Origin of the sequence: Erythrobacter sp. SCSIO 43205 (genome assembly GCF_019904235.1) — a bacterium.
GTDB lineage: Bacteria > Pseudomonadota > Alphaproteobacteria > Sphingomonadales > Sphingomonadaceae > Erythrobacter.
Map to the genome: position 1 here is coordinate 2,686,364 of NZ_CP063202.1, position 115,343 is coordinate 2,801,706.

88 protein-coding genes and 1 pseudogene (2 of these 89 running past the window's edge) are annotated in these 115,343 nt (G+C 57.6%); 36 read left to right on the top strand and 53 right to left on the bottom strand.

What is annotated here, in order from left to right; all coding sequences use genetic code 11:
- Positions 1–1,601, top strand: the 3' portion of a protein-coding gene (locus tag INR77_RS12785; protein WP_223071413.1) for a TonB-dependent receptor. Its footprint begins 916 nt before the window's first position; 1,601 of the gene's 2,517 nt are visible here — the last part of the coding sequence; its start codon lies off the left edge, out of view; its stop codon occupies positions 1,599–1,601.
- Between the two features lie 173 nt (positions 1,602–1,774).
- Positions 1,775–3,373: an alkaline phosphatase gene (locus INR77_RS12790; protein ID WP_223071414.1), complete on the top strand. Its 1,599-nt coding sequence runs from the start codon at positions 1,775–1,777 to the stop codon at positions 3,371–3,373.
- 81 nt (positions 3,374–3,454) lie between these two features.
- Here the strand turns inward: INR77_RS12790 and INR77_RS12795 are convergent, their stop codons facing one another.
- Positions 3,455–6,745, bottom strand: coding sequence for a glycosyl hydrolase (locus INR77_RS12795; protein WP_223071415.1), 3,291 nt, complete (start codon positions 6,743–6,745; stop codon positions 3,455–3,457).
- 183 nt (positions 6,746–6,928) lie between these two features.
- Between INR77_RS12795 and INR77_RS12800 the strand changes: the two genes are divergently transcribed.
- The 4 genes from INR77_RS12800 (at position 6,929) to INR77_RS12815 (ending at position 9,431) form a co-directional block, all read left to right on the top strand.
- A complete protein-coding gene (locus tag INR77_RS12800; RefSeq protein WP_223071416.1) occupies positions 6,929–7,558 on the top strand; it encodes an isochorismatase family protein in 630 nt (209 codons plus the stop codon).
- A gap of 143 nt (positions 7,559–7,701) precedes the next feature.
- Positions 7,702–7,923, top strand: a complete 222-nt coding sequence (locus tag INR77_RS12805) for a hypothetical protein (protein ID WP_223071417.1) — start codon at positions 7,702–7,704, stop codon at positions 7,921–7,923.
- 257 nt (positions 7,924–8,180) lie between these two features.
- Positions 8,181–8,879: a response regulator transcription factor gene (locus tag INR77_RS12810; protein WP_223071418.1), complete on the top strand. Its 699-nt coding sequence runs from the start codon at positions 8,181–8,183 to the stop codon at positions 8,877–8,879.
- 27 nt (positions 8,880–8,906) lie between these two features.
- Entirely contained in the window at positions 8,907–9,431 is a 525-nt protein-coding gene (locus INR77_RS12815) for a hypothetical protein (RefSeq protein ID WP_223071419.1), read from the top strand.
- Positions 9,432–9,437: 6 nt separating this feature from the next.
- On the opposite strand, the gene INR77_RS12820 is transcribed toward INR77_RS12815, so the two are convergent.
- Both INR77_RS12820 and INR77_RS12825 read right to left on the bottom strand, forming a co-directional pair.
- Complete coding sequence (locus tag INR77_RS12820) at positions 9,438–11,624, bottom strand: CHASE2 domain-containing protein (protein ID WP_223071420.1); 2,187 nt, start codon at positions 11,622–11,624, stop codon at positions 9,438–9,440.
- Between the two features lie 12 nt (positions 11,625–11,636).
- A complete protein-coding gene (locus INR77_RS12825) occupies positions 11,637–12,992 on the bottom strand; it encodes a FecR domain-containing protein (RefSeq protein ID WP_223071421.1) in 1,356 nt (451 codons plus the stop codon).
- Positions 12,993–13,155: 163 nt separating this feature from the next.
- Here INR77_RS12825 and INR77_RS12830 point away from each other — a divergent pair, with 163 nt between their 5' ends.
- The 4 genes from INR77_RS12830 to INR77_RS12845 all read left to right on the top strand — a co-directional run bounded on the left by INR77_RS12830 (position 13,156) and on the right by INR77_RS12845 (position 16,775).
- Positions 13,156–13,572, top strand: coding sequence for a nuclear transport factor 2 family protein (locus INR77_RS12830; RefSeq protein WP_223071422.1), 417 nt, complete (start codon positions 13,156–13,158; stop codon positions 13,570–13,572).
- Between the two features lie 94 nt (positions 13,573–13,666).
- Entirely contained in the window at positions 13,667–14,833 is a 1,167-nt protein-coding gene (locus INR77_RS12835; RefSeq protein ID WP_255573780.1) for an acyl-CoA dehydrogenase family protein, read from the top strand.
- Positions 14,834–14,862: 29 nt separating this feature from the next.
- Entirely contained in the window at positions 14,863–15,666 is an 804-nt protein-coding gene (locus INR77_RS12840; RefSeq protein WP_255573781.1) for an SDR family oxidoreductase, read from the top strand.
- A 2-nt stretch (positions 15,667–15,668) separates the two neighbouring features.
- The gene (locus INR77_RS12845; RefSeq protein ID WP_223071425.1) at positions 15,669–16,775 is read left to right on the top strand and encodes a strictosidine synthase family protein; all 1,107 of its coding nucleotides are present in this window, start codon (positions 15,669–15,671) and stop codon (positions 16,773–16,775) included.
- Between the two features lie 52 nt (positions 16,776–16,827).
- On the opposite strand, the gene INR77_RS12850 is transcribed toward INR77_RS12845, so the two are convergent.
- The 8 genes from INR77_RS12850 to INR77_RS12885 all read right to left on the bottom strand — a co-directional run bounded on the left by INR77_RS12850 (position 16,828) and on the right by INR77_RS12885 (position 40,833).
- Positions 16,828–25,557: a hypothetical protein gene (locus INR77_RS12850; protein ID WP_223071426.1), complete on the bottom strand. Its 8,730-nt coding sequence runs from the start codon at positions 25,555–25,557 to the stop codon at positions 16,828–16,830.
- Positions 25,558–25,576: 19 nt separating this feature from the next.
- Positions 25,577–27,370, bottom strand: coding sequence for a ShlB/FhaC/HecB family hemolysin secretion/activation protein (locus tag INR77_RS12855; protein ID WP_223071427.1), 1,794 nt, complete (start codon positions 27,368–27,370; stop codon positions 25,577–25,579).
- Complete coding sequence (locus INR77_RS12860; RefSeq protein ID WP_223071428.1) at positions 27,370–30,501, bottom strand: CHAT domain-containing protein; 3,132 nt, start codon at positions 30,499–30,501, stop codon at positions 27,370–27,372. Before INR77_RS12860 ends, INR77_RS12855 begins: the two co-directional genes overlap by 1 nt.
- A gap of 364 nt (positions 30,502–30,865) precedes the next feature.
- A complete protein-coding gene (locus INR77_RS12865; RefSeq protein ID WP_223071429.1) occupies positions 30,866–32,449 on the bottom strand; it encodes a sodium/solute symporter in 1,584 nt (527 codons plus the stop codon).
- Between the two features lie 43 nt (positions 32,450–32,492).
- Positions 32,493–34,892: a glycoside hydrolase family 3 protein gene (locus tag INR77_RS12870; protein WP_255573782.1), complete on the bottom strand. Its 2,400-nt coding sequence runs from the start codon at positions 34,890–34,892 to the stop codon at positions 32,493–32,495.
- Between the two features lie 101 nt (positions 34,893–34,993).
- A complete protein-coding gene (locus INR77_RS12875) occupies positions 34,994–36,196 on the bottom strand; it encodes an MFS transporter (RefSeq protein WP_223071430.1) in 1,203 nt (400 codons plus the stop codon).
- The gene (locus tag INR77_RS12880) at positions 36,193–37,248 is read right to left on the bottom strand and encodes a LacI family DNA-binding transcriptional regulator (RefSeq protein WP_223071431.1); all 1,056 of its coding nucleotides are present in this window, start codon (positions 37,246–37,248) and stop codon (positions 36,193–36,195) included. The genes INR77_RS12875 and INR77_RS12880 overlap by 4 nt, the downstream gene beginning before the upstream one ends.
- 237 nt (positions 37,249–37,485) lie before the next feature.
- On the bottom strand, positions 37,486–40,833 hold the full coding sequence (locus INR77_RS12885; protein ID WP_223071432.1) for a TonB-dependent receptor: 3,348 nt from the start codon (positions 40,831–40,833) through the stop codon (positions 37,486–37,488).
- A gap of 192 nt (positions 40,834–41,025) precedes the next feature.
- On the opposite strand from INR77_RS12885, the gene INR77_RS12890 reads away from it, so the two are divergent.
- Complete coding sequence (locus INR77_RS12890) at positions 41,026–42,534, top strand: tryptophan halogenase family protein (RefSeq protein WP_223071433.1); 1,509 nt, start codon at positions 41,026–41,028, stop codon at positions 42,532–42,534.
- A gap of 148 nt (positions 42,535–42,682) precedes the next feature.
- Here INR77_RS12890 and INR77_RS12895 read toward each other — a convergent pair whose 3' ends face one another.
- Positions 42,683–45,445, bottom strand: coding sequence for a bifunctional aconitate hydratase 2/2-methylisocitrate dehydratase (locus INR77_RS12895; protein ID WP_223071434.1), 2,763 nt, complete (start codon positions 45,443–45,445; stop codon positions 42,683–42,685).
- Positions 45,446–45,880: 435 nt separating this feature from the next.
- On the opposite strand from INR77_RS12895, the gene INR77_RS12900 reads away from it, so the two are divergent.
- Both INR77_RS12900 and INR77_RS12905 read left to right on the top strand, forming a co-directional pair.
- Positions 45,881–47,080 carry a GGDEF domain-containing protein gene (locus INR77_RS12900; RefSeq protein ID WP_223071435.1) on the top strand — a complete coding sequence of 400 codons (1,200 nt, stop codon included), beginning with the start codon at positions 45,881–45,883 and terminating at the stop codon, positions 47,078–47,080.
- A gap of 182 nt (positions 47,081–47,262) precedes the next feature.
- The gene (locus tag INR77_RS12905) at positions 47,263–47,664 is read left to right on the top strand and encodes a hypothetical protein (protein ID WP_223071436.1); all 402 of its coding nucleotides are present in this window, start codon (positions 47,263–47,265) and stop codon (positions 47,662–47,664) included.
- 3 nt (positions 47,665–47,667) lie between these two features.
- On the opposite strand, the gene INR77_RS12910 is transcribed toward INR77_RS12905, so the two are convergent.
- The 4 genes from INR77_RS12910 to INR77_RS12925 all read right to left on the bottom strand — a co-directional run bounded on the left by INR77_RS12910 (position 47,668) and on the right by INR77_RS12925 (position 51,888).
- Positions 47,668–48,720, bottom strand: coding sequence for a PhoH family protein (locus INR77_RS12910; protein ID WP_223071437.1), 1,053 nt, complete (start codon positions 48,718–48,720; stop codon positions 47,668–47,670).
- Between the two features lie 125 nt (positions 48,721–48,845).
- Complete coding sequence (miaB, locus tag INR77_RS12915; RefSeq protein ID WP_223071438.1) at positions 48,846–50,168, bottom strand: tRNA (N6-isopentenyl adenosine(37)-C2)-methylthiotransferase MiaB; 1,323 nt, start codon at positions 50,166–50,168, stop codon at positions 48,846–48,848.
- Positions 50,169–50,279: 111 nt separating this feature from the next.
- Positions 50,280–51,332, bottom strand: coding sequence for a lipase family protein (locus INR77_RS12920; RefSeq protein ID WP_223071439.1), 1,053 nt, complete (start codon positions 51,330–51,332; stop codon positions 50,280–50,282).
- A gap of 94 nt (positions 51,333–51,426) precedes the next feature.
- Positions 51,427–51,888 carry a peptidylprolyl isomerase gene (locus tag INR77_RS12925; protein WP_223071440.1) on the bottom strand — a complete coding sequence of 154 codons (462 nt, stop codon included), beginning with the start codon at positions 51,886–51,888 and terminating at the stop codon, positions 51,427–51,429.
- A gap of 177 nt (positions 51,889–52,065) precedes the next feature.
- Between INR77_RS12925 and mgtE the strand changes: the two genes are divergently transcribed.
- Positions 52,066–53,514: a magnesium transporter gene (gene mgtE, locus INR77_RS12930; RefSeq protein WP_223071441.1), complete on the top strand. Its 1,449-nt coding sequence runs from the start codon at positions 52,066–52,068 to the stop codon at positions 53,512–53,514.
- 30 nt (positions 53,515–53,544) lie between these two features.
- Complete coding sequence (locus tag INR77_RS12935; protein WP_223071442.1) at positions 53,545–53,934, top strand: DUF1489 family protein; 390 nt, start codon at positions 53,545–53,547, stop codon at positions 53,932–53,934.
- A 23-nt stretch (positions 53,935–53,957) separates the two neighbouring features.
- Here INR77_RS12935 and INR77_RS12940 read toward each other — a convergent pair whose 3' ends face one another.
- From INR77_RS12940 to INR77_RS12970, 7 genes are all read right to left on the bottom strand, one after another.
- Positions 53,958–54,200 (bottom strand): Flp family type IVb pilin, encoded by a 243-nt coding sequence (locus INR77_RS12940; protein ID WP_223071443.1) that lies wholly within the window; start codon positions 54,198–54,200, stop codon positions 53,958–53,960.
- 98 nt (positions 54,201–54,298) lie between these two features.
- A complete protein-coding gene (locus tag INR77_RS12945; RefSeq protein ID WP_223071444.1) occupies positions 54,299–54,964 on the bottom strand; it encodes a cytochrome b/b6 domain-containing protein in 666 nt (221 codons plus the stop codon).
- Positions 54,965–54,987: 23 nt separating this feature from the next.
- Positions 54,988–55,479, bottom strand: a complete 492-nt coding sequence (locus INR77_RS12950; RefSeq protein ID WP_223071445.1) for a cytochrome c — start codon at positions 55,477–55,479, stop codon at positions 54,988–54,990.
- Between the two features lie 75 nt (positions 55,480–55,554).
- Positions 55,555–56,433: a DUF1295 domain-containing protein gene (locus INR77_RS12955; protein ID WP_223071446.1), complete on the bottom strand. Its 879-nt coding sequence runs from the start codon at positions 56,431–56,433 to the stop codon at positions 55,555–55,557.
- Between the two features lie 89 nt (positions 56,434–56,522).
- Positions 56,523–57,215, bottom strand: coding sequence for a DsbA family oxidoreductase (locus INR77_RS12960; protein ID WP_223071447.1), 693 nt, complete (start codon positions 57,213–57,215; stop codon positions 56,523–56,525).
- A complete protein-coding gene (nudC, locus tag INR77_RS12965; RefSeq protein ID WP_223071448.1) occupies positions 57,215–58,114 on the bottom strand; it encodes an NAD(+) diphosphatase in 900 nt (299 codons plus the stop codon). Before nudC ends, INR77_RS12960 begins: the two co-directional genes overlap by 1 nt.
- Entirely contained in the window at positions 58,114–59,436 is a 1,323-nt protein-coding gene (locus INR77_RS12970) for a serine hydrolase (RefSeq protein ID WP_255573783.1), read from the bottom strand. The genes nudC and INR77_RS12970 overlap by 1 nt, the downstream gene beginning before the upstream one ends.
- A 134-nt stretch (positions 59,437–59,570) precedes the next feature.
- On the opposite strand from INR77_RS12970, the gene INR77_RS12975 reads away from it, so the two are divergent.
- Positions 59,571–59,792 (top strand): hypothetical protein, encoded by a 222-nt coding sequence (locus tag INR77_RS12975; RefSeq protein WP_223071449.1) that lies wholly within the window; start codon positions 59,571–59,573, stop codon positions 59,790–59,792.
- A gap of 99 nt (positions 59,793–59,891) precedes the next feature.
- Here the strand turns inward: INR77_RS12975 and INR77_RS12980 are convergent, their stop codons facing one another.
- A complete protein-coding gene (locus INR77_RS12980; RefSeq protein WP_223071450.1) occupies positions 59,892–60,932 on the bottom strand; it encodes an A/G-specific adenine glycosylase in 1,041 nt (346 codons plus the stop codon).
- Positions 60,933–60,961: 29 nt separating this feature from the next.
- Between INR77_RS12980 and INR77_RS12985 the strand changes: the two genes are divergently transcribed.
- The 4 genes from INR77_RS12985 to INR77_RS13000 all read left to right on the top strand — a co-directional run bounded on the left by INR77_RS12985 (position 60,962) and on the right by INR77_RS13000 (position 66,632).
- Positions 60,962–61,519 (top strand): DUF721 domain-containing protein, encoded by a 558-nt coding sequence (locus tag INR77_RS12985; protein WP_223071451.1) that lies wholly within the window; start codon positions 60,962–60,964, stop codon positions 61,517–61,519.
- Positions 61,516–62,292: a thioredoxin domain-containing protein gene (locus INR77_RS12990; protein WP_223071452.1), complete on the top strand. Its 777-nt coding sequence runs from the start codon at positions 61,516–61,518 to the stop codon at positions 62,290–62,292. Before INR77_RS12985 ends, INR77_RS12990 begins: the two co-directional genes overlap by 4 nt.
- Positions 62,293–62,429: 137 nt before the next feature.
- The gene (locus INR77_RS12995) at positions 62,430–63,173 is read left to right on the top strand and encodes a thioredoxin domain-containing protein (RefSeq protein WP_223071453.1); all 744 of its coding nucleotides are present in this window, start codon (positions 62,430–62,432) and stop codon (positions 63,171–63,173) included.
- 21 nt (positions 63,174–63,194) lie between these two features.
- Positions 63,195–66,632: a chromosome segregation SMC family protein gene (locus INR77_RS13000; RefSeq protein ID WP_223071454.1), complete on the top strand. Its 3,438-nt coding sequence runs from the start codon at positions 63,195–63,197 to the stop codon at positions 66,630–66,632.
- 27 nt (positions 66,633–66,659) lie between these two features.
- Here INR77_RS13000 and INR77_RS13005 read toward each other — a convergent pair whose 3' ends face one another.
- From INR77_RS13005 to rpmF, 5 genes are all read right to left on the bottom strand, one after another.
- A complete protein-coding gene (locus INR77_RS13005; protein ID WP_223071455.1) occupies positions 66,660–67,106 on the bottom strand; it encodes a MerR family transcriptional regulator in 447 nt (148 codons plus the stop codon).
- 36 nt (positions 67,107–67,142) lie between these two features.
- On the bottom strand, positions 67,143–67,442 hold the full coding sequence (locus INR77_RS13010) for an integration host factor subunit alpha (RefSeq protein WP_223071456.1): 300 nt from the start codon (positions 67,440–67,442) through the stop codon (positions 67,143–67,145).
- A 125-nt stretch (positions 67,443–67,567) separates the two neighbouring features.
- Positions 67,568–68,545, bottom strand: coding sequence for a beta-ketoacyl-ACP synthase III (locus INR77_RS13015; RefSeq protein WP_223073566.1), 978 nt, complete (start codon positions 68,543–68,545; stop codon positions 67,568–67,570).
- Positions 68,546–68,609: 64 nt separating this feature from the next.
- The gene (gene plsX / locus INR77_RS13020) at positions 68,610–69,656 is read right to left on the bottom strand and encodes a phosphate acyltransferase PlsX (protein WP_223071457.1); all 1,047 of its coding nucleotides are present in this window, start codon (positions 69,654–69,656) and stop codon (positions 68,610–68,612) included.
- A 26-nt stretch (positions 69,657–69,682) separates the two neighbouring features.
- Positions 69,683–69,865 carry a 50S ribosomal protein L32 gene (rpmF, locus tag INR77_RS13025; RefSeq protein ID WP_223071458.1) on the bottom strand — a complete coding sequence of 61 codons (183 nt, stop codon included), beginning with the start codon at positions 69,863–69,865 and terminating at the stop codon, positions 69,683–69,685.
- A 293-nt stretch (positions 69,866–70,158) separates the two neighbouring features.
- On the opposite strand from rpmF, the gene INR77_RS13030 reads away from it, so the two are divergent.
- Entirely contained in the window at positions 70,159–70,554 is a 396-nt protein-coding gene (locus INR77_RS13030; protein WP_223071459.1) for an MAPEG family protein, read from the top strand.
- Between the two features lie 65 nt (positions 70,555–70,619).
- On the opposite strand, the gene INR77_RS13035 is transcribed toward INR77_RS13030, so the two are convergent.
- On the bottom strand, positions 70,620–71,288 hold the full coding sequence (locus INR77_RS13035; protein WP_305040807.1) for an MBL fold metallo-hydrolase: 669 nt from the start codon (positions 71,286–71,288) through the stop codon (positions 70,620–70,622).
- 102 nt (positions 71,289–71,390) lie between these two features.
- On the opposite strand from INR77_RS13035, the gene INR77_RS13040 reads away from it, so the two are divergent.
- Positions 71,391–72,674, top strand: coding sequence for an NADH:flavin oxidoreductase/NADH oxidase family protein (locus INR77_RS13040; protein ID WP_223071460.1), 1,284 nt, complete (start codon positions 71,391–71,393; stop codon positions 72,672–72,674).
- 81 nt (positions 72,675–72,755) lie between these two features.
- Here the strand turns inward: INR77_RS13040 and INR77_RS13045 are convergent, their stop codons facing one another.
- Together INR77_RS13045 and INR77_RS13050 are read right to left on the bottom strand one after the other, a co-directional pair.
- Entirely contained in the window at positions 72,756–73,169 is a 414-nt protein-coding gene (locus INR77_RS13045) for a hypothetical protein (protein WP_223071461.1), read from the bottom strand.
- Entirely contained in the window at positions 73,166–73,837 is a 672-nt protein-coding gene (locus INR77_RS13050; RefSeq protein WP_223071462.1) for a S24 family peptidase, read from the bottom strand. Before INR77_RS13050 ends, INR77_RS13045 begins: the two co-directional genes overlap by 4 nt.
- Before the next feature lie 114 nt (positions 73,838–73,951).
- Here INR77_RS13050 and INR77_RS13055 point away from each other — a divergent pair, with 114 nt between their 5' ends.
- Positions 73,952–74,830, top strand: a complete 879-nt coding sequence (locus INR77_RS13055) for an IS1595 family transposase (RefSeq protein WP_223070745.1) — start codon at positions 73,952–73,954, stop codon at positions 74,828–74,830.
- A gap of 89 nt (positions 74,831–74,919) precedes the next feature.
- Here the strand turns inward: INR77_RS13055 and INR77_RS13060 are convergent, their stop codons facing one another.
- Both INR77_RS13060 and INR77_RS13065 read right to left on the bottom strand, forming a co-directional pair.
- Positions 74,920–75,369, bottom strand: a complete 450-nt coding sequence (locus tag INR77_RS13060; protein ID WP_223070744.1) for a hypothetical protein — start codon at positions 75,367–75,369, stop codon at positions 74,920–74,922.
- A 46-nt stretch (positions 75,370–75,415) separates the two neighbouring features.
- Positions 75,416–75,739 carry a hypothetical protein gene (locus INR77_RS13065; protein ID WP_223070743.1) on the bottom strand — a complete coding sequence of 108 codons (324 nt, stop codon included), beginning with the start codon at positions 75,737–75,739 and terminating at the stop codon, positions 75,416–75,418.
- 188 nt (positions 75,740–75,927) lie between these two features.
- Between INR77_RS13065 and INR77_RS13070 the strand changes: the two genes are divergently transcribed.
- A complete protein-coding gene (locus INR77_RS13070; protein ID WP_223073618.1) occupies positions 75,928–76,197 on the top strand; it encodes a hypothetical protein in 270 nt (89 codons plus the stop codon).
- On the top strand, positions 76,187–76,663 hold the full coding sequence (locus INR77_RS13075) for a hypothetical protein (protein WP_255573786.1): 477 nt from the start codon (positions 76,187–76,189) through the stop codon (positions 76,661–76,663). The genes INR77_RS13070 and INR77_RS13075 overlap by 11 nt, the downstream gene beginning before the upstream one ends.
- A 115-nt stretch (positions 76,664–76,778) precedes the next feature.
- Here the strand turns inward: INR77_RS13075 and INR77_RS13080 are convergent, their stop codons facing one another.
- The 8 genes from INR77_RS13080 to INR77_RS13115 form a co-directional block, all read right to left on the bottom strand.
- Positions 76,779–78,155, bottom strand: a complete 1,377-nt coding sequence (locus tag INR77_RS13080; RefSeq protein ID WP_223071463.1) for an aldehyde dehydrogenase family protein — start codon at positions 78,153–78,155, stop codon at positions 76,779–76,781.
- A gap of 42 nt (positions 78,156–78,197) precedes the next feature.
- A complete protein-coding gene (locus INR77_RS13085) occupies positions 78,198–79,874 on the bottom strand; it encodes an acetolactate synthase large subunit (protein WP_223071464.1) in 1,677 nt (558 codons plus the stop codon).
- 221 nt (positions 79,875–80,095) lie between these two features.
- Positions 80,096–81,034 (bottom strand): D-2-hydroxyacid dehydrogenase, encoded by a 939-nt coding sequence (locus INR77_RS13090; protein WP_223071465.1) that lies wholly within the window; start codon positions 81,032–81,034, stop codon positions 80,096–80,098.
- Between the two features lie 118 nt (positions 81,035–81,152).
- Positions 81,153–82,604, bottom strand: a complete 1,452-nt coding sequence (gene cysS, locus INR77_RS13095; protein ID WP_223071466.1) for a cysteine--tRNA ligase — start codon at positions 82,602–82,604, stop codon at positions 81,153–81,155.
- Between the two features lie 108 nt (positions 82,605–82,712).
- Entirely contained in the window at positions 82,713–83,375 is a 663-nt protein-coding gene (locus INR77_RS13100) for a nitroreductase (protein WP_223071467.1), read from the bottom strand.
- A 152-nt stretch (positions 83,376–83,527) separates the two neighbouring features.
- Positions 83,528–85,366: a cobaltochelatase subunit CobT gene (gene cobT, locus INR77_RS13105; RefSeq protein WP_223071468.1), complete on the bottom strand. Its 1,839-nt coding sequence runs from the start codon at positions 85,364–85,366 to the stop codon at positions 83,528–83,530.
- Between the two features lie 64 nt (positions 85,367–85,430).
- Positions 85,431–86,084, bottom strand: coding sequence for a fructose-6-phosphate aldolase (gene fsa / locus INR77_RS13110; protein ID WP_223071469.1), 654 nt, complete (start codon positions 86,082–86,084; stop codon positions 85,431–85,433).
- A gap of 111 nt (positions 86,085–86,195) precedes the next feature.
- The gene (locus INR77_RS13115) at positions 86,196–86,891 is read right to left on the bottom strand and encodes a DUF4197 domain-containing protein (protein ID WP_223071470.1); all 696 of its coding nucleotides are present in this window, start codon (positions 86,889–86,891) and stop codon (positions 86,196–86,198) included.
- Positions 86,892–86,946: 55 nt separating this feature from the next.
- On the opposite strand from INR77_RS13115, the gene INR77_RS13120 reads away from it, so the two are divergent.
- Both INR77_RS13120 and INR77_RS13125 read left to right on the top strand, forming a co-directional pair.
- Entirely contained in the window at positions 86,947–89,115 is a 2,169-nt protein-coding gene (locus INR77_RS13120) for a primosomal protein N' (RefSeq protein WP_223071471.1), read from the top strand.
- 45 nt (positions 89,116–89,160) lie between these two features.
- Complete coding sequence (locus tag INR77_RS13125; RefSeq protein ID WP_223071472.1) at positions 89,161–90,729, top strand: cryptochrome/photolyase family protein; 1,569 nt, start codon at positions 89,161–89,163, stop codon at positions 90,727–90,729.
- Between the two features lie 8 nt (positions 90,730–90,737).
- On the opposite strand, the gene INR77_RS13130 is transcribed toward INR77_RS13125, so the two are convergent.
- Both INR77_RS13130 and INR77_RS13135 read right to left on the bottom strand, forming a co-directional pair.
- The gene (locus tag INR77_RS13130) at positions 90,738–91,916 is read right to left on the bottom strand and encodes a DUF3089 domain-containing protein (protein WP_223071473.1); all 1,179 of its coding nucleotides are present in this window, start codon (positions 91,914–91,916) and stop codon (positions 90,738–90,740) included.
- Positions 91,917–92,002: 86 nt separating this feature from the next.
- On the bottom strand, positions 92,003–92,383 hold the full coding sequence (locus INR77_RS13135) for a nuclear transport factor 2 family protein (RefSeq protein ID WP_223071474.1): 381 nt from the start codon (positions 92,381–92,383) through the stop codon (positions 92,003–92,005).
- A gap of 134 nt (positions 92,384–92,517) precedes the next feature.
- On the opposite strand from INR77_RS13135, the gene INR77_RS13140 reads away from it, so the two are divergent.
- The 6 genes from INR77_RS13140 to INR77_RS13165 all read left to right on the top strand — a co-directional run bounded on the left by INR77_RS13140 (position 92,518) and on the right by INR77_RS13165 (position 96,405).
- Positions 92,518–93,150, top strand: coding sequence for a glutathione S-transferase family protein (locus INR77_RS13140; RefSeq protein WP_223071475.1), 633 nt, complete (start codon positions 92,518–92,520; stop codon positions 93,148–93,150).
- A 100-nt stretch (positions 93,151–93,250) separates the two neighbouring features.
- Entirely contained in the window at positions 93,251–93,457 is a 207-nt protein-coding gene (locus INR77_RS13145; protein WP_223071476.1) for a dodecin, read from the top strand.
- Positions 93,458–93,544: 87 nt separating this feature from the next.
- The gene (locus INR77_RS13150; RefSeq protein WP_223071477.1) at positions 93,545–93,976 is read left to right on the top strand and encodes an OsmC family protein; all 432 of its coding nucleotides are present in this window, start codon (positions 93,545–93,547) and stop codon (positions 93,974–93,976) included.
- A 24-nt stretch (positions 93,977–94,000) separates the two neighbouring features.
- Positions 94,001–94,786 (top strand): SDR family NAD(P)-dependent oxidoreductase, encoded by a 786-nt coding sequence (locus INR77_RS13155; protein WP_223071478.1) that lies wholly within the window; start codon positions 94,001–94,003, stop codon positions 94,784–94,786.
- A gap of 265 nt (positions 94,787–95,051) precedes the next feature.
- Complete coding sequence (locus INR77_RS13160) at positions 95,052–96,014, top strand: glycosyltransferase family 2 protein (RefSeq protein WP_223071479.1); 963 nt, start codon at positions 95,052–95,054, stop codon at positions 96,012–96,014.
- A 1-nt stretch (position 96,015) separates the two neighbouring features.
- Entirely contained in the window at positions 96,016–96,405 is a 390-nt protein-coding gene (locus INR77_RS13165; RefSeq protein WP_223071480.1) for a GtrA family protein, read from the top strand.
- Here INR77_RS13165 and INR77_RS13170 read toward each other — a convergent pair.
- On the bottom strand, positions 96,389–97,531 hold the full coding sequence (locus tag INR77_RS13170; protein ID WP_223071481.1) for a glycosyltransferase: 1,143 nt from the start codon (positions 97,529–97,531) through the stop codon (positions 96,389–96,391). The genes INR77_RS13165 and INR77_RS13170 overlap by 17 nt on opposite strands.
- Positions 97,528–99,147: a hypothetical protein gene (locus INR77_RS13175; protein ID WP_223071482.1), complete on the bottom strand. Its 1,620-nt coding sequence runs from the start codon at positions 99,145–99,147 to the stop codon at positions 97,528–97,530. Before INR77_RS13175 ends, INR77_RS13170 begins: the two co-directional genes overlap by 4 nt.
- Before the next feature lie 54 nt (positions 99,148–99,201).
- On the opposite strand from INR77_RS13175, the gene INR77_RS13180 reads away from it, so the two are divergent.
- Entirely contained in the window at positions 99,202–100,521 is a 1,320-nt protein-coding gene (locus tag INR77_RS13180) for an oligosaccharide flippase family protein (protein WP_223071483.1), read from the top strand.
- On the opposite strand, the gene INR77_RS13185 is transcribed toward INR77_RS13180, so the two are convergent.
- Together INR77_RS13185 and INR77_RS13190 are read right to left on the bottom strand one after the other, a co-directional pair.
- Positions 100,487–101,356: an NTP transferase domain-containing protein gene (locus INR77_RS13185; RefSeq protein ID WP_223071484.1), complete on the bottom strand. Its 870-nt coding sequence runs from the start codon at positions 101,354–101,356 to the stop codon at positions 100,487–100,489. The two genes, INR77_RS13180 and INR77_RS13185, sit on opposite strands and share 35 nt — an antisense overlap.
- 198 nt (positions 101,357–101,554) lie before the next feature.
- Positions 101,555–102,964, bottom strand: coding sequence for a DcaP family trimeric outer membrane transporter (locus tag INR77_RS13190; protein WP_255573788.1), 1,410 nt, complete (start codon positions 102,962–102,964; stop codon positions 101,555–101,557).
- A 151-nt stretch (positions 102,965–103,115) separates the two neighbouring features.
- On the opposite strand from INR77_RS13190, the pseudogene acs reads away from it, so the two are divergent.
- Positions 103,116–105,046 (top strand): annotated as a pseudogene (gene acs, locus INR77_RS13195) (acetate--CoA ligase).
- Positions 105,047–105,069: 23 nt separating this feature from the next.
- A complete protein-coding gene (locus INR77_RS13200; RefSeq protein ID WP_223071485.1) occupies positions 105,070–105,702 on the top strand; it encodes a response regulator transcription factor in 633 nt (210 codons plus the stop codon).
- Between the two features lie 4 nt (positions 105,703–105,706).
- Here INR77_RS13200 and INR77_RS13205 read toward each other — a convergent pair whose 3' ends face one another.
- The 5 genes from INR77_RS13205 to INR77_RS13225 all read right to left on the bottom strand — a co-directional run.
- Positions 105,707–109,096, bottom strand: coding sequence for a PAS-domain containing protein (locus INR77_RS13205; protein ID WP_223071486.1), 3,390 nt, complete (start codon positions 109,094–109,096; stop codon positions 105,707–105,709).
- 157 nt (positions 109,097–109,253) lie between these two features.
- The gene (locus INR77_RS13210; protein WP_223071487.1) at positions 109,254–111,029 is read right to left on the bottom strand and encodes a sodium:solute symporter family protein; all 1,776 of its coding nucleotides are present in this window, start codon (positions 111,027–111,029) and stop codon (positions 109,254–109,256) included.
- A 13-nt stretch (positions 111,030–111,042) separates the two neighbouring features.
- On the bottom strand, positions 111,043–111,354 hold the full coding sequence (locus INR77_RS13215; RefSeq protein WP_223071488.1) for a DUF4212 domain-containing protein: 312 nt from the start codon (positions 111,352–111,354) through the stop codon (positions 111,043–111,045).
- 148 nt (positions 111,355–111,502) lie between these two features.
- Positions 111,503–112,756 (bottom strand): DUF3391 domain-containing protein, encoded by a 1,254-nt coding sequence (locus INR77_RS13220; protein ID WP_223071489.1) that lies wholly within the window; start codon positions 112,754–112,756, stop codon positions 111,503–111,505.
- A 129-nt stretch (positions 112,757–112,885) separates the two neighbouring features.
- Positions 112,886–115,343, bottom strand: partial view of a TonB-dependent receptor gene (locus INR77_RS13225; protein WP_255573789.1) — the end only. 2,618 nt of this gene lie beyond the right edge of the window; 2,458 of the gene's 5,076 nt are visible here — the last part of the coding sequence; its start codon lies off the right edge, out of view; it ends in the stop codon at positions 112,886–112,888.

Here is a 115,343-nt window from a genome sequence, read left to right on the forward strand (position 1 = left end):
AGATTGAGCATGATTTCGACAGTGTAACGCTCACCGCGTGGGCGCTTTATTCTGACGTTGACCAGCTTCTAACCGCCGACGGGACGAGCGCTGACTTTGCCCGCTTCATCGGTGCCGCTGACCCCGCCGCGCAAGGGGTTGTCGATAGCTGCTTTGCCACCACCGCGCAGCTGACCGGTTTCCCCGTTGCACAGCCCGGCTTTATCGGCGAAATTCCGGTGCCGTTTATCTTTGCGCCCGCCAATGGTTCGACCTTTGGCGCATACAGCCCCACCACATGTGACGGCACCCAGCTGCAAATCCGCAAGCAATCCGACATCAGCGCCGAGATCCGCCTTGCCTCCAATGATGGCGGTCCTTTGATCTGGCAATTGGGCGGCTACTTCCTCAACATCGACCGCGAAACCGGCGTTTCCATTGGCGGTGATACGGGCGCAGGCGTTTCCGAAACATTGTTCAACGCACCGGGAAGCTCCAACCCAACCAGCCTTCTTTTGAACGATGAATTCGACACATCTGTCTATGCCATCTTCGGTAATGCAGAATATGAGTTCGACACCGTAACGCTTGGCCTTGCGTTGCGCTATGACATTGAAGATCGCTCTTCCAATTCGCTCGTGCCTGCCGATGCACTTGACCCGTTCACAGGCGGCCCGATCAACCCCGGCCTTGCATTCGGCGCGTTCACGCCAGTTTCGGAAACCTTCAAGCAGCTGCAACCCAAAGTCAGCCTCAGCTGGCAGCCGTCACCAGATTTCAATCTCTACGCCAACTGGGGCATCGGGTTTAAGTCGGGCGGTTTCAACAACCAGGGGTCGGCTGCGATCATCGATGCAAACTTCGTTCAAGCGTTGGGCGCGGATGTGACGATCAACGATGTCTACGACAAGGAAGTGTCCTCTGCCTTTGAAGTGGGCTTGAAAGGCGAGATTGCGAACGGCGCGATCACGTTCGATCTTGCAGGATATTACACTGAAATCGACGATATGCAGTTCTTCGAGTTCTTCGTGGGCTCGTTTGGCTTGCTGCGCGTTGTCTCGAACATCGATGAGGTTGAGGTCTATGGCCTTGAGTTCAACACGGCGGCGGAAATCGTCGATGGTTGGAAGATTTTCGGCGCAATCAACATCACCGAAAGCGAAATCAAGGCCAACAGCTCGCGTCCATCGACGGTGGGGAACAAGTCGCCTTATACCGCCGACTATACGATCAACCTGGGCACCGAAATCGACACGCCTTTGAACGACAGCATGAACCTTATCATGCGCGCTGATTATCGTATCACCGGCCCGACGTGGTTCCACTCTTTCCAGGACCAGACTTCGCCGACGCTCTTCTCCGGCCTGCTGCCAATCTCGGCGCTCGCGCTTCCAGCGGAAGTGGGCAATGCCAATTACAGCGTGGCTGAGCGTGAAGCCTTTGGTGTCCTGAACCTGCGCGCAGGGATCGAAATGGGCCAGCTCACCGCGACCGTCTTTGCCGAGAACGCCCTTAACCGCGAATATCTCAACGAAGTTATCCCGGCGATTGAATTTGGCGGTTCCTTCATCTCTCCGGGCGCGCGGCGTCTGGTCGGGGTGGAAGTGGGATATCGTTTCTGATCCCCTTCCCACACAAGAGCGCTTCGAGCGTCGCTGAAAATGGGCAGGTCTTGGTCAACAAGGTCTGCCCTTTTCTTTTGTCTGGTGTAAAAGGCCCCGCAAGAGCGCAATCAAGCTGACACACTGACATCGCACAAAAGCGATCAGCTTAATCACTATGGAACCGACCACTGATGACAGACACCCGATCACGGCGCCTTGAACTGAGCCGTCGCTTTGCCCTTAAAACCTTTGGCGCATCGGCCATCACCGGACTTTCTTTGCTGGGCGCGAGCGGCGCGATTGCCTCGCCTGTGTTCCGGCAATATCCGTTTCAACTGGGCATCGCGTCCGGGGAGCCGGAGGCGGATGGCTTTGTGATCTGGACCCGCCTTGCCCCAGACCCGCTGGAGGCGGGCTATGGAATGTTGCCAGCCCCCGTCGAAGTGCGCTGGGAAGTGGCGAGCGATGAGCGGATGCAGAACAAGGTCGCCGAAGGCACAGCCATTGCACGGCCAGAAATTGGCCATGCAGTCCACGTTGAGGTCGCTGGGCTGGAGGCGAACCGTCCCTATTTCTACCGCTTTTATTCAGGGCGCGAGAGGAGCGGCATTGGCCGCGCAAAGACCACGCCAGCGCTGGGCCAACCGATTGATAAACTGCGCTTTGGCGTCGCGGGCTGCCAGAGTTACGAAGAAGGCTATTACACCGCGCACCGCTATCTCGCAGGCGAAGAGGCAGACTTCATCTTCTGCTATGGCGACTATATTTACGAATATCGCGGCGACCGAATTCGCGCGCAATGGAATGGCGACGTTTCTGAAAACGTGCGCACGCATATCGGTCAGGAAATCCACACGATCGAGGATTATCGCCGCCGTTATGCGCAGTACAAAATGGACCCCGACCTTCAGGCAGCACACGCTTCTGCCCCGTGGTTCGTCGTCTGGGACGACCATGAGATCGACAACAATTGGGTAAGCGATATCGATCAGGATGGCACCCCTGCGAGCATATTCGCCCTGCGCCAGCAGATGGCAATGCAGGCCTATTATGAACATATGCCGCTTCGCCCCTCCTCCATGCCGCTGGGCAACCGGATGCAGATTTACCGTCAACAACGCTTTGGCGACTTGCTTGACCTCAACCTTCTCGACACGCGCCAATATCGCAGCGATCAACCCTGCGATGACCGCTGGGCGCAATATTGCGACGGAGTGGATGATCGCAATGCGCAGGTGCTTGGCCGCGAGCAGGAGGACTGGCTGTTCGACAAGCTCAAGTCGTCAAAGGCGCAGTGGCAGGTCCTCGCACAACAGATCATGATGATGGACCTTGACCGCCGCATTGGCGAAGGTGAGGGCCGCAATCTGGATAGCTGGGGCGGCTATGAGACGCCGCGCGACCGTGTTCTGGCCAAGGTTCAAGACCTTGGCAAAGACAGCGTTATTGTGCTGACGGGGGATGAGCACCAGAATTACGCGGGCGAGCTTTACCTTGATGGGCAACGCCCCAGTCCAAAACCGATTGCAACCGAGTTTGTCTCAACCTCAATCACGTCAGGCGGAGACGGCGTGGACGTGCGTTCGGACACCGCTTTGATCCAGAAAGAAAACGAGTGCCTGAAATGGCACAATGCCCAACGCGGCTACGTCATGTGCGATGTGACGCACGAGCAATGGACGACCGAGTTCAAAACGATGGACTATGTCTCAAAGCGCGGCGGTGCGATCAAAACCCGCAAACGCATGGCCGTGGCAGCGGGTCAGCCGGGGTCATTGGCTGAGGCGTAAAGCTGACGCGCGCAGACTTCAAAAAAAGGGGCGGGCGAGGTCACCTCATCCGCCCCTTTTTTTCATACGCATAATCAGCACTTAGCCCGAATAGTTTGGAACCCCGCTGCCGGGGGTATAGGGCGCGCCCATCCCTGCCAGTTCATCTTCAAGCGCCTCAACCCGAAGCTCCACATCACGAAGCTGGCCAAGCACCTCCTCGAACTCACTCTTGGCGATTTCAAACGCGGTCTTGTCCGAACCTGTCACTGGCGACTGGTGGCTCCAGCCCCAACCCCGGATTTGCCCGATACGCTGGTTGATTGAGAACGGTGCCGGCTCATCGCGGCCAGAGACAGTCCGGTCGCCGAACAGCGCCATATCAGCGTTGTCGAGCAGGCTTTCGATCTGTTGAAGCGAACTGCGCTGTGCATCGTTTGGCTCGGGCAGAGCCTCCACGGCGACTTTCATCAAAGCAATGCGGTTACGCAGTTCACGTGAGGCCGCGCTTGCGCCGGAAACGGCTTTGGAAAGCTGCGCGGTCTCGTTCTGGAAAGCCAGAACAGCTGCGCGGTCGTCCGCCAGTTCAGGGCTATTGTCGAGCTCCTTGACGGTGAAGCTCTGCGGCGTTCCAAGTGGCGTCACCACCCCGTTCACGCGCTTGCCCATCTGGACGGTGTACTCGCCCGGAAGCACCAGCGGACCGCGCGGCGCGCCGCCGAAAATGCTCACTTCGGCAGGCGTCAAGCGCGCGGGGTCAGGCGCAGGATAGCGCAAATCCCATGCGACGCGATGCAGCCCCTTGGTGTGCGGGCCCGTCATGCGGCGCACGATGTTGCCCTCAGTATCCGTGATCGTGAAAACAATCGCAGGCGCATCCTCGCGGTCTTCTGCACGAAGCGCCTCCCACGATGGGTACGGCGTATCGCCGCCGGTCTTCTCAATCGCGCGCTCGGCTTTGCGACGGGCCTGCGCGCGTGTCTCAAGACCATCACGCAGCGTATAGGTGAAGACCGCGCCATAGGGGGGATTTTCCGCATACCAGAAGTTGTCGCCATTCGACGCCTGCGCGCCGCCATAGCCGCCCCAAAGGTCGCCTTCGATATACATCCATGGGTCACGCACTGGGAAGAGCGTCGCCTCGTTTGACGCGACTGCAGAGGCGCTTGTGCGAAGGGCCGAATAATCATCGAGGATATAAACGCCGCGCCCGAAGGTGCCGACGACAAGGTCGTTCTCGCGCCGCTGGATCTCAATATCGCGAACGTCGATCGTGGGGAAACCGGCCTTCAATTGCTGCCAGCTGCCCCCGCCGTTCTGCGTGTAGAACAGGCCGAACTCGGTGCCCACAAACAAAAGGTTGGGGTCAACATGATCCTCAGCAATGGTGTGGACCGAGCCTTTTGCGGGCAGGTTCCCCGCAATCGAAGTCCATGTCCTGCCCCGGTCGCTCGTGCGATAGACGTAAGGCTTATCATCGCCGCGTTTGTGGTTGTCGAATACGGCATAGGCGACACCCGCATCGTGCACGGAAGCAATGATGTCTTCGACCAGCGTCATATCCGGCACGCCGCGCACGCTCGTCAGCCTGCGCCAGTTTGCGCCATTATTCTCGGTGACAGAAATCACGCCGTCATCGGTGCCGACATAGATCAGGCCTTCAACCAGAGGGCTTTCCGACAAAGCAATTGCAGCGCCATAGATCGAGGTGGAATCGTTCTTTGCAATCGCATCGACGCTCCACACGCGGCCCATGACTTCGAGCGCGTTGCGGTCAATCTGCCGGGTCAGGTCGGGACTGATCTTCTCCCACGAATTGCCGCGATCGTTGGAGGCAAAGAGATACTCAGCCGCATAGTAAATCCGGTCGGGATTGTGCGGGCTGATCAAGAGCGGCGTGTTCCAGTTCCACTTGTAAGCGGGCTCGCCTGCTTCAGGTTGCGGGGTCAGGAACACCCGCTCCTGCGTGCGGCGGTCATAGCGCGCCAGGCCGCCATATTGGTACTGCGTATAGACGATATTGGGATCGCGCGGGTCGATTTGTGGCTTATAGCCGTCCCCGCCCAGCACGATGTGCCAATCGGAATTGGTGATGCCGTGGACTAGCGTGGTGCGCGAAGGACCGCACAGCGAGTTGTTGTCCTGCGTCCCCCCGCAAACATTGTAGAATGGCGAGGCATTGTCCGGCTGCACGCGGTAGAACTGCACAATCGGCAAGTTCTGGAAATGCCGCCATTTCTGACCACCGTCCCATGTCTCATAAACCCCGCCATCGCCGCCGATGATCATGTGAGAGGTGTTGCTATCATCAATCCACAGAGCGTGGTCATCAACGTGGCGCGTCGCATTGCTCATGTCCGAAAACGTCTTGCCGCCATCGGTTGAGCGCTTGGAGAATGTGTCGAGCGAATAAAGAACATCGGGGTTCTTCGGGTCGACCACGATCTCATTATAATATTGCGGGCTGGTGGTCATGTGGCTGGAACGCTTTTCCCAGCTTTGCCCGAAATCGGTCGAGCGATAGACACCCTTTTCATCGTCTTGTGCTTCGATGATGGCGTAGATCATGTCCGGCTCAGACGGCGCCATGGCAAGGCCGATGCGGCCCATGTCGTCCTTGCGCGGCAAGCCTGCAGAAACCTTGGTCCAGTTCTCGCCGCCATCACTCGTGCGGTGAATACCGGAGCCCGGACCGCCGTTGATAAGCACCCAGACATGGCGGCGGCGCTGATAGGAGCTTGCAGTGATAAGGTTGTAATTGTCCGGGTGGACAACAAATTCATTGATGCCGGTATGCTCGTCAATCTCAAGGATCAGCTCCCAGCTCGCCCCCCCATCAGTCGTCTTGTAAAGCCCGCGATCACCGCCCGCCGACCACAGCGGACCTTGGGCTGCGACCAGAACGTGGTTCGCATCCTCAGGATTGATCCAGATTTGCGAGATGTGGCCAGAATTTTTAAGGCCCATATTTGTCCACGACTTGCCGCCATCGGTGGATTTGTAAACGCCATCACCAAAGGCGACCGAGCGCTGCGCATTGTTTTCGCCGGTGCCGACCCAGATGGTGTTCTCATCAGACGGCGCGATTTCAACCACGCCGATGGAGTAGGATCCTTCGCGATCAAAAATCGGCGTCCATGTGGTGCCAGCATCCTTGGTCATCCAAAGCCCGCCGGATGCCGTTGCAACAAGATAGTGATGCGATCCACCTGAAAAGACGGCAAAATCCGAAATTCGCCCTGAAACATAGCCCGGCCCGATCAAGCGCAAAGGCAGCGAGGAAAGCGCGCTTTTCCCGTCATCTTGTGCCATCGCAGGGGCGCTCAGGCCTAAGCCCAGTACCAGTGCGACCAACGCGAAAAAGCGGGCGGTTGATTGGACGAAATTTCTCATGGCCTGAGCCTTTCCCCTGCTACGACTCTTCTCAGCTTCGGACCTTAGACAAGAAATGAAATTTCGCAACGCAGGGCAAATCGTGCGCGAGGATTTGGGATTCTATATGAGCCAGTCGCTTCGCGCTTGACCATGGCCCCGCGCTAGTTGAACGAGGAGCCGACCGATATAAGAGGCGCGCAAATGACAGATGGTTTGGATGAAAACTACGCGAAGGCCTATGGCGGGACGGCAGGTTTTGGAAAATCGCCAGCGCTGGTGATGATCGACTTTGTTCAAGGCTATTTCGATCAAGCGTGCGACCTGTACTCCGATGTCGATGACGCGCTCGCCTCCGCTTTGCGGGTGCGCGAGGCGGCCCACGCAGCGGGTATCCCGGTGATCCTCACCAATGTCGTCTATCACCCCAAGGCGATCGACGGCGGGCGCTTTTTCGAAAAAGCCACGCCTTTGCGCTATTTCCTTGAAGGCAACCCGATGGGCGCATGGCCTAAAGGGCTCACGCCAAGGCCTGACGAACTGGTCATTTCCAAACAATACCCCAGCGCCTTTTTCGGAACCTCGCTTGCATCAACGCTCACATCCTTGCGCGTTGACAATGTGATTCTAACCGGCCTCACCACCAGCGGATGCGTGCGCGCGTCTTGTGTTGACGCGATGAGCCATGGCTTCATCACCACCGTCGTGCGCGAGGCGTGCGGCGACAGGCACGATGGCCCGCACGAGGCGAACCTCTTTGATATGCAGGCGAAATACGCCGATGTCGTCTCCGAGGAAGCGATTATCGCGCACCTTAACACTCTGAAAACGTGAATCTTTGCCCCTTTGCCCATCATGCGTAAGGCGACTTGGGATGCAAAATTTGCAAGAGTTTACGTTCGTAAAGAGTAAAGCGCGTCTATAGGCTCACCCACGTTTTCGCGAAGAGAAGGGGGGCCGCGACAATGCCTAAAGGAATGGATGATAAAGCACCCGACCCCGGGATGCTCTGGCTGGCAATCGGGATTGGTGTCTTCTCGGTTCTCGCCTCCTTCATGCTGGCAATTTATTACGCGGGTTCAGAACAGGCCAGCGCGGCCCCTTTAACGGCTGATGCTTCGCCGGAGGTATCAGCACGAGCCTCCCCTTCTGCCGAGCCGATATTGCAAAGCGCGGCTGCTACAACCGACATTGAATAAGCGCGTTGGCGATGCCCTTCGGGTGCTATGCGATGAGGTACTGACCCACGTGCTTCGAGGCGGATTCCAATCACACCCCCCTGGGGTCCGCCTCACCTTTCTTGAGCTCCGGCACCGACCGGGGTTCGCAGCAAAATTTCATCCAGCGGTAAAAAGATGTAATATCTACCCTCACGTGGGGACCAATAGCTGGAATAATGACAAATCAAATGTAACAAGCATCGCGCGTTACAAATGCTTTTCAAGGAACGGACAGGATGCGGATTGCTCTTGCAGACGATGATCGCGACATTCGCGAACAAGTCTCGGCTATTGTAAGAAAAGCGGGCCATGTGGTCGATGATTTCACCAATGGCCTTGATGTGCAAAAAGCCCTGCAGCGCGACACATACGACGTGGTTCTGCTTGATTGGAATATGCCGGGTCGCACCGGGTTTCAAATTCTTGAATGGGCCGCTGATAATCTCGATAGCCCACCCCCGTTCATCCTCCTCACCAGCCGCCAGGACAAAAGCGATATTGTCAAAGGTCTGGAAGCAGGCGCGGTCGATTACATTGTCAAACCCGAAAGCGAAGAGGTGATCCGCGCCCGGATCGAGGCAGCCGCTCGGCGTACTTCAGTAAAGGAGACGCGCGGAGTGGTCCAATACGGTCCATTCGAAGTCAATCACGCCTCCCGCACTATCAGCCGCGATGGCGATGCGATTGCCTTGACGGCAAAGGAATATGACCTTGCGGTGCTGATGTTTGAAAACATCGATAAGCCATTGTCGCGCGGTTATCTGTTCAGCCGCGTATGGGGCGGCAATATCGACGTGGAAACCCGCACGATTGATATGCACGTCTCGCGTTTGCGTTCAAAACTCGGCCTCACCCCTGAATCGGGCCTTGTTATCCGCACCGTTTTTGGCTTTGGATACCGCATGGATCACTTTGAGGCCGATGCCTTGGCGTGAGGTTGAACGCATTGCGGGGGTTTGAAGATGGACGGTCTTGGAAGAGCAGGCTTTGTTAATGGGCTCACACTCGCCCTTGCCAGCGCTGGCCTTGGCGCTTGCGCTGTTTCAACGCCAGCTGCGATCACCGATTCGCAAAATGCGAGCGGCACCATAAACAATCTGCAATTTGTTGCTGAAGAGGGCGTCCAAAGCGGGCTAGGCAAGCAATTCAAAAGCGCACTTGCAAACGCATTGTCAGCACAAGGCGTCACACTTGGCGGCAATGCTGGCTATCTCGCTGACTTCACAGTGGCTGAGCGTCCTGCCGATCTTGCCTTGCAGGATGTAACCGGCGACGATGCAAATGCCAGCGCCCCCGCTTCAGATTTCAAGCCGCGCTTCTTCCACACGTGCAAAGCCCACAGAGTGAGCGCGAGCCTTGTAATCTATAACAAGCAAAGCGGCGCGCTTCATTCCAAGTCGGAAGGCGAATACATCGCCTGTCCCGGTGACACATCGCAGCTTGGCGTTCTGGCCAATCTGTTGGCGACGCGCGCGCTCCAGAATTGATCGCAACTACTGATACGGCAGGTGGATCACAAAGCGCGTGCCTTTCCCTTCCTCGCTTTCGACGCTGATCGTGCCACCGTGGCGATCAACCACCTGCTTTACATAAGCAAGCCCTAAGCCTGAACTGGGCCCCTTGCTGGTATCGCGCGCGCCAAATCGAGCAAACGGCGCTTGCTTGCGTTCTGGTGAAAGGCCCGGCCCGGTGTCAGCAACGCTGATTTCGAACGCTTCGCCATCACCCTCATCAAGCGTGATCAAAATCTGCCCGCCTTCAGGAGAGTATTTGACCGCATTGCTGATGAGATTGTCGAGCATCCGTGCAATCGCAAAGCCATCGACATAGGCAAACACGGGTTCCCCCGGCGGATCGAACAGAACCTTGACCGAATATTTTCGGGCAAGCGGATAGGCGCGGTCAGCGGCCTCTTGCACGATAGAGCCAAGCTCTGTTTCCTCGCGCTCCACCCCTTCGTTCGAAATGCGCGCGATCTGGACAAAGTCTTCCGTCAGCTTCAACGTGCGGCGCGATTGCTCGGTAATCCGGGCAAACCGCTCTTCAATCGACAACGCTTCGTCTGCCTGCCGTGCCAGGCTGATAATTGCCACCTGTGGCGAGCGCATATCGTGGCTCAGAAACTCCAACGTCTCGCGGCGCTGGCGCTCAGCTTTTTTGATCTCAGTCACTTCGCGCAAAGAAAGCACTTTGCTGCCGACATCTTCGTCCAGATGTGCCGATGCCATCCAGAAGCTGCGGCCATCGGCAAGGTTGAGCTCGTCGCGCTCTTTATCGAGGATGCCGTCAACTTGCGCAAACAGCTCATCAAGAGTGAAATTTTTCGATTTGGGAGCAGCGCCAAACAGGTTTTCGGCAGCGAAATTGCCCATCGTCACCCGGCCATCGCCATCGGTCACCAGCATCACATCAGGATCTGCGTCGATCACGTCCTGAATAAGCTTGAGATTGCTCGAAACGCCTTTGGTCAGCCGTTTAAGAAGCGCCACTTGCTGAGCCACGACATCGAAACCCTCGCCCGATTGCGTGCGGCCCGTGGGAAGCCTTGCAAGCTCGCGCAGGGACGCCGCCTCGCTTTCCAGAAAGCGGCTGACCGAGGCCAGTCGCCGCCATCCCCACAAGGGATAGGCAATCACAATCGCTAGCAGCGCCCCGCCCACCGGAAGCCAGATGTTGAATACCGTCAAAGACAGGATTGAGCCCACAAACAGGCTGGCGGTTAGAAGGATCGCCACGATCAAGGCGCTGCGCGGTGAAAGCCGCCAAAAGCTTGCAAACAAAAGCGCAATCACGATTGCCTGAAGCGCCAAGGCTAGCCGCGTATCAGCTTTTTCGATCAGATTTCCCGACAGCATGGCATTGGCAAGGTGCGCTTGCATCTCGGCACCGGTCAGAAGACGCCCGGCATGGGCTGGAACCGAATACCGGTCGCCCAGCCCCGGCGATGTGGCACCGACAAACACGATAGCACCCTTGAAAAATTCAGGCGGAACACTGCCTGAAAGGACGGCTGAGGCAGGCAAAGCGCTCACCGATCCGCGCGCGCCATAACGAACGATTGCACTGGTTTGGCGCCGGAATGGTCCGCTCACCGCATAGCTTTGCAACTCGCCTGCTATCTCCAGCAATCGCACCGAAAAATGCGGGTAACCCTCGCCACCTTCACCGCGGACAAGTTCGAACCGCCGCGCGACCCCGTCGGCATCAGGGGTCAAGGCCACATGACCCACCGCGCTCGCTGCATCGCGCAGCATGGGGAGAGGATAAAGCGGCACTTCGCCTCTCACGGTGTTGGGTTTGGGGCCAAAGGAATGGGGAAGCACAACCTTACCGCTATCTGCCAGAGCGCTTGCCAAAGCGGCATCGCTTGCCTCGTCCGTCCCCTCAATGAACAAAACATCATAGCCGATCGCGGCCGGGGAATAGCTGTCGATCCTGCGGATCAACTCTGCGTGGATAGCGCGGTCCCACGGCCATGCGCCGACCTCTTCGAGCGAGGGATCGTCGATTTCGACAAGGATGATGCGAGGATCGATAGCGGGCGTGTTGATCGACGCCTCAAGGTCGAGGAGCGCTAAGTCAAACCGCTCTGTCCAGCCGCGCAATTGCGCTGCAAACAGTAACGCCAGCATGGCTGTGAAAAGAACAAACCATTCGGCAAAGAGGCGCGTTTTGAGCAAAGTCGCCAATGCCTATTCGCGCACAGGCAAATCGACCGGATCGCTCCAGATTTTGATGACTTCGTGGGTTTCACCCTCTTCTTCGGGCGCGAGAATGAGGAAGGTGGACACCTGCCATTGATAATCGCCGGGCGCGAGATTGCTGACGTAGAGCCCCTCGTTTGTCAGCCCCGCTTCATCGACCAAGAGGACATCCGGCCTGTCCTTTGCCCACAGGCGGAAACCTGCGTAGCTTTGGCCCTCGCCGTCTGGTTGCCACACGAATTTATACGCATCAGCAAAGGGCGATGGGGCAAGGCCGCCAGAGGCGCCAACGCGCTTGCGACGGAAAGCTTGTGCAGGTGTTTCGAACCCTTCAAGCCCGCTTGCCGCAACCGCACGCGAGCGCACCGAAAGGCGCGCATCTTCAATGCCTTCAAAACTGACCATTGGCTCTGCCGTGACCTGTTCAGCGATGACATCGAGGAAGGTCTGATCGGCCGCAATCTGTGTGCGATAGGCAATCGCGCCATCGACGGGGGTGATAGCAAAGGTCACCTGCTCCTTCGTCTGGGTCGCATTGGGATCGACCAGTTCAGGCGCTCTCAGCAATTCTTCCGGATCGCCAAGTCCGCCTGTATCGCTGGCAATGCCGAGCCCGGCGGGAAGATTGCTTACAGCACCGGCAGCTGACACCTCAACCAGCCCTTCGACCACTTCGGTAAGCGCAAGCGAGCTATCTTCTTCATAACCGACGCGAAATTCGGTCCCGCGCACTGCGGTAACGGCAAGGGGGGTGCCTGTGTTAAACCGTTCGCCATCATTGAGCTTAGGAGCAGTAATCTCGCCGCGACCGCGCAGGACGCGCAAGTCCACATCAAGCTTATTGCCCAGCCGATAGCGCCGCGCCCGTTTAATCTGAACGCGGGAATTGGACGGCAGGGAGACGCGTGTGCGCTCTCCATTACGGCCAAGCGAGACGAAGGCGCGCGCACCAGTTGTGATGATCGCACCGGGCTGCACGGCCATGCCGCTCTGCGCTTCGAACACGGCGCCAGCCTGGCGAATGGAAACCTCGCCCCGGCTGAAAAGGACGTTCAATAGAACAGGATCGGATTTGAGCAACGCGCGCGGCACCTTGACCACGGCCCCAACCGGAATGGCGCGCGCATTGGAAATGCGGTTCAGCTTTTGAACCTGGCCGATAGCCGCCCTTGAGGTGAAATACTCTCCAGCCAGACTGTAAAGCGTATCGCCCGCCTTGATGGTGTAGGAGATTGTGCCCTCATCGCCTGCCCCCAATTGCGCCTGGGCGTGTGCAGGCAAGGCCGCACAAGCGCCAAAAAGCGCACCTGCAGCTGCGAATTTTACCAAAGCTGTAAGCGCCATTGTCCCCTCATAGACTTACTGAACCGCCGTATCCCCCGCGCTGATAGCCCAAAAATCCGCGCGAGGCCAAAGGATGCGTGGGGATTATTTGTAAAATGCGGCAAAATCCGTGTGCAATATCCGGCCCTTCCCAAATCACGACATAGCTGTATCACGGGCGGCCATGAGTACACATTCTTGCCCACAAAGCCTGCGATTGGACGCATGGCACGATTATATGCAGCACGGCGGCGCAGAGCGCCTGACTGCTTTATTGGCAGAGGATGTGACCTTCCTCTCCCCCGTGGTTCACACCCCGCAGCGCGGACGAGAGATTACCACCGCCTATCTTCTGGCAGCTGAACAAGTGCTTGGAAACGAACACTTTCGCTATGTCCGCGAAATCGACGGCGGCGATACCGCCGTGCTTGAATTTACGACCGTAATAGACGGCATTGAGATCAACGGCATCGATATGATTACGTGGAACGACGAGGGTAAAATCATCGAGTTCAAAGTGATGGTTCGTCCCTTGAAAGCGATCAACACCGTGCACGCAGCCATGGGCAAAATGTTGATGCAAATGAAAAAAGCGGGCTAACCCTCGTTGTACGGCAAAAACGACTAAGGTTTTTTCACACAAAATGTTTTCTCCCCCAGAAGAGCGACGGGCCCGCGAAGGCGTCCAAGGTTACATGACCGACGAACGCCGCATGATGCAGCAAATGGCGCGCGAATTTGCCCGCGACGAGGTGCTGCCGATTGCGAACAAGCTCGACCCTGTTCAAGGCGACATTCCGCAAGAGCTGATCGACAAGATGGGCGAGCTCGGATTTTTCGGGATCATGATTCCGGAAGAATTGGGCGGGCTTGGCCTTGGCTGCTTTGAATATTGCCTCGCCGCAGAAGAACTCGCAGGCGCGTGGATGAGCGTTGCATCCCTGCTTGCGCGAGCCAACACCTTCTACAAATCGGTGCCCGGTGCCACCGAGGAAGAACGCCGCGAACGCATCGCGCTGATGGCGAAGGGCCAGTATATGGGCGCGGTGGCGCTTTCTGAACCGGGCGCAGGGTCGGACGCCGCCGCTGTTCAATTGAAAGCGGTGCGCGAAGGCGATGAATGGGTACTCACCGGCTCCAAATACTGGTGCACCTTTGCTGATCGTGCCGACTTTATCCAAGTCGTGGCTCGCACAGGAGCCGAAGACGGCGCGCCCCGCCATGCGGGAATGACGCTGATCCCGGTTGAAAAACCGCGCGGGGGATTCATGGAGGGGCTCTCAGGCTCCGCCATCCCCAAGATTGGATATTATGGCTGGAAAACCTTTGAGCTTGCTTTCGATAAGGTCCGCGTTCCGGTTTACGAGCGCGACCTGAAGAATGAAGGCAGAGGCTTTTACGGCGTTGTCTCCGGCCTCGAAATTGCCCGCGCGCACACCGCCGCGCGCTCGATTGGCTTGGCGCAAATGGCGCTCGATACCGCCATCGCCTACGCCAAGGAACGCGAGCAATTCGGCCAGCCGATCAGCAATTTCCAAGCCATCCGGTTCAAAGTCGCGACCATGGCCACCGAAGTCGAAGCCGCCCGCCAGCTGATGTACCATGTCTGCACCGAAATCGATTCAGGCAGGCGGTGCGATCAGGAAGCCTCAATGGTCAAATATTTCGCCGCCGAAATGGCAGAGCGCGTGACCAGCGAGGCGCTGCAAATTCTGGGCGGCGCGGGATACACGACGCATTACCCGGTTGAGCGATGCTGGCGCGATGCGCGCTTGACCAAGATTTTCGAAGGGTCGTCCGAAATCCAGCAGCGGATCATATCCGACAGCATTTTTGGAAAGCCAGTCGAACCCAAATTCTAGAGAGAAATATAAAACGGGAGGGACAAGCATTGAGCGAGCATAAGGGCAAAACGGTCTTCATCACCGGCGGCACCAGCGGAATTAATCTTGGTATCGCAAAGGGTTTCGCCCGCGAGGGCGCGAGGGTCGTAGTGATTGGCCGCGATCCGGAGCGCGCCTCGAATGCGCAAAGCGAGATCAAGGCCGAGTGCACTGACGACGGCGATGCGATGGGTTTTTCCTGCGATGTGCGCGACTATGACGCGGTTGAAGCGGCACTGAAAAAGGTCGCGGATGCCTATGGCTCGATCGACGTTCTTGTCGCGGGCGCGGCGGGCAATTTTTATGCACCGCTTTTGGGCATGAGCGCCAATGCCTTTCGCACGGTGGTGGATATTGACCTGTTCGGCACGTTCAACGCTTTTCGCGCAAGCTACCCCTACTTGACCAAGCCGGGGGCCTCGCTCATCGCCATTTCAGCAGGTCAGGCCGACCGCGCAAGCGCAATGCAAGCCCATGCCTGCGCCGCAAAAGCCGGGGTAAACCAGCTCACCAAGGTGTGCGCAGTCGAATGGGGACCGGCAGGGGTGCGCGCCAATGTCATCTCACCCGGCGGGATTGCAGACACCGTTGGCGTCAAGTTTCTGAGCAAAGACCCTGCACAATTCGAAGAAGCCATACAGCGTATTCCGGGCAAGCGGCTTGGCACGGTGGATGAGATTGCCGATGCGGCAAAATTCCTCAGCTCAGGTGCGGCGCGCTATATCAACGGGCAAATTATCTATGTCGACGGCGGGCTTTATGCAGGCGATGCGAGCGTCGATTGCCTCAACCCGCCGCCAAGAGAGAAGTGAAAATGACGAAGCGTATCGTGTGGGGCGTTCTCGCTCTCATCCTTGTCGCGGGCGTTTGGGCCGGGTTCGAAGTATACCGTGTCTCCGGCCTTGGCACACAGCTCGACACCAAGCTTGCCGGCGAATGCGTGCGCGTCGATGTCGCTCCGGGCGCAGAGGATATTCAATACGATCCGGAAACAGGGCTTGCTTTCATCAGCGCCGAAAACCGCCGGGTGATTGACCACAACAACCCTGCGCCGGGGATGGGAACAGCGGAAGGCAACGGCATCTATGTTCTTGATGTGAGCGTTCCTTTGGACCAGCTTGGCCAAGCGACCAGAGTGTCACCTGAGGGTTGGGAAGATTTTCGTCCGCACGGCCTGTACCTTTGGTCGGGCACAGATGACGCTGGCACCGCGATGAAGCGGCTTTTCGTTGTCAATCACAAGAGTATGGCGCGCGAGAACATCGAGCAGAATATCGAGATCTTCGATGTCGGCGAAGGGGGAATGCTGACCCATCTGGAGAGCGTGTCTTTCCCCGAAATGTATTCCCCCAATGATGTCGTTGCCGTCGGTCCGCGCCAGTTTTACGCGACGAACGATGTTGTGAACCATGAGGGTTTGGCGCTTTATGCCGAGGTGCTTTTGTCGCTGCCGATTTCAACGGCGGTCTATTTCGACGGGAAGGAAGGTCGCACCGCTGTAGAGGGGCTCGCTTTCGGTAACGGGATCAACATCTCACCCGATGGCAAGAGCGTGTATATTGCCGAATGGACCGACCGGGAGATCGGTTTTTATGATCGCCTCGAAGACAATTCGCTTGTGCTGCGCGCGGCTCATTCCATGCCTGCTGGCGTTGATAATCTGGATGTCGATCCGCAAGGCAACATCTGGTTTGGTGGGCTGAGCCGCCTGTTCGACTTTATCGAAAGCATGGAAGACCCGGCGAAAACCGTGGATTCCATCGCGGTCAAGGTGAACCCTGAAACAGGCGCTTATCAGACGGTTTTCCAAGCCTTCAACGGAGAGATTAACTCCGCGAGCGCAGCGGCCGTGGCGGGTGACAAGCTCCTTATCGCAACGGTCAACGATGCCCATATCCTCGCCTGTCCAAAACCCGATTGAACGTCGGGTGAGGACAGGCCGAGGGGCCCGACGAGCGGGCGATTGCCGCTAGCTAGGAGCCGCAATCCTCGCCTTCATCGCACGCCTCATCACCTCCACCTGCATTATCGCGCCAGAAGTCCTCATTGCCCGCGCCCGTCACAGGGTCATCAATGAGAGGATCGTCTTCGAACGTTGAGTTCGGTGTGAGGTCAATCAATCCTCCCTGCAGCGGCCCTTCGGGTCGGACTTCGGCCGGGGTGAGGCCGTCATCGATAAGATCGCGCGTCTCAACTTCGCCCCCGTCACCGGTCGGCTCCAATGGCGTTGGAGTGGGTGTCGGTGTCGGTGTCGGTGTGGGCGTAGGTGTCGGCGTTGGCGTCGGTGTGGGTGTCGGCGTTGGTGTTGGTGTTGGTGTTGGCGTTGGAGTGCCAGTCGCACACGACGCCGGATCAGCGATAATGCAGCCGTTGATCGTCGAGTCCACCGCCGGTGTGCTGTCAATCAAAGCAAGAGCAATCGCATCGATACCCGTCGTGCCATCAATCACACCGTTGACAACAATCGGTTGAGGGTTCGCACTGCCAGTTGTGATGAGAAGCGAGTTGACATCGAACCCGCGCCGGTCATCAAAATCTGTTCCAGGCACGGTGTTCTGGATGAACACATCGCTCGCCCGGGTTTCGATGCGCAAACGATCAGACCGGATTACACCTTCAGAGCGGTCCACCCCGTCGCTATCGGCAAGACGCAGGTCAATCTCAGATAGCGTAAGACCAGCAATATCGCTCAGCGCCTGATCAGTTGCCGCGATGAAATCAGTCGCAAGCACATCAATAGTGCCTGCAAGACCGCCATTGGCATCAAGGACGAAGATCCCGCCGTTAGCCGTATCAACCCGCATCAGATTGGCTGCATCAAAGACGACATCGGTATCCGCGGTCGCGCCGGTGATTGTGGCATTTCCGAGCACCTCGATGTCGCCTTGCGAAGTGAAGGTCAGCGGGCTGGACTGGCCGAACGTCTGAGCAAAATTGCCCATCCCGTCTCCGGCAATCACATCAAGTTGATCCACCAGAATAAGTGCATCAAGGCCCGATCCACTCGACAGCGCGGTGAAGCTCAAGCTGCCGCCGGACGTGATCCGCATCAGTTCGGTGTTATCGATTTGATAGGGGTTGGTGTCGTTGAAATCGCCACCAATGACCATATCGCCCGTTGTCTCGAACCCGATCGAGAAGGTGCGCGTCTCGCTCCCGATGATGCTATCGCTTCCCAATGCAACATCGCCAGAAATCACCCTGATCGCTTCGCCCAGCGCTGTACCGTTGACCGCATCAAAGAGCCCTCCGGCATCGACGCTGAGCAATGTGCCTGCATCCGCAATGCCTTCGATCACAACTGCGCCAGCGGCCATCAAGCTGATATTGCTGCCGCTCGCATCGTTGACAAGCAGATCGCCGTTGGCGCTTTCGAGCGCAACGTTGCGGGTCGCATTCGCGAGGCGTGCTTCAAGCATTCCCTGCGAGGAAACGATCACATCGCCGTCATTGGCAAGGGCTTCGATAGTGAGATTGGTGCTCGACCCGATATCAACGCCATTCCCTTCGGCGGTGAGAAGATTGGCGACAACCGCATCTGCGACAGTGACCTGACCACCGTTGCTCAGGAGGTTCGCTTCACTGGCGTTAAGCGTGCCAAGGTTGATATCGCCAATTGCGCCGATATTCGTCACGACACTGGTGACAAGGCTGCCATTTGATGATCCGTTGGCAGACAGTGGCGCGCCGAATGGCGATGACCCGCCGACAGCTGACGCCCCACCTCCCCTAGGAGTGCCTGCGGCAAGGCCAACCGTACCATTTGCTGAAAGCAACGAACCCTGGATGGTTTCGTCGGCATTCATGCTGACGTTCGTGCCAGCGAGAACCGAAACAAAGTCGATTTGCGAAGCCCGGAGATCGACCAGCCCGCCCGCACTCGAATTGCCCAGGTCAGCGGGTCCAGCCACATCGATCACAATATCGCCATCGGTAATGATGGAGTTCAGCCCGGTCCTGATAGAGCCGCTGCCATTAGCAATAAAGTCGCCGGCCGCTTCCGCGTGTTCGACATCGATATTGCCCGCTGCATCAATCAGAATATCAGCGCCAGACAAGGTGTTGACGATAGTGACGCCAAGATCGGTGGCGGTGACATCCACTGTATCGCCTGCATCAATTTCATCGACATCAACAAAGCCGCCATCGATTGTGACGAGCCCTGCGCTCAATATCTGGCCACCCGCAGCAGATCCACCGGCGCTGATAGAGACATCGCTGCCTTCCAGCACACCGAAGAAGACGTTACCTCCGTTAAGGCCGATCCCGCCGCTGACAATCGAAAGATCGAGAGTGACATCGCCAGCTGCCGACAGGAATACATCCGAAGGTGAGAACGCTTCACCAATGTTGATGTCTCCGCCCGCAGACAGATCAATGCTGGCACCGCCCTGATTGAAGAAGCCGGCGATAAAGCTGCCGGGAACTTCATAAAAGCCGGGAGATGTGCCCGTTTCATTGACGAGAGTAAGCTCACCGCCCGTGGCAATGCCGCCAACGATGATGGAATCGCCCACAGTAATGCCGATGTCCTGCGAGCTGAACAGCGTGCCAGTGCCAAGCAGGCTTCCCGCAGCCGCGATCAAAATCTGGTCGGCATCAATGTTTGCATCGCGAAGATCAACATTGCCGGTCAGACTTTCAGCAAAGAACGTCCCGCTTGCATCAAGCTGAGTGTCTATGCCGTTAGTGCCCATCACGATGTCGTTGCGCGTCTGGATCGAAATGTCGCTCGCCTCGACCACCGCTTGCTCAATGAACAGCTGGATCGTGTCGTTATTGCTGGAAAGCCCGATTTCGATGACGTTTTGTGCGTCCATGTCGCCAAGGCAGATGATGCCTTCAAGGCATGGACCGGTGAGCAGGCCGGCATCATCGCTCAGGCTTGAGAAGCCCGCGCTTGGCGCATCGCGCACATCGGCCTTGATCGATCCGGCAGTCAGTGAACTGTCCAGTCCCTCAACCGCATCACCTTCGAGCACGATGGCTGCGTCATTGGCGTTCAGCGTACCGTCAATGACAAGCGAGGCAATGGGCGTTGAGGGAAGCGACAAAAGCGCTTCTTCGCCGCCTGCGATCAAGAGCAGATTGGGGCCGCCGTCGAACGGCGATGCCGGGTCGATCAGGTCAGTGGGGCTGTTCGCCGCCGAAAGCTCGGCGCCCGCCTCGACGATGATGTCATCGCCCGTGTTCACGATCAGAGCATTGTCCGCCGCTGTGACAGAGCCGCCCGCGAACAGCGCGTTTCCGCCCGCTCTGATATCAATATCGGCATAGCTGGTGACGGTGCCGGTGATCGTTGAGTTGGCGAGGAAGTCGTATACGAACACGCCTCCGCCAAAATCAATCCGGCCTGCATCGATGATGAGCCCGCGGAAATTGCTTACCCCTTGCGGCCCGATGACGCTCGCATCGTTGAGCGCGACACTGCCTTGCGCGGTGAGCACGATTGCTGGCCCTGCACGAAGGTCGTTGGCGGTGATGGTCCCGACTGCTGTGATCAATTGCTCGCCGAGCGAATTGAATATCGTGTCATCACCCGATGTGAATGATCCACCAAGATTTGCGGTCAGGCTTTGCCCGACATCAACCGTAAGTGTGCCTGCGGTGTTGCCGCTATGCGTTGCATCCAGGTCACCACTTGCGTTGAAGGTGGCACCTTGGGTAACTACGAATTGGCCGTCGTTCTCCATATCGATGATGATGTCGCCGGTCACATCTGCAAGGAACGGTCCGTCAACCGTGACAGGGCCGCTATCCGATGCGATCAGGAGTGATCCCGTAGCGGTTCCAGGCGCACCCGTTGCATCAATCGTGAGACTGCCAAGGGTGATCAGGCCACCGGGCGAAGTTGATGTGTCACTGATCGTGACCTGACCGCCGCCTCCACCAACGCCCGCAGCGGTGATGGTGACATTGCCAAGACTGACGATGCCCGGGCTGCCTTCGATCACCTCGATTGTTGGAGCGCCGCCAAAGCCAACTCCTGCCGTGCCGCTCACGCCAACAACACTGCCAGTGCCGTCCGCGCCGCCAAGGCCGCCTTGCCCCCCTTGCCCCGTTGCGATCAGGTCAACATCATCAATGTTGATCGTTGCGCCAACAGCGCTGATCAGAGGCGAGCCGCCTGTGCCGATACCGCCCGCACCGCCATTGCCAACATCCTGCGCCTGCAGGGCAGTGCCGCCGCTACCGCCAACACCGCCAACACCGGCTCCAGACAAGCTGAATGCACCAGTGTTCTGAATGATCGTGACTTCGCCGCCGGTCGCCGCGGTAATCGCCGCACTGCCCCCAATTGCATTGCCGCCAGCGCCACCGCTGCCAGCCGTTCCGCCGACCTCGTTATCTTGCCCAACGCCGCCTGCGCCGCCCAGACTGTCGGCATCCAGTGAGAACAGTGATGCATCGATTGAAATGAGCGCATTGTCTTCGACCGCAAGACTTGCCGAGCCGCCCACAGCGCTACCACCGTTACCGCCATCGCCGCTCGGATCAAGAGACAGAACGCCGCGTGATCCAAGGCCACCGGCAGCGCCCGTTGCCCCCGCAATAATCGAAACGACCGAATTGGCCTGAAAGTTGGCGTTCGGGCCTGAGACGAGCAATACGGCATCACCCCCTGTTGCACCGCCCCCGCTTGCGCCATTTGAGATCAAGCCGCCTTCGACGATCCCCGCCGCGCCGCCTGTTGCGGTTGCGTCAATGGTCAGCGCTTCAAAGACGACCGAAACATCGTTGATCGCAAGTTGCGCTGTGCCGCCTGTGCCATTGCCGCCATCGCCTGCAACCGCACCCTGACCGCCTTCACCGCCGATGCCTTGCGCGAGGACAGAATATTCCTTGGGTGCCGCATCATCCTGATTAAGCGAGATAAGCGCGTTGCCGCCCGTGCCGTTGCCGCCAAGACCGCCAATACCCTGTGCTATGCCGGACTGGAAACCGATCCTGCTGTCACCGCCTTCGCCGCCTGTACCGCTTGCGTTGACGCTCAACGTTTCAAAGGTGAGATTACCAGCGGTGTCGTTAAACACGGCGGTTCCGCCCACCCCTGATCCGCCAGCGCCGCCAGCGAAGTCGGGATTGCCGTTGAAGTCGGGGAAGCTGTCTCCGCCCTCGCCGCCATAGGCCTGCGTGGAAACGACAACCGCGGTCGCGTTCACTGTTGCAGTGCCGTCCAGATTGAAGGTTGCAGTGCCGCCCTCAGAATCGCCGCCATTTCCACCAAGAGTTCCGCTTGAATCGCCAGCCTCGCCGCCGAACGGCCCAAAGCCCAGATCGCGGTTGCCCGTTGCTTCAACCCTGAGAGTGTTTGTAACCGTAAGATCGCCTGAAATCGCATTGAAGGTAGCAGTGCCGCCAAGCGCATTGCCTCCATCACCGCCATTCGTGCCATCTTCGAGATTTCCGCCCGCACCAAATCCACCAACGCCGCTCGCAGTGATGTCGAGATCGTCGATGCTTGCGCTTCCGCCGTTAAGGTTAAAGACAACGCTTCCACCAACACCATCACCACCAGCGCCCGTGTTTTCGAGGCCGTTGACCGGGTTAAAGGTTCCGATGCCGAAATCGCCTCCCGGTCCGCCTTCGCCGATGGAAGATACGCTTATCTCGGCCGCGGTGAGCGAGCCGCCAAGGACGTTGAATTGGGTAAGGCCGCCCCTGCCCGTGCTGCCTGAACCCTCAAAGAAAGTATCAAGAACTTCGCTGTCAAAGGCAAAGCTGCCATCGGTGCCCGCGAACAGATCGTCGAGGTTAAGAACGCCGTTATTGCCTTGAACGGTGATGTCGACGGTGCCGCCGACACCTTCGCCGACATTGTTATTGGTGCTGCCGCTTGGGAAAGCGAAGCCATTGGCATCAAGGAAAAGGAAACGTGAAAAACTGATCGTCCCATCATCGGCAAGAAGCGTGATGGTGCCGCCTTGGCCGCTCCCAGAGGTGCTGCTTGCGCCGGCTGCGCCAGTGCCATCGGCGCGCACGGAGCTGAAATCGGCAACATTGATGGTGCCGGAATTGGTCGCCGCGATGGTGACGTTGCCGCCCTGCGTCAAATCGGCGACCTCACCAAATCCTGCAAAAGAACTGCCCGCGCTCGCCCCGACAAACAGGCGGTTCGCAATCAGCAGGCCATTATTGGCGGTAACACTCACATCGCCAGCCTGCGTCAGGGGACCGGGGGCACCAAGGAAAGCCCCTGCATCTATCGAAAGAGTTCCGCCAATCGTCAGGCCCGCACCTGTATTAAATCCTGTGTCGGTTACGCTGACCGCGACTGTATCGGTAACAGCCGCACCAGTTCCACCGGTCGTCTCGGCAATGATGTCAATGGAACCGGAGACATCAACCAGCGTGTCCGGATTTGCGATATTAATGATCGCGCCGCCACGCTGCGCCTGTCCCAAGAAGAAATCGTCAAGTCCAAGCGAAGAACTTTCCGCATTCGCTGAAACGTCAACGAAGATGTCTCCAAAGAAATGCGCCCCGCCAAGGATGTTGAGAGTGAATTGACCCGCGTCAGCATCATTGGATTGGGCGACGGCAGGGTCAGAACCGCGGCTGGCGAGAGCGCTTGCGTCCACACTCAGCGCCCCTAGGTTCACACCGCCGCTCAAAAGGTCGATTGTGACATCCCCGGCGGTCGAACTGCTGCCTTGAGCGCCATCGCGGCGTACCTGATCCGCAGTGCCAGCCCTCCGGCCAGAAGTGTCGATCGAAAGCGTGCCTCCGACATTGAGGAAGGCATTGTCCACGATCAGCGAAACATTGCCCCCTTGCGCTGAACCGTTGCGGATTTCGCCGCTTCCGCCATTGGCAGACGTGTCGATTGTAAAGCTGCCGCCGACGTCAATATTGGCGCCATCGACCACCGATATCGAGATGTCGCCGCCCACACCATCGGTGCCAATCCCAGTGCCGCCATTGTTGCGAATGGTTGCAATGTCATCCAGACCGCGCCCGCTCGCATCGAGAGTGAGGTTCCCTCCGACAGAGAGAGTGCCACCATCAGGCGCACTGATGTTGCCATCGAACTCGACCGCGAAATTGACATTTCCGCCAGCGCTTGCGCCATCGCCGGTCGCCACGGACAAAGAGCCTGTCACATCAATCACGCCGACCTGATTAACCAGCAGATTGACGTCGTTTCCGGCAATGAGGGTGAGATCGGCTGTATCGTCGGTAGAACCGACCGTGACACCTGGCCCACTGAATGATGGATTGTCGAAAGCCTGGAGATTGATAGTATCTTCAGCAAACGCGATAGTATCAGCGGTCAGTTCGGCTGCTTCGATCGTGATGTTGCCCGCAGCACCCCCATCGATAGTGGTGTCGAGGACGTTGACCGAGACTTCGGTAAGGGTGCCGCCGACATCGACAAACAATTCTTGCCGTTCAACACGATTGCCTGTCGTCAGCACAATGACACCGTTGACGATATCAGCAGAACCCGCCGCCTGATAGCCGATGTTCCCACCAAGCAGCATGGTTAGGGCATCGTTCTTGGGCACGGCGACGAAATACATCACCTGTCCATCGTCAATCGCCAGCGAAGATGGTCCGCTTGTAGTGCCCGAATGAACGATCCCGTTTTCATCTTCGGTGCCAACACCAACGGTGATGTCAAAGAGGTTGTTCTGAATGGTCAAAACGGCTTCTTCGGCAGCGACGAAAGCAGCCGATCCGTTGACGTTGATATTACCGCGCTGCTCAATTCGCGGAGCGACCATGGCGATATAGGAATCGCTGTTAGTGGCCTGAATCGAAGCGAGATTTTCCACCACAATTGCCGATGCGGGGTCGCTCACGCCAGTAAAGTTGATCGCGGAAGGATTGGCCACGACATCATTGGGATCAATGGTGCTGGTGCTCAAAAGCAGGCTGCCAATGTTGAAATTCGCAGTCGATCCGATGATCAGGCCGCCAGCGCTTGAGAACCAGATATTCCCGCCAATGGCGTTGCCGCCAAGGACAGTTGATTCAACATTGCCGTCAATGCGTACCGGGCTCGCAACACCCGGGGTCGTGATCCGGTTGAGGACAGTGTAGTCGCTCGCGGCAGATGTAAAAAACAGATTGTTTCCTGCATCGAGGAATGAAACAGGAGCGCCCGTCCCAGACGCAGTCGTTGTCCAGTCGATAATTGCCGAAGTTCCAAGGATCTCGACCGTATCGCCAACAGACGAGGGGGTGAAATTGACTTCGGTGGATTCAAACAGGGCGTTTGCATTGACGGAAATGCCGTTCGCGCTCGTCGCGGCAAGTGGCGCGCGCGGGGTTATTGCCAGCGTTGGCGCGCTGTTCGCGGTGGTCGCAACGCTAACCGATGGCGTTTGCGGAGCCGTGTTGACCGACATCACCACTGGCTGAGGCGGTGCAACCATGCTGTTCATGGAAGTTGGTGCGCTGGCACGCCGCGCAAGCGCACGCGTTGTGACCATCGGCGTCGGAGCACGCGCCGCGCTATTTGCGGAAGGATTATATAGTGATCGTTGACCCCGGCCAAGCGCCCGCATTTCAGGCGCGGACTGTGGTACATCCTGCGCGTGGGCCCGCATTTGCGGTGCCCCCATAATGGGGGAAGATTGCGCAAATGCAGGCGCGCCGCCTGCCACCAAAGCAGAGGCCGCCGCAAGGGCAGATGCGCTGCGCAGCCAGTTCAAACGCAGACCGTTGCGATGGGCCGGATTGGTTGGATTAATCATTTTGTTCCCCCGCACCTGATCAATTGAACCAGGGCTGCAATTGCACCGTAAGCGTCCCGAGAATTCTCAGATCGCCTTTGCTTGTTTGAAGATTGGTTCTTTCCAGCGGCACCGCTGCGAACAGGTCGAACAGCGCCTGCCGCCCGATGACCATTCGCATTCCCCCGCCAAGCGAGGTCAGGCTGTCAGACGTATCAGCCGCATCGTTCAATTCGACGCGCGCGTAATCGACAAAGGCAAAAGGCTGAACCGCGACCCCGTCCGGCGATTCCGGAATGAGTGAGCCAGCAAAGGCTTCAAATTGGAAGCCATAACCCTTGTCACCGATAATCGCGCCCGGATCATATCCGCGCCCGACCGTGAAGTTACCGCCTGAATATTGCTCGTATCCAAGCAGACGCGCAGAGGAATGCTGAAAGCGATTTCGCAAGGTGAAGCCGAATGTTGGCGCCGGGCGATAGGTGAAGAAGGAATCGCCGCGAAGGACGAAGGCGCTTGGATCGGCATCAAGACGGCTGAGCGGAACAGCGCCGGGCGCAGTGCACACCGCAAAGTTCACGCCGCATGACGGCGATGCTCCAAACGCATCAAGGCCCTGGCGCACTTCGAGCGATGCCTGATAGGCGATTTTGGGTTCGAACACGGTATAACCACCGCGCCCGTTGATGCTGTCTTCATCCACCTTGGAAAAATCGAGCCGTGCAAACGCCACGCGCAATTTGTCTTCGCTAAAATCAAGGTCAGTGAAATCGACGCTTTGGTCGATCAGGTCACCACCTGCTGAAAGGCTCAGATTGCGTTGTTGCGAGCGGATGATCGGATAGCGGGCATAGAGCGATGCGACAAAGGTGTCGGTGTCAAATACATTGGGCCCACCGGGAATTTCAGGGGTCGACCATGCGCGCGTTCCCGACAGTCCGAACGTCAGCCCTTCTGAGCCCACTTTGAACTCGTGATGGCCCGATAGTACGAGCTGCTCGCTAAAGTCATGGGTGGCATAGCCGCTGATCATGGTTTCATCGCCAAGACCGGTAAGGCCATTAAGGCGCACCCGAGCAAGCCCGCCAAACCGACCGATTTCGCGGCTGCCAAAATTCTGGACATTCACATCGATCAGAAGCGGCGTGTGCACCACGTCAAAAACGCCCACAACATCGCCCGGATTGCCGCCCTGCTCTTTGGCCAGCGGCTGCAATGTGAGGCGCACATCAAGGCCGGGAATATCGCGCGCAAGCAGCAAATAGCGCTCAGCATCTTTGGAGTTGAACACATCTTGTGCTGCGAGTTTATCGAGGACGGGACGAAGCGCCCCGCTTGATGCGCCTGCATCGCCGCGCACCTGGACGCCTTTCATCCGGGCAAGCAGTACGTCGAATTTGACCTTGCCTTCCCCGATCGTCTGGACCGGAACCTGAACCGCGGCGAGATAGCCTTCGCTGCGCAGGATCGTTGCGGCGCGGTCGCGGATATCGCAGATCCTCGCAAGCGGGATTTCCTGCCCGATATAGTCGGAATAACTCGCCGCAAGCAGCGCAGGGTCAATCGGGCCTAGGCCGGTAAACTCTGGCGCGGCGAAGGTGAATGTAAGGTCGGCAAATTGCGGCGCTGCGAGCGGGCAAGGAGCGCGCTCGATGTCACCTTCTACCGATACAGGCGAAGGCCGCTGGCGCAATTGATCTTCGATAGTGCGCCGATCAATTTCCTCGCGTGTGGGAGCAATCTGACCTTGCGCTTGGGCAACGCCTGGAAACGCGCTTGCCAGCACCATGGCACCGGCCATTGCCGCTGAAGATTTCATAACAAGACCAGCCATTACTTCGCCTCCACCGTGTCAGCCGCAAAGGCGAGGTCATTGTTGTTTGATTGCATTTGCGAGGACAACAGCGGACGGGTCGCATCGCCGATCACCGCAAAGGCTGCCCAATAGAACGGGTGAGAGGTTGCGGCATCGTCCATCAAAAGCTGGCGCGATTGGCCAAGAGCATTGCCGATCGTTTGCCCTTCACCGCGCCGGAACATTTCTGTCATCAAGCGCTGGGTCGCGTTGAAGTCATCGGGCACCGGCCAATGGCTCGCCATAACGGCCCGGCCACCCGCCCCGACAAAGGCACGCACCAGCCCCTCAAGCTCAGAGCCGCCACCCGTCGAAAGGCCCGCTGCTCTGGTCGCTTCGATGCTGGCACCGCCGGCGGTATCGCAGGCTGACAGGATCACGAGGTCGGCATCAAGATCGAGTTCGAAAATCTCTTCGAAGCTCAAAAGGCCATCAGACCCGGCACCGCCAAATGACGTGACCAAAGCAGGCTTTGCAGGACACCGGGGATCAGGAGGCGTGACCAGACCGTGCGTGGCAAAGTGCAAGACGCGGTATTCATCAAGATCGCCGCGCTGGGTGATGCCTACATCGGTAAAGCCTTCCTGCGTGACAACCTGCGCCAGATCAGAACCGATAATCCCGGCTGCTGTGCGCAATTCCGATGCGCTGATCGGCTCGTTCCACTGATTGGCAGGCCAGAAGCAATCGAGTTCTGCGCGCTCAGTGCTGGAGATAAAGCTCGCTGGCAAATTAGCGCCAACCGGAGCATTTTCGCCAAAGCCGACATATTGCCGCTGCGCGCGTGAATTGGATGCTTTGCGCGATTGCACGAAAGCTTCGGCAGAAACAGCCGTACTGACCGCTCGGCCACGGCCAAGCCAGGCAACGCCAGTAAAGTCGTACTCATCTGCCATCGGGCCGGAAAGCCGTGCCTCATAGCGCTCCACCGACGCATCATCGGTGACCAGAAGATCCGGGGGCAGTCTCAGCATTGCCCCATCGGGTTCAAAGATCAGGTGATTGGCCGCTTCAAGCTGGGCTGCAATCGGACCAAACAGCGTCTTGTAAAGCTCGCGCGCCTGCCCGATTTCGAACGGCAGGGTCAGGACTTCGTCAGCGTCCACAATAGCGATGGAATCGCGGATCGCATCCACGCTCGCGTCAAGCTGTGCATTTGTGATCGGCGCGCGGTAAGCCTTAGCCGTCTTGCTGTCTGTGTAGAAGACATAAACGTCATCACCTACCACAGCGAGCCGCGTGTAAGCCTCACCCGGTTTAAGGGCCGCGCGGAACTCATCAAGCTCCAGCGCGGACTGCGACACCACCCGGTATTGCGGGTATGCGTTCAGTTGCGCCTGTGTCTGGATTTGCGCGTTCTCCAGATTGTCGATCTGAGCCGAAAGCTCGCCTGCACGGCGGCGATTGTCGGCGGTATCGGGTTGCGCTGCCAACGCTTCAAAGCGGATACGCGCACGCTCAATCTCGCGCCCAAGGTCAACCGACTGGCGGAACAGGCGCGATGCTTCGTCCGAGTTTGCACTCAGGCGGCGCGCAAGCACGGCCTGTGTTTCAGCAACGCCGGGCCGGACAAGAACCTGAGCAGCTTTGAAAAAGTCATTGGCCGCCCCCTCATCGCTGCCAACACGCGTTGCCAGAAGCGAATAATATGGTTCCAACTGGTTGGCGAACCCCACTGTCGCATTGCGTTTGCCGATCGCGCGGTCAATGACCGAACCATAAAGCGCCAAGGCCTCTGCCTCGCGCTCTTCGCGAAGGAGGAAGGAGGCAAGCTGAGCCTCCGATGCGCTTACTGCGCGGCGTTCGGGATATTGGGCGCGCACAAGCGCCAAACCATTGCGCAAATAGGCTTCAGCAAAAGCAGAATTGCCTTGACGCTCCGCGATGAGCGCCAGGTCGCCAAGCACTTGGGTGCGAAGACGCGTGATGGAGGTAACCCGCCCGTCGCGCACAGCCAAGGCTTGTGAATAAGCGTCAATCAAATCAGCCCGGGCACCTTCGAGATCACCGCCCAGACGCCGCGCCGTACCCCGGATTTGCAGGGCCTGCGCATCGATGATTTGCGCGCGCTCTTCGGGTGTCAAGCTAAGCTCATCGACAACGCCAAACAGGAAGCCTGTCTCCTGCTCTCGGTTGAGCCGCTCGGAAATGGGAACCGTGATCACAAGCTCGCCGGCGAGTGTCCCTGCGCCAACCGCGCTATCGGGAAGCTCTTGCGACACACGCTCAATCGCGGCCTCGCCGAATCCCTGATTCAAGAGATGGATCGCTTCGAAATTGCGCAGGAGCCGCGCAGTAATCGGGTCATCACCGCCAAATTGACGGGCGCGCTCAAACAGCCTGCTGGCCACGGCAAATTCACCCAGATTGCTTTTCTGCAAGGCGCGGTTGACGAAAAACTCACCCGGGTTGATCGCCGCATCACCATCGTCCTGAAGCCGCTGCTGAAGCGTTTCAAAATAGGCCGCTGCCTCAGCATATTCACCAGCCAGATTGCGGCGGTAGCCTTCGGCCAATGCCTGTTCGGGCTTGAGAGTTTCGGCCTGCACTCTTGCAAAGGACAAGGGATCGGAAACATTGGTTGATGCAACAGCAATCGTGCCTTGAGCGATGGCATTGTCGATCACCGATTGAAGAGCAAGCTGCGTTGCATCGTCATAGGCCGAATACCCTTCGGCGTAATAGGTCATGCCCCCCGATTGCGCGGTAATCTGGCTCCATCCCAGCTGCGTGTCATCGACTTGGCAGCTTTGTTTTTGCGAACCGGCGACGGGGCCTGCAGAGGAAGCGGCATCGCCTGGACACGTGACCGCAAACCGGCGCATCGAGCGAAGCGCATCCTGAGCCTGCGAATTGAAGCTTTTGAAGGCAAAAACCTCAGCAATAGGGCGCGGACTATCGCGGCATACAATCACCCAGCGGCGGTCGAAGATGGATTGGCTTGCCGGATTGCCGAGACTGCGATCTTGAACCTGGCACAAGATGCCGTCACTGTCGCCGATCGGGAAACTGTCTCTTGTCAGCACCGCCCCGCTCTGCGCGGACGCAGATGTAACCGACACGGCAAGTCCCAGAAGGACCGCGGAAACTCTGGTGGAATATCCCCCCACATTTACCCCCTATATGCGTGCAGCACGCGTGCCTCATCACGAGGCAGAAAAGCCAAATCCTAACGCGCGACACCCCTAACCTGCTGGCTACCTAAGGCCAGAGAGGCCGCCAGAATAGTACAAATTGGACAAGAGCAAACTTGGCACCGCTCTTCGCTCAACCTGTCTGACCTACTCTATGGACAATGTACAAGTCCGTCAGCAGCGAAAAGTGCACTATGTCACTTTGGCACAAAATAGTGCTCAGGAGCGTTCGTGGAAAGGCAGGGCAAGGGTCGGCCGCGGAGGCGATCACCTTCTGGCAAAGGTATCGCATCGCAGCCGCCCCGAATACACCTTTAATGGGGGGCAAAGGTCGCGCCGCCTACCAGAGCCAGACGTAAAGCCCGATCAATAGCGCAACGGTAATCGCAGCGAGCGTGTTGAACAGCGTGCTCGTCGCAAAGGCGATGTCAGAAAGCTTGACCGTGCGCTCTTCATCCGGAGTGGCGGTTGCGCGCGAGACGACAGCCGCCGCAACGATAGCACCCAAGAACACGAACCAAATCCGAATGATGAACGGCACGTCGGGCAAACCGAATTTGAGCGCGATATTCACGATCAACGATCCGATGAGAGCAGTGAAAGCGCCCGCTGCATTGGTCTTCTTGTCAAAGAAGCCGAGCAAGAACACGACCACGATACCGGGTGCAATAAAGCCAGTGTATTCCTGAACCGTCTGGAACCCACTTTCAAACCCGCCGATAAACGGCCGGGCAAGCACCAGAGCGATTGCCATCGCGCTAAACGCAGCGATACGTCCAACGGTCACGTAATGCTGGTCGCCGCGATCAGGGCGCGCGGCTTTATAAAGGTCCATCGTGAAGATCGTCGAGATCGAGTTCATCATCGAGGCAAGCGAGGATACCACCGCTGCGATCAGGGCTGCGAAAACGAGCCCGCGAAGCCCTGCGGGCGCAAAGGCCATCAGTTCGCCATAGGTGCGGTCTGACTTATCTGCGAGCGCTTCTGCGTTCAGCACTCCTTGCTGCGCCAGAATGACCGCCGCAATGCCCGGCACGACCACAATGAAGGGCACAAGGATCTTGAGGAAAGCAGCAAAGGCAAGCCCCTTTTGCGCTTCTCCCAAATTCTCCGCGCCCAGCGCACGCTGGATGATGTATTGGTTGAAACCCCAATAGCTGAAGTGCAGAACCCAAAGGCCGCCAAGCAGCGTCCATATTCCCGGCAGATCGGAATACGCCGGATGCTCTGGCTCCAAGATCATTTCAAAGTGGCCCGGCATCTCCTGCATAAGATAGCCAAAGCCCGCCAATGCGCCGTCCGCAGGCAAAGCGTCCAATGCAAACCACGTGATGGCAAGGCCGCCAAGGATCAGGATCACGACCTGAATAATATCAGTGAGCGCAACCGCTTTTAGCCCGCCGTAAAGTGAATAAAGCGCGGCAAATCCGGCGAGCGCCATCATGCAATACATGATCCCCCACCCGGTCAGCGATTGCACCGCAAGACCGCCAAGCCACAACACCGTGGTGAGGTTTACCGCCGTGTAAAGCGCGACCCAAAAAACGCTCATCAGGTTCTTAACGCCGTCGCCATACCGTTGCTGCAAGAACTGCGGCATGGTGTAAATGCGGCGCTTCAAGAAGATCGGCAGGAAGAATTTCGCGACGATAAGCAGGACGATAGCCGCCTGCCATTCATAGGCCGCAATCGCCACGCCCACGGCAAAGCCTTGTCCCGATTGCCCGATAATCTGTTCAGCCGAGATGTTCGAGGCGATCAAGGATGCGCCAATCGCCCACCACGGCAAAGCGCGGCCAGCAAGGAAGTAATCCTCAGTGTCCTTTGCATGGCCCGCAGGCTCGCGGCTTACAAACAATGCAATGCCGAGCAATGCGATCGCATAGCCTGCAATGATGATGATATCGATTGTCTCCAGCGTCACCGCCGCCTCTCCCCGTCTTGTTTTATCTAAAGAGCCCGTGTTGTCAGAACGAGCACTCCATTCCCTCTGCCGCATCTTCGCGCGCTATGCTTGAAATCTGAATGGCGAATGGCGCTTTTGATGCAATGGTGAGTGCGTTATTGAGCCCTGCAAGGCATTGTTCTGTCACCACCATTTCGCGCCAACCCTTGCCCTCTGCAACCAGAAGTTCTTGCGAAATATCAAGGCTGGCGCCCCCGCTTTGCAGAACCACTGGGCCCGCTGGCCGTTGGCTCACAAGATATTCGATGCGGTAAGCGTTGCCGCCTTGTGGACCGCTCAGCTCAAGCGCCGTTTGCGGGCCGAAAGTAATTTGCCGCGCATCTTCCTGTGCATTGCGGTCAACACCGATGGCAACAACGCCGCCAGCACGACCTCGAAGGTCAGGAAGCTCGGTCCCCTTGGAAAGCGCCTTGACCCGGTCAGCGAGGCGACCGGCAGCAAACCATTCTTCGGCCCCGCCTTTGGTCAAAACGTCGCAGGTTTCATCCAGTGTCGCAAGCTCGCTCGACGCACCGTAGGACAGGCCAAAGCCGAACGGAAAAAGCGCGCCTTCTGGCGAATTTATGGGATTGCCCTCACAAGTCGCAGGCCAGGTGAACGACAAGCGCCCTGTCGCATCGCGCTCACCATAAAGCACATCAGCAACCCCTGCCCCTTCGCTTCCCGGAAGCCATGCTGCGACAAATGCGTCGGCAGCGTTGATTTCGCGGTTCATCCACATGGGGCGGCCCGACAGGAATACGGCGACGGTTTTGATCCCCGCCTCGCGGTAGCGACGAAGCAGCTCCAACCCTTCCTCATCGCGGAAGACCAAATCCTTACGGTCGCCGACAAATTCGGCATAGGGCTCTTCGCCGAAAACCACGATGGCAGCATCGGGCTTTGCGCCATCGGCAAGCGTGCCATCGACGCTGAGTGTGGCTGTGCCTCCCGATGCATTTGCAGCCGCCTTAATACCTTCAAATATGGAGGTCGCACCGGGGAAATCATCAGCGGTAAGTTCGCCCCCGCCCTGCCAGGTGACAGACCAACCGCCCGCTTGCTGCGGAATGTTGTCAGCAGCCGTGCCGGCAACGACGATATTTGCCCCCGCCTTGACCGGAAGAACGCCATCATTCTTGAGCAAGACCAATGATTTGGCAACCGCCTCACGCGCAATCGCGCGGTGGTCGGGATGGCCGAGCAACTCCCACTGCCCCGCGTTCAAACGCTCTGACGGGCGCACCTCTTCGTCCAACATTCCCAATTGCTGTTTCAGCCGGAGAACCCGCGCAACCGCCTCGTCAAGGCGCGCCATCGGAATTGTCCCGTCGGCAACCTGGGCAAGCAGGCTTTCGTAAAGCGCCTTCCAATCTTCGGGCACCATGTAAACATCAAGGCCAGCCAGAAGCGCTTGCGGACAATCGGAATTGGTGCAGCCTTTGATCTGCCCGTGCCCGTTCCAGTCGCCAACCGTGAGCCCTTCAAAGCCAAGATTGCCGCGCAATTCGCCGTTCAAAAGCGGCTCATTACCGTGCATTTTGGTGCCGTTGATTGAGTTGAAGCTCGCCATCACGCTCGCAACCCCTGCATCAATCGCCGCAGGGTATGGTGCAGCGTGGATCGCCATAAGCTCGGCCAGATCGCCGTTCACGTCGCCTTGGTCAACACCCTGCTCTGTACCGCCATCGCCAAAAAAGTGCTTGGCCGTTGCAGCAACTTTGCCTTCGCGAAGGTAATTGGCATCGCCCGGACGCCCTTGAAGCCCCTCGATCATGGCGACGCCGAGTTTTGAGACGAGCTCCGGGTTTTCTGAGTAACTCTCGTATGTGCGGCCCCAGCGGTCATCGCGCGCCACAGCCACAGTGGGCGCAAAAGTCCACTCGATGCCTGTTGCCTCAATCTCGATCGCTGTCGCCGCGCCAATCCGGCGAATAAGGTCAGCGTCCCCTGTCGCGCCAAGCCCGATATTGTGAGGGAAAACTGTCGCACCGATCACATTGGCATGGCCGTGCACCGCATCAGTCCCCCACAAAACAGGGATGGCAGGCTCGCCACCCGAAAGCGGCTTTACCGAGGCATCCCAATAAGCATCCGCCAATTCGAGCCATTCGGGAGCGGGCGCAAAGTCATTGTTATTGGGGCCAGAATTGCCACCATTGAGGATCGTGCCAAAACGATATTTCTCGACATCCGCCGGAGTGATCGAGCTGATATCAGGCATCACGATCTGTGCGACTTTGCGCTCGACACTCATCCGCGAGAGCAGGTCTGCAACCGGATCAGCAGCCGATTGCGTGGACAGAGCAGCGGGTGCCTGTACCGCCTCGCTACTGGCCGTGTTGAGCGAGGAATTGGTGCAAGCAGACAGCACGCCAGCCAAAGCTGTGCCAAGGACAAGGCCCCGAGCATTCATACGCATTATTGGTAAGTCCCTCCCAAAGACTTTTCGCATCTCAAATCCCAAATGAGAACGTTATCAAGACCCTACAAAAGGGCCCGACTATTGCAAGCAAAAAGCCATCATTTTCGCACAGGAATGGTCATTAAAAGCGCGCCTGCAGCGATGGACAATACGGCAAACAGGGCAAACAAAACCGTAAAGCCGAAGCCGGGCACCAAGGCGAGTGTAAGCCACGGCATGACCAATGACGGGACAGTGTTCGTCAGATTGAACACGCCCATGTCTCGCCCACGATGACGCGGTTCAGGAAGGACGCGCAAGGTCTGGGCTGAGTGCAGGGACAGGAATACGGAGGCAGCGCTGCCGAAGATCACGAAACCGGCAACCGCAATCGTCAGATTGCCGGTCCAGGCCATGATCACAAGGCCGATAGCGGACACAAATGCGCTGGCGGTAAGCGGCAGAATCGGACGCCGCGCGCGGTCTGACCATCGCCCCAGCAAAAGCGTCAGCGGGACTGACAGAACAAGGATCGCGCTGAACGTATTGGCGACAGAATTTTCGTGAAAATTGGGCTGAATCGAGCGCAACCAGAACAGCATGAAAGCAAACAATCCGGCCTCCGCGATCTGAACCAGAAAGCGCGCTGCCCACATAACAGCCAGTGTGCGGCGCGAGTGGGGGACCACGTCTCTGATTGCGGGTTGGGACACACAGCTTTCCATCAATTGTGGCCGTGTGCGAGAACGTCCTGCGATAATGGCAGGTAATATGAGCATGGCCACCAGACTTGCGACAACGGCAAGACGCGATTGGGCAGGCACCAGCGCATCTATCGTGACAAACGACCCGGAAAGAGCGCCCAGCGCAGGGGCAAAGGAAAGCGCCCCTCCAAGCATCCCCTTCTGACTATCTGGGAACAAATCCCCAGCCCATGCCATGAGCGGACCCAACATCATATTGAGCGCGACCTGCCATGCCATTGTCAGGAGTATGAGTTGATTGACATCACCGACATAATCTACCGCAATCATCAACAAACCGGACGAAATCAGACCGGTGACAATCCACGGCAATCTCGTTTTGCTGCGGTCGCTCAGCATACCGAATACGATGTTTGCAATGCTCGCGACCACGGCGCCATAGAACGTCACCCGCGCCAGAGCGGGCACGTCCTCACTTCCCACAAGCGCGGTGATCTTGAGCGGCAAAAGCACCGTCAAAAAAGGGACATAAGCAATCGCGCCACCACCTGCCGCGAGCGCAAACAGCGCCAGAAACCAAAGCGGCTGAGGCTTTGCTGCGGGGATTTGATTGCTCAAGCGGCTCTCGGCGCAGGCCCTATGGATGCGCGCTCTTCAAGGCGGGCGGGCACATCAATCACATCGCCCGGGACGGCGTCCTTACGCTGGGTGATTAGATGTTCGACCGCCTTGGACACGGTTTCAGCAATGGGTTGATCGATGGCGGTCAAAGGCGGCTGGGAAAAGCGCACGATGGGCGTATTATCAAACGAGATCAGCGAGAAATCGCGCGGCACATGAAGGCCCCGGTCGCGGGTCACCTCCAATGCGGCCAAAGTCATCTGATCGCTGCTGCCAATCAGCGCAGTGAGCCGGGGATTGCGGTCGAGCAATGCGCGTGTCGCCGTGGTGCCGGATTCGTAACTGAAATCGCCGCGCTCTTTTAAACCCTCGCTGTTCAGGCCATGGTCCGCCATCGCGCGGCGCCAGCCTTCGACCCGCCATTCGCTTAGCGAATATTCGCGCGGGCCAGCGATAATCCCGATTTGCGTGTGGCCAAGCTCTATCAGGCGCTTTGTCGCGTCATAAGCAGCCCCCTCATCGCCCATCGTCAGGGGCACGCCCGGCCCTTCTTCCTTCGACCCGATGCGCGCAAATGGAATACCGCGCCGTGCCAGTAGACTGGTGATCAGAGCGTTCTCCGAATGCGGCGGGGTGAGCACAACGCCATCAGGCTGAAGCGCGGCGATGGCCGCATCCAATTCGCGCTCCACGTGCTCGCTGCGCGTATCGACCAGTTCCACGATCATGCGATAGCCATGCTCTGAGCATTTCAGGATTCCGCCGAGCAGCATTTGGTCGACCCAGTCCGTCCCTTGCCGCTCACGCCAATCGGCGAGCGTGCGTTCACGGTCGTTAAGCGCCAGAATGATATAGGATTTCGACCCGCTCATCCGCTGGGCGGCAAGCGATGGGACATATCCCAGCCGCTCAATCGAAGCGCGCACCTTGTCGCGCATATGGGGCCGGACATTGGGCCCGTCATTCACCACGCGGCTCACCGTTTGCAGGGACACCCCTGCATCTTCGGCCACGTCACGGATTGTTACCGATTTTCGAGTGCGTGCCACTCTACCAAATCCTTCCCTGAAGCTTGATCCCTTAAGCTCCCTACGGGCTTAACCGCTAACGCATTGGCGTGCGGTAATCCAGTCGGTTGAGAGACAATCGGGGATAGCTCTTCTTCGCTCCCCAATCACCGTCCTTTCAAGAGAAAACTCTCAAAAGAAAGGGGACTTTGCCCCCTCAAGCAAAGCCCCCTTTTGGCGCCATTCGCATTAAGGAACTGGCGCTAAGTTCGTGTCGCTTTAGAAATCGAAGCGAACAAGGAAGGTGTAGCGGCGGTCATTGCGGAAGGCCGAGCGTGTGACACGGTTTCCGGTGTAATCAACAACCTGGCTTGTCTCGGTCACTTCATCGAGCAGGTTCACGCCCTGGACGCCCACTTTGATGTTGTCCGTCACATCGTAGAAGAGCGAGGCATCAAGCTGTCCGGTTGCCTCCTGCCAGATTGGCGAGAACGGATAGATGTCATCGCGAACCGTGATCAGGAAGGCCGAACGCCAGTTGTAGGCGGCACGAGCAGAGAAGCCGTATTTCTCGTAGAAGATCGTGGCGTTGACAGCGTGCTTCGACACACCAGCCAAAGGCTGATCTGCGACGAATGGTCCGGCGTTCAGCTCGCCCGACGCGCTTGTCACAGAGGACTGGCCTGCTGCGGCGAGAAGCGGGTTGGAGAAGTCGCCAGCATCCACATAGGTGTAGGTGGCTGCCATACCCAAACCGTCGAGCGGTCCTGGCAGGAAGTCGAAGGTTTGCTGCCAGGCAAATTCAAAGCCGGTCAACCAACCGTCCTGCGTGTTAGCCGGACCATCGACCTGCACATCCAGATTGCCAGCCGTCTGGGTTGGATAGCTGACAGTGGTGAACTCCCTGTCGATGAAGCCCTTCACGTCCTTGGCAAACACGGTGGCCGTGATCGAGCCGACCGCGTTGAAATACCACTCAGCCGAAAGGTCGTAGTTCCAGATCGACACGGGCAAAAGATTGCGGTTACCCGTTTGAAGACCAAACAGCGGACCTGATCGAACTTCTGTCACCAGGCCGTCACCGTCAATCGAAATCAGCGAGTCGGTCAGGTCGCCAAGCCCACCGCTTGAGCGATAGAATTGGAGGTCTGGACGGTCGATATTGCGCGAAACCGCAGCGCGGAACAGCAAGCCATCGCCCACATCCAGCTTCGCATTGAAGCTTGGCAGCCAGTGGTTGAATGTGATGGGCTCGTTATCAACAATCACTTCGCCAGTATGTGCAGAGACGAACTGCGACAGCAGGTCCGGGCTCAGCTCACAGAAGCCGCGCTGCGAACCTTGGCCTGATCTGCGAAGGTTTTGGAGCTCTGTCGGGTCACAAAATGCGAGAACTTCGTCCTGTGTTACAACGCCGTCATTGTTCGACGTTGCGATTTGCGGCCCGTCAAAACGGCTTGGATCAGGCAACTGGATGCCGCCAACACGGCGCACTTCGGTTTCGACATAGCGAAGACCAAAGTTACCTTCGATGTTCCAGCCATTGCTGAAGTCATGGCCGTAATCGATCCGAGCGTAGGCAGCCTTGGTAATCTCGGTCACTTCCGAAATATCACCGGGCAGGAAGACGCCATCGACCGCGCCTTCGCGGCCGCGGATACCATAGTTGCCGAACTCGGGGGTCTGGCTGAACGTCGCCAGTTCTTCAAACTCGCGGTCAACCTGACCGGACAGGTAATCCTGAAGGAAGTCATCACCGCCGTAGAAGAAAGTGCCACCTTCGGGCAGAGGAGCCGGCACGCCATCACGCTGGAAGTTGTCGGCAAAGACATTGCGCAATTGGGAGAATTCGGGGAATTCATCCTGATAGGCGCCGCCTGCGATTGCGAACTCTTGACCCGGAAGTCCGGTAAAGAAACGGCCCGGTTGGAAGCCACCGGTTGCCGCGCAACCCGGACCAGCGTTCCAAGGCGCACAGCCTGCACGGCCAGCCCAAGGCGCGGACAAGTTGCCCCACGTGCTAAAGTTGGTGTTGCGGGTCGTGCGATCACGTTCAGCCCAGCGCGCACCAAAACGCGCCGCTTTGAAGAAGCCATCGTCGCTGATGTCATATTCAGCATCGAAACGCAGACTGTCGAGATCACCCTCATTGCGCTCCGCGCTGTCGAGGCCGAACCAGTAGTACTGGTAGAAACCACTGGTGAAATAATCGTCTGGCGACCCTTGCGGCGCAAGGAACTGTACCTGAGGCACGGTGCCGCTCGCATCAATCGAGACATCCGCCCAGGTGTTCATCGCCCCGATGATGGAATCGCGACGCAGGTCAGACGAAATGGTCTGCGCCTCGAAGTTCACGCGGAAGCGATCGGTGACGTTCCATTTGACGTCAAACGAGAAATCCTCGGTCACCGCTTGGGTGGCACGCTGGAAGCGCAGGGCCTCCAACGGGATACCACCGCGGCCAAATGGCGTTGCATAGGCATCGCCCACACGCTGCGTCAGAGTGCCGCTTTGGAAGAAGCCATTCTCATCGTAAGTGAAATCCGACCCGGCACGAGCGGTCGGGTTGAGCGCATTGTCATTGACCAGCGAGACGAGCGAATATTCATCCGTCGCAAAGGTCGTCTCTGCACGAAGCCACTCAAATGTTGCGATAAAGTCGCCGGTGGGATCTTCATATTGCATCACCGCTGACCACGCCTCGCGGTCACGGTCGAGATTGGTGGTACGCACACCTGCCCCGCGCGGGACAAGGACTGATCCTGCTGGCGGGAAATTGCCTTCGTCAGCGAGGATCGGGCCAAAGAAGCCGCCCGAGTTCACATCTTGAGCGCGGAAACATCCGCCGCTTAGGTCAGGATCGCGATAACATGGATCGGTGATCTGGCTCGCGTCAGTGCGGCTCTTCAATTCCGATTGCGCATAGGCAAGTTGGAAGCCCAAAGACCCAGCTTCGCTTTCCCAAACTGTCGAACCAAGCAGCGAGAACTCTGGCGAAGTGCTGCCGCGGAAGTCGCCGTAGTTGACCCCGACGGTGCCCGCAATCTTCGTGCCGCCCGTGTCGAGAGGCTTGCGCGTTACAAGGTTGACCGTACCCGAAGCGCCGCCTTCGATCATGTCAGCGGTCACGTTCTTGAACACCTCGACGCGCCCAAGCAGCTCAGGCGACACGTCGTTAAAGCTAAGCACGCGGCCACCGTTCGCCGAGAAGATGTCACGGCCATTCAGTTGCGAGCGCGCATAGGGAAGACCGCGGATGATAACGCCCGTACCCTCAACCGAGAAACGGTCGGGGTCAGTGGTCTTTTCAAACCGGCCAATGGTGATGCCCGGAATACGCTGGAGCGTTTCAGCAACCGAACGGTCAGGCAACGCGCCAATGTCTTCTGCGGTAATAACATCGACGAAAGTGTCAGCGTTCTCTTTGATGTTCTGCGCGCTTTCGAGCGATGCGCGGAAGCCATCAACAAAAATAACGTTCTCTTCGCTGGTCGCTTCTTCAGCGGGCGCTCCTGCTTCATTGTCCTGCGCAAATGCCGGGGCGGCAATCGCCATGGACAAAGCGAGCCCTGAAGCGGTGGTCAATGCAGAAATGCGCCGCGAAGGCGCAATTGGAGATGCTTTCATCTTACCCTGATCCCTTCCCAATGGATGCCGACACTCTTCTCTTGGCTCGGCTTGGACAATCGCCTAGCGCAAATTGAGAGCGTTCTCAAGACTTGCAATATTCTGTTCACATTGCATTGTGGCATCCAAGCAACAGCGACGCCCGTAGCTCAGCCTGCAAATGGGCAAAAATCGGGGAGTTCGGGAGGGAAAATGAGTATCAAGCGGATCGTAATTGTCGGCGGCGGAACAGCGGGTTGGATGGCTGCAGCAGCCATGTCGCGCCTCAAATTTGGCCGCACCCTCGATATTACCCTGGTCGAATCAGAGGCAATCGGAACCGTCGGCGTGGGCGAAGCAACGATCCCGCCTTTTGTAGATTTCAACGATTTGCTGGGGATTGACGAAGCTGAAATGCTGGCCTCAATCCAGGGCACTTTCAAGCTGGGTATTCAGTTTGAAAACTGGGGTAATCTTGGCGACAGCTATATCCACCCCTTCGGCGCCTATGGCTATGCGATGGGCGGGATTGCGTTCCATCATGTCTGGCACAAGATGGCGCAAGGCGGGGACAAACGCCCGATCCAGGCGTTCAATCTGGAAACCATGGCAGCCTATTTCGGCAAGTTTGCAAGGACGCAGGACTATCAGCGCGAAGACCTGCCCCCGATGAATTATGCCTATCACATTGACGCAGGAAAATACGCCGCTTTCTTGCGCAAATATGCAGAAACGCGCGGCGTTGTGCGCGAAGAAGGCAAAGTGTCTGATGTAGCGCAAAACCCTGAGACGGGTTTCATCACAAGCGTCACTTTGGATGATGGGCGCACTCTAGAAGGCGATCTGTTCGTCGATTGCTCGGGTTTCCGTGGGCTTTTGATCGAACAAACGCTTGGAACAGGCTATGAGGATTGGACCCACTGGCTCCCCTGCAACCGCGCGGTAGCCTTGCCGTGCCTGCGCGAAGATGGAAGCCCGCCCCCGCCCTTTACCAGAGCAACCGCGCACAGTGCTGGCTGGCAATGGCAGGTCCCTTTGCAACACCGCAACGGCAATGGCCACGTCTATTGCAGCGCGTATATGGAAGATCAGGAAGCGCTTGATATTCTTCTGGGAAATATCGCCGGCAAGCCTCAGGCAGACCCCAATTTTCTGCGCTTTGTGACCGGTCGCCGCAAAAAATTCTGGAATAAGAATGTGGTCGCCTTGGGGCTGGCTGCTGGCTTTATGGAGCCGCTCGAATCAACCTCAATCCACCTCATCAACACCGGCATCGACAAGTTTTTGTCCTTGCTATCGCTTGAAGGGATCACACAGGCACAGCAGGATACGTTCAACCGCCTGACAGGCCGGGAATATGCGCGCATCCGCGACTTCCTCATCCTTCACTACAACGCGACCCAGCGCACCGATTCAGACTTCTGGAATTATGTGCGCACGATGGACGTGCCCGACACCCTCACCGAGAAGGTCGAGATTTTCAAAGCCAATGGGCAAATCTTCCGTGAGGAAGACGAGCTGTTCACCGACACATCCTGGGCTGCGGTGATGATGGGACAAGGCATCAAGATGGGCGGCCATAACCCGATGGCTGAATCGATCGACGGACCTGAAGCGCGCAAGGAAATCGACGAGATGGAACGCTCCATCCGCTTCCTTGTCCAGCAAATGCCGGGGCATGGCGACTACCTGTCGCGCTATTGCCCAGCCGAAGCCGCTTGAGGTTTCACCAGGCTTCTGGCGCGGTTGATAACGCTCCCATTTGACGGTCAATTGCGTCCAGAACGTTGGACTATTTTTACGCGGCGCAAAGCAAAAACGGGCGGAGACTTGCGCCCCCGCCCGTCTTCAAAGCGCAGTGTTTTAGGGTTTAGAAGCCTTCGGTAGGCGGCGCGTAGCTCGTGAGGTTGATGCCTTCCACGGCTGCTGTGTATTCATCAATCGTTGGCGTGCGGCCAAGAATGGTTGAAAGCACCACGACCGGCGTCGAGGAAAGCAGGCTCTCGCCCTTTTTATCCGCGGCATCTTCAACAACGCGGCCCTGGAACAGACGCGTCGAGGTTGCCATCACCGTGTCACCCTTCGCCGCCTTCTCCTGGTTACCCATGCACAGGTTACAGCCCGGACGCTCAAGATAGAGCATATTTTCATACTCAGTGCGCGCCGCATTCTTCGGGTTCGTATCGTCAAACTCGAAACCGGCGTATTTGGTGAGCAGATCCCAATCGCCCTCTGCTTTAAGCTCGTCGACGATGTTGTAGGTAGGCGGTGCCACCACGAGCGGCGCCTTGAACTCAACCTTGCCGTGTTGTTTTTCAAGGTTCTGGAGCATTTCAGAGAGGATTTTCATGTCCCCCTTGTGCACCATACATGACCCGATGAAGCCCAGATCGACCTTCTTCTCACCACCGTAATAAGAGATTGGACGGATCGTATCATGGGTATAACGCTTTGAAATATCGTTATTGTTTACATCAGGATCGGCGATCATTGGCTCATTGATAACGTCAAGATCGACCACCACTTCCGCGACATATTTCGCGTTTGCGTCAGGGCGCAGCGCTGGCACTTCGCCGGACTTGATCTCAGCGATCCGCTTGTCAGCCTTTTCGATCAGGCCGGCAAGAACGCCTTTGTCATTGTCCATGCCTTTGTCGATCATGATTTGAATGCGCGACTTGGCGATCTCAAGCGATTCAATCAGCGTATCATCTTCCGAAATACAGATTGAGGCCTTGGCCTTCATCTCTGCGGTCCAGTCGGTGAAGGTGAAGGCCTGATCCGCCAGCAGCGTACCGATGTGCACTTCGATCACGCGGCCTTGGAAGACGTTGTCACCGAATTGCTTGAGCATTTGTGCCTGCGTTGCGTGAACCACATCGCGGAAATCCATGTGGTCTTTCAGCTTGCCTTTGAAGGTCACCTTCACGCTTTCAGGGATTGGCATGGTCGCCTCACCTGTTGCGAGCGCCAAAGCCACCGTGCCAGAGTCCGCACCAAAGGCGACGCCTTTCGACATACGCGTGTGGCTGTCGCCGCCGACGATGATCGCGCGGTCGTCGATTGTGATGTCGTTAAGAACCTTGTGGATCACGTCGGTCATCGGCGGATAATTGCCCTCCGGATCGCGCGCAGTGATCAGGCCGAACTTGTTCATAAAGCTCATCAGACGCGGAATATTCGTCTGCGCCTTTTGATCCCAAACCGATGCTGTGTGACAGCCGGACTGATATGCGCCGTCCACAGTGGGAGCGATGACGGTCGCCGCCATGGCTTCAAGTTCTTGGCTGGTCATAAGACCCGTGGTGTCCTGCGAACCGACAATATTCACGCCAACGCGAACGTCGGAACCGGCGTGGAGAACCTTGCCCGGCTCTGTGCCGATGGCATTGCGATTGAAGATTTTCTCAACCGCGGTGAGCCCTTGGCCCTCATGGCTGATTTCGCGATTAGCAGCGTAGGCAGATTTGAGCGGCAGGCCGAGCGTCATCTGCGCAAATGATTGAAGTTTCTTACCAAAGACCACGGCGTAAGAACCGCCCGCCTTCATAAACTCTACCTTTTGCGCGGTGAAAGCGCTCGACACGTCGGCGAGCTCCTTGTCGCCTTCGTAAAGCTTCTTCTCACGCGTGTTGATCGTCAGCACTTTGCCGGTTTCAACCGAGTAAGCCTGTTCAAGAATGGGATCGCCATAGCCATCCTTGACGACTTCGCCATTCTCGTCGGTCTTCTTGACCCAGTTTTTAAGGTCAAGGCCGATGCCGCCGGTCACGCCAACGGTGGTGAGGAAGATCGGCGAAATGCCATTGGTGCCTGCAACCACCGGAGCGATGTTGACGAAGGGCACATAAGGGCTCGCCTGCTTACCAGCCCACAGCGCGACGTTGTTGACGCCGGACATCCGCGAAGATCCGACGCCCATTGTGCCTTTTTCCGCGATCAGCATGACGCGCGCATCAGGATGCTTTTCCTTAAGCGCAGTAATCTCGGCCTGCGCTTCCGGTGAAATCATGCACTTGCCGTGAAGCTCACGGTCCGAACGCGAGTGCGCCTGGTTGCCGGGCGACAAGAGGTCGGTCGAAATATCGCCTTCGCCAGCGATGTAGGTGACGACTTTGATCTCTTCTTCAATGTCGGGAAGCTTGGTGAAGAACTCCGCCTTAGCGTAGCTTTCCAAGATGTCGCGAGCGACTGCGCTGCCGCTTTCGTAAGCTTTAGCAAGGCGCGCTGTGTCGGCGTCGTAAAGAAAAACTTGGGTCTTGAGCACTTCAGCAGCCTGCGCCGCGATGCCTGCGTCTTCGCCCAGCGCAAGATCGAGCAGCACCTCAACCGATGGTCCGCCTTTCATGTGCGAAAGAAGTTCGAACGCAAACTCTGGCGTGATCTCGGCAACGCTTACCTTGCCAAGGATGATTTCCTTCAGGAACGCAGCTTTAACCCCCGCTGCACTCGTCGTACCGGGAAGCGTGTTGTAGATGAAGAATTTCAGAGCATCATCGCGGTTGGCATTGCCCGCATCCTGAATAAGCGCGATGATCTCTGTGAGAAGCGCGCCATCGTCGATCGGCTTTGGCGAGAGGCCTTGCGTGTGGCGGTTTGCGATTTCGGCGAGGTAGTCGTCGTATAGGCTCATGTCAGATCCCAGATTTGCGTTGTGTCATCCCGTGCCTCGGCGCGCGTTGCATCCTTGCGCGCTCCATGCGCTGACGCGCGTATTAGAGACTTTCCCCGCGCGCAAGGGCAATATCCCTGCATAGTCTTGCGTATTTCCCCTCAGGCTCTCGCCAAAGTGATCCCGCCTCACCCTCTTCCGTTACGGCACGCTTACCCTCTGGGTCTTACGCAATCTTCTGCTCGCATGAGGATTAGCAATTAGTCGGACAATTGTCGCGAGGATAACGCGCCCGTGTGATCTGCAAGCAGGTCTGCGCAACGCATCGAATAATGCAACAGAGCAATTACTGGCGCATCAAATCTCGTGTTACAGCCCCTTCGATTGCAAGTTTTTAACATTGCTCGCTGGAAATACGAAAACCCCTGAGCTATCTGCGACAAATCAGGGGGAATCATGCAGATAGTCGCTGCTCTGGTGTGGCCGGCACTCGCTTTCGTTTTTGCCGTGGTTTTCGCAGGCCTTTGGCAGGCTGATCGTGCGCGCGCGCATTTGGCCGGTTTTGCCGCTGGTTTCTTCGCCCTCTTCCTTGCCATGTCAGTGCATATTGCGATCCCGTCACTAAGCCCGGTGATCTCGATCCCGCCGCTTCATGGATTGGCTTGCCTGAGTGTGATCGCCATTGTCTGGGGCGCAGCAAAGCGATTGGGGCAAAAAATACCGCTCACCGCGATACTTACGCTCTCTGCTGTTTCGTGTGTCGCTCTTTTTTATGCCCTTCACTCATCGGAACACTCACTCGCCTTGCTCATACAAAATGGCACCAGCGGTCTTTTGTTCGGGATTGGAGCGGTCATTTTGTGGACCACGCGTTCGACCGATTTGCTTGACCGGTTTTTGGTGACGACGATCAGCCTTCTGGCCGTCTTTAGCCTCTTCCGCCCGTTCGTAGTGCTGGCGCTTCACGTCGATTTGGCGCCCCTGATTGAAAGAGAACTCGAAGTCGCCGCGGTCAATGTCGTCATTATGACTTTGCTCACTGCAATGCTGGGAGGGGTTCTTGTTGCTATCGCGATCAAGGAAGCTCTTGATATTCGTCATAGCTCTGCCCGCATTGATCCGATCTCAGGCTTTCTGGACCTTCGCACATTTGAGCAAAATGGCGGGCAGGCTTTGGCCAATGCGCAACGCCTGAATATGCCTGCAAGCGTGGCCATCGTTGAATTTGACCGTTTTGACAGCTTGCAAAACAATTGGGGGCACGACACGGTTGATCGGATCATGCGTGAGATTTGCGATCTGGTCCGGTCAAGCCAACGAGAAAGCGATATTATCGGACGTATTGGCGAACATCGGCTCGCAATTCTGTTTGTCGGTGTGGGCGCTCAATCAGCGCTATCGATCATCCAGCACTTGCGCAAAGACATTGACCACAAATTGAACGATTGCATGAGAGGCGGCCTCAGATTCACGCTGTCAGCCTCGATTAGACAGAGCGAGCAACACAAGAATTTGCCTTCGCTTTTGTCAGCGACAATGCAACCTCTTGGCCCAAAGCAAAACCTGGGACCGGGCACCACATTCGTCAATGGCGTGCATATCCGCCCCTATCCCTTGGGAAAGCCCGGCGATGAAAACTTTATCGCTCTAGGCTAAAAATCTGCCGCAGGCGACTGCGGCAAGATTGGGCCTATTTCGGTCGGGAATAACGCCAGATGCAACCATTGCGTGCATCAGTCGTACTTATTCATGGGGCAAGCAAAGATACTTAGTGGATGGGATGGTCCTTGAGTTTTCTCAAGCGCCAAAACACGCTTTGGAGTGAGGATGCTTGCAAAATGAAACGAGACACAATGGATCGCCATGGTGCGCCGCGACCTCGGACTATCGATCACAACACCATCAATCACACCGCCCGTCGCCTTTTTGAAGAACGGCAATTGCGAGCCGAGTATTTGCCACTGGGAGATCTGCTTGGCGAAGCGGCTTGGGATATTCTGCTCTTTTTGTTCTTTACTCAGGCACAAGGAAAAGGCGCAAAAGTCGACAGCTTGGCGATTGCATCGCGAATGCCTGTTTCACGAACCTTGCGTTGGCTTGAGCGGTTAGAACAAAAAGAAATGGTCTTTGCCTACCGCGACGAGGAGAACAGCGATGAGGTTTACCTGCGCCTTACCGCAAAAGGCCATTTGGCGATGTCGCGATACCTTGAAAAAATCGCCATGCGCGAATTGCGCTAAGGATCAGTTCATACCTTCATAGGCTTCAACGATGCGTCCCACGATGGGGTGGCGCACCACATCGCCTGCCCCAAAGCGGATCGTTCCGAAACCCTCGACCCCTTCGAGCTTTTCGACCGCATCGGCAAGCCCGCTCATCCGGTCGCCGCCGGGAATATCAACCTGACGCGGGTCGCCGCAAATGACCATGCGCGAATTTTGCCCGAAGCGGGTCAAAAACATCTTCATTTGCTCGCGTGTGGTATTTTGCGCCTCGTCCAGAATCACAAAAGCATCTGCAAGCGTGCGGCCGCGCATGAAGGCAATCGGCGCAATTTCAATCTCACCGCTTTCGATGCGGCGCTCCACCTGCTCTGGCGGCATACAATCGTATAGCGCGTCATAAAGCGGTCGCAGGTAAGGATCGACCTTGTCCTTCATATCGCCGGGGAGGAAGCCCAATTTCTCGCCCGCTTCCACCGCTGGCCGCGACAGGATAAGGCGCTGGACGCTTCCCGTCATCAACTGGCTCACCGCTTGCGCCACCGCAAGATAGGTTTTGCCCGTCCCGGCTGGACCAAGCGCGAAGATGATGTCGTCACGCGCGAGACTGCGCATATAGGTGATCTGCGTCGCAGAACGCGGCACGATGGTCTTGCGCCGCGTACGGATCATGATCGGCGGCTCTTTTGTATCGCCGCTGATAATGCCTTCCAAAGTGGGCTCGTTCGACATGGCAATCAGCGATTCAATTGCACCAGCGTCCAAATCCTGACCCATGGCGAGGCGATCATACATCGTCATTAGCGTATCGCGCGCCCGTGCCACGGCATCTTCGGTGCCCTCGATTAAAACCTGATCACCGCGCGCGTGAATATACACGTTCAGCCTGTTTTCCACCTGCACAAGATTGGCGTCAAACTGCCCGAAGAGCGCGCCCAATAATGATTGGTTCTCAAAGGAAAGTTCGGCCCGCGCTCGCCCATTTGCGTTTGGCGCTTGGTCCGAATTGATAGCGGCAGGCACAACGGATGGATCAATTGCACCGGCGGGTTTCGCTGTGGGTCTGCGTCCCATAGAGTCCTTTGCAGTTGGACCACTCATGGAAAAAAGCGGCCATTTCGAGTCGTCAAGGTAAGCCGCTTTTGACGCTTGGCAAGTTACAGCCCTAGCGCGAACTGGGGAAAGTAACGGGACTGTCTTTAAATCACGCCGCGAATTGCATTGGGACCAGCTTCAACCAATTTGACGCGGGCCAGATCACCGATCTGCGCATCCCCTTCAAACCAAACGCTTGTCAGCCATGGTGACTTGCCTAGCACTTGTCCGGGCAGCTTACCCTTGCGCTCAATTAGAACGGAGCAAGTCTTGCCCTCCAGCCCTTTGTTGAACGCAAGCTGGTCACGGTTCAGGCGAGCTTGCAAGCGTTGGAGGCGATCATCCATCACTTCGCGCGGGATCTGGTTATCCATGGTGGCAGCGGGCGTGCCGGGGCGCGGTGAGTATTTGAAGCTGAACGCCTGAGAATAACGCACTTCATCGACGAGGCTGAGCGTGTCCTCAAACTCTGCCTCAGTCTCACCGGGAAAACCGACGATAAAATCACCCGACAGCGCAATATCAGGCCGCGCTTCGCGGAAGCGTTCGAGGAGCTTGAGATAACTCTGTGCCGTATGCGCACGATTCATCGCTTTAAGCACGCGGTCATTGCCCGACTGCACTGGCAAATGCAGATACGGCATGAGCTTTTCAACCTCGCCGTGCGCTGCGATAAGGTCGTCTTCCATGTCGTTGGGGTGACTGGTGGTGTAGCGGATACGCTCAACCCCATCGAGCTTTGCAAGCGCGCGGATCAATCCCGCTAGACCCACTTTGTGTCCCTTTGTGTCTTCGCCAGACCACGCATTGACGTTCTGCCCCAGCAGAGTGATTTCACGAGCGCCCGCTTCGATCAGCCTCTGAGCCTCGCCAATCAAATCATTGTAAGGTCGTGAAATCTCTGCGCCGCGAGTGTAAGGAACGACGCAGTAAGTGCAGAATTTATCGCAGCCCTCTTGGACCGTTAGAAACGCAGTCGGAGAACGTCGCTTGCGTTGTGGCAGCGCGCCAAACTTCGCGATTGCTGGCATATCGGTGTCAGTCGCGCGCTCCCCCTGCACCGCTTTGTCGAGCATATCGGGCAGGCGATGATAAGCTTGCGGGCCCACCACCATTGAGACAGCTGGCGCCCTCGCCATAATCTCTTCGCCCTCTGCCTGCGCCACGCAGCCCGCGACCGCGATCATCGGCGCTTTCTTCTGCGTCTTCCCCTTGGTGAGGCGGCCAATATCGGAATAAATCTTCTCCGCCGCCTTCTCGCGGATGTGACAGGTATTGAGCACCACAAGGTCCGCATCCTCGCCCTCAGGCGCAGGCGACAGGCCTTTTTCGTCCAGAAGTTCGCCCATGCGCTCGCCATCATAGACGTTCATTTGGCAGCCAAAGGACTTGACCCTGTAGGTTTTGGGAGGATTTTGCGGTTTCATGATGGCGCGCGCTTTAGCGGGATAGGCGTCTCATGCCAAGCAATGTGATCTCCTGCGACGGCAGGAGCCCATCATCCACCAGAGGAGATGGCTTCCTGCTTTCGCAGGAAATCATGAGGGTTCGGACTGCTCCGCTTCGTTTGCGTCCTCTTTGGCTTCATCAGACGGGCGCGCGATGTGTTCGCATGGGAATTCCTCGTGCTCCATCACGCCGGGATGCCCGTCGGTTTCGCGTCTGCATTCAACGATGGGACGCTTGATCGTATAGGGATCTTCGTCCTTGTGCGCTTCGATCAGCTTCCCCGCCTCACGGTCGGCATAGGCTGCGATCCAGATGAGGCAATCGGCAAGCCTTCGCATCTTGTGCTTGGTCGCAGCATTGACGCCGGGGCTGCAATTGAGGGTGAAGACTTCTGCTGCCGGCTCTGGCTTGTAGCGCGCGGGATAGCGCAGCCCCTCACCGCGCTCGTTAAACACGGTGCGCTTGTCGGCATTTGCGTCGGCCTCGCCAGAGTAAAAGGGCGAAGTGTTGAACATGAATGCGGTCACCTTGCGATCTTGAACCGATATTTCAGTCGCAAGCGCCCCGCCCAATGAATGTCCGGTCACGACCCACGGCACTTCGTCGGAAAACCTCGATGTTTCAGCGTCATAAGCCTGCATGGCAAGCTTTGCCTGATCATCGGAAATCGTACCGTAGAAAATATCGCGCAAGATTCCATTGCCAGCTGCATCCGTCCCGCGAAAAGAGAGGATGCGTTCGAGCGGGCCAGCCTGTTCCGCGATCGGTGTGCCGGGCCTGTACCGTTCCCACACGGTGTAATGAAAGCCGGTTTTCTCCCTCTCTTCTGGGTCTATGGGCGGATTTGTCTCCCATTCCTCCGGCGGATCGACCTTGACCAGCCAATCGGGCGGAAAGGCATAAATGTCTTCGTCCGCCTCATAAGTCTGAAGCGAGGTAATGGCATATGGGTAGGCTTTCACCGCCCCTTCGCGCACAAAATCGCACCAGCCCCCCGGCTCCATCCGGCATGGGCTGCGCGATTGGGAGATGTCGGGATAGGTGGCGCAGGCGGTGAGGGTGAGCAACAAGCCCGCCGACACCGCTCGCCTAGTGTCACTGTGCTTTCCTGCGAAAGCAGGAAACCATCTCCAAATGTTCATGCTGGACTCCTGCTTTCGCAGGAGATCACGCGGTTGCAAAGTCATCCCGCTTTAACTCCCCCGACAAGAAGTCCATCCGCAAAAGGGGCTTGGCTTAACCCACAGTCGCTTTCACGATCTTGCCCGGCTGCGCAGGTGGCTCGCCTTTTGGCAGTGCGTGGACGTGTTCCATGCCGCTCTCGACATTGCCCCATACGGTGTATTGTCCATCGAGGAAGTGCGCGTCTTCGAAGCAGATGAAGAATTGCGAGTTTGCGCTGTCAGGCATTTGCGAACGCGCCATTGAACAGGTGCCTTCGACGTGCGGCTCTGAGTTAAACTCGGCCTTCAGGTCTGGCTTTTCCGAGCCACCCATGCCGGTGCCGGTGGGATCGCCGCCTTGCGCCATGAAGCCTGCGATCACGCGGTGGAAGACAACGCCGTCGTAAAAGCCTTCGCTGGCAAGCTCGGTGATGCGCTCAACGTGGCCCGGTGCCAGATCAGGGCGCAGCTTGATCACGACGTCTTTTCCTTCGCCATCGCCAGTGTCGAGCGTGAAAGTCAGTTTCTCGGCCATTACTTCTATCTCCAAAAAATTCCAGACCCGTTCGTGCTGAGCCTGTCGAAGCACGCGCGCGCCCTTCGACAGGCTCAGGGCGAACGGATGTTTCTGCTTGTGTCGCTCGCTCTCTACCATTTTAGATTCAGATGTCACCCGCTTGCTTTTCAAGCCCCCCCAACTAAACCGGCAAACATGGTCGATCCCTCCTCTCTCGATGAAATCCGCATGGCGTCCGACGTTGAGGAAATGGTGCGTCCGGACGACCGGATCGATGATGAGCGCCACGATGAGGAAAACCGCCTCAAGCGTTCCTTTGTAAGTGCGGTCAAGGAGGCGCTGAGCGAAGGCGACACCAATGCGGTGTACGACCTTGTCGAACCGCTCCACCCCGCAGACATCGCCGACCTCATCGAGCTGACGGACGAGGAAGACCGTTCAAACCTCGCCGCAGCGATCACCGACCTCATGTCCTCCGAAGTGGTCGCAGAGCTAAACGATCACGTGCGCGAGCTGATGATGGAACAGCTCGCGCCGCAGGATGTGGCCATAATCACCGAGCAAATGGAAACCGATGATGCGGTCCAATTGCTCGAAGACCTCGACGAGATCGACCAAAAGGCAATCATCGCCGAGATGGAGCCTGAAACACAGGCTGCGGTTGAAAGCGCGCTTTCCTATCCAGAGGAAACCGCCGGACGCCTGATGAACCGTCACGTGATGGCGGTGCCGGAGCATCTGACGGTGGGCGATTTGATCGACTACCTTCGCGAAGAAGGTGATCTGGAGCATGATTTTTATGAGGTGTTCGTGGTCGATGCCTCACACCATCCGGTCGGCACTTGCGCCTTGAATTGGATTTTGACCACGCCGCGCCGGGTCAAACTTGTCGATGTGATGAAACGCGACCAAACCTTAATTCCGGTCAACACCGATCAGGAAGAAGTCGCGCTGATGTTCCAGAAATACGCGCTCATTTCGGCGGCTGTCGTTGATGAAAGCGGGCGTTTGGTCGGCCAGATGACGGTGGACGATGTGGTCCACATCATCTCCGAAGAAGCGGGCGAAGACGCTCTGCTCCTTTCAGGTGCGGGCGATGGTGACATCAACGAACCTATCCGCGAGGCCTATTCCAGCCGCGTGCGCTGGCTAGTCGCGAACCTGGGTACGGCGGTGATTGCGTCGGCCATCATCGCCTTTTTTGGCGCCGCGATTGAACAATTGGTGGCGCTCGCCGTGCTTATGCCGATTGTCGCCAGTATTGGCGGGAATGCAGGCACGCAAACGATGGCGGTTGCCGTGCGCGCGATTGCAACCAATCAGCTGACGCGGGCAAACACCTGGCGCATTGTCTGGCGCGAATTGCGTGTTGCGATGCTGAACGGTGCAACTGTGGCAATACTCATCGGCATTGCTGCGGGTGTCTTGTTCGGACCAGAGATGGGGGTGGTGATCGCCCTTGCGATGGTCATCAATATCGCGGTGTCCGGGCTTGCGGGCGTACTGGTCCCCGTCGCGTTTGAGCGTATGGGCCAAGACCCCGCCGTCGCCTCAAGCGTATTTGTCACCATGATCACCGATTCCATGGGCTTTTTCGCCTTTCTCGGCCTTGCGGTTGTGGCTGGATTGGCTCCGCTCTCTTGAGCCTGCGCACCCATGCCCTAGATTAGGATCATGCCCCTACACCTCACAAAGATCGCTTACGGCGCGCAAAGCTATGCCGAGCTTGAAAGCTGGTATCGCGGCGGCCGCGCGCCTTACCTCACGACCAAATATCGCCCGACCAAGTGGGAGCAGTGCATCGGCGGCTCGCTTTATTGGATACATCAGCACTCCATTGTTGCGCGGTCGGAAATCCTCGGCTTTTCGCAAACCGACAGCGGGCGGTGGCTGATTGAGCTTAAACCGGAATTGGTGCGCGTACAGCCGCGCCCCAAGCGTGCGCACCAAGGCTGGCGCTATCTCAAGGGCGAGCCACCACGCGACCTTGCCGAAGGCGAAGACATTGGCGATGCGCTTCCAGGAAAGCTTGCCGCTAAACTGGAGAAGCTGGGCCTGGTTTAGTCTGTGCCACTTGGCCCGTGCGTTCAGGGGGCGGGAGGCGACAAATTGATGAATTCGCCTTCCTCTTCCTTGCCCATGGCCTCGTCAATCGCACTGAAGGTTTGGCCGGTCGCATTTCCCAGCGATGAAAGGGCCTGCATGGCGACAATGCCCACAAGAGCGGCCAAAAGACCATATTCGATTGCCGTTGCGCCGCGCTGATCGCGAAGCAGATAAGAAAGGGTTCGGGGTGCTGCTTTGAGCTTGGCAAGGAGTTGGTGTGTCATGGCGAAAGCCATTAAACCCCTGCCTCCTGACACAATCCTCACCAAGCTGGTGAAGCGCCTCAAATTGGCTGCTACGTCGAAACGCGTAGGCGCGATTATCAGGTCAGCGGCGGTGCGCCTGAGTAGATCCAGAAAGCAAAGCCAGCCGCAACAGCCAGGCACACAAGCGCTCTTACCCACGGGGTTGGCGAATTGTCCTTCACGTTTGTGGCCTTCTCGCCCGATCCTGCGACCATCGGCCCAATCAGATTTTGCGCCTGAAACGCGCCATAAAGTCCAATGGCAAGAATGTGCACGCCCACCATTGCGAAGACGACCCAATAAAACCATTCATGCGTGTCTGTGAGAAAGTCCGCTGTTCCCACACCGACGAGCGGGTTCAATGGCCCTGTCGCCCCGTCGAACGGGTCACCGGCAAAAAGCCCCATGCTGATCTGCGCAAGCATGAAACCCAAAAGCGCCAAGACCGAAAGCGCACCTAAAGGCGTGTGGCCCTTGTGCTGTTTGTGAGGGAACTCGCCGCGAAGATAGGCCAGAACCGCTCCCGGCCCCCTGACGAAGCTTGCAAAGCGCGCGGTGTCAGTGCCGATAATACCCCACAAAATGCGAAAGACGATGAGCGCCAAAAGCACATGGCCAAGCCGCATATGCCAGCCCCATTCGGAATTTTCCGCGGTGACATACATCGCTGGCAAAAGCAGAACGAATGACCAGTGCGTGAAACGCACTGGCCAATCCCAGATTTTCACCTTGTGAGTGCTCATCTTTGGGTCAGTTCAAACGGCGATTAATCGTCGTCGACGCGGTATTTGTCGTGACACGCCTTGCACCCGTTAAGGCCCAGATTGCCGACCTGACCGCCGACCGCTTCTGGATCGCCTGTTTCAGCGGCAGCCATCAAATCAGCGCTCGCCGCAATTGCGTTTTGGATAGCTTCGTCAAATCCTTGGGGATCTTCCCATATGGTTGCGAGCGCTTCTGTATCATAGCCCGCTTCCATGCTCGTGCCCTCAGGGAAGAGGTTGGGCAGACGCTTCAATCTCTCGTTAATGTCAGCCGCGCTGGTCTGGATGAGCGCCATATCAGGACTGTCTGTTTCAAGCTGTTCACGGATCGCCTTGAAGCTATCGCCGATCTCTTCGAAATTGTCCTGACGCTCAGCAATTTCGGCAGGGGCATCGCCCGCAGGCGCAGCGGCTTCTTCTTCTGCGCCGCCACCACAGGCGGTGAGCAATGCACAAGCAGAAATCGCGATAAAAACAGAAGGTATCCGGGCCATATGGCTCTCCTTTAACAGTTCCGATCCCCTTGAGAGAAACTGTATCGCCGTTGAACCAAAACGCAACGGGCGTTCTTACGAAGAGGGCGGCTTTGGAAACAGCGCAGGCGTGTTTTTGCGGTACTTTTGATAGTCTGGGTCATCGCCCCAACGTTTTTTCGCCTGCTCCTCCTGCAAATTGATCCCGCTGATCCGGGTAAGCAGGAGATAGACGAAAACAGGGGAGATCACGACAAGCCACGAGAGCCCCGAGAGCACTGGAATGGCGATCACGAGAATGCCCGTCCATAAGGTAATTTCGCCAAAGTAGTTGGGGTGACGGCTCCAGCGCCAAAGCCCGACATTGATAAAATCACCGTCATTGTCGGGATCGTTTTTGAACGCGCTTTTCTGAGCATCGGCCACGCTTTCAAAGATAAAGCCGAACAGCCAGATCGCCGAGCCAAGGAAAAAGAACGCGTCGAGCGCAACGCGCGTTTCAGCGGTAATAACGGCAACTGCTGCCGAAGCGGTCAGAACCACCCAAAGCGCTTGAAGTGTCCAGGCGGCAAGGAAGCGCGCAGGGTTGGTCTTGATCTTTTCAAAACGGCTGTCAGTGCCCCCTGCATTCTTGATCCGGATAAACAGAAACGTGCCAAGCCTGATGCACCAGATGATCACCATCGCCGCGACGACAAGGCTGCGCGTGTCGAGATCACCGTGATAGCCAAAAGCGGCATAAACACACAGCAATGTGACCGTGAAATAGGTGATTGCGCCCATGGTGTCATAAAACTTGTCGCTTTGCGCGATGGCTGAGGGAATGTAGGCGAGCCAGTTGAGTGCAAGCGCCCAGACCCCTGCGACGAACATGGCTTTCACGCCGACAAAGGGAACGCTGTTAGCCCCTGCAAACCACGAAAAGGCCAATATAACGGCAGCAACGATCGCCACCACGCCCAAGCTTTTCCCCATAGCTAACCCCCTGTTTTGTTATTCGACCCGATCTGGTGTCTTCATCGCAACTGCTGAGCACAGATCAAGGTTCCCGAAACCTTGGCTGCTCACGCAGCAGTTCTCGATTTCTCGGCCACTTTTCTCAACACATTGACATAAGTTTCGGGCCCTTGCGCACCGGGGACCATGAATTTGCCATTGATGATCATCGCCGGAACGCCTGAGATATTGAGGTCCCATGCTTGGCGTTCTTCTGCCTCAACGCGCGCGTTTAGCTCTGCGTCATCAAGCGCCGCTTTCGCAGCCATTTTGTGAAGACCAACGCCAGCGGCAATGTCCAACAGCACTTCACGGTCAGATAAGTCGCGGCGTTCGTTGAAGTGAGCCCTGAACAACGCCAGCTTAAGCGCGGTCTGGACTTGCGGCCCTGCCTCTTCGAGCGCGAATGTCAGCAGACAATGGCACTCTCTCGTGTTCCACATCATCGCAGCCGGCGCTGGCTCTTCGTCGCCCTCGTATGTCAGCGAGACACCCGCTTCCTCAGCGATTGTCTTCATACGTCCACGCACCGCTGCGCCTTCCTCGGCGGACCGGCCATATTTGCGCCGCAGATGCGCTTCCTGCTCTTCGCCTTCGCGCGGCATATCGGGATTGAGTTCAAACGGGCGCCAACGCAATTGTGCCTCAATCTCACCATCAAGCGCGCTCAAAGCTTGCTGTAATTGCCCATAACCAATGAGGCACCACGGGCACATGACATCGGAGTAGATATCAATTGTCAGCTTTTGGGCTGCGCTCATCAGTCCTTCTCCAGCCACCATTTCATCAAATTATGTGCAATTGCATGGGGCGGTGGGGCAACAAATGGTCCGTCACCTGCAAGAGAGCTCGCCACTTCTTCGCGGGTGTACCAGTTGATCTCTGCCATCTCGGTTTCATCAATGACGAGTGCATCGTCATCGGCATAGGAGTGGCAGGCGATCATCAGCTGGCTCGGAAAAGGCCAGGGCTGGCTTGCGACATATTCGACATCGCGCACCCGCACTCCTGATTCCTCAAAGACTTCGCGCGCAACCGCCTCTTCAATGGTTTCTCCCGGCTCGACAAATCCGGCAAGCGCGGAAAAACGCCCCTCAGGCCAGCCAAGCCCGCGTCCAAGCATGAGCTTGCCATCACATTCGGCAAGCATGATGGTCACCGGATCAGTGCGCGGGAAATGCTGCGCCCCGCACGATGGGCAATTGCGTTGCCAGCCGCCTTTCGCGATTTCAGTCGATGCGCCACATTGCGCGCAGTGCCGGTGGCGTGCGTGCCAATCTATAAGACTGCGCGCACCGCCATAAAGCGCCAGATCACCCGGCTCCAGGTTCGCCATCAGCGCCCAAAGGCGCGGGTTTGCCATGCGAGGCGCTGCATCGCCCTTGGCCGGGACAGCGGCGAAGCACGCTTTTTCGCCCCCACCTTCTGGGCCATCAGCTCGGTCGATCCCAAGAAACACGAGCTCTGCATCCTCAGGCGCATCTGCCAGTGTGCCCCAGGCAAGCCTTCCAGCATCATCGAGCAGCGGCATAAGCTGATCGAGAAGCAGGAACTTGGCCTTCCAATTCATCAACGCACCGAGCGCGTCGCGGTCGGCACGAATATTGTCCGCCCGGTCAAGCGGCGAACCGGAAAAAGCAATCGGCAATGGTCCTGACATCACGCCGCCTTTTGGGTGCGCATCGCCATAAGGTCAGCTTCAAGAGCCGCCATATATTCATCCCGGATCGGATAGGCATCGCTTGGCATATATTGCGTATAAAGCGCAGCGCGCAGGCCCAGCTTATAATCCACCGCTGCCAGCGTTCCAGCAGCCCCGCCCCAGCCGAACGTGCCATTGACCACGCGGCCGCCTGCGCCGTGCCCTTGGCCTTCCATCCATGTACCCGCAAGGTCGACATCTTTCGGAAACAGGTTCGAGACGCCAAGGCGCACTGCGGGCTCGCTCATCACACGGGTTTCGCCAAGCTTGCCATATCCCAGCAGCATCCGCAGGAAGCGGTCGTAATCCTTAGGGCTTGAGACGAGCCCTGCCCCGCCAGCGGGGAAAGGTGCTTCATCGAGATAAATCGAACTTCCCGCAGGGTCGATCGGGAAAGGACTGCCGTTCAAAATGCCGTAATTGTCAGTCAGACGGTTCACATCGGCGGACGGCACTGTGAAATAGGTGCTCGACATACCGCAAGGATCGAAAATCCGCTCTTTCAGGAATTGATCGAAGGGCTGGCCGCTTGCCACTTCAATAACACGGCCAAGCAGATCAAGGCTCATCGAATAGCTGAATTTGGTCCCCGGCTGGAGAACCAGTGGCATTTTGGCAAGACCATCGGCAAAGGCTTCAAGGCTACTGACGGCTTCACCGCGCGCAATGCCCGGAATGGGCAGGCGCGTTACCCTGCCTGCAACCAGTCCCGCATTGTTATACGCCTCAACAATCGGCCCCTTTTGGATGATACCATAGCCAATGCCTGCCGTGTGTGTGAGCAAATGCCGCACAGTGATGTGGGTCTTTGCCGGTTCAAGATTATCCTCTGTAATCGCGCCATCATATTCAACCTGAACCATCATGTCCTTATAGGCTGGCAATATCTCATGGATCGGCTGATCAAGGCTCAGCACACCTTCATCGATCAGGATCATCGCTGCCATGCCGGTCACTGGCTTGGTCATTGAATAAACACGATAAAGTGTGTTTTCATCGACCTCCACATCGGAATTGAGCGCCAAAGTGCCCCCGCCGACGTGATGGGCATGATCTTCCTGCCCCCAACCAAAGGTCGCATAAAAGTTCGCAACCTTGCGCTCGCTTAAATACTTGTCCGCGAGCGCTGCCATATTGGGCCAGCTTTCTTCGACATTATGCGCCAGAAGCTCGCCCCCGAACGGCAGGCTGCCCAGAACGCTGATACCTGCGCCATAGGCAGCGGTACGGAAAAGGGCGCGACGTGAAAGGGCAGGATCAATAGCTTTACGGTTTTCCAAGGAACTCTCTCCGATGTCAGTTGACTTCTCTCTTGCGCGATCAATGGGGGAGCCAGGCGAAAGCGTCAATTGCGTTGTGAAACTGATTGCATTGCATACTTGTAAATCGGAGGTGTCATACCCACCTAATACAGATGTTCAATCTTCTCAGCTTCATTTTCGGGCTTATCAGCCTTGTCATCGTCATCCCGTCGACCATTCCCTTGCTTGGATGGGGCAACTGGATTGCCATGCCTATCATCGTGATCGGGATCATTCTGGGCGCGCTTTCGTCGAGTAATGGGGGGCGCAATTTCTGTCTGATCGTATTTCTGATCGCGGCCGTGCGTTTATCGCTTGGTGGCGGGCTTATCTAAGCTAGCGCGAGTGATTTCCTGCGAAGGCAGGAATCCATCTCCAAAGGCCGATGATGGGCTGCTGCTTCCGCAAGAGCGCACCGGGTTTGGTTTGAGGAATTACCCTTTATCAGCAACCGCTAGCAGCGCGGCTTTGGCAAAAAGTGTCGGCAGTCCGGCCTCCTCGATCGTCTCCACCGGCCACCATTCGCCTTCTCCTTGAGGCGCGCCGTCGCCGCTAATCGCCACCACGTCCAGCGTTAAATGCGCATGGGTGAAGGTATGTCGCACCGCACCTAGGCTCTCGATTTCGCCTGCAAGGGGCACCTCGCCAGAGCCATCTTCGCGCGCGCTCCAGCCGTCATCGGGAAGGCTTCGCATTCCGCCGAGCATCCCTGTGCCGGACCGTTTAACGAGCCAGACCTTTCCCTCGCGCTCAATCCAGAACGCGCGGCCCTTGCGCTCAGGCTTTGCCTTTTTCGGCGGTTTGACTGGCAGGCGTTCAGGTTCTCCGGCAGCGCGTCTCTGACATTTATTCGCCAATGGGCACAGCAGGCAGCGCGGAGCTTTGCTAGTACAAATGGACGCGCCTAAATCCATCATGCTTTGCGCAAAGTCGCCCGCGCGCGCATCAGGCGTTATCGCACTGGCGCGTACACGAATGGTTTTGCGCGCACTGGGAAGCGGCTCATCAATATTGAATAGGCGCGCCACCACGCGCTCCACATTGGCATCGACCACCACTGCCCTTTGCCCAAAGGCGATGCTGGCAATCGCCGCCGCCGTGTAAGCGCCCAGCCCCGGCAGTTTCAAAAGCTCTGCTTCAGTTTCAGGAAATCCGCCAAGTTCAGCGACAACCCGCGCACATTTCACCAGATTGCGAGCGCGGCTGTAATATCCAAGCCCCGCCCATGCCGCCATCACATCCTCATCAGCCGCCTTGGCAAGGTCGAACACAGTGGGCCAGATGTCTGTGAACTTCGCAAAGTAAGGCTTTACCGCGGCAACCGTTGTTTGCTGAAGCATCACCTCCGACAACCACACACGGTAAGGGTATGCGGGATCGTCAGGGCGCGGCTCTCCCGGCGGCACTCGCCAAGGCAGAGTGCGCGCGTTGCGGTCATACCAGTCCAAAAGTATATCAGAGATGGTGGCAGTCACGCCCCGCCTATGGCATGGGCTATCGCACCATGGGAACAGGCACCGACAAAAAGACACCGAAAAAGCGCGCGCCCAAGGTGGGCAAGCCTTTTGAAAGGCCAAGGGGTCGCGGCGCCAAAGCCATCGGCGAGCTTATGCCCGATATTGGGCGCACAGCGTTCCGACGGTTTGGCTTTGTGCAAAGTTCGGTCGTCACCCGTTGGCCTGAGATTGTCGGGCCCACCCATTCGCTGATCTGCGCGCCTGAAGCGATCCGTTTCCCCCCCGGTGAAAAGTCAGAAGGCATCCTTCAATTGGTGGTAAAGCCAGCGCACGCGCCGCTGATCCAGCAAGTGCTTCCAGAAATCATTGAGCGGGTGAACCGCTTCTTCGGCTATAAAGCGGTTGCGCGTGCCAAAATCCGGCAAGGCGAGGTTAAGCCACCGTCGGGCAATGAACGCCCCAAACCGCCACCATCTTTGCGGCCTATTCCCATGGAATTGGGAGACAGCCTACGCGATATTGGCGATCCGGAACTTAGAACTGTGCTCGAATCCCTCGCGCGCAGCCTTGGCGATGACGACAAGAAAGACGATCAAGAGAGATGAAAACCCTCAAATTCCTTGGCCTTGCAGCGGTGAGTGCGTTTGGCCTTGCATTGGCCGCACCTTCAACGGCGCAGCAGTCCGATAGCCAGCAAGCCGAAAACCAGCTTAAAGATCCGCCTTCCGCCTTCTTGGTGGATAAACGCCGCGCGTCCTGGCACGCCGAGGTACAGAGGACCGAGCGCGGGTTCATGATCGGCAATCCCAAGGCCGAAGCCTCTCTGATAGAATGGATCAGTTACACTTGTCCTGCCTGTGCGAATTTCGCGCGCGAAGGCGAAGGGGCGATGGATCTTGCTCTGCTCGCACCCGGTCACATGAATGTCGAAGTGCGCCCCGTTATTCGCAACGCGATTGACCTTACCGTCTCCATGCTAGTCCAATGCGGCGGGGAAGAGGAATTCAAAGAGCGGCACCGGATGTTCATGATGGGTCAGCGCACGTGGCTGCCCAAGGTACAAAGCGCGCCGCAAACTCAGCTTGCCAGTTGGTCTTCGGGCAATAAGGCAGCCCGTCTCAGCATGGCATCGGCGCTGGGCTTTGACGATATGCTCGCCAATCGCGGGGTGTCTCGCATGGATATTTCCACCTGTCTTAGCAATGACGAAGCTGCTCAGGCGCTTGTCCAGAATGGCTCGGCCGACCGGACAGAATTCTCAGTCACCTCAACGCCAAGCTTTGCCCTTGATGGAGAGCGATTGGCCGATGTGCACGGGTGGAATACGCTTTACCCAGTGATCGCCGAGCGCTTTAAGCCCGAAAACTCGTCTCAATAAGGAGCAGAACACGGGCCAAGAGAGTGTCATTCCCATGTAATCGACACTTTTGTGCACAGGCGCTAAGCGTTTGGCCTTCCCGTGCCTCTCCTCACACGTATAGTCTTTTTGCTTAGATCGAAGGATTCTTGACAGCCATGACCGTTCGCAATTCTCTTAAATTCGCCCTCGCCGCTCCACTGGCGCTTGCTCTTGCTGCGTGTGGCGGCGAAGCTGATGGCGACGCGGAAGCTGATGTCATCGCACCAATCGAAGCGCCTGAAGGTGCTAATTGGACGGACACGGTAACCGTCAGCGAAAGCGATGGTTACGTGCTTGGCAATCCCGATGCACCCATCAAGCTGGTCGAATACGCCTCGCACACTTGCGGCGGCTGCGCGAATTTCTCGCAAACGGCCAAGCCTTCGATCAAGGAATATGTCGCAACCGGCGTCGTAAGCTTTGAGCAGCGCAACCTTGTGCGTGACCCGATCGATCTGGCGGTGGCGACACTTGTGCGGTGCGGCGCGGACGAAAATATGCAGGTTCTCTCGGACGAGGCATGGAATTACCTTCCGCAGATTTTCGAGAATGTGCAGCAAAACTCCGCCGCTTACGAAGCAGCGGGCAAGGCACCAGTTGACCAACGCTTTATCGGGATTGCTCAGGCGGCTGGCCTCATTGACTTCTTCGCAGCGCGCGGACTTTCTGCCGATCAACAGCGCGCCTGTCTTTCCGATACCGCCAAGATTGAGGCAATTGCCGATAACTCTTCTGAGCAGGCCAATGAGCTAAAAATCACTTCGACGCCTACCTTCATCCTCAACGGTCGCAAGCTCGACGCGATTGGATGGAACGATGTCGAGGCTGCACTCCAGCGTGCCGGTGCGCGGCAAGAGTAAGAGGACGCAGCAGATACGCCCATGCAGATCAACCGGCTCAAAGTTTCAGGCTTCAAAAGCTTTGTAGAACCGGCTGAACTGCGCATTGAACCCGGCCTGACTGGGGTTGTTGGCCCAAATGGCTGTGGCAAGTCCAACGTGCTTGAGGCGATCCGTTGGGTGATGGGCGAAACCTCTGCGAAATCCATGCGCTCTGGCGGCATGGAAGATGTGATCTTCGCTGGCACAGATACACGGCCGCAGCGCGCATTTGCCGAGGTTGTTCTTCACGCTGAAGATGACAATGGCGAAGAGCTCGTCGTAACCCGCCGGATTGAACGCGGCGCGGGCTCTGCCTATCGCGTGAATGGCCGCGATGTGCGCGCGAAAGACGTGGCGCTGACTTTCGCCGATGCCGCGACCGGTGCACATTCGCCGGCGCTGGTGAGTCAGGGCAAAATTGCTCAGGTTATCGCGGCAAAGCCAGCCGAACGGCGCATGATGCTTGAAGAAGCAGCCGGGATTGCTGGGCTGCACGTTCGACGCAAAGATGCGGAAAGCAAGCTGCGCTCGACCGAAAAGAACCTGGAGCGGCTCGAAGACCTGATGGCAGGTCTGGATTCGCAAATGGCATCGCTTCGGCGGCAGGCGAAGCAGGCCGAACGCTACACCAAGCTGACCGAACAAATTCAACTCGCAGAGGCGCGCGTCGTCTTTGCTCGCTGGCGCGATGCGTCTTACGCAGCGAAAGAAGCGCGCGAGGCGGCGCAAGCGGCCGAAGACAAGGTAACACTGGCGCAAGCGGCGGCTTCCGAAGCTCAAAAGCAACAGGCCGAGGCCGCGGCCCACCTCGCCGAAGCGCGCGAGGAGCTGGCCGACCGCCGCGATGATGCAAACGCCCATGGGCACCGCATGGCGGCATTGTCCGAAAAGCTTGAAGCGGCAGAGACACGGCTTAAGGATTTGGAGCGGCAGAAAACGCGTCTTGAAGAGGACAGAAAAGACGCTGACCGGCTCACAAAAGACGCAGCGGAGGCTCTTACACGGCTTGAACGCGAGGTTGAAGCATCGCGGGCAACTTTCGCCAAAGCCGAAGCCGAGCGCCCGGCCCTCGCCGACCGCAGCGAAGATGCTGAACGCGCGAGCCGCACTGCTGAACTCGCTCTGGCAAAGGCAACCGCTGATCATGCCGGGGTTGAGGCCGAATGGCGCGTGGCTGAGGCGGCGATTGAACAGGCTGAAACCCGCCTTTCGAGGATTGAACGCGAGACAGAGCGGATTGATCAATTGCGCGCTGAATTGACGCACGGCGAAGACATGGAGGCAGCCGTTTCTGAAGCGCGCGAGGCGGCGGATGAGGCGGCGGATAAGGTGGCGCGGCTGCGCGAAAAGCTGGAACAAGAGCGCGAACGCAAAGCCGAGCTTCAAACGACACGCGATGAGGCGGCGACCGCTCTTGCCAGTGCAAAGGCCGAGCTTGCCGGGATTGAACGCGAATATCAGGCGCTGGTGCGTGACCGCGATGCGCGCACGAAGCGTGAGAAGGGGCGCGTAGGTCTTCCTGCAGCACTGGATAAAGTGCGCATTGCCCCCGGTTATGAGCGCGCAATTGCGGCCGTGTTGGGACGCGATGCGAAGTCGCCGCTTGGCCTGCCGCCTGACGTCTCTGGTTCTTGGCCCGATGGCCGTTTCTGGACCGGAGGGGTCGGCGGACCAGCGCAAGTTGCGGATAGCTTGCTGGACCAGATCACCGATTGTCCGGAAGAACTGCGCGCAAGGCTTGCCCTTGTCCATGTGGCCGAGGCTGACGATGGCCGGACACTCAATCCGGGCGAATGGCTCGTCACCAAAGCTGGCCACCTGCGGCGCTGGGATGGGTTTGTTGCGCGCGGTGAAGGGTCAGCCGAGGCGGCAAGGCTTGAGGCGGCCAACCGTTTGACCGAGCTTGAAGCGCTGCTTCCGCCTCTGCGTGAAGCCGTGGAGAAAGCGAGCGCCAGCGAAACGACCGCGCGCGAAGAGCTCTCCGCATTGCAAACTTCTCTGGTTGCTCAAGAACGCGAGATCGCAGGTGCAATCGAAGCCGAGCGCTCTGCCCTGCGCCGTCTCGACCAAGCCGAAGCCGCGCGCGAACGCAACGCAGCGCGCCTTGAGGAACTTGCAGCGTCCGCGAGCGATCTCGACGAACAATTGGCGAGCGCCAAAACCGAAGTGGAGAGCGCCAAGGAAGCGCGCGCCTCGCTTCCCTCACCCGATGCCGGCCGCGCCGCGCTTGATGCAGCGCGCGCCAAGCATGAGGCCGCAAAATCAGCGGTACAGGCCGCGATGGCGGAGCTTGCAGCCCACGATCAAGGCCTTGCCGTCGCGCGCGAACGCCTTGCCGCGCAACAGGCCGACCGCAGCAATTGGCAGGCACGCTCTGGCGAGGCGACGAAACGCGTTGCCGATGCCAATTACCGCCTCGAAGAGATCGAGGCCGAATATAAGGTGACGGCTGCCAAGCCTGCCTCTCTCATGGCGGAAATCGAACAGGGCGAAACAATCGCCGCGCGCCTGTCGGAACAATTGCAAGCAGCGCAAGCCGTGATGGAGCGCTGTCAGGCGGCGATTACCGAATGCGACCGTCAACTGGCGCAGGCGCAAGAGGCGTTGGCCGTCGCGCGTGAAGGCCGCGCAACGCTGGCCGCGCGTGCCGAAAACGAAGAGCAGCGCCGCTCAGAGATGGCGCGTATCTCAGGCGAGAAGTTCCAGTGCCCTCCCCCGCTTTTGGCAGACCGGTTTGAATTTGACGAGGACAGCGTCGAGCCCGCTTCGACCGAGAGCGAGGAAATGGATCGCCTCACCGCTGCCCGCGAGCGCATTGGTCCGGTGAACCTTGTTGCTGCTGAGGAGTTGGCAAGGATCGAAGAAGAACACGGCTCAAGCGCATCCGAACAGGCCGAATTGGTCGAAGCGGTGGGCCGCCTTCGCGCCTCAATCGGCAATCTCAACCGCGAGGGGCGTGAGCGTTTGCGCGCAGCGTTCGAAGAAGTGGATGGACACTTCCGCGTGCTGTTCACACGGCTTTTTCAAGGGGGCAAAGCGCATTTGGCGCTGGTCGATAGCGACGATCCTTTGGAAGCTGGCCTTGAAATTTACGCCCAACCGCCGGGCAAGAAATTGCAGAGCTTGTCGCTGCTTTCAGGTGGCGAACAGGCGCTCACCGCAACCGCGCTCATCTTCGGACTGTTCCTCACCAACCCTGCGCCCATATGCGTCCTAGATGAGGTCGATGCGCCGCTCGATGATGCTAACGTTGAGCGCTTCTGCGACCTTTTGGAGTCCATGGTTGAGACGACAAAGACGCGTTACCTGATCGTCACGCACAATGCCGTCACGATGAGCCGGATGCACCGATTGTTCGGGGTGACAATGGCGGAAAAAGGCGTCTCGCGCCTGGTCAGCGTTGATTTGGGCGAAGCGGAATTGATGGCGGCAGAATAGGCGCGGCCTCACCCTTGCCGCCAAGCCTTAGGCTTCGATAGCTTTTGCCAAGCGGTTGCGGATCTCTTTGAGCTTGGCGATGCTTTCCGACAAGTCAGGGCCATCGGTCTTGGCGACCGAATTGGCAGTTGGTTGAGCGCTATTGCTCGCACCATCGCCAGATGACACCCTTCTATCGCCCACTCGCCGATCACCCCGCCGACGTTCAGAACCGGGCGCACCATGGGCGCGCAAATAGGCTTCGGCCCCTTTGAGCGTGTAGCCTTCCTGATTGACCAGCCGGTCGATTTCCTGAACCATTTCAACATCGCTGGGGCGATAAAGGCGCCGCCCACCGCTGCGCTTCATCGGTTTGAGAAGCGAAAATTGCTGCTCCCAATAACGCAGGACGTGGGGCTTTATATCAAGCGCCTCGCTGACTTCGCCGATGGTGCGAAAAGCGCTTTTCGCTTTACCGTCTGCAAATTCCGCCATTTTTGAAGCGCGTCCCCGGCTCGCCAGCAGGGCGTCTTACGACGCCTTGGCGATTTTCTCTTTCAAGAGTTGGCTTGCCCGGAAGGTCAACACACGGCGCGGCGTAATCGGAACCTCGACACCGGTCTTGGGATTGCGGCCAATCCGCTCATTCTTGTCGCGCAAGACAAAACTTCCAAAGCCGGAAATCTTGACGTTTTCGCCATCGGCAAGGGCATCGGACATCTTGTCCAGAATAGCTTCAACCAGGTCGAGCGATTCAGCCCGGCTAAAGCCCATTTTGCGATTGATAGTCTCAGCCAGATCGGCCCGAGTAAGTGTGCCAGCAGAACGCATGATATGCCTTTCTCCAAGAGTTGGCGCGGTCCCTTTAGTGAGAAGGGTATAAACCTTCTTCTAAACTCGCGCAAATTAAACGTTGGATATCACGCAGTTTTTTGCCGCCAACAAGCATGAAAGGCTCACATTCGGAGGAGAGTTGCACCCCAGGTAAATCCGCCGCCCATGGCTTCAAACATGACAAGATCGCCGGATTTGATGCGCCCGTCCTTGCGCGCTGTATCAAAGGCAAGCGGCACCGATGCCGCCGATGTGTTGGCGTGTTGATCGACGGTTACGATGATCCGTTCAGGCGCAATTTTCAGCTTGCGCGCGGTCGCATCAAGGATGCGCTTGTTCGCCTGATGCGGCACGATCCAGTCGATGTCATCGGCAGAAATACCAGAATTTTCAATGACCTCGTGCAGAACGCTCGAAAGATTGACGACAGCGTGCTTGAACACTTCAGGCCCGCGCATACGCAAATGGCCGACCGTTTGCGTTGTGGACGGACCACCATCGACATAAAGAAGATCATGCTGGGCGCCATCGGCGTGAAGGCGGCTGGCAATGATGCCGGGACCGCCGTTTTCAACCGAAGTGGAGCGATCGGGCGCTTCGAGCACAACCGCGCCCGCCCCGTCACCAAACAGGACACAGGTCGTTCGGTCCTCCCAATCAAGAATGCGGCTGAATGTCTCGGCACCAATCACAAGGGCGCGGCGGGCCATGCCGGTCTTCAGCAGCGAGTCGGCGGTGGTAATCGCGTAAAGAAAACCAGAGCACACCGCCGCCACATCAAAAGCGATCCCGCCATGACATCCGAGTGCGTGTTGCACCTTGGTGGCTGTTGCAGGGAAGGTGTTGTCAGGCGTGGCCGTTGCAAGCACGATCAAATCGATGTCAGCAGGTTCCAGCCCCGCATCCTTGAGCGCCGAGCGTGCCGCATCCACTGCAAGCGAAGAGGTCGTCTCATCATCACCAGCAATATAACGCTGGCGAATACCGGTGCGCTCGACGATCCATTCATCGGAAGTGTCGACCATCGTGGTCATTTCCGCGTTAGTGACGACACGGCTTGGCAGGGCTGAGCCTGATCCCAATATTCGTGAACCGGGCACTTTTGATCCTGGCACTGAAAGCGCACTCCGCTTGCTTTGCGTAACGATACGCAAGAGGCGCTTTCTACGCCTTTCCGCTCGGTTTCAAGGCCTCTTCCCCCAATTCGCCCAAATCTTCGGCAATTCGGTCGATCAGGCGGTTTTCCAACAGGCGCGCAGCAACGGTGACCGCTTGGGCGACACCCTTGGCATTGGCGCTGCCGTGGCTTTTGACGACAACGCCGTTCAGGCCGAGGAAGACCGCGCCGTTGTGATTGTTGGGATCAAGATGATGCTTCAACAGCTCGGTCGCAGGCTTTGAAACAAGAAAGCCGAATTTGGACCGCAGAGAGCTGGTGAAGGCTTGCCGCAAAAGGTCGGTCACGAAACGCGCCGAACCTTCGATCGCTTTCAATGCGATATTGCCGGAAAAACCGTCGGTGACGACCACATGGGTTTCGCCCCGGTTGATCTTGTCGCTTTCGACAAAGCCGTCGAACGTCATCGCAAGACCCTTGGCGTTTTTCAGTTGCTCGGCCGCATCGCGCAAGGCCTCTGTGCCTTTGATGATCTCTGTACCGATGTTGAGCAGGCGTACAGTCGGGCTCTCAAACCCGTTCACAATGCGCGAATAGGCTGCGCCCATAACGGCAAATTGCACAAGGTTGCGCGCATCAGCCTCTGTGTTCGCGCCAAGGTCAAGCATGACCACATCGTGTGGTTCAAGCGTCGGCATAAGCGCGGCCAATGCGGGACGGTCGATTCCGGGAAGCGTGCGAAGGGCAAGTTTGCTCATCGCCATGAGCGCGCCCGTGTTACCAGCGCTGACCGCAGCGCCAGCCGCGCCCTCTTTTACCGCATTAACGGCAAGGCCCATGCTCGTGGTCTTGGCACGGCGAATGGCTTTGGAGGGGAGCTCGTCCCCGCTGATCACATCATCGCAATGGAGAATTTCCGAAGCGCCAGCCATGCCCGGATGGTCTTCGAGAGCGCGTTCGATACGCTCTTGGTCGCCGACAAGAAGGAATTTGAAGCGGTCGTGCTCGCGCCGGGCGAGAGCAGCGCCCTCGACCATGACGCGCACACCTTCATCGCCGCCCATCGCATCAATGGCGATACGCGGGAGAGTCATGCGCTAAATCCTTCTTTAATGACGGTTTAGATGCCCTTGGGGGCAAGCACCAGACGGCCGTTGTAATAGCCGCAGTGGTGGCACATCGTGTGCGGACGGTGCAATTCACCGCAGTTTGAACATTCACCGAAAGCTTCCACTTTCAGCGAGTCGTGCGCGCGCCGGTTACCACGGCGATGCGGGGATACTTTTCTCTTAGGGACAGCCATGGCTCAGCCATTTCCTTAAAATAGTTGCTTGCAAAGGCGCGATTCTCTCGACCCTTGCGTTGTGTTTCGGTGACGCCTTTAGGGCAAGGCCGCTAGCCACACAAGGTCAATCGCCCTTACGCGCTGCGTCCAAGCCTCAATTGGCGGGAAGCCGCGCGCTATAGCGAAATTTTCGAAGTGTGCAAGCGTTGAAGGCGTTCCCGATCGCTTAAGCAAGAGCGTTGCATCGCCCAAGCCCCTGACCTAGTTCGATTGCACAACAAAACCAAATAACAGTTGAGGGGATGCAAGTGATGGAACTTTTGAGCGTAACTCTGTCGAGCGCGGCGGCGGCTGCGATTTTGAACATCTGGTTGATGCTGCGCGTTGGCGCGGTGCGTCAGGCTGAAAAGATTTCCGTTGGCGATATGGACAATGAAAACCTCATCCGCCGGATGCGCGCGCAGGCCAATTTCGTAGAGAACGCGCCTTTTGTGCTGATTCTGATCGCTGCGATTGAGCTCTCCGGGCGCGGTGAGCCATGGCTCGCATGGGTTGCGGGCGCGTTTATTATCGGCCGCGTCGCACACGCTTTTGGCATGGATGGGGGATCAATGCAAATCGGCCGCATGATCGGCACGCTTGTGTCGATGCTGACGCTGCTTGGATTGGGCATCGTGGCTGCTCTTATCGCAGGCGGCGTGATGTAGTATTCAAGGTCGCCGCGAGAGCGGAGGGCGTCTAGCGAGGAGTTCGCCCGGATGGGCGAACACACTCAAGACAACGCATAGTCGCTAACAAACGCGTTTGTCTTGCGCTCACGCCCGAACGTGCTGGTCGGGCCGTGGCCGGGGATGAATGTGATGTCTTCGCCCAGTGGCCAAAGGCGCTGCGTGATACTGTTGATCAAATCCTGATGATTGCCGCGCGGGAAATCTGTGCGTCCGATTGAGCCTTGGAACAAGACATCGCCGACAATGGCGAATTTGCTGGGCCCGTGGACGAAAACGACGTGGCCGGGTGTATGGCCGGGGCAATGGATCACGTCGAGCGTGAGTTCACCCACCGTCACCGTATCGCCATGCTCTAACCAGCGGTCAGGGGTGAAGCTTTTCGCCTCCATCCCGTAGCGCGCGCCGTCTGAATCGAGTTGCTCGATCCAGAACAGGTCGTCCTTGTGCGGCCCTTCGATGGGCACGCCCAGTTCCTCAGCCAGCATCCCCGCTTGCCCGCAATGGTCGAGGTGGCCGTGGGTGATGAGGATTTTCTCCAGTGTCACGCCCGCCTTGGCGATGCCGTCTTTCAGCTTGTGCAAATCGCCTCCCGGATCGGTCAGCGCCGCTTTCATCGTCTTGGTGCACCAGATCAGCGAGCAGTTCTGCTGCAAAGGTGTCACAGGAATGATGGCGGCCTTCATCGGAGGCATTTTCGGCGTGTCAGTCATGGGTGACGAAATGGCGTGAGCGCCGCGCAATTGCAAGCGGGGCACATTCTGGTTTCACAATGAAACTTGCGCGTTATGCTGGGCAAAACGGGGAAAAACACAATGACACTTGCCAGCCCACTCACATTGCCCTGCGGCGCGGTGCTGCCCAATCGGCTATCCAAAGCCGCGATGACCGAAGGGCTTGCTGACCCGCAAGGCCTCCCGACGCCTGAGCTCACGCGGCTTTACAAGATATGGGCCGATGGCGGCGCAGGGATGCTCCTTTCTGGCAATATCCAGATCGACGCCGACCATCTTGAGCGCCCGGGCAATGTCATCATCGACCGGGAGCTCAACGAAGACGAACGCGCAAAATTCCGCGAATGGACGGCGGCGGGCACCTCCAACAGCAACCACCTCTGGGCGCAGATCAGCCATGCTGGGCGGCAATGCTTCAAGATCGTCAATCCGCATCCCAAAGCGCCCTCTGCCGTCAAAGTCGGCATCCCCGGCGGTCAGTTTGGTGAGCCTGTCGCGCTTGAGGGGCACGAGATCGAACAGATCATCGCCGGCTTCGTTCGCGCGGTACGGACTTGCAAAGAGGTCGGCTTTACCGGCGTGCAAATCCACGGCGCGCACGGCTATCTCATCTCGCAATTCCTTTCGCCCCGAACCAATATCCGCGAGGACGAATGGGGCGGAAGCCTTGAGAACCGGGCACGCTTGCTCCTCGACATCATTCGCCAGTCGCGTAAGGCGGTGGGGTCGCACTTCCCCATCAGCGTCAAACTCAACAGCGCCGACTTCCAGAAAGGCGGCTTTGCGTTTGAGGACAGCGTGACGGTCGTGGGCTGGCTTGAGGAACTGGGCGTTGACCTGATCGAAGTTTCCGGCGGAACATACGAGCAACCAAGGCTGCTAGGCATCGAGGGGATGGAGCCAGCCGAAAACCCCAGTGTGAAAGCCTCAACGGCCGTGCGCGAGGCCTATTTCGTGGACTTCGCCAAAGCGATGAAAGAGGCGTGCAAAATGCCGCTTATGGTCACTGGAGGCTTTCGCACCAGAGCGGCGATGGAGCAGGCATTGGAAAGCGGTGCAGCAGATTTGATTGGCTTGGGCCGGCCCCTTTGCGCAGACCCTGACGGGCCAAAGCTTCTTCTGAACGGCGAGGAGAGCCTTCACCGCTACGAAGATGAACTCTCGCTTTTCCCTCCCATTTTGAGTTTTCTGGGCAAGATCAAGGCCCTGCGCGGAGCGGCGGCATTTGCGGTGCAATTCTGGTATTACGGCCAAATCTACGCGCTTGGGCGGACGGGCAAGGCAAACAAAGACCTCTCCGTTTTCGCTGCATGGCGGCAGACCGAGGCCACGCACAAGGATTGGCTCAAACAGCGGCGGGGGTAACTTCCCAACTTCCGTTCGTGCTGAGCCTGTCGAAGCACGCGCGTGCCCTTCGACAGGCTCAGGGCAAACGGATGTGGTCGATTAAGTCCGCCATTCACCAAACCAAGCTGGGCAAATGAACACGAAGAGCGAGGCAGTCACCGCTCCGAAGTAGCCACCGATCGTCGGCTCACCAGACATTAGGCCAAACATAGCAGAACCTATTCCTACGCCGAGGAGCACGAAAAGAGCCTTAGCCGCCCATCCCTTTACACGGTGCGGGATCAGGGGACGCAAAATAACAAGGAGCAAAAACAAGCCCGCCGTCGAAAAACCCCAAGAGAAAATCTGCACGAATGGGAGCAGGCCAAAGCTAATGGGGACATTCCAATAATCAGCTTGAAACGCACGCCCGTCCCGGATCGAATCGCCAGCCCTGAACAGTGTCACCATCAAGCCAGAATTCACAAATGAGGCCAGCACTGTCGTTAGGAAAAGCCTCTTGTTTGAGATCATACCCGCCCCCCTTTCCAAACCACGCGCCCAATCACTTCCATCTCATCCGCTGCCACATCTACCGGCGGATATGCCAGGTTCTGGCTAAGCAGCGAAAACCGCCCTGCCCCTGCCTGCGCCACCCGCTTTACCATCAGCGTATCGCCAAGGCGCACAACGTGCACTCCGTCGCGGAACGGGCGCTCAGCCGTGTCGATCAGGATTTCATCGCCATCGTTGAGCAGCGGCTCCATCGAGTCCCCTTCTACCGTAATCGCTTGCAGCTTCGCGCCCTCCAACCCCTGTTCCGCCAACCAGCGGCGCGAGAATTGGAAGGTGTCGTAAGGCTCCTCGGCATCGGGCAGCGCGCCGGGGCCTGCTGATGCTCCGATATTGAGGCGGGGGACGTCGATCCACTGCGTGTTTCGCGCTGATGCAACTCGATCATAGGATTTTTCCTTAACACTTCCTTCAGGGGCACCAAGCTCACTTTGCGCCACCCCAAAGAACTCCGCGAGCATTCTGCGATCGCCTTCTTCGAGCTTCTTCGGACTGCCCTTCTTAATGAATTGTTGCAGGTAAGTCCCGTTTCTCCCAAGCATTTCGGACAGGCTGGCAAGGCTCGCCCCGCGCTCTTTTGACAAATCCAACAATCGCGCGCGCGCCTTGATTTGCAAGTCATCGCTCATGACATTCTCCACCTTGCTCAATGAATCCTTCCTACACGTAGGATTTTTCCTAGACAAGTCCAAAAACCGAATTATCCCCTTGCCATACGTAATATTGTAGGATATATCCTACGTATGAAAACGAAGCCCCAGACAATCGCTCAATTCTTCAAGCGCTTCCCTGATGATGAAGCCTGTTTGCAGCACCTTTTTGATGTTCGCTTCGGGCAGGGCTACGAGTGCCCCAAGTGTGAGCGCGCATCCAAGTGGTTTCGCATCAAGGCTGAGCGGGCGTTTTCATGCCAGTGGTGCGGTCATCACCTACACCCGACCGTGGGCACTCCTTTTGAGAAGTCGCGCACTTCGCTGCAAATGTGGTTCTATGCGATCTTTCTGTTCACCACGACGCGCAACGGCGTTGCTGCGAAGGAATTGGAGCGCCAACTAGGTGTTACCTACAAGACAGCGTGGCGCATGGCGGACCTGATCCGCAAGCATATGGCAGATGTTGACGGTGACCGCCCTATAGGCGGCGCTGGCAAGATTGTCGAAGCTGACGAAACTTACATCGGCGGCGAAGCGCGCGGTAAGGGTTCGGGCTACAAGAAAAACAAGACCATCGTTTTCGGTATGCTTGAGCGCGGCGGCGATGTTGTCACCGAGGTTGTGCCCAATCGCGGTGTGAACGCTCTAGTTCCCACCATGCTCAAGCACGTTGACCGTGAAACCGAAGTCCACACCGACGAACTCGGCTCTTATGGCTACCTTGCGCTTGAAGGCTACGATCACAAGCGTATCAATCACAGCAAGGGCGAATATGTTGATGCGCAGGGCGTCGGGGTGAACGCAATCGAAGGCTTTTGGGCACAATTGAAGCGTTCGATTTCAGGCACTCACATTCATGTGAGCGGCAAGCACCTTTGGAAGTATGCGAAGGAAGCGGAGTTTCGCTTCAATCGTCGCCACCGTCCCCATCAGATGTTTGACGATCTGATTGAGACTTACCAGTCATAGCCTCAACCGTTCGGTTGAACGCCTCCATATCGCCTTGCATCTCAGGGTGCTCGGCGACGAATTGGGCAAGCTTGCCCTCTCTTACTGCTTCACTGAGGGTCAGCATTACTCTCCCCCTGCGATCCGGCAGCCATGCCAGCTTCAAACGCGCTGGCACCCAGCCCAAGGCTGCTCTGAAATATCTGAACACCAGCCCAGGCTAATGCAATCACGGCTATTCCGGTTGTAACGATCGCTATAATGATCTCGCGCTTACCAGCGCGCGTATTAGTGTCGACTGTCTCAATTTTCGTATCTAGGTTGGTAATCTTTGCATCCATCCCGCCAATCTGCGTGTTGACCGATGTAATCCGCTCGCCGATCACCTTCAGTTCGCCAAGAAGTTCCGCGAATTTTGAATCAGAACGCGCTTCAGCAGCCTCCAATTTGGCTTCGAGCAAGCGTTCGTCAACGTAGTTGCTGGCTGCGCCTGCCGTTCGAGATTCACTCACCTTTACCACCTCTTGCTGAGGCACAGTCGATGTGGCTTGGGTACTCATGGCCGTCAGCCCCAACGCAGTTGCCGCGCCGAAAGAATAAGAGACGTTAGTTGTCGTCTTGTTCTGCATCTTGCACCGGGTAAAGTCGCCGCATTACATCCGCGAACGATTCTGCCACGTCGGGCGGCAATACGATGCTCGCCACATTCTTGCCGAGATTGACCCGTTCTTTGGTGCCATCGGTTTTTCGCCCCTCCAACTCGGCCATCTCTCGGAAAACAAAAAGAACGTGACTTGGGTTCCGAAATACTTGGACATTGGTGGCCCAAATTCTGTTCGTATCCCAACCCAACGCCTGCCCAACTTGCTCGGCGGACATCAATTCTTGATCCAGAACCTCCGGCTCCGTTTCGGGTGTGTCGTCGGACATTAGAACTCCTGATTCGTTCTGTCCGCACTAGCTTACTTATCCACATACTACAAAGTCCTTATCTACCTATGCCTAGGGGATACCTCGGTCCAAAAATGTGTGGAACATTTAGTGAACATTGAGCGATTCGCGGTGCAGGCATCGGCTCGGTGAAACCAAATGGAACCCCGATTGGAACACCGAAAGGAATGATGATGTTGCTACAGGATGTTGAGCGTTTCCTGCGTACCCACCAAATGGCCGTGACCAAGTTCGGCCGACTGGCCGCCCACGATCCACGCTTTGTGCTGGACCTTCGCATGGGCCGCATACCGCGCCCTGAAACCGAGGCGCGCACTCTTAAATGGATGGAGGAATTTGAGGCCGGCAATCGCGCGATGGCGCGTCCGCACTCCTTCCGCATTGCCGCCAATGACGAACCAGCGTTTGAAACGAAGGGCTTTTGCTATGCTGCTTGATCGCCGTGCACCCGCCCTTCCCGCCGCGCTTACCCGTACTCGCAAACCTGTTTTTGCCCCGACCTTTGGCCGCGCCAAGCTGGAGCTTAAATCCATCAGCGTGCCAGCGGTTAAAGGCCCCCACCCCATGCGTGCCCGCAAGACCACCGCTGATCGTCTGCGCGAGGCACTGATCCGCCTCACCGGAATTTCCTTCCCTGGACAGTGTCTCAAGTGTCTCAAACACGAAGAAAGCGCGTGGAGTTCAATCACTTTCGCGGGCACCCGACATGAGGTGACATTGGTTTTCGAAGGCGCTGAAGCCGTCGCGCATGGTGAGGAATTTATGGAGGCACTGCCCGAACACGAATTCACCATTCCCGGCCAATTGGTGGCCGATGCAAGCATACGCGAAGTCGACCACCGATTTGGCCTGCACGAGCGTTTGCAGGTGACAGCGGTGCTGCTGCTCTTGGAGGATAATTAGTCCTCCCCAATTGGGGAGGGGGACCAGCCGCAGGCTGGTAGAGGGGCAGGCCGCGCCTGCCACACAAATCCCCTCCACCGTCTTCGACGGTCCCCCTCCCCGCCAACGGGGAGGATCAACTATTGATTACAATCATCTTCTCGATGGTCATTTCGTGCATCGTATATGGGATACCGCCGACGCCGTGGCCTGATGTTTTGAGCCCTGCAAAAGGCATCCAGTCGACGCGGAAGGCGGAATGGTCGTTCACCATCACAGCAGAGGCGTTGATGTTGCGATAGGTGTGCATCGCGCCTTTCAGATCGTTGGTGAAGACCGCCGCCTGGAAGGACACATCGAGCGAATTGGCCTGAGCAATCGCATCGTCCACATCGTCGTAGGAATAGATGCACACCACAGGGCCAAAGACTTCATTGGTCGAAACCTTGGCATCGGTTGGTGGATTGAGCAGAACCGTGGGGGCATAGGTTGTGTCGGAGAGTTTCTCCCCGCCGCACAGCACCTTTGCCCCGCCCTCGCGCGCTTCTTCAACCCAATCGGCCACGCGGTCGGTTTCCGCCGGACGGATAAGCGGGCCACATTCGGTATCCTCGTTGATCGCATTGCCGACTTTGAGCTCTTTTGCCGCCGCTGCCATGCGCGAGGACAGCTCATCGACGATGGAAGAATGCGCAAAGATCCGCTGAACCGAAACGCACACTTGGCCGGAGTGGTAAAAGCCCCCCTTCATCAACGCGGGCACAGCTGCATCAAGGTCGGCGGTCGCATCAACGATCACTGGCGCAACGCCGCCATGTTCAAGAGCGCAACGTGTACCAGGGGAAAGCTTGGAGCGAAGGCCCCAACCAACGCCAGCAGACCCAATGAAGGTGAAAAAGGCAACGCGCGGGTCGGTCACCATCTTTTCCGACGCTTCACGCGACGGTGCAACCGCTTTGGCCCACTCTTTGGGGAGGCCTGCCTCGTGCAGAATATCGATGAACTCAAAACAGGAGAGCGGCGTGTCGCTGGCAGGTTTGACGATCACCGGACAACCAGTTGCAACCGCTGGCGCGACTTGGTGGACGATGAGATTGAGCGGGTGGTTGAAGGCCGAGACAGCCACCACCGGCCCGATGGGCTCACGCGTGGTCCATGCAAACCTGCCGTCACCAGACGGGCTTAACCCCATTGGGATTTCGGTGCCGCGAACATTACCAAGGTCTTCGATGCAAAGCTCAACCCCCTTGATCGCGCGATCCGCCTCAACCCGCGCATCAATGAGCGGCTTTCCGCCCTCATTGGCGATTTGAAAAGCGAGGTGGTCGCGCCGCTCTTTCATAATCTCCACGACCTTTTCGAGGATGGCGGCGCGCTCATGCGTTTTCATCCAGGTCGAGCGGTCTTCACAAAGCTCATGCGCGCGCGCCAGAAAGGCGTCGATCTCGTCCCATTCGGCCTCTGGCACTTGGCCGATTTCAGAAAGGTCGAACGGGTTGACGACAGTCTTCATCATTGTCTCCTGACGGGGTCGGGCTGGAGGGCGTGGGGAAGCTTAAAGCTCTTTGCTCAGCTTTTTGATGTCATGGTTCAAAATCTGATCATTCTCGGAATAATCGACCGGACAATCAATCAGATGCACACCCGGTGTATCGCGGCAATGGGCGAGAAGTTCGCGCAAGTGCTCACTGCTTTCCACGCGGTGCCCCTTGGCCCCGTAACTTTCTGCATATTGGACATAATCCGGGTTGCCATAGGTAAGCCCGAAATCGTCAAAGCCCATGTTGGCCTGTTTCCAGCGGATCATACCGTAAGCATCATCTCGAAGGATCAGCACGGTGAGATTGAGCCCCAGGCGCACCGCGGTTTCCATCTCCTGGCTGTTCATCATGAAGCCGCCATCGCCGCAAATCGCCATCACGTGGCGGTCGGGATAAAGCATGGCGCTCATCATTGCAGAGGGAAGCCCCGCGCCCATGGTCGCAAGAGCATTGTCGAGCAGCACGGTGTTGGGAAGATAAGCGGTGTAGCCGCGCGCAAACCAGATTTTATAAACGCCATTATCGAGGCAGATGATGCCATCATGCGGCACCGCCTCGCGCACTTGCTTCACCAGATGCGGCGGGAAAATCGGAAAACGCGCATCGTCTGCAAGCTTGCCAGTGTGTTCAAGCTCGGCCTGATGATATTCGAGCATATGGGCAAAATCCCAGCTGCGATTGGGCGAGATGTCTTCCTTGATCTGCCAGATCGCATTGCCAATATCGCCGATCACTTCGATTTGCGGGAAGTAAACCGGGTCCACCTCGGCGGTGTTGGTCGAGACGTGAATGACGGTTTGCTCGCCGCTCTTGGGATCGTCGAACACGTTCTTCATGAAAAACGGCGGCTTCTCGATCACATCGTGGCCAACGTTATGATGCAATCGCTGGCCTCGACCGCGGTGGACGAAATCGCCCGCCGACAAGGCTGCACAGCCAAGGAATTTGGGGTGGCGTTCATCAATCACGCCCTTGCCCATTTGTGTGGTCAGGAAGGGAATTCCTGTTTTTTCAACCAATTGCTCCAGCATCCGTCCCGCCGTCTTGCGGTTGGCACCTGCACCGATGACGATCACCGGGTTTTTCGCATTCTCAATCGCTTTGACCGCAGCGCGCACCGCTTTGGGTTCTGCCGATGGACGGCGCGCGACGCTTTTGGGCAGAGGGTGCCAGTCGGTGGTGGGCTCTTCTGCGATATCTTCGGGAAGTTCGATCAAGGTCGCGCCCGGTTTTTCCTCTTCAGCGAGGCGATAGGCCTCACGAACACGGCTGGGGATGTTGTCACCCGCTGCGATCTGGATTGAATATTTGGTGACCGGCTCCATCAGAGAGACAATATCGACGATCTGGAAGCGGCCTTGTTTGGATTTTTTGATCGGTTTTTGCCCGGTAATCATCAGCACCGGCATCCCGCCAAGCTGGGCATAGGCTGCGCTGGTCACGAAGTTCGTCGCCCCCGGGCCAAGCGTCGCCACGCAAACGCCCGTCTTGCCCGTGTGGCGGCCGTAGGTTGCAGCCATGAAGCCAGCGCCTTGTTCGTGGCGGGTGAGGATCAGCTTGATCTTGTCCGAACGGCCCAGCGAGTCGAGAAAATCGAGGTTTTCCTCGCCCGGAACGCCAAAGATGTATTCGCACCCTTCCGCCTCAAGGCATTCGATAAAAACGTCGGACGCTTTTTTGGTATCGGTCATAGTCGCTTGTTTCCCCCCAATTTGGCGCAGCAGAGCAATAGCTGTCTGCGCCTCAAAACTTTGGGGGAAATGTCGCGAAAAAGGCGCTCCGATACCGCCGGAGCCCAACGCTCGCCTTTGTTCAATTGCCCCCAGTGACCAGCCCGCAATGGCCTAGCCTTGTGCCCATGTATTGCAGGAATCCGTCAGATTCCAAGTGCACAATGCACATTTTGCAAAAGTCAGTAACCAAGCTTTGGATCGAAAATCGGCGAGAGCGGCTCACCGCGCAGGTATTTTTGAAGGTTCTCAAGGAAGCGCTGAGCGCTGCGAATGAACATCTTATTCTGCGCGCGGCCTGACAGGTGCATCGAGATATGCGCGTTGTCGAGCGTCCACAGCTCGTGGTCCTCGGGAAGCGGTTCGGGCGTGGTCACATCGAGGAAAGCGGCTTCGATAGAGCGGGATTTGAGCGCCTCGATCAATGCAGGCTGATCCACCACTTCGCCCCTCGCGATGTTCACAAGCACGCATTCGCGCTTCATGGCAGCAAGCTCATCCGCGCCGATCATATTCTCTGTTTCAGGCGTCGATGGCACTGCGAGGATCACCCAATCAAACTCGCCCAATTGCCCTCGCCACTGGTCAGGCGTAAGCACGCCTTCACCGCCAGAACGGCGCACAACGGTGACGTCCACATCAAACGCTTCGAGCCGTGGTTTGATAAGCTTGCCAATCGCGCCGTAGCCCAAGAGCAGCGCCTTGGAGCCAGCCAGTTCGCGCTTGCCGGGGCTGTCCATCAACCACTCGCGGCGCTCCTGTGCGCGCATGACCTCGCGATATCCCTTGGCGATGTTGAGCATCCCCATGATCGTATATTCCGCGATGGTAATGGCGTTGATACCAACCCCGTTGGTGACGGTAATCCCGCGCTCGATCAGCACATCCATCGGCAGAAAATCGAGCCCGGCGTAGATCGAATTGAGCCACTTAAGCTCCGTAGCTGCGTGGAGTGCCGCCGCCATCGCGGGCTTCTCATTCATGTCGAACCACCCGATCTCCGCGCCCTTGACCGCTTCCAGCGCTTCCTCGTGAGTCATAAACCAGCTGACTTCGAGGTCTTTGGGCAGCTGTGGTTCAAGCAGAGGGCGGATAAGGCCGGAAATTGCGAGTTTGGTCATTGAATTGTTCTCCCCTCCCGCTTGCGGGAGGGGCCGGGGGTGGGCCTTCCCAACGGGTGTTTGTGCTCGCCTAGCCCACCCCTAACCCCTCCCGCAAGCGGGAGGGGAATTCGAGCGGTCAAGCCAGCTTCCAATCCCAACCAAGCGGGTCGCCGTCCATGACTTCGACGCCCGTTGCGGCGAGCTCATCGCGGATCGCATCAGAAGTCGCGAAGTCCTTCTCAGCGCGCGCGGCTTTGCGGCGGGCGAGCGCGTCTTCGATTTTGTCTTCGGTGATTTCAGCCGAGACTGGACGGATGCGCAGGTCCTCGCGGCTCAGCTCAAAGAGATCTAGCCCGAGAACGAAATCCATCCTGCGAAGCGCATCAACCTTTTCATCAGCCTTGATCTTCTTGTTGAAAAGCAAGTCTTCAAATTCGGTCAGCGCACGAGGTGTATTTAGGTCATCGCAAATTGCGCCCTCAAACCCTTCCTCATTTGAGGAAAGTATCCAATCTAACGTTGTCGGACTCCATTCGGCGCCTAAGCCGTTTTTCAGGCGTTCAATCCCCATCACCATCCGCTTCAGCCGCGTCAGCGCCGCTTCGAGCCCTTCCCATGAGAACTCCAACTCGCTGCGGTAATGCGCCTGCAAGCACATCATGCGGTAGGCAAGCGGGTGATAGCCCTTGTCGACGAGTAGTTGCAGCCGCAGGAACTCACCTGACGACTTTGACATCTTGCCCGAACGCTCAACAAGGAAGTTATTGTGCATCCAGATGTTGGCGCCAGAATTGCGCGCTTCAGACAAACCACCGCAACCGCAGAACGCCTGATTTTGCGCAATCTCATTGGGGTGGTGGATTTCGCGGTGGTCAATGCCGCCGGTGTGAATGTCGAAGGGAAAGCCCAATAGCTTTTCACCCATGACAGAACATTCAAGGTGCCAGCCCGGCGCGCCTTTGCCCCACGGGCTGTCCCATTCCATCTGACGCGTTTCGCCTTCCGGAGTCTTGCGCCAAATCGCAAAGTCGCCTGCGTTGCGCTTGCCCTCAAGCTTCTCGATCCGGCCCTCACCCTCTTCGGTCACAGCGCGCGCAAGCTTGCCGTAGTCGGCGACGGTGGAGATGTCGAAATACAGGCCGCTTTCAAGCTCGTAGCAGTGCTTGTCAGCAATCGACTTACCCCACTCGATCATCTCTTCGACATATTCGGTCGCGCGCGGGTGCTGCTTTTGCTGGACATTGAGGCGGGCAAGATCGGCTTCAAAATCAGCCTGATAAAAGGCGGCGATATCCCAGGCGCTCTTGCCCTGCGTTGCCGCCATTTTCTCCATCTTGTCCTCACCCTCGTCCGCGTCAGAGGTGAGGTGTCCCACATCGGTGATGTTGATCACGTGGGTGAGCTTATAGCCCTTGTACTGGAGCGTGCGGCCAAGCGTATCGGCAAAGATATAAGCGCGCATATTGCCGATGTGCTGGTAGTTGTAGACCGTTGGCCCGCACGAATACACGCGCGCCTCGCCTTGGTGGACGGGGACAAAAGGTTCGATCTCGCGGGTCAGCGAGTTGAAGAGTTTAAGCTGCGTCATTGTGCGCAACCCTCTGCCTTTATCGTCATCCCAGCGCAAGCTGGGATCTCAAGCGGATAGGCGACCACTTTGCCGCCCTAGACCCCAGCTTCCGCTGGGGTGACGGGTTTACTCAAACCCGTGAAAGCTCACCTGCTCGTCCAGCGGTACGCGCTCGCGCTCAAAATTGTTGAGCGGCGCGTCTGGATCGCGATAGCCAATCGCCATGCCGCAAAAGAGCAAATAGCGCTCATGATCGAGGCCAAGATGCTCGCGGATAGTGTTGGCGTATAGCGCCATGAATTCCTGATAGCAGCTGTCCAGCCCCTCTTCACGAAGGAGCAGAGCCACGGTTTGCAACCACATCCCCGTGTCCGACCATTGCGGCTCTTTCATAAAGCGCGGGAAATAAGTGAACATGACCACTGGCGCATCAAAGCTATTTGCGTTGCGGGCCATCGCGGCGGCGCGGCCTTCCGCATCATCACGCGCAATCCCCATTGCGCCAAACATTCCAGCACCCACAGCGTGTAACCGCGATTTGTAGGCCTCCTCCTGTTCGGGCGCGGTCCAGTCGTATTCGGGCTTTTCAGGACCGTTTTTCGCGATCTTGGCCTGAAGCTCTTTCAGCGATTCACCAGTGACAACGGCAGCTTCCCAAGGTTGAAAATTACAACCCGAAGCCGCCCAACGCGCTTTATCTAGCACGCGGCGAAGCGTCTCAAGCTCAACAGGTTTATCAAGAAACGCGCGCACAGAGCGACGGCTGGTGACTGCTTCGGTTACGTTCATTTTTCTCCCCTCGTCACCCCGGCGAAGGCCGGGGTCCAGATAATTTCGCTTGTCAAAGCCAGCCGTGACTGGATCCTGCCTGCCGCAGAGCGGCAGTTTATCCTGAGCGACGCCGCAGGCGGCGTCGAAGGGCAGGAATGACGAATTGCGACCTATCGCCGCCTTCCGCCCTTCTCATCTTCAAACAGCTCCGCAAGCTGCTCCATAATCGTGCCGCCGAGTTGCTCGACATCCATGATCGTCACCGCGCGGCGGTAGTAACGGGTTACGTCGTGGCCGATGCCGATGGCTACCAACTGCACTGGCGAGACATTCTCGATCCAGTCGATCACACCGCGAAGGTGGGCCTCCAAGTACCCGGCTGAGTTTACACTCAGCGTCGAATCGTCCACTGGCGCACCGTCCGAGATCACCATCAGAATGCGCCTTTCCTCGGGGCGATAGACCAGTCGCGAATGCGCCCACAAAAGCGCTTCGCCGTCGATATTCTCTTTAAGCAGCCCCTCACGCATCATCAGGCCGAGATTGCGGCGCGCGCGGCGCCATGGTTCGTCGGCCTGTTTGTAGATGATGTGGCGCAGATCGTTGAGACGCCCCGGCGCTTGCGGCTTGCCATCGGCCAGCCACGCCTCGCGCGATTGCCCCCCTTTCCACGCCTTGGTGGTAAAGCCGAGGATTTCGGTCTTCACCCCGCAACGCTCCAGAGTGCGCGCAAGAATATCGGCGCTGATCGCGGCAATGGAGATCGGGCGACCACGCATCGAACCTGAATTGTCGATAAGCAAGGTCACAATCGTGTCCTTGAACTCCACATCGCGCTCGACCTTATAGGACAGCGCCGTGCCCGGCGACACGATCACCCGGCTAAGGCGCGCGGCGTCCAGAACGCCCTCTTCCTGATCGAAGTCCCAGCTGCGGTTCTGCTGCGCCATAAGGCGGCGTTGCAGGCGGTTGGCAAGCCGCGTCACCACACCTTGAAGCCCGGTCAGCTGGCTGTCGAGATAAGCGCGCAGGCGGTCGAGCTCTTCCGCGTCGCACAGCTCGGGCGCTTCGATCTCTTCATCGAAGCGCTCGGTAAACGCCTTGTAGTCAAGGCCATCGGGAATATCGGTTTGCGGGCGATTGGGGCGTGTGGGCGCATTGGAAGCATCGCCGTCTTCACCCGGCTCGCCTTCCTCGAAATCCTCATCGCCCTGCATCTCGGCTTCGGTGTCACCCTCGGCCTCACCCTCCTGCATTTCGCCAGCTGCTTCGGCTGCATCGGGTTCAGCCTCGCCTTCCTGCTGCTCGTCGCCTTGGTCCTCTTCATCCTGACCGTCTTCTTCGTCAGAATCATCGTCCTCGGTTTGATCCTGCTCCTCAGTCGGGCGCGTCAGATCGAGGTCGCGCAGCATATCGAGCGCGAGTTTCTGGAACGCTTCCTGATCGCCGAGGCTATCGGTAAGGGCGGCAAGATCCTTGCCCACCGCCTTTTCAATCGCCTCGCGCACAAGGCTTAGCCCGGTGACGGCGCGTTCTGGAATGGGCTCTCCTGTCAATTCCTCACGCACCATAAGAGCCAAAGCGGTCTGCAATGGCACTTCGGAAGCGTTTTGTGCCCGCGTGATGCCATCGGAATTAAGCCGCATCTCGGTCGCGTCATCAAGGTTGGCTTTGATCCCGTCGAAACGGTTCGCGCCCAGAGCCTCATAGCGCACTTGCTCAATCGCGTCATAGCACGCGCGCGCCACAGGCTCTGGCGGCGCATTCACCGCGTGGAGGCCTGCGTCATGGTGCCGCAGCTTAAGCGCAAAGCTATCGGCAAATCCGCGCGCTTCGCTCACTTGCTCTGCCGGAAGATCGCGTCCGGGCAATGGCACGCGAAAGCGATTGCCAGAGGCCCCCGGTACATCGGCGCTCCACGCGACCTCGACTTCCGGGTCGCGGGCGATGGCGCGCGAGGCTCCGGTAAGCGCCTGCTTGAACTTATCGAGAGGGGTTTCTTCAGACATTGTGGGTTGCCGTTAGCAACTCGATACGCCTTGCGGCAAGGCGAATAACATCAAGCCCTGCCGATCATACGATCGACTGCCCCGTTGCTTCCCAATCTTTGAGGAAGCCTTCAATGCCTTTGTCGGTTAGCACGTGGTTGAAAAGGGCGTGGATTACCTTTGGCGGTGCGGTCATGACATCCGCTCCGATCTTTGCGCTTTCCAGCACGTGGGTCACGTGGCGCACCGATGCGACAAGGATTTCGGTTTGGAAATCGTAATTGTCATAGATGAGGCGAATGTCTTCGATGAGGTCCATCCCGTCAAAGCCGTTGTCATCGTGGCGGCCGACGAAGGGTGAAATGAAAGTCGCGCCTGCTTTGGCGGCGAGCAGCGCTTGGTTCGCCGAGAAGCACAGCGTCACATTGACCATCGTGCCATCGCCAGTGAGCGCCTTGCAGGTTTTAAGCCCATCGACGGTCAGCGGCACCTTGATGCACACATTGTCCGCGATTTTACGCAGGACTTCAGCCTCTTTCATCATCGTTTCATGGTCGAGAGCGACGACTTCGGCGCTAACCGGCCCATCGGTGATGCCGCAAATTTCCTTCGTGACTTCCATGAAGTCGCGGCCCGATTTGTGGATAAGCGATGGGTTAGTCGTCACCCCGTCAAGTAGGCCGGTCGCGGCCAGTTCCTTGATCGCATCAATCTCGGCGGTGTCGGCGAAAAATTTCATGGGCGTGGGCCTTTTTGTCGAGTCTTTGGATTGGAACTCTGATTGCCCGTGTAAGGTGAGATTCGCAACCGGATAGCGGCTCAGGACCGGGGATGTCCGTTGTGCACACTGCTAAAGCGACCTGCCCAGCCCAAACACGCCGATCAATAGCGGGTCGTTCGTCGATTGTGGATTGGCGCGGATTATCGCTTCTTCCTTGCCGATCTCTGTCCAGATCGCATCGTCGATGTTGCCCGCAAATCCTTGAGCAATAGCGCCAATATCCGCGCCGCTTACTTGCCTCAATAGCTCTGCAACGCCAGGGTTGGACGCAATCCGGATGGCCTGGCCAAGCTCGGGCACCATTTCATCGACCAGCCGCCCGCCCAATTCACCGCGCAGGGCAGCGGTTGCTGCGTTCGGTCCGCCGCGCACGAGTTCAACCGCATTGGCAAAACCAATGGTGCGTACGGCCTCGGTCACGATGGGCGCGGCTTTGAAGGAGGCATCAACCGCGAAATCGGCAAAGGCATCTTCCAATTGATCCTTCACCAGTGCCGACGTGAGCACCCTTGTCAGAACATTACCGCGCGACCCCAGCATATCGCCAAGGCCAAGCTGAGCCACTTGGCTGTCCCAGAACCCGCCATCAGCAGTCAGGCGCGCAAAGGCGTTCTCACTCGATAGAAGGAGCAAACGCCGCACCGCTTCGGTCAGGCTGATACCATACCCGCCCGCACAAGCAGGCAGGGTGAGCGCGGCTGATAATGCGAGCCCTCCCCCGATGAACTGGCGGCGGGCCAATGGGTGTTGTGTAGTCTTGTGCATATCTGCCTCCCGGCTGGCTGGCATATCGCCGCACTCACGCATAGTTATATGCGCAATGCAACGCGTCCGCCTTCTCGTCCTTAATGCAGCACTTGGTGCCCTTGATTACAAGGTGCCGCAAGGAATGATTGTGAATGCGGGAAGCGTTGTCGTAGCGCCTTTGGGACCGCGTACGGTGACGGGCGTCGTGTGGGATGATGGACGTTTACCGGGAGATCCGGTGGACGCATCGAAGCTAAGACCAATCCGCGAGGTGGTGCCCGTACCACCGATTTCTCCAGCACTTCGCCGCCTGATCGAATGGACCAGCGACTATTATTGCGCTCCCTTGGCGAGCGTTGCGCGCATGGTTTTATCCAGCGGCGGCGCATTGGGCGGGCCGACGACGACAATCGAATACCGCCTCGTCGAAGGGGCCGCGCCTGAACGCATGACGCCCCAACGCGAAGCCGCAATTGAACTGCTTCAAGGCGAGCAGGGTATCTTACGCGAATTATCCGAAATCGCCGGCGTTTCGACTGGCGTGTTGCGCGGCCTCGTCAATCAGGGCGTGATCGAGCCGGTGACGGTGGCGATTGACCGCCCCTACCCGCCAAGCGATCCCGACTTTCACCAACCTGCCTTGTCGCCCGATCAGATGCGGGTCGCCAAAACGCTTGTGGATGCAGTCACAGCGCGAAAGTTTGAGCCCTTTCTGCTCGATGGTGTCACAGGATCGGGCAAGACAGAGACGTATTTCGAGCCCGTTGCTGAGGCCGTCCGAATGGGGCGGCAGGTGCTCGTACTGCTACCTGAAATCGCGCTCACTGAAAACTTCCTCACGCGGTTTGAAGGGCGCTTTGGCACGCCGCCTGTGCAATGGCACTCTTCATTGAAATCCACCGAGAGGCGGCGCGCATGGCGGGCAATTAGCGAAGGGTCAGCGCAAGTTATTGTCGGCGCGCGGTCGGCGCTGTTCCTGCCTTATGCCAACCTTGGTCTGATCGTGGTCGATGAAGCGCATGAGATCAGCTTTAAGCAAGATGACGGCGTACGCTATAACGCGCGGGACGTTTCTGTGATGCGCGCGCGGTTCGAGGAAATCCCGGTGGTGCTCGCCAGCGCAACGCCTGCACTCGAAAGCCTGCACATGGCGAACAGCGGGACTTATACGAAGCTTGAACTGCCCAGTCGATTTGGTGGCGCCGAATTGCCCGAAATCAAGCTCATCGACCTGACCGAACACAAACCCGGCGCGGGGTGCTGGCTGGCAGAGCCGCTGGTTGAGGCGCTTGGCAAGCGGCTGGAGGCGGGCGAGCAATCGCTGCTTTTCCTTAACCGCCGGGGCTATGCGCCTCTCACGCTGTGCCGCAATTGCGGACACCGTTTCCAATGCCCCAATTGCAGCGCGTGGCTGGTCGAACACCGCCTTTCGCAGAGGCTCTCCTGCCACCACTGCGGGCTTGAAGGTCCGGTACCCGATAGCTGCCCTGAGTGCGGGGAAGCCGATTGCCTCGTCGCTTGTGGCCCCGGGGTTGAGCGGATCGCTGATGAAGTTGCGGAACGCTTCCCCGATGCGCGCGTGGCGGTCGCAACCTCCGACACCCTGGGCTCGCCCGAACGCGCCGCTGAATTCATCGCCAAGGCGGAAGGCAAGGCGATCGACGTCATCGTCGGCACGCAGCTTGTGACCAAAGGATTTCACTTCCCCGAACTTACATTGGTTGGCGTGGTGGACGCTGATTTGGGGCTTGAAGGCGGGGATTTGCGCGCCGCAGAACGCACGTATCAACAGGTCGCGCAGGTCGCAGGGCGCGCAGGGCGTGGGTCGAAACCGGGCGAAGTGCTGATCCAAACCCGCCATCCTGAGGCAACGGTCATCGCAGCGCTAGCCGATGGCGACCGCGACGGATTCTACGAAGCCGAAACCGAAGCGCGCCGCGATGCAGGTGCCCCACCCTTTGGCCGGTGGGCTGCAATCATTCTGTCAAGCGAAGACGAACGCGAAGTGCGCGATGTTGCCACGCGAATGGGCCATTCACGCCCGCACCTCGACGATGTGATGATCTTGGGGCCAGCGCCTGCCCCGATGGCATTGCTCAGGAACCGCTACCGATACCGCTTTCTCATCAATGCGCGGCGCAGCGCCAATCTTCAAGGCACTTTGCGCGATTGGCTCGCCACCCAGCAATTCCCCCCCGGAGTGCGCGTGGGCGTCGATATTGATCCGTATAGCTTTGTGTAAACGCAAGAACACGGCACTTTTTGCCCGCTCGCGCGTATCTCTGACATGCTCAAATGCCAAACGCTTATCCCCGTCCTCGGTGACCAAGTCACCCGCACCCTTCCCTCGTTAATGGGGGCCACGAAGGAGGACAGCGTTGTCCTGATGATGGAGGTGTGGGACGAGGCGACTTACGTCAAACACCACAAGCAGAAGATCACGTTGATCTTTTCCGCCATGCGCCATTTCGCGGCTGAGCTCGAAGATGCCGGCTGGCAGGTCGACTATGTAAAGCTCGACGATAAGGACAACTCCGGCAGCTTCACCGGCGAGGTCGCCCGCGCCATCGAACGCCATGACCCGGAGCAAATCCGCGTCGTCGAAGCGGGCGAATGGCGGGTTCAGCAGCAAATCGAAGAATGGGCGGACAAGTTCGACTGCGAGGTCGAAATCCTACCCGACAGCCGTTTCCTATGCTCGCATCAGGAATTTCGCGACTGGGCCGAGGGACGAAAGCACCTCACCATGGAGCATTTCTACCGCGAAATGCGCAAAAAAACCGGCATCCTTATGACCGAGGATGGCAAACCCGTTGGCGGCGACTGGAATTACGACAAGGACAATCGCGAGCCGCCGAAAGACGAGATGGACCCGCCGCCCGTCCCCAAGTTTGAGCCCGACGACATCACCAAGGAGGTGATGGAATTGGTCGAGGATCGCTTCGGCGACCACTTCGGCAATCTTGATAGCTTTGAATGGCCCGTGACTGCCGACCAAGCCGAGAAAGCCGCCGATGCCTTTTTTGCCGAGCGGATCGAGAAGTTTGGCCCCTATCAGGACGCAATGGTCCACGGGTCGGACGACCTTTATCACTCCATGCTCTCGACCAGCATTAATTGCGGCCTGCTCGATCCGATCAAGCTATGCGAGCGCGCAGAAAAATCATACGAAGATGGCCGCGCGCCGATCAATTCGGTCGAGGGTTTCATTCGTCAGATCATCGGTTGGCGCGAATATGTCCGCGGCTTTTACTGGCTGCATATGCCGGGCCTCCAAACTGACAACAAACTGAACGCACAGCGGGCTTTGCCGGAGTTTTTCTGGACCGGGGAAACCGATATGCGGTGTCTCTCAGATTGCATCCGCTCCACCCACAACAACGCCCACGCACACCACATTCAACGCCTCATGGTGCTCGGCAATTTCTGCCTGCTTGCTGGCATCAATCCCAAGGACGTGCAGGACTGGTATCTCGCGGTCTATGCCGACGCCTATGAGTGGGTGGAGCTTCCCAATGTTTCTGGCATGATCCTTTATGCCGATGGCGGGAAGCTTGCGACGAAGCCTTATGCAGCGTCGGGCAATTACATCAACAAGATGTCGGATTACTGCAAGAAATGCACTTACTCAGTCAGCAAAAAAACGGGCGACGGCGCGTGTCCCTTCAACCCGCTATATTGGCATTTCATGGACCGTCACCGCGACCGGCTGGAAAGCAATCACCGCATTGGCCGCATCTACTCCAACTGGGACCGCATGGATGCGGACAAACGGCGCGAGTACCTTGATAGCGCGCAAAATTTCCTCGACGCGCTCACCCCCGCCGACAAAAACTGGGCGCGCGCCGAGGATTGAACGCTGTTTTAGTCGTCTTGGCCGTCGAGATAGGCCTGCGCCTGCGTGCCAGCGAGCGTGACCAGATCACCCATCGCAAGGTGCATATCAATCGTGTGCAGCCCCCAGATCGGGGCGAGCGCAGGAATGCTTCCGGTTGAGCCCAAGGTGGGCGTTTTGCGGGGGAGCTCAGCGTTATAGGCAACCGAGAGAACCTGAGCGCCTTCGGTATCGACACACTGCGCCGACACGACGCCGGGTACCTTTACGAAACGCTGGGTGATCGTCTCGCCTTCGACCCAAAGACCGCCTTTGTCTTCGCCGGGCACATTGGAGAAATACGCATCAAGCGTAGCGGAAGCATCCGAACCCGGTGCAGCCGGATTGACACAGGCAACATCGACCCCGTCTTTATAGCTGCGACCGAACAAAGTGCGCTCGGCGGGGATCATGCCTTCCTCGAAAGTGGCAAAAGTGACGACGCATCCCGTTTCCTGAGCCGACGAGCACAGCGGCATCTTCGCGAAATCGCCACCCACCAGAGCACCTTTGGGCACTTCGACATTGTAGCCAATTAGGTGAGCAGCGATAACTTGCGGCAAAGCATCGCTGTTTTCGATCTCTTCAGCAATCAGCCGCTTGAGCATACCGCTTCCCTGAGAGTGGCCGACCAAAACTACGCCGCGACCGTCGTTGTGGTTTGTCCAATATTCCTCCCAGGCGGCCTTCACATCGGCATAGGCAAAGTGGCGCGCGTCGCCCGAACGCACCGCCGCGGGTGAGGTCGCGCTTTGCGCCATGCGCGCCCGTAAATATGTAAGCGTAACTTGACGATAGAGCGGCGCAAAAGTGCGGCACTGCGACCCATAGCGCGCGAATTGCGCAGCAATGACCGACATCTCTTCAGGCCCAGCGCTAAGGTCGCTATTCGCCCCTTCATCAAGAGAAACGGTTGGATAGACGTAAAAGCAATCGACTTTGGCATCCTCGGCGCGCGCGAACTCTTCGACCGTCACCGTACCGTCATTTGCAATAACGGCTGCATCAAGGTCGACCGCGCAGGCATCATCCCGCCCCGGAAGGCAAAGCCAGTTTGCACCATCGGCGTAATCAGGCGCATCATTTGTATCCTCGGCAAAAGCCGCTCCGCCTGACGTGGCTATGCCCAATGCAATTGCGCCGCCAAAGACTTTAGAAATCCCTCTCATATTCCATACTCCCTTTATGAAAAGGGAGTTAGCAGTGAGAAACTCGATTGTCGATTGCGATCGTCATTCTCTAACCGATCTAGCGCCTAGTCGGGCCTCAATGCCTTCATAAGCCCCGCAGCCGCGCCTGTATCGACATATTCGCGAAGCGCCGCGATCTTGCCATCCTCAACCTCGCCGACCACGCATAAGGTGAGCTTGAAGGTGCTTTCGTCTGGCAGAGTGCCACACACATCATGCTCTTCAATAAAGCCGTTCTCAGTGGCTTGGCACACCGTGTTTTCATATCGGAAATCGGGCACCACCTTGTGCACCCTATCCGTGAAACCCATCAAGGTGTCAGCATCCATCGGAACCCCGCCATTCTGGGTGCCTCGAAAGCCATCCGCGCAAAGACTGCGCGCAGTTTCCAGATCCGCCACTTCAAGCGATGTAAAGAACAGTCGAGCTATTTTGATGTTATCCATGAAGGTGACGCTACGGCCTTGGTCTTCCGATGAAAAGAGGCTTCGCACCTCGTCTCTACTCTCGCGATAAATTCCTCGACATTCGATCATGCGCCCCTCAGAAGTCGCAGCAATTGCTAGAGGAGAGAGCCCCAATGCTAACCATTCATCACCTGCGCATTTCGCAATCTGAACGCATCGTCTGGCTGTGTGAAGAGTTGGGGATCGAATATGATCTCAAGCTTTATAACCGCGACGCAGAGACGCGGCTTGCCCCGCCAGAGTTGAAAGCGCTGCACCCGATGGAGATTGCGCCTGTCATTACCGATGGCGACCTTGTGCTGGGGGAAAGCGGTGCGATCATGGATTATATCGTGGGCAAATATGCGCCCGATACGCCCCTCGTCCCCGGCCCCGATAACCCAAATTTCGCGCAGCATTTGTATTGGTATCATTTCGCCAATGCGACCTTGATGACCAATGCGATGATGGGGATTGCGGTGAATGCGGTGGGCGCTGAAATGCCACCGCCGCTTGCCAAACGCATCACCAATGCCTGGGCTCATATCGAGAAAAGCCTTGGGGAGAGCGAATATTTCGGCGGCTCCGAATTTTCGACCGCCGACATTATGCTTGGCTTTTCTCTAACCACCGCGCGCGCATTCAGCGACATGAGCATTCAAGGGATGCCGAACCTGCAGGCCTATCTTCAAAAGATCGGTGCGCGTCCTGCGTATCAGGCGGCCATGGCAAAGGCTGAACCCGGCTTCCCGCCGAAACTGGATTAATCCTTGGGCCTTTGATGTGATCTTTGGAACATTCTCATCGCCCACAGGTACGTGAGAATACAACAGGAAACATAAAAGGCCATACGAGGAGAAAGCCACAATGTCAGACCACACATACAAAGTTGTCACGATCGTAGGCAGCTCGACCACATCGACCGATGATGCCATTCGCGGCGCGATTGCAAAGGCGAATGACACTATCAAGAACCTGAATTGGTTCGAAGTCGTTGAGACACGTGGCCATATCGAAAATGGTTCAGTTGCGCACTTTCAGGTCACGCTGAAGGTCGGCTTCACGCTCGAGTGATCCGATCCAGAAAGCCACGGCGCACACCATCTTGTGACGCAGCGAATGCCTTGCGACAGGCTCACCCAATTCCAAGGAGTGACATTTATGAAAACGACAAATTCCGCCTCTGCACGCTATGAGGGCATGGGCAAGACCGGAAAAGGTCACGTCTCCACCAAATCCGGGGCGCTCGATAATCCTTACGGTTTCAACACGCGGTTTGAAGACGCGCCGGGCACCAATCCCGAAGAGATGATAGCAGCAGCGCACGCATCCTGCTTTACCATGGCAACAAGCTTTCAATTGGCAGAAGCCGGGCATGAAGACGGCGAACTTCACTGCGATTGCGATGTCACACTCGAAGATGATGGCGAAGGCGGCTTTGTTGTCACGAAAAGCGCTTTGCGATTGAAGGGCAAGTTACCCGGTGTCTCAAAAGACAAATTCGAGGAACTTGCAAACACAGCAAAAGAGAATTGCCCTATTTCAAAGCTTCTCAATTGTGAGATAACGCTCGAAACCGAATTTCAGGATTAAGAGCAAGGCGAGATCGCGACAACAATGGAACCCTACAAACCCCTAAGCCGCTCTATCGCGGGGCATAAGGCGATCGTCACAGGCGCAGCGAGCGGCATGGGCCGCGCGACTGCGCATCTGTTTGCCTCGGAAGGCGCCTTGGTCGCGGTCACTGACCTTGACCAAGCGAAATGCGATGCAGTGGCCGAGGAGATCAACGCGGCTGGATATTCGGGCCGCGCGTTCCCTCTTGCGATTGATGTAAGCGATGAGGCGGCGATCAACTCAGGGGTTGCCGCGGTCGCTGAGGAATTTGGCGGGCTCGACATCATAGTCAACAATGCGGGTTTTGCGCGCCACGCGCCGATTGAGGATGAAAGTTATCCCGGCATTTGGGATGCGAGCATTGCGGCCATGCTGACAGGACAGCAAAAGATGATCCGCGCCGCCATGCCGCACTTGCGCAAAAGCGAGTGTCCGCGCATCGTCAACATTGCTTCGACCGAGGGGCTTGGCGCGACGCCAGGCAATTCGCCTTATGTCGCGGCAAAGCACGGGGTCATCGGGCTTACGCGCGGTCTTGCGGTTGATCTGGGCCGTGAAGGGATCACGGTCAATTGCATCTGTCCCGGCCCCATTCGCACTGGCATTACCGAACGCATCCCGGATGAGCACAAGGAAATCTACGCCAAACGCCGCGTACCTTTACGCCGTTATGGCATCCCGGAAGAAGTGGCGCATATGACGCTGTCGCTGGTGCTGCCTGCGGCGAGTTATCTTACAGGTGTGGCCATTCCGGTGGACGGCGGGCTGACAATCAAGAACGCCTAAAGGGCGCGCGCCCGAAGATTTCCTACCTCTCGCCTGCTTGCTATCGCAGCGCGATGATCAAGACCGCGCCCTTTTGTTTTCAATCGTTTTTGTCGAACAAAGGCTGCCTCATTGATCGATCTGTTTTTGCGCCTTTGGACAGTGTCTCAAGTGTCTCAAACGCAGTACGTAAGGGGCAAATCATTGACACGAAGCGCCCGCTATACGCATGGGAATGGCCACCATGCTACTTGACCGCAAGACCCAATCCGAGATGAGCACTTCAATGCCATCATCCCGCCCACCTGCAATCGCAGTGATCCTGCCGTGTTATAACGAGGCGGGCGGGATCGCGAAGGTCATCACCGATTTTAGCAGCAGCCTGCCGACAGCGACGATCTATGTCTACGACAACAACAGCACTGATCGCACGGTTGAGATAGCGCGCGAGGCAGGTGCCATCGTGAGAAGCGAGCCGCGCCAAGGCAAAGGCCATGTGGTGCGCCGGATGTTCGCCGATATCGAAGCCGACATTTACGTCATGTGCGATGCGGACGACACTTATGACGCAGGCGCGGCTGGCGCTCTGGTGAATGCTTTGCAAACACAGGGCCTCGACATGGTCGTGGGCGCGCGTCAGCAGGAGAAAGCGGGCACCTATCGCCCCGGTCACGAGTTCGGAAACTGGATGCTCAGCGTTCTGGTGCGCAAGATATTTGGCGATCAGTTCCGCGATATGCTGAGCGGATACCGCGTGTTTTCACGCCGTTTTGTAAAGTCCTTCCCGGTGATGTCAGGCGGCTTTGAAATTGAAACAGAGCTCACCATTCACGCGCTTGAGCTGGAGATGCCAGCTGCCGAAATGCCCATTGCCTTCAGCGACCGCGCGCCGGGGTCTGAAAGTAAGCTTCGCACCTTTCACGATGGTTTTCGCATCCTTGGCACGATTGTGAACCTTTTGAAGCAAGAGCGGCCATTGCAATTGTTCTCTGCCTTTGCCGCGATATTGGCGCTCGTATCGGTGGCGCTCGCCGTACCGATCCTTGGCACTTACCTTGAAACAGGTCTTGTTCCGCGCTTTCCCACCGCGATCTTGTCGAGCGCCTTGATGCTTCTGGCTTTCCTGTTCCTGTTCAGCGGTCTGATCCTGCAAACTGTGACGCGCGGGCGGCGGGAAGCGAAGCGGATGCGCTATCTGGCAGTGCCAGGGGTCCATGCAACTGTCGGCGATGGGCAGAGCGACGCGTAAGATGGCAATATCGCGCTTTCTACGCTTTGCCCTTGTCGGGGCAGCTGGCTTTGTCGTCGATGTTGCTGCGCTTTATGCAAGCTTTGCGCTTGGCGCAGGGGTCTATCTTGGCCGCGTGATCTCCTATCTGTGCGCGGCGACCTTCACATGGGGGGGCAATCGCCGCTTCACCTTTGCCAGTGAACTGCCGCCAAGTTTTGGCGAGTGGGCGCGGTTTCTGATCGCCAATGCGAGCGGCGGGCTGGTCAATTACGCAACTTACGCAGCACTGGTATCTTGGGGGCCGGGATTATTGGCGCAACCCGCTTTGGCGGTGGCGTGTGGGTCGATTGCCGGACTGGTGGTAAATTATCTCGCTTCGAGCCGCTTTGTCTTCAACCAGAAGGTGTAGAGCTAAGTTGTTGCTCTAGAAGCGTTATATAAGCATCGAGCGTGCGTTGAAGGTCAAAGTCGCGCGCTCTCTGGATCAGCGCCTCAGACCCGCGCGGCAGGGCAAGACGCCGCTCCATCGCTTGCGCCAAGGCTGGTGCATCACCCACGGGCACGAGGTTCTCTTCGCCCAGCGGCGCTAGCACCTCGGCAATGCCCGTGGGCGCTTTGGTGGCAACGATGGGCGTGCCACCGGCAAGCGCTTCCAGCACCACATTGCTCGCCCCTTCCCAGCGCGAGGAGGAGACAAAAAGATCGGCGGTTTGAAGATGGTCTGCAACGGTATCGACATGGCCAAGAAGCTCCACCTGATCGCTCACCCCTTTGGCATGGGCACGAGCACGCAGGCGGTTCATCCATGCCTCGCTGCCCCTCCCAAAGATGCGCAAAACTGGCTTTGGCTGCGTGTTCAGTAGCGCAAGTGCGTCGATGAGTGTGATAAAGTCCTTCTGCTTGGAGAGCCGCCCGATACCAAGAATTATCGGCCGATCATTGCTTGGCGCTTGGCGAATGGGACTGATAAACCGCTGCGCGTCGATGCCATTGGGAATAACCGAGAGCTTGGCCGGGTCGATACCAAGCCCCTTTTCAATCTGGTCGCGCAATTCCCCGGAAACCGCCACCACATGATTCATGGTGCGGTATTGGAACGCCTCCTGACGAGCCAGCGCCTTGCGGATCAGCCAGTTGGACCGACCCAGCGAAACCACCGCATTGCTCGCTCTGGCAAGAGCGCGCGGGCGTTTGTCATCGGGCAAGGACAAGAGCGCCTTTGCAACGTGCCAGTGCATCTGATTGCCCGCCGAAAAGAGAAGCGCAGGAGCTCGAACTTTGATAGCGTCCGCCAAAGCGCGTTGGTGGCGCAAGGAGTCCCAATCGCGCTGCGCAGTGGTCTGCTCGCCAAGGATGGGCGCAAGCGGGGCGCAATCCTGCGCTTCTTGCAAGAACTCCCCCTGCCCCCTCAGCGGCCAAAGCTCAAAATCAAGGCCCGCACCGCGCGCGGCTCTGGCGATACGAAGGAGGTTGCGCACCACACCGCTTGCCCGAAGATCATAAACGATCGCGCCGATGGTGCCGCGATTGCTCACTGCGCCTCATCCACCGCCGCGCTCAGCCAGATGATGGCATCGCCATGAGGGCTCTCCAACCGCCGATAACCAGCGCCGCGCGCATACTCTTCGATGGGGACTTCAAGCCCAAGCGCATCGACATGGTCGAAGTTCTCATAGCCTGTCACTATGGCATCAGGCTGCGTGCGGGCGAGGTAGTCTCCAACACTACCGTGCGTTGCGATATGCAAGGCATCTCTGTCCTCGACCGCGATCATATCGCCCGTGCGATAGGCGAAGGGCCCTGTTGCAAAGGTCGGATCAAGCGGCAATCCGCTGGCAAGAACCACTTCAGGGCTGAGGCTTGCAACCGGCCCATCAAGTCCGAGCGCTGCGGCCTCACTGGCAAGAAACGCGCCTTCAGCCTGAATGGTAAGCGGGTTGGCCTCGTCGCCCATCGTGCTTTTCCAAACCTGAAACAGCGGCTGACCGAGCCCTGCGATACTGGCAAGGATGAAGGCGTATTTCGCAAGGCTGGAAACACCCCCACCCCGCTCGCCATGCTCCTGCCAAACAAGGCCCAGCCCGATGAAAAGTGGCGGGAGCAGCGGCATGGCGTATTGCCTCCAGGTCGGCGTGGGAGCAATTGTGGCAACGAGCCCTGCAAAAACCAGAACGTCGATCAAAAGCAAGAAAGGCCGCTGCGCCTCGCGCCGACGAACGCAGGCCAGGCGCAGCCAGACATAGATCACAAGCGCGAACAGCGCCGGGCCCCGAATGAGGGTCAAGAATACGTCGCGCGCCTTGGCCAGCAGCGTCAGCCTATCCTCAAGCCCGTTTGCCGCATACCATGCAAGCGGTGCCTCAGCGTGATAACCAAAGTTGCCATAGTCAAAGGCGAAGGCAGCCCCCTCTCGGAACCAGAGCAGCGGCGCCAGTGCAAGCGCAAGGCCAGGAGTGACGGCCGCGCAGCGAGCGATTGCGCTGCGCCATGGCATCGCTTGCAAGAGAGAAGCCCATATGGGGAAACCAGCAAGGCAGAGCGCCGGGGCGAGATAGGAAATCTTCGTGCCTGCTGCGCCGCCAAGCAATGCGCCAGCAAGCGCCCAAGCCCACAATTGTCCACCGCTTTGGCCTTGCCCTCTCTCAACAAGCTGCATCGCTATAACAAGGATTGCACCGCTCAACAAAAGCGCTGGCAGCGCGTCGTTGCGTACCACTGTCACACTGAAGACGAATGTATGGCAAAGCGTGAGCAAAAGGCAGCAAATGGCAGCGCGGCCCGGCTCCACTCGAAATGCGCGCAATGCGGCGTAGGAAAGGAGCAACACTCCTGCCCCCAACAGCCCCGTTGCGATGCGCGAGGCGATAAAGCCGTATTGTTCGAACAGCCCGAAAATCGGTGCAAACAGATAAATCTGATAGGGGGTTTGAAGATACAGAAAATCGCGAAACGGGATGAGCCCTTCGCTCGCCAATTGGGCCGCTGCAATATATTGCGTTTCATCGTGATTGATCGGCGAAATCAAAGCCAGAAGCGGCAGCAAAGCGCACGCAGCAATCAGCCAGCCCAGATGGCGTGGTTGCTGCGAAATATGCACCTCTTTCGCAGAAGGTGCGGTTGATATGCTCGTATCCGTCATCGCCTTGCTCATGGCGCGTCAATCGCTTAATGGCCAGCGCCGATCCCCAATTTCCCGAGAAGTTTGATGCGCATTTGGCTCAAAGATGATGTCTTGAGGCGCGTGGCTCGCAATACGGGCAAGCTGGGCATTGGCAAAGTGGCAGGCGCTGTGCTGCACTTGGCCTCCATCGCGATCACCGCGCGGGTGCTTGACCTCAATGAGTTCGGCCTCCTCATGCTGTTTCGCAGCCTTGCACAAGGGCTTGCCGCTGTCGCCAAATTTCAGTCGTGGCAGGCGATGGTTCATTTCGGGGCCGCCGCTTATGAAACAGAGGCCATGGGGGCTCTGCGCTCCCTTTGGATACGCCTTGCGATTATAGACTTCGTGGTCGGTTCTGCCGCGATGATAGTTGGCGCTCTTCTTGCGTTAAATGCCGGCGAAGCGTTTGGTATTCCGGCCGAATTAGCATGGGTTGCTGCCCTTTATTGCCTTATCGTTCCCTTACAGGTTGCAGGCACACCCACCGGGATCCTGCGTCTTACCGACCGCTTCGATCTGATGGCTTGGCAAAGTCTTGTAACCCCATCGGTGAGAGTGATCGGGGTGGGCATCGCTTATCTCTTCGGAGCGCCGCTTTGGGCGGTTGTCTTCGCCTGGGTGATGTCTGACATATTAGGGGATGCGTTTTTGTGGGTGTGCGCGATCGTCGTTGCCAAGGCTAAAGGCATTTTGGATGCAGCTACACAGGCCCGGTCCCACCCCATCCCCGCAAACACATTGTGGCGATACCTTCTTGGCACCAACTTCAACGCCTCGCTTCAACAAGGTGCATTGCCATTGTTGACACTCGTCATTGGCAGCACTTTGGGCGCCTCAGCGGCTGGAACCTATCGCCTTGCCCAGACACTGCTTGAGGCGGTCTTTGCCCCTGTAGAACTTGCTATGCGCAGCCTTTTTCCAGAAATTTCAAAGCTGCAGGCGGCAACAGGCGCGCGTCTGAAAGAAGTGATGCGCCATGTCGGCTCAACGTTGCTGTTCGTCTCAATCCCGGCAAGTCTGGTGCTGTTCATCGGCGCTGACATCATCGTCAGCCTTGTCGCAGGCGATGAGTATTCGGGCGCTGGTACGCTCCTGTCGATCCTGGCCTGGACGCTCCCTGCAATTTTTCTCACCGCGATTTGTGAGACGTTCATGCTGGGAAGCGGCAAGTCGCTTGCACCTGTCCTATCGCGCATAACCATTGTGGGATCGGTGCTTGTGGTCATGTTCCTTGGAGGCAGCGAAATTGGCCTTACCGACCTTGGGATTACGTTGCTGTTGTCGAGCTATGCAGGGCTATTAGTGCTGGCCATTCCGACAGGTGTGGCGCTTATCGCGACGCGGCAATCTGGTCCTTCACGATAGGATCGTTGCCGCGCGCATCGTGCGACCCGCGCTGAGCCAGAATTTGCCGGACTAATCTGAGGTCTTCAAGCTTGTCCACGTCAATCGGAGCTTCCGCATCGAGCATGATGGGTTTAGCAAACAGCCCCATTTTCCCGCCTGCAAGGCGCAGCCCTTGTTCAAAGCCGACCCGTCTCAGCAAAAAGGTCAGCAGCAGCGATGGGCCGAAACTTGCGATCAGCTTGATGCCCTTCTTGCGGTCCTGTTCCACTGCGCGCCAATGATCGATTGCAGGCAGGGACTGGTCATTCTTGAATGCAAACAGATTGGCGCCCGAATACTGACCATCCCGGAATTTAAGCCAGGTGCGGCGAGTTTGGGGAAAGGTGCTTTCGACGATGGAACGCTCACTCACGCCAACGCCGATGTCACAACCGCTCGTTCCAGAAAGAAAGCGCTCCACCCGCTGTGTCGTTAAAAGCGCATTATCAGCGGTCGTCACCAGAACTGGCCATGGCGCATCAACCGTGCCCAAAATCGGGCGCAAACTGCCGGCGATACCATTGCCGCTGTTCATCAATGTCACGCGCGGGTTATTCAAAAGCCCGGAAGGTTCGCCTTTTGCGATTGCTTCGATCTTCTGACTAAGAACAAGCACTCGCCCGATACCTGCCGCACCCAAGAGAGCCGAGAGCACCCGCGCAAGCATTGTCTGTCCCTCGATTTCAATCAGAGCTTTGGCTGGCACGCCAAGTGCCTCAGCAAGAGGGTCGCCGCCGGGGCGCTCTCCGGCAAGCACGACTGCCGTCCATTTGGACGCGTGCGCGGGGTCAAGTTTATGAATACTGGCTGGCAAAATATTGCTCCAACTTGTCCGCTCGCGAAACAAAGAGCCTTGGGAGAGGGGGGCAGAGCTTCCATGGCCTAAAAAGAGCCCCACTCCAATAGAGGAAAGCATCTGGGCGACGAAGCGCCCCTCGTTAGCGACAAAACTTTACAGCCCCGTCAGATTGTCTCTGACGGGGCTGCAACTGCGGGAGAGGGACGCAAAAGGTCAGAAGTTATAGCGCGTGGAGAACTGAACACGCTGCAAATTGCCGCTGCGCCCGTCTTCCAGCGAACGCTCAGCATACATAAGCTCCACGCCGATATCGAGCGGTGGAACCGGGGTCCAAATGATATTGGCAAAGGCGTTCCAGCTTTCATCGGTGACTTGGTTTGTTGTGAGCAGGATGGGGTTGTCAGCCTTGAAATATGATCCGCCGAGAGTCGAACGCGTTTTGGCACCCCACACATGGCGATAGGCAGCAAAGCCGGAATAGGTGAAAATAGGATCAAGATTACCGCTCGCATCAATCGCCGCATCGTTGACGATGTTAAGCCCGATGTAGCGGCCCAGACCATCGCCAGCGGTTGCCATGAAGCGCAAATCATCCTTCTCGCCCACTTTGAGCTTGCCTGAAAGGCTGAGGCCATAAGCGAAAGCGGAATCGTCCACACCCATGAGGTCATCGGTGGAGACATGGAGCTGGCGCACAATACCAGCAGCGGTGAATGAACCCCAGTCACCCGACCAATTGTAGCGTCCCACCACATCGGGCAACTGGTCATCGCCTGGCAAAACGCGCGCACCTGTAGGCGAAGTGACCGTCGTCTCAGGCTGCTCGACCGCAATTTGCAAGCCGCCATTGGTGTATCTGATAAGCGGCTGTCGATCGAAAACCGTGCCCGGCGTCACGCCGATAAAATCGAGGCTATCAGGCAAAGCGCCAACGTTCTGGAAAGTCGACCAGGTCTGCCCGAAGGTCCAATTGTCGTAGGAGATAACAGCCTGCCGAATGCGCGGAACAAAGCTGTTTGAAACCCGCTCATTCCCGCCGTCAGTGACATTGAAATCCAGTTCGATAAGCCCGGTCAGCTTGTGCTCGGTCCCCACATCGGTTTCTGTTTTGAACAAAAAGCGGGTCTGACGCGCGCTGAAATCGGTATCGAAACCAGAAGCGTTACCACCTACGGGAATAGCGCCGGGGATAAGAAAATCGCGAAGGATGGAATTATTCGCCAACTGGCCGCCGCTTGTGCGTTGGCTGATCGCGTCAAACTTCACATAGCCGTCATAGGTGATACGGGTTTTCCCGACCTGAAATCCGTCACCGGACCTCTCGGTCAAGGCAGCCAACTGCTGCTCAAGGGGTTGATTGTTGGACTGCATCCGCTGCGTTTCTGCGAGCAAGGCTTCGCTCTGCGCGCGCATCGCCTTTTGCTCAGCGCGCAACTCTGCCTCGCTTTGCTGAGCTGCCATTTGCTGCGCATCGAGACGCTCGATCAGGCCCTCAACCAGCGCTTCCAGACGATCAAGCCGTTCGTCAACCGAGGCGTCTTGCGCAAGAAGCGGGCTTGCGGTCATGCAGGTGGCGCTGAGCAATAATAGCCGCAAGCCTCCACGAACTTTCCGAGTTTTCATCGTGTGATCTCCCCTCACAATATCATTTGTGCTCGCAAGCTTTGGCGAGGAGATCACGCTGCCGCTAGCTAGCCGATGGTCGTACGACCTTTGTCTGAGAAACAGACGCGGCGCAGTCCTGTAGAGTGAGGGACAAAAGAGGAGACAGACCATGCTCGAAGCCGTTGCCAGACCTAAGGCTGCCCACATAACCCACTGCGTCGCAGAGCAGTATGATGCGCTTTACGCGCGTTCGATCACCGACTCCGATCATTTCTGGCTTGATCAGGCGGAGCGTTTGGATTGGGTGGTGAAGCCTTCCAAAGGCGGGGATTGGTCGTTTGATCCTGTGTCGATCCAGTGGTTTGAGGATGGCAAGCTCAACTTGTGCTACAATGCGGTGGACCGCCATGTTGAAGCCGGGCGCGGCGATACGACCGCGCTGATCTTTGAGCCCGATGATCCTGCATCGGCAGGCCGCAGCGTCACCTATGCCGAACTTCAGCGTGAAGTCATTGCCATGGCCAATGCTCTAAAAGCGATTGGCGTCACCAAAGGCGAGCGCGTCACCATTTATATGCCCATGGTAATCGAAGGCATCACCGCCATGCTGGCCTGCGCCCGGATCGGCGCGATCCACTCGGTTGTCTTTGGCGGTTTCTCGCCTGAAGCGCTGGCGGGCCGGATTGAGGATTGCGGGTCGCGCTTTGTCGTCACCGCTGATGAGGGGCTGCGCGGCGCAAAGCCCATTCCTCTTAAAGCCAATGTCGATGCAAGCCTCAAGCTTGCGGGTACGCAAGGGGTCGAGGCGGTGCTTGTGGTCAAGCATACAGGCAGCGATGTTCCCATGGTAGAGGGCCGCGATCACTGGTTCGCTGACGTTGCATCCGATGCGCCCGTCGATTGCGAAGTGATGGATGCAGAAGACCCGCTGTTCATCCTCTACACCTCCGGCTCCACCGGAAAGCCCAAAGGCGTGCTGCACAGCACTGGCGGCTATGGCGTGTGGACCGCGACCACCTTCCATTACATCTTTGACTACCAACCCGGTGAGGTGTTCTGGTGCACTGCCGATATCGGATGGGTCACCGGGCACAGCTATATCGTGTACGGCCCGCTTATGAACGGGGCGACGCAGGTCGTGTTCGAGGGCGTGCCAAGCTTCCCCGATCATGGCCGCTTCTGGGACGTAGTGGACAAGCACAAGGTCAACATCCTCTACACCGCGCCCCCGCCATCCGCGCTCTGATGCGTGAAGGCGATGAGTTCGTGACAAGCCGGTCACGTTCCTCACTGCGCCTGCTGGGCAGCGTCGGTGAACCGATCAACCCGGAAGCCTGGCGCTGGTATTTTGATGTGGTGGGCGAAGGTCGCTGTCCCATCATCGACACCTGGTGGCAGACCGAGACGGGCGGCTGTATGCTCACCACCCTTCCCGGCGCGCATGATATGAAGCCGGGGTCTGCTGGTCTGCCGTTCTTTGGCGTGCAGTTGGAACTGGTCGATAATGAAGGTGCAACGCTGACCGGCGCAAATGAGGGCAACCTTTGTGTAACCCACTCATGGCCGGGCCAGGCGCGCAGCGTTTACGGCGACCACGAACGCTTCGTGCAGACTTACTTCAGCACTTACACAGGCAAATACTTCACCGGTGACGGGTGCAAGCGCGATGAGGATGGCTATTATCGCATCACGGGCCGGGTCGATGATGTGATCAACGTCTCTGGCCACCGCATGGGCACCGCCGAGGTGGAAAGCGCGCTCGTGCTCCACAACAGTGTCGCAGAGGCTGCGGTGGTTGGCTATCCGCATGATATCAAAGGGCAAGGCATCTATTGCTACGTCACATTGAACGCAGGGCTAGAAGGCTCGGAAGATCTCTACGCAGAGCTTCGCGCCCATGTGCGTAAGGAAATCGGTCCCATCGCAACGCCCGATCACATCCAGTTCACCGACGGCCTTCCCAAAACCCGTTCCGGCAAGATCATGCGCCGCATCCTCAGAAAAGTAGCCGAAAACGACTACGGTTCGCTCGGAGACACCTCAACCCTCGCAGACCCATCACTGGTTGACCGCCTCATCGAAGGGCGGCAAAATCGCTAGGAGACGCGCCGGAGGGCTTCTTTATGCAAGTTGTCATCGCTGACGATCACCCTCTTTTCCGCACGGCGTTAAGTCATGCGGTTGGAAAGGTTTGGCCTGAGGCTGAAATTGTCGAGGCGCCTTCTGCCGCGCGTGCCCGCGAAGCCTTGGCAAATGGCGCGGTCGAGGCTTTGCTGCTTGACCTGCATATGGAGGATTCGAACGGGCTTAGCGTTCTGATGGATCTGCGGCAGGATTATCCGGCGCTGCCCATTTCAATCGTGTCGGCGAGCGAAGAGCCCCGCGTGATCGCCGCGGCACAACAATTGGGCGCGGCGGCCTTCATCCCCAAGTCTTCGGGCCTTGATGTGATGCGCGATGCGCTCAGCGCTGTGCGTGAAGGAGACGGCTGGTTCCCTGATACAGGGGCCGAAGAAGACGCAGATCTGGCTCATATGGCAAGCCTGACCCCGGCCCAGCGGCGGATACTTTCCTCCATGCGCGAAGGGCTCTTAAACAAGCAGATTGCCTATGAACTCGACATCAGCGAGGCGACGGTGAAAGCGCATATCACCGCGATTTTCCGCAAGCTTGGGGTGAACAATCGCACACAGGCTGTGCTGCTTGCCGGCAAGCTCGACGTGGATCAGCCCGCAGCAGATGCTCTCACCCAATAAGCGCTTATTCAGCCGCCTCACGCGCTTCGCCCGTTCTCGATGCGCCCTTAGCCAATGCTCCAGATATAAGCGCGCGCAAGGCGGCAGGAGATGAGGGTTTGAGCAGGCGGTTTGCGCCCATCGCCTGCGCTGCCGCTTCGGTTTCTTCGGAAGCCTCCGCTGTCAACAAAATGGCCGGAGGCCGCTCCGCCCAATGTTCACACAAAGCCGCGTAAACACCGTCGCCCCGTTCCTCACGGTCTAGTCGAAAATCCATAATCACAAGGTCAGGGGCCACTGGCGCCTTGCGCATGGCGTCCTTCAAACCATCTGCGCACACGGGCAACAGGCCCCACTTTTCAAGCAAGGCCGAAGTTGCGGCAAGTGCGGCTGGCTCATTGTCGACAATCAGAACCCGCGCTTCGTGTAAGCCGTGCGCTTTAACCCTTGGTTTGCTGGCCTTCTCAGGTGTTTGCCAGCGGACAAGTGGCATATGGAGGGAAAACTGCGTGCCTTTGCCAAGGACGCTATTGGTTTCGACGTGAATATCGAGGAGGCGCGCCGCGCGGCGGACGATCGCAAGGCCAAGGCCAAGCCCTTCGCGGTCAGTTGAGGTGCCGCGATTGAACTCATCGAACACCGTCTCAATATCCTCTTCAGCGATCCCCCGGCCTGTATCAAGCACACAAATGCGCACTTCAGCTGCCTTGCGGCGAACGCCCAGCAATATGCCTCCACTGGGCGTGTAGCGAACTGCATTGCTGACGAGATTTCGCAAAGCGCTGGTCAGCCACACCCTGTCTGTTGCGACGACCGCGCTGGTGTGGACCCGCCGAAGCGATAGCGATTTCGCATTAGCCTGCACCTCAAACTCGCGCACAAGCTCGTCAAAAATGCGCTCTACTGCAATCTCTTCGATACACGGTTCAATCCCGCCTGAATCAAGCTTCGAGATGTCGAGCAGCGCTCTGATCAATCGGTCGGCGGACTGGATTGACCCATCCAGATCCTTGACCAAACGCTCAAGCGGTTTTCGCCCGGCGACTTCCTCTCCCAAGGCTGAGGCGAAAAGGCGTGCGGCATTGAGCGGTTGGATCAAATCGTGGCTGGCGGCTGCAAGAAACCGGGTTTTGGACTGCGTTGCCTCTTCCAACGCCTGATTGGCCTCACTCAGCTGAGCGGTGCGCAAGGCGACCTGATCTTCCAGCGCTTCTTCTGCCCGGCGATCAGCGGTGATGTCGGTGTAGCTGGTGGTGTAGCCGCCTCCGGGCGTGGGCGAACCAACAATACGCATGATACGCCCATCATACTGCTCGCTCTCAACCCGGTGCTCGGTCCCTGCGCGCATATGAGCAAGGCGACGTTCGATATTGGCATCGACTTCGGCCTCACTCATGTTAGTGCGCGCCAGATTGTATCGGATCAGATCTGCGATAGGTGTGCCAACGCTAACCAACTCATCTGGCAGTTCGAACATCTCCTGATAGCGCGAATTCCACGCTACCAAATGCATCTCGGCATCAACCAGCGCGATACCCTGGTCGATGTTTTCAATCGCAATCTGCAAAAGCTCGCCGCTGAATGAGAGACGCTTGCTCGTTTCATCGAACATGGCGACGACATCTTGCAAGGGGACCGGATCTCCACCGACCCATGACCCCACAAGCATTCGCGCTGATGATGATCCGACAACGCCTGAGATCGTGCGCTCAGCCATTTCAATGACCGCTGCATCCGCCTCGTGATTGTCGCGGTAACCGCCGGGCAAAGCGGCAATGCTCGCATCCGCGCGCTCTTTGCCAACGAACTGTGCGAGCAAAAGCCGCACATCTGCCACGCGCTTGCGGGTGGAAAAGCGCACAGGCGTGCCGCTGCTATTGGTGCTGGCGAAGGCTGCGGCTTGCGCTGCGTCGACGAGCGAAGGTGCAATCAGGAGCGAGCCCAGCCAATAAACCGCGATATTCGCCCCAAGGCTGAGCAGAACGCCTGATACAAGCGGGTCGGAATGGATCGAGAACGCAGGCTCTTCGCCTGTCACAAGGGGGCCGATAAGAAGGATCATCCAAAGGCTGAACCCTGTGCAAAGCCCAGCGATCATTCCTGCCCGGTTTCCAAGCTGACTCAGGACGCCAAGCACAAGGCCAGGCGCAAATTGCGCGAGCGCTGCGAAGGCAAGAATGCCAAGGCCTGCCAGCGTCTCAAGCGTGCCAAAGCCGATGTAAAAAATGTAACCAAGCCCCAGCAACACGGCGATCACAAGCCGCCTGGTCATCAAAAGGCGGTCTGCAAGAGCGCTTCGATCACCCTTACCGCTCAAGGCCTCCCGAAAGACGAGCGGGGCGATCAGATCATTCGTGATCATGGTAGAAAGCGCCACACTTGCGACAACGATCATGCCCACCGAGGCGGAAAAACCGCCGATGAACACAAGGAGGGCAAGCGCTTCGTTGCCAAGAGCCAATGGCAAAGCAAGCACGATTGTATCGGCATTCGTGCCTGTCGGAAGCGCGCTCAAACCCGCCAGAACAATCGGTACAATCGCGATCGATGTGAGCAAGAGATAACCCGGAAAGCTCCACCGCATCATGGCATCCGGACGGCTTTTTTCGGCCTCGACGAACGTCATGTGAAACTGACGCGGCAGGCACAGCGCCGCGCAGGCCGCGATCAGAGTGAGTGTCATGAAGCGCGCGTCAATCTGCCCCAAATTGAATATCTCAGGAGCCCCCGCACCCGGCTGCGGCGCATCCCAGAGAAGGAAAATCGCAACCAGTGCAAGGGCCAGCAAGGCGACAAGTTTCACCGCAGATTCGACCGCAATCGTCAGCACCAGCCCTGCATTCTCGCCCGCCTTGTCCGCTCGCCTGGCACCAAACAAGATTGCAAACAGCGCCATAAGGCCTGTTACCATCAGAACCAGCTCGTCAGCTGCAACTTGCGATTGCAATTCCGGGCTCAACATCAGGAGCGAGGTTCCAACCGAGCGCAATTGCAGTGCCATGTATGGGACCGAACCCACTGTCGCGATAAGCGCCACAAGCGCTGCAACGCTTGCCGATTTGCCATAGCGCGCTGAAAGAAAGTCGGCGATCGAGGTGGAATGCTGCGCCTTGGATTGAGCAAGGATCTTGCGAACGAGCGCAAAACCGACAGTAAAGACCAGAAAGGGGCCAAGGTAGATCGGAAGGAAATCCAACCCGTCACGCGCAGCCGTTCCAACGCCTCCGAAAAACGTCCAGCTGGTGCAATACACACCAAGGCTTAGCCCATACACGAGGCCATGATTCCGCGTCAGCCACAAGGCTGTTCTGGATGTGGCAGCATTCTCCTCTCCGGCACGGTCCCGCCAAGACGCCAGCCAGAACAACGCAATGAGGTATGCTGTCACAGCGGCAATGGCTGCGCCAAACATCATAATCCCAAATCCCTCTCAACAAGGAAGGCTACCCCTTTTGGGAAATTGTGCAAGTTCCAAGGCAGGCAGCCGGGTCTTTCATCCCAACCGCTGTATTCACACAAAAAAGGGCGGCGTCACGAAGACACCGCCCCTTCTCTTGTTTTGGCACCAGGCTTTAGTGCGCGTGCGCTTCACCGGCGCCGCGCGGTACGCGGATCGAGTCCACCAGGCGGCGCACTTCGAGCGGGGTTTTGGCGGTCATGCTCGCAACGCCAATGGCAACTGCGAAGTTGATCAACATACCGATCACTCCAATACCCTCTGGCGAGATACCAAACAGCCAGGCATCCGCATTATTCGCAGCCGGGTTCACCAGCTTGAAGTATGCGATGTAGCTGAAAGTGAAGACCAGACCGCTGACCATCCCTGCAATCGCGCCTTCCTTGTTCATCCCTTTGAAGAAGATGCCCATGAAGATTGCCGGGAACAGGCTTGCTGCTGCCAGACCAAAGGCAAAGGCCACAACCTGCGCCACCCATCCTGGGGGATAGATGCCAAGGTAACCTGCCACCAGAATGGCTGCTGTTGCGGCCAGACGTGCTGCCAGAAGCTCACCCTTCGACGAGATATTCGGCGTGAAGGTCTGTTTCAGCAAATCGTGGCTGACTGATGCCGAGATTACCAGCAAAAGGCCTGCTGCGGTTGACAGTGCAGCGGCCAAACCGCCTGCTGCCATCAAGGCAATCACCCAGTCCGGCAAGTTGGCAATCTGCGGGTTGGCAAGCACAAGAGTGTCGCGGTCGACATAGACCTCATTGGCACTCTCTGCGTTAGGCGCATTGGCAATTACCCGCTCACCTGAAGGGCCGCGCTCGCCAGTGAACTCCGGCTTGCCTTCGAAGGCGGCACCGGGGCGATATTGCATCACGCCGTCGCCGTTCTTGTCCTGCCAAGCATAAAGCCCTGCATCTTCCCATTCGGTGAAGAAGCTTTCGACCTGAGTGTACTCAACATCGTCAACCTTGTTGATGAGATTGTACATCCCGAATGCGCCGACGGCTGGAGCAACAGTGTAAAGCGCTGCGATGAACACCAGCGCCCAGCCTGCGGATTTGCGCGCATCCGATGCCTTTGGCACGGTGAAGAAGCGTACAATCACGTGCGGAAGGCCAGCGGTGCCGACCATCAAAGCCATGGTGATGCAAAAGACATCAATCATGCTCTTTGAGCCGTCTGTGTACTCATTGAACCCAAGCTCCACGAGCACATTGTCGAGCTTTTGCAGGACATAGGTTCCCGAGCCATCATTCAATTGCGACCCCAGCCCCAATTGAGGAATGGGATTGTCAGTCAGATAAAAGCTCAAGAAGAACGCAGGCACCGTGTAGGCGAAGATCAGCACACAATATTGCGCCACTTGGGTATAGGTGATCCCCTTCATGCCGCCCATCACTGCGTAGATGAAGACAATGCCCATCCCGATGATGACACCCATAGTGATTTCAACTTGCAAGAACTGCGAGAAGACGATCCCCACGCCGCGCATTTGCCCGGCGATATAGGTGAAGCTGATGAAGATGAGGCAGATAACCGCAACCACGCGCGCAGCTTTGGAATAGTACCGCGTCCCGATGAAATCGGGCACGGTGAACTGGCCAAATTTGCGCAGGTAAGGTGCGAGCAGTAGTGCCAGAAGCACATAGCCGCCGGTCCACCCCATGAGGTAAACCGAGCCATCATATCCAGCAAAAGCGAGGATGCCTGCCATGGACAAGAAGCTTGCCGCACTCATCCAGTCGGCAGCCGTGGCCATACCATTGACGACCGGATTGACCCCGCCGCCGGCGACATAAAACTCTTTCGTTGAACCCGCACGCGACCAGATCGCAATGCCGATATAGAGCGCAAAGCTGAGGCCAACGAAGATGTAAATCAGGGTTTGCGTTTCCATTTTTCAGCCCCCCTCAATCATCAAGATCATATTTGCGTTCGATCTGCTTCATACGGATAACGTAGATAGCGATGAGCGCGATGAAGGTGTAAATGGAGCCTTGCTGGGCGAACCAGAAGCCAAGCGGATACCCGCCAAGCATGAACTGATCGAGCCAGTCACGCAGCAAAATGCCGCAGCCAAAACTTGCGACGAACCAAACGGCCATAAGACTGCACAACAGGCGGATATTTTCACGCCAATAGGCCCCTTCGTTGGCAGCGGTTTCGCCAGTGCTTTCGTCGTAACCGTCGGCCGGATCAGTTGTTGAACCTGTGTCGTCCATATCTCTCCCCTTTGTATGTCTGGCCCGGTACAAAGAATCCGCGAGCCTTCCTGGGCAGAGTAGATCGGGGGAGATCGTGAGGGGAGCGCGACTTTAGTCTTACGCGCCAGAAAGCGACTTAACGGTGGCTGACGGGCACTGAGCGGCCTTAGCGATGTGCAGCAAGGAAGATAATCTCTCTCAGATAATCCTCGGCTGGAAGGTCGAGCCCTGACAGGTCAGCGGTGTCAATGATTTCATCTTCATCAAAGCTGTCGCCCAATTTCACTCTGCGCTGCGCAATGCGTTTGCCTTCGTTGAGGCAATAGAAAACTTCGACCAGAGGCCGCGTCGCGTGCCGGGGGTTTTCGTCAATAACCATGCCGAGCAAACCGCTGCGCAATCGAACAAAAGAGCCAACGGGGAATTGGCCGACCGATTCGATGAATTTACGCAGGATGTCGGGATCAAACGCTCCCTTTTTCTCGCGCAAGATGGCTAGCGCATTTGCCGGATCGAGCGATGCACTTTCGCCTGCATTATTCAGCAGGAAATTGAAGGTGTCGCAGATAGCCGCCATTTTTCCGCCGACACTTATCTCCCCCCCGTTCAACCCTTCGGGAAAGCCTTCCCCGTCAATCCTTTCATGGTGATGGAGACACGCATGGAGAACCCAGTCGGACACCGCATCATCATATCGCAAAGCGCGATGGCCAAGCTCCACGTGCTGTTGCCAGATCCTGGGATCGAGTTGGCTGAAATCCCCGTTCGGCGGGTTGACCGTTTTGGGATAGTAGCTCGTCCCAATATCCAGCAACAGCCCTGCAAGCCCTGCATCAATCGTTTCTTTGGTCGACAAATTCATCTTTTGCGCCAGCGAAATCATTAAGGCACTCACGCAAAGCGAATGTCGATACACAAACTCGCTTTTGAGCTTGCAACGCATGAGGCCATGAAACGCTTGTGAGTTGCGATTTATCGAGGCGTGAATATCGCTGACGATTGGCGCGACGGAGGAAACACTGATCGCGCGGCCCAAACGCGCGGCCCTGAACATATCTTTCAGCTTTGCACTGGCATTGTCGACAAGCGCCTGCGCTGTCACCACTTCGGCTGCGGTCGACGCAGGTTTGGGCACGCGCTCTCGCGCTGACTGACGGCGTTTGATGGATTTCAAGCGATGGTTTTCATCTGCGACCGCTGCCTTGCCACCATTCGATGACGCCGCTCCCTCTTCAACATCCTTACCAAGGGATGTGTCGATCACCACGCTCTTCAAAGAGCACGATTGCAAGGTGCGCAGCTTTTGCGGCTCGTCGATCAGGAATTTTGCTTTCCAGAACGGATGATCGAACCAGCCGCCGTTCATCTTATGAACAAACATACCCATCTGGAGGCTGGAAAGCGGGATTTCCTTCAGCATAATCTCGCATACATTTATTCAATCACGGGAGACGCCAAGATTGCTCGAAAACTTCGTGAGAATAGGCAACGGCGCGGTAGGTGATTTGACGTAGCGCGGGAATTTTAAGCCCCAACCAACCACTCTATCTTATTCAAGGCCCAGCAGGTCTTCATCGAAGGCGAATTGGAACGATGCCCACAGGCCCTTCCTGACCTGCCTCGCCAGCTCGAAATCTGCATCGGTAAAGCCTTCGAAATTATGGCCAAGAGACAATCGCAATCCTTCCGCCGCTGCGACGCTGACGAAGGGGCCATAGGAATAGCTGGTGAGGCCTGCCGAATGGTTCATCCGAAGGTTTGCGTTAGCGCCGATTGCGATCAGATCACTCAGACTGAGGCGCGCATCAAGGCCAACCAAAGTGGTAAGACTGTCAAGCGTCTGGCCTTCAAAACTATCGGTCCCATAACGTGCGCCCACAAACAGGCCGAATTCATTGCCGCCCGCAAGCCCTGTCCCGAAAAGCCCCCTTCCCGGCGACCAATTGGTCGAAAGGCTTGCGATCAAACGTTCTGAATAGGCATCGCCATCGGTGACAAGAGCCGTACGCCCAAGCGGTGAAACATTGCTCAGCAAAGCGCCCACGACTTCATCGCGCCGATATTCAAGTTTGCCCAGCATCGAGAGGGGAGAGGCGCCGGGGCGATAGGCAAAGCTGAGCGAGGCATCGACGATCTGCGTGCTGGCACCGTTCGGATCGGCGGCGTTCGTCCAATTGAACCGTGCTCCTGCGATACTGCCCTCACCCAACTGACGCACCGCGCCAAAGCTCGCGCCCCAGCGATCAGCAGAAACCGCATCGCGATATTCGCCGCGCGCATAAATGTTCCAACGCTCGCGTCGCCATGTTCCGGAAAGGGTCACGGCGGTAAAGTCTTCGATTAAACCGCCGCCTTGTCCAACAGGCGACCCATTGGCGAGCGGCTGTCCAAAATTGACCGCATAGTCAATCGGCGGCGCAGCGCTCATTGCGACATTGCCCTCAAGGCTCGCGTCAATGGTCAAGGAAGGGGTCACTTGGAGCGATTGGCTCAAACCATATGCGGCAAAAGTTCGGCTCGCATCTTCGCCGATGGCCTGATTGCCGATGGCAGAGGTAATTTGTGCGCCCTGCCATGGTGACAATTCAAAACCGGCGCGAAAGGTATCGGCGCTGAAATCTTTGCCGTCCGCGATTTCATAATTGCCCACAAGGCGCACATCGGGCGTCAGGGCATAGCGCAAGTCGAGGCTATGCCGGTTGGGTAAGTCGCGCGATTGTGGCCCCTGCAATGCAAAGCTGGTGCTAAGACCCACTTGCAACCTGCTATCCAGAAGCCGCTGGTTTGCCGATGCTTCAATCAGGGTCGAGAGGTCGACAGAGCCGTCAGAGAGCCGGTCCTCAAACCGCGCCAAACCCAATTGCAGATCGCGTTCAGGGGTCCGATAATTCAATGCCCCACGCATCGCCCGACGCCGCAGATCACTGGTGAGCGAGCTGTCCTGAAACGCATTGGCTATGACGCTCAATTCATCGCTCAGGCGCAAATTGGCATCAAGGCCAACCTTGGTGCGACCGACCTGTGCGCCGCTGATCCGGCTTGCGCCAAAGTCATCTTCGACTGATTGCGCATAGGCGAGCAGGTCAAGGTCACCCGATTGGTGCTGCACCTCTGCAAGCCAGCCTGTGCTTGTGGTGCCTTGGCCCTCGCTCATCGCGACTTCGCCGCGCAGCCGCGTTGTATCGCTCAACGTCACTTCGGCATCGAAGGCGACAATGTTGGTGCGCGCCCCTTCCTGCGCGTCGGTGATGAGGGTGGCACCCACATCAACGATTTGGCCGATCCCTTCATACTCAATACGCGCGCCAGCGTTCCAGTCACCCTCGCCGTTTCCGAGCGTTTCATATTCAACCACGATGAACTGCGGATTGAGGTCGAGATCACGGCTTAGAATGGGCCGCGCAAAAGAGATTGTGCCTGACAGAAGATCAATGTCGTAATCGCTAAAACGGTTTAGCCTTTGCGAAGAGACGATAATCTCGGAGCGGAACCGATCGCGCACTTCGATCATCACGGTTTCGCTATTGGCGATGATGTCTCGGGCTGAAAGCGTATAGGGCCCGCTAAGGCCGTTGCCTTGAAATTCGTCGCGTTGAAAAGTGCTGCCGATCTTGGCGGCAAAGCCTTCAATCGACGCATCGCCGAGGCGCGCTTGCGCGGTAAGGCCGGTCGCGGTGCGTTGGTAGCGGCCCAGTTTTGTCTGAGTGAAACCTGTCTGAAAATCGCCGTAGACCGCATTGAACCGGCTGCTTTCAACGCGCAGGTAAAGCTTTTCGCGCGATGCGGCGTCAAAACGGCGCGACGAGCCATCGCCAAACACCGTGTAATAGGCATTGGGATCAAGCGCGCCGAGAAGCGGTTGCTGATCCTCTTGCTTGGCGCTGTCATAGGCGAGTGTCACGAGATAGCGCCCAAGCACGCGCCCCTTGGCATAAAGCGCCACACGCGCATTCTTTCCAAGGTCGCTGTCGAAGCCTTCGCCTGTCTCCATCCGGTCGGCAACGGTG

Coding starts and splice junctions, on each gene's coding strand:
- INR77_RS12905 (WP_223071436.1), top strand. CDS start 47,263: ATGAAACGAGACACAATGGATCGCCATGGTGCGCCGCGACCTCGGACT.
- INR77_RS13155 (WP_223071478.1), top strand. CDS start 94,001: ATGGAACCCTACAAACCCCTAAGCCGCTCTATCGCGGGGCATAAGGCG.
- INR77_RS12825 (WP_223071421.1), bottom strand. CDS start 12,992: ATGGCGCTTACAGCTTTGGTAAAATTCGCAGCTGCAGGTGCGCTTTTT.
- INR77_RS13035 (WP_305040807.1), bottom strand. CDS start 71,288: ATGACTGACACGCCGAAAATGCCTCCGATGAAGGCCGCCATCATTCCT.
- INR77_RS12935 (WP_223071442.1), top strand. CDS start 53,545: ATGCCCCTACACCTCACAAAGATCGCTTACGGCGCGCAAAGCTATGCC.
- INR77_RS13010 (WP_223071456.1), bottom strand. CDS start 67,442: ATGCGTTCTGCTGGCACACTTACTCGGGCCGATCTGGCTGAGACTATC.
- fsa (WP_223071469.1), bottom strand. CDS start 86,084: ATGAAATTTTTCGCCGACACCGCCGAGATTGATGCGATCAAGGAACTG.
- INR77_RS13060 (WP_223070744.1), bottom strand. CDS start 75,369: ATGAGTACCCAAGCCACATCGACTGTGCCTCAGCAAGAGGTGGTAAAG.
- INR77_RS13140 (WP_223071475.1), top strand. CDS start 92,518: ATGCTAACCATTCATCACCTGCGCATTTCGCAATCTGAACGCATCGTC.
- INR77_RS13080 (WP_223071463.1), bottom strand. CDS start 78,155: ATGAAGACTGTCGTCAACCCGTTCGACCTTTCTGAAATCGGCCAAGTG.
- INR77_RS12995 (WP_223071453.1), top strand. CDS start 62,430: ATGACCGTTCGCAATTCTCTTAAATTCGCCCTCGCCGCTCCACTGGCG.
- INR77_RS12975 (WP_223071449.1), top strand. CDS start 59,571: ATGTTCAATCTTCTCAGCTTCATTTTCGGGCTTATCAGCCTTGTCATC.
- INR77_RS13190 (WP_255573788.1), bottom strand. CDS start 102,964: ATGAAAACTCGGAAAGTTCGTGGAGGCTTGCGGCTATTATTGCTCAGC.
- INR77_RS13175 (WP_223071482.1), bottom strand. CDS start 99,147: ATGAGCAAGGCGATGACGGATACGAGCATATCAACCGCACCTTCTGCG.
- INR77_RS12795 (WP_223071415.1), bottom strand. CDS start 6,745: ATGAGAAATTTCGTCCAATCAACCGCCCGCTTTTTCGCGTTGGTCGCA.
- INR77_RS13100 (WP_223071467.1), bottom strand. CDS start 83,375: ATGAACGTAACCGAAGCAGTCACCAGCCGTCGCTCTGTGCGCGCGTTT.
- INR77_RS13120 (WP_223071471.1), top strand. CDS start 86,947: ATGCAACGCGTCCGCCTTCTCGTCCTTAATGCAGCACTTGGTGCCCTT.
- INR77_RS13135 (WP_223071474.1), bottom strand. CDS start 92,383: ATGGATAACATCAAAATAGCTCGACTGTTCTTTACATCGCTTGAAGTG.
- INR77_RS12900 (WP_223071435.1), top strand. CDS start 45,881: ATGCAGATAGTCGCTGCTCTGGTGTGGCCGGCACTCGCTTTCGTTTTT.
- INR77_RS12960 (WP_223071447.1), bottom strand. CDS start 57,215: ATGAGCGCAGCCCAAAAGCTGACAATTGATATCTACTCCGATGTCATG.
- INR77_RS13115 (WP_223071470.1), bottom strand. CDS start 86,891: ATGCACAAGACTACACAACACCCATTGGCCCGCCGCCAGTTCATCGGG.
- INR77_RS12800 (WP_223071416.1), top strand. CDS start 6,929: ATGACAGATGGTTTGGATGAAAACTACGCGAAGGCCTATGGCGGGACG.
- INR77_RS12925 (WP_223071440.1), bottom strand. CDS start 51,888: ATGGCCGAGAAACTGACTTTCACGCTCGACACTGGCGATGGCGAAGGA.
- rpmF (WP_223071458.1), bottom strand. CDS start 69,865: ATGGCTGTCCCTAAGAGAAAAGTATCCCCGCATCGCCGTGGTAACCGG.
- INR77_RS12855 (WP_223071427.1), bottom strand. CDS start 27,370: ATGGCTGGTCTTGTTATGAAATCTTCAGCGGCAATGGCCGGTGCCATG.
- plsX (WP_223071457.1), bottom strand. CDS start 69,656: ATGACTCTCCCGCGTATCGCCATTGATGCGATGGGCGGCGATGAAGGT.
- INR77_RS13055 (WP_223070745.1), top strand. CDS start 73,952: ATGAAAACGAAGCCCCAGACAATCGCTCAATTCTTCAAGCGCTTCCCT.
- INR77_RS12870 (WP_255573782.1), bottom strand. CDS start 34,892: ATGCGTATGAATGCTCGGGGCCTTGTCCTTGGCACAGCTTTGGCTGGC.
- INR77_RS12940 (WP_223071443.1), bottom strand. CDS start 54,200: ATGACACACCAACTCCTTGCCAAGCTCAAAGCAGCACCCCGAACCCTT.
- INR77_RS12985 (WP_223071451.1), top strand. CDS start 60,962: ATGGGAACAGGCACCGACAAAAAGACACCGAAAAAGCGCGCGCCCAAG.
- INR77_RS13165 (WP_223071480.1), top strand. CDS start 96,016: ATGGCAATATCGCGCTTTCTACGCTTTGCCCTTGTCGGGGCAGCTGGC.
- INR77_RS12850 (WP_223071426.1), bottom strand. CDS start 25,557: ATGATTAATCCAACCAATCCGGCCCATCGCAACGGTCTGCGTTTGAAC.
- INR77_RS13045 (WP_223071461.1), bottom strand. CDS start 73,169: ATGATCTCAAACAAGAGGCTTTTCCTAACGACAGTGCTGGCCTCATTT.
- INR77_RS13050 (WP_223071462.1), bottom strand. CDS start 73,837: ATGAGCGATGACTTGCAAATCAAGGCGCGCGCGCGATTGTTGGATTTG.
- INR77_RS13200 (WP_223071485.1), top strand. CDS start 105,070: ATGCAAGTTGTCATCGCTGACGATCACCCTCTTTTCCGCACGGCGTTA.
- INR77_RS13085 (WP_223071464.1), bottom strand. CDS start 79,874: ATGACCGATACCAAAAAAGCGTCCGACGTTTTTATCGAATGCCTTGAG.
- INR77_RS12895 (WP_223071434.1), bottom strand. CDS start 45,445: ATGAGCCTATACGACGACTACCTCGCCGAAATCGCAAACCGCCACACG.
- cobT (WP_223071468.1), bottom strand. CDS start 85,366: ATGTCTGAAGAAACCCCTCTCGATAAGTTCAAGCAGGCGCTTACCGGA.
- INR77_RS12945 (WP_223071444.1), bottom strand. CDS start 54,964: ATGAGCACTCACAAGGTGAAAATCTGGGATTGGCCAGTGCGTTTCACG.
- INR77_RS13205 (WP_223071486.1), bottom strand. CDS start 109,096: ATGATGTTTGGCGCAGCCATTGCCGCTGTGACAGCATACCTCATTGCG.
- INR77_RS13145 (WP_223071476.1), top strand. CDS start 93,251: ATGTCAGACCACACATACAAAGTTGTCACGATCGTAGGCAGCTCGACC.
- INR77_RS12805 (WP_223071417.1), top strand. CDS start 7,702: ATGGATGATAAAGCACCCGACCCCGGGATGCTCTGGCTGGCAATCGGG.
- INR77_RS12955 (WP_223071446.1), bottom strand. CDS start 56,433: ATGGGGAAAAGCTTGGGCGTGGTGGCGATCGTTGCTGCCGTTATATTG.
- INR77_RS13075 (WP_255573786.1), top strand. CDS start 76,187: ATGCTGCTTGATCGCCGTGCACCCGCCCTTCCCGCCGCGCTTACCCGT.
- INR77_RS12950 (WP_223071445.1), bottom strand. CDS start 55,479: ATGGCCCGGATACCTTCTGTTTTTATCGCGATTTCTGCTTGTGCATTG.
- INR77_RS13070 (WP_223073618.1), top strand. CDS start 75,928: ATGATGATGTTGCTACAGGATGTTGAGCGTTTCCTGCGTACCCACCAA.
- INR77_RS12920 (WP_223071439.1), bottom strand. CDS start 51,332: ATGAACATTTGGAGATGGTTTCCTGCTTTCGCAGGAAAGCACAGTGAC.
- INR77_RS13030 (WP_223071459.1), top strand. CDS start 70,159: ATGGAACTTTTGAGCGTAACTCTGTCGAGCGCGGCGGCGGCTGCGATT.
- INR77_RS12845 (WP_223071425.1), top strand. CDS start 15,669: ATGACGAAGCGTATCGTGTGGGGCGTTCTCGCTCTCATCCTTGTCGCG.
- INR77_RS13005 (WP_223071455.1), bottom strand. CDS start 67,106: ATGGCGGAATTTGCAGACGGTAAAGCGAAAAGCGCTTTTCGCACCATC.
- mgtE (WP_223071441.1), top strand. CDS start 52,066: ATGGTCGATCCCTCCTCTCTCGATGAAATCCGCATGGCGTCCGACGTT.
- INR77_RS13125 (WP_223071472.1), top strand. CDS start 89,161: ATGCTCAAATGCCAAACGCTTATCCCCGTCCTCGGTGACCAAGTCACC.
- INR77_RS12990 (WP_223071452.1), top strand. CDS start 61,516: ATGAAAACCCTCAAATTCCTTGGCCTTGCAGCGGTGAGTGCGTTTGGC.
- INR77_RS12830 (WP_223071422.1), top strand. CDS start 13,156: ATGAGTACACATTCTTGCCCACAAAGCCTGCGATTGGACGCATGGCAC.
- nudC (WP_223071448.1), bottom strand. CDS start 58,114: ATGTCAGGACCATTGCCGATTGCTTTTTCCGGTTCGCCGCTTGACCGG.
- INR77_RS13065 (WP_223070743.1), bottom strand. CDS start 75,739: ATGTCCGACGACACACCCGAAACGGAGCCGGAGGTTCTGGATCAAGAA.
- INR77_RS12835 (WP_255573780.1), top strand. CDS start 13,667: ATGACCGACGAACGCCGCATGATGCAGCAAATGGCGCGCGAATTTGCC.
- INR77_RS12810 (WP_223071418.1), top strand. CDS start 8,181: ATGCGGATTGCTCTTGCAGACGATGATCGCGACATTCGCGAACAAGTC.
- INR77_RS13130 (WP_223071473.1), bottom strand. CDS start 91,916: ATGAGAGGGATTTCTAAAGTCTTTGGCGGCGCAATTGCATTGGGCATA.
- INR77_RS12815 (WP_223071419.1), top strand. CDS start 8,907: ATGGACGGTCTTGGAAGAGCAGGCTTTGTTAATGGGCTCACACTCGCC.
- INR77_RS12790 (WP_223071414.1), top strand. CDS start 1,775: ATGACAGACACCCGATCACGGCGCCTTGAACTGAGCCGTCGCTTTGCC.
- INR77_RS12885 (WP_223071432.1), bottom strand. CDS start 40,833: ATGAAAGCATCTCCAATTGCGCCTTCGCGGCGCATTTCTGCATTGACC.
- cysS (WP_223071466.1), bottom strand. CDS start 82,604: ATGACGCAGCTTAAACTCTTCAACTCGCTGACCCGCGAGATCGAACCT.
- INR77_RS13160 (WP_223071479.1), top strand. CDS start 95,052: ATGCCATCATCCCGCCCACCTGCAATCGCAGTGATCCTGCCGTGTTAT.
- INR77_RS12910 (WP_223071437.1), bottom strand. CDS start 48,720: ATGGGACGCAGACCCACAGCGAAACCCGCCGGTGCAATTGATCCATCC.
- miaB (WP_223071438.1), bottom strand. CDS start 50,168: ATGAAACCGCAAAATCCTCCCAAAACCTACAGGGTCAAGTCCTTTGGC.
- INR77_RS13150 (WP_223071477.1), top strand. CDS start 93,545: ATGAAAACGACAAATTCCGCCTCTGCACGCTATGAGGGCATGGGCAAG.
- INR77_RS13000 (WP_223071454.1), top strand. CDS start 63,195: ATGCAGATCAACCGGCTCAAAGTTTCAGGCTTCAAAAGCTTTGTAGAA.
- INR77_RS12890 (WP_223071433.1), top strand. CDS start 41,026: ATGAGTATCAAGCGGATCGTAATTGTCGGCGGCGGAACAGCGGGTTGG.
- INR77_RS13220 (WP_223071489.1), bottom strand. CDS start 112,756: ATGCTGAAGGAAATCCCGCTTTCCAGCCTCCAGATGGGTATGTTTGTT.
- INR77_RS13040 (WP_223071460.1), top strand. CDS start 71,391: ATGACACTTGCCAGCCCACTCACATTGCCCTGCGGCGCGGTGCTGCCC.
- INR77_RS13210 (WP_223071487.1), bottom strand. CDS start 111,029: ATGGAAACGCAAACCCTGATTTACATCTTCGTTGGCCTCAGCTTTGCG.
- INR77_RS13090 (WP_223071465.1), bottom strand. CDS start 81,034: ATGACCAAACTCGCAATTTCCGGCCTTATCCGCCCTCTGCTTGAACCA.
- INR77_RS13215 (WP_223071488.1), bottom strand. CDS start 111,354: ATGGACGACACAGGTTCAACAACTGATCCGGCCGACGGTTACGACGAA.
- INR77_RS13180 (WP_223071483.1), top strand. CDS start 99,202: ATGCGCATTTGGCTCAAAGATGATGTCTTGAGGCGCGTGGCTCGCAAT.